The sequence below is a fragment of the Lactovum miscens genome (assembly GCF_014202895.1).
GTDB classification, from domain to species: domain Bacteria; phylum Bacillota; class Bacilli; order Lactobacillales; family Streptococcaceae; genus Lactovum; species Lactovum miscens.
The window spans coordinates 1-115,343 of sequence record NZ_JACHHV010000001.1; the positions used below are offsets into that span (position 1 = coordinate 1).

The 115,343-nt window shown below is 37.0% G+C and carries 115 protein-coding genes and 4 pseudogenes (1 of these 119 running past the window's edge); 11 read left to right on the top strand and 108 right to left on the bottom strand.

Annotation, left to right across the window (positions count from 1 at the left end):
- The 62 genes and pseudogenes from HNQ37_RS00005 to HNQ37_RS00310 form a co-directional block, all read right to left on the bottom strand.
- Nucleotides 1-105 (bottom strand): helix-turn-helix domain-containing protein (locus HNQ37_RS00005; RefSeq protein WP_183538034.1); only part of this gene is annotated, 105 nt, incomplete at its 3' end.
- 316 nt (nucleotides 106-421) lie between these two features.
- Nucleotides 422-1,522, bottom strand: coding sequence for a 5-(carboxyamino)imidazole ribonucleotide synthase (gene purK, locus HNQ37_RS00010; protein WP_183538035.1), 1,101 nt, complete (start codon nucleotides 1,520-1,522; stop codon nucleotides 422-424).
- Nucleotides 1,523-1,596: 74 nt separating this feature from the next.
- Nucleotides 1,597-2,082 (bottom strand): 5-(carboxyamino)imidazole ribonucleotide mutase, encoded by a 486-nt coding sequence (gene purE, locus HNQ37_RS00015; RefSeq protein WP_183538037.1) that lies wholly within the window; start codon nucleotides 2,080-2,082, stop codon nucleotides 1,597-1,599.
- 46 nt (nucleotides 2,083-2,128) lie between these two features.
- Nucleotides 2,129-2,452, bottom strand: a complete 324-nt coding sequence (locus HNQ37_RS00020) for a 2-thiouracil desulfurase family protein (protein ID WP_183538039.1) — start codon at nucleotides 2,450-2,452, stop codon at nucleotides 2,129-2,131.
- 85 nt (nucleotides 2,453-2,537) lie between these two features.
- Nucleotides 2,538-3,779: a phosphoribosylamine--glycine ligase gene (gene purD, locus HNQ37_RS00025; RefSeq protein ID WP_183538042.1), complete on the bottom strand. Its 1,242-nt coding sequence runs from the start codon at nucleotides 3,777-3,779 to the stop codon at nucleotides 2,538-2,540.
- A gap of 664 nt (nucleotides 3,780-4,443) precedes the next feature.
- Nucleotides 4,444-4,707 carry a hypothetical protein gene (locus HNQ37_RS00030; protein ID WP_183538044.1) on the bottom strand — a complete coding sequence of 88 codons (264 nt, stop codon included), beginning with the start codon at nucleotides 4,705-4,707 and terminating at the stop codon, nucleotides 4,444-4,446.
- Nucleotides 4,708-5,199: 492 nt separating this feature from the next.
- Nucleotides 5,200-6,753, bottom strand: coding sequence for a bifunctional phosphoribosylaminoimidazolecarboxamide formyltransferase/IMP cyclohydrolase (gene purH, locus HNQ37_RS00035; RefSeq protein ID WP_425486315.1), 1,554 nt, complete (start codon nucleotides 6,751-6,753; stop codon nucleotides 5,200-5,202).
- Nucleotides 6,754-6,995: 242 nt separating this feature from the next.
- Nucleotides 6,996-7,544: a phosphoribosylglycinamide formyltransferase gene (purN, locus tag HNQ37_RS00040; protein ID WP_183538046.1), complete on the bottom strand. Its 549-nt coding sequence runs from the start codon at nucleotides 7,542-7,544 to the stop codon at nucleotides 6,996-6,998.
- Nucleotides 7,541-8,554, bottom strand: coding sequence for a phosphoribosylformylglycinamidine cyclo-ligase (gene purM, locus HNQ37_RS00045; protein WP_183538048.1), 1,014 nt, complete (start codon nucleotides 8,552-8,554; stop codon nucleotides 7,541-7,543). Before purM ends, purN begins: the two co-directional genes overlap by 4 nt.
- Nucleotides 8,555-8,882: 328 nt before the next feature.
- Nucleotides 8,883-9,206: a nucleotide pyrophosphohydrolase gene (locus HNQ37_RS00050; RefSeq protein ID WP_221288944.1), complete on the bottom strand. Its 324-nt coding sequence runs from the start codon at nucleotides 9,204-9,206 to the stop codon at nucleotides 8,883-8,885.
- A 3-nt stretch (nucleotides 9,207-9,209) separates the two neighbouring features.
- Nucleotides 9,210-10,198 (bottom strand): annotated as a pseudogene (locus HNQ37_RS08620) (DUF2075 domain-containing protein).
- 357 nt (nucleotides 10,199-10,555) lie between these two features.
- Complete coding sequence (locus HNQ37_RS00060; RefSeq protein WP_183538050.1) at nucleotides 10,556-10,915, bottom strand: hypothetical protein; 360 nt, start codon at nucleotides 10,913-10,915, stop codon at nucleotides 10,556-10,558.
- Between the two features lie 206 nt (nucleotides 10,916-11,121).
- The gene (locus HNQ37_RS00065; protein ID WP_183538052.1) at nucleotides 11,122-12,165 is read right to left on the bottom strand and encodes a 5-methylcytosine restriction system specificity protein McrC; all 1,044 of its coding nucleotides are present in this window, start codon (nucleotides 12,163-12,165) and stop codon (nucleotides 11,122-11,124) included.
- Nucleotides 12,155-14,260, bottom strand: a complete 2,106-nt coding sequence (locus tag HNQ37_RS00070; RefSeq protein WP_183538054.1) for an AAA family ATPase — start codon at nucleotides 14,258-14,260, stop codon at nucleotides 12,155-12,157. Before HNQ37_RS00070 ends, HNQ37_RS00065 begins: the two co-directional genes overlap by 11 nt.
- Before the next feature lie 79 nt (nucleotides 14,261-14,339).
- Complete coding sequence (locus HNQ37_RS00075; protein ID WP_183538056.1) at nucleotides 14,340-17,384, bottom strand: HsdR family type I site-specific deoxyribonuclease; 3,045 nt, start codon at nucleotides 17,382-17,384, stop codon at nucleotides 14,340-14,342.
- Between the two features lie 248 nt (nucleotides 17,385-17,632).
- Nucleotides 17,633-18,799, bottom strand: coding sequence for a restriction endonuclease subunit S (locus HNQ37_RS00080; protein ID WP_183538058.1), 1,167 nt, complete (start codon nucleotides 18,797-18,799; stop codon nucleotides 17,633-17,635).
- Nucleotides 18,789-20,297, bottom strand: a complete 1,509-nt coding sequence (locus HNQ37_RS00085; protein WP_183538060.1) for a type I restriction-modification system subunit M — start codon at nucleotides 20,295-20,297, stop codon at nucleotides 18,789-18,791. Before HNQ37_RS00085 ends, HNQ37_RS00080 begins: the two co-directional genes overlap by 11 nt.
- Entirely contained in the window at nucleotides 20,297-20,533 is a 237-nt protein-coding gene (locus HNQ37_RS00090; RefSeq protein ID WP_183538062.1) for a helix-turn-helix domain-containing protein, read from the bottom strand. Before HNQ37_RS00090 ends, HNQ37_RS00085 begins: the two co-directional genes overlap by 1 nt.
- Nucleotides 20,534-20,964: 431 nt before the next feature.
- Nucleotides 20,965-21,805, bottom strand: a pseudogene (locus HNQ37_RS08625) (IS30 family transposase).
- Nucleotides 21,806-22,218: 413 nt separating this feature from the next.
- Nucleotides 22,219-23,664, bottom strand: coding sequence for an amidophosphoribosyltransferase (gene purF / locus HNQ37_RS00100; protein WP_183538326.1), 1,446 nt, complete (start codon nucleotides 23,662-23,664; stop codon nucleotides 22,219-22,221).
- Nucleotides 23,665-23,687: 23 nt separating this feature from the next.
- Nucleotides 23,688-25,901, bottom strand: coding sequence for a phosphoribosylformylglycinamidine synthase subunit PurL (gene purL, locus HNQ37_RS00105; RefSeq protein ID WP_183538064.1), 2,214 nt, complete (start codon nucleotides 25,899-25,901; stop codon nucleotides 23,688-23,690).
- A gap of 71 nt (nucleotides 25,902-25,972) precedes the next feature.
- Nucleotides 25,973-26,671, bottom strand: coding sequence for a phosphoribosylformylglycinamidine synthase subunit PurQ (purQ, locus tag HNQ37_RS00110; protein WP_183538066.1), 699 nt, complete (start codon nucleotides 26,669-26,671; stop codon nucleotides 25,973-25,975).
- Nucleotides 26,671-26,913 (bottom strand): phosphoribosylformylglycinamidine synthase subunit PurS, encoded by a 243-nt coding sequence (gene purS, locus HNQ37_RS00115; protein WP_183538068.1) that lies wholly within the window; start codon nucleotides 26,911-26,913, stop codon nucleotides 26,671-26,673. The genes purQ and purS overlap by 1 nt, the downstream gene beginning before the upstream one ends.
- Before the next feature lie 78 nt (nucleotides 26,914-26,991).
- Nucleotides 26,992-27,699: a phosphoribosylaminoimidazolesuccinocarboxamide synthase gene (gene purC / locus HNQ37_RS00120; protein WP_183538070.1), complete on the bottom strand. Its 708-nt coding sequence runs from the start codon at nucleotides 27,697-27,699 to the stop codon at nucleotides 26,992-26,994.
- 221 nt (nucleotides 27,700-27,920) lie between these two features.
- Nucleotides 27,921-28,271 carry a DNA-directed RNA polymerase subunit omega gene (gene rpoZ, locus HNQ37_RS00125; protein ID WP_246415523.1) on the bottom strand — a complete coding sequence of 117 codons (351 nt, stop codon included), beginning with the start codon at nucleotides 28,269-28,271 and terminating at the stop codon, nucleotides 27,921-27,923.
- Nucleotides 28,268-28,909, bottom strand: a complete 642-nt coding sequence (gene gmk / locus HNQ37_RS00130) for a guanylate kinase (protein ID WP_183538073.1) — start codon at nucleotides 28,907-28,909, stop codon at nucleotides 28,268-28,270. Before gmk ends, rpoZ begins: the two co-directional genes overlap by 4 nt.
- A gap of 192 nt (nucleotides 28,910-29,101) precedes the next feature.
- On the bottom strand, nucleotides 29,102-30,679 hold the full coding sequence (gene rny / locus HNQ37_RS00135) for a ribonuclease Y (RefSeq protein ID WP_183538075.1): 1,578 nt from the start codon (nucleotides 30,677-30,679) through the stop codon (nucleotides 29,102-29,104).
- A gap of 173 nt (nucleotides 30,680-30,852) precedes the next feature.
- Complete coding sequence (locus HNQ37_RS00140) at nucleotides 30,853-32,145, bottom strand: uracil-xanthine permease family protein (RefSeq protein ID WP_183538077.1); 1,293 nt, start codon at nucleotides 32,143-32,145, stop codon at nucleotides 30,853-30,855.
- A gap of 182 nt (nucleotides 32,146-32,327) precedes the next feature.
- A complete protein-coding gene (locus tag HNQ37_RS00145; protein WP_183538080.1) occupies nucleotides 32,328-32,516 on the bottom strand; it encodes a hypothetical protein in 189 nt (62 codons plus the stop codon).
- A 171-nt stretch (nucleotides 32,517-32,687) separates the two neighbouring features.
- Nucleotides 32,688-33,626, bottom strand: coding sequence for an ABC transporter substrate-binding protein (locus HNQ37_RS00150; RefSeq protein WP_183538082.1), 939 nt, complete (start codon nucleotides 33,624-33,626; stop codon nucleotides 32,688-32,690).
- Between the two features lie 79 nt (nucleotides 33,627-33,705).
- A complete protein-coding gene (locus tag HNQ37_RS00155) occupies nucleotides 33,706-34,644 on the bottom strand; it encodes a FecCD family ABC transporter permease (RefSeq protein ID WP_183538084.1) in 939 nt (312 codons plus the stop codon).
- Nucleotides 34,641-35,591 carry an iron chelate uptake ABC transporter family permease subunit gene (locus tag HNQ37_RS00160; RefSeq protein WP_183538086.1) on the bottom strand — a complete coding sequence of 317 codons (951 nt, stop codon included), beginning with the start codon at nucleotides 35,589-35,591 and terminating at the stop codon, nucleotides 34,641-34,643. The genes HNQ37_RS00155 and HNQ37_RS00160 overlap by 4 nt, the downstream gene beginning before the upstream one ends.
- The gene (locus tag HNQ37_RS00165) at nucleotides 35,584-36,363 is read right to left on the bottom strand and encodes an ABC transporter ATP-binding protein (protein WP_183538088.1); all 780 of its coding nucleotides are present in this window, start codon (nucleotides 36,361-36,363) and stop codon (nucleotides 35,584-35,586) included. The genes HNQ37_RS00160 and HNQ37_RS00165 overlap by 8 nt, the downstream gene beginning before the upstream one ends.
- A gap of 220 nt (nucleotides 36,364-36,583) precedes the next feature.
- Nucleotides 36,584-37,339 (bottom strand): acetyl-CoA carboxylase carboxyl transferase subunit alpha, encoded by a 756-nt coding sequence (accA, locus tag HNQ37_RS00170; RefSeq protein WP_183538090.1) that lies wholly within the window; start codon nucleotides 37,337-37,339, stop codon nucleotides 36,584-36,586.
- Nucleotides 37,332-38,195 (bottom strand): acetyl-CoA carboxylase, carboxyltransferase subunit beta, encoded by an 864-nt coding sequence (gene accD, locus HNQ37_RS00175; RefSeq protein WP_183538092.1) that lies wholly within the window; start codon nucleotides 38,193-38,195, stop codon nucleotides 37,332-37,334. Before accD ends, accA begins: the two co-directional genes overlap by 8 nt.
- A 31-nt stretch (nucleotides 38,196-38,226) precedes the next feature.
- Nucleotides 38,227-39,594 (bottom strand): acetyl-CoA carboxylase biotin carboxylase subunit, encoded by a 1,368-nt coding sequence (accC, locus tag HNQ37_RS00180; protein ID WP_183538094.1) that lies wholly within the window; start codon nucleotides 39,592-39,594, stop codon nucleotides 38,227-38,229.
- 43 nt (nucleotides 39,595-39,637) lie between these two features.
- A complete protein-coding gene (gene fabZ / locus HNQ37_RS00185) occupies nucleotides 39,638-40,078 on the bottom strand; it encodes a 3-hydroxyacyl-ACP dehydratase FabZ (RefSeq protein ID WP_183538096.1) in 441 nt (146 codons plus the stop codon).
- 33 nt (nucleotides 40,079-40,111) lie between these two features.
- A complete protein-coding gene (locus tag HNQ37_RS00190) occupies nucleotides 40,112-40,285 on the bottom strand; it encodes a hypothetical protein (protein WP_183538098.1) in 174 nt (57 codons plus the stop codon).
- Nucleotides 40,282-40,743: an acetyl-CoA carboxylase biotin carboxyl carrier protein gene (gene accB, locus HNQ37_RS00195; protein WP_183538099.1), complete on the bottom strand. Its 462-nt coding sequence runs from the start codon at nucleotides 40,741-40,743 to the stop codon at nucleotides 40,282-40,284. Before accB ends, HNQ37_RS00190 begins: the two co-directional genes overlap by 4 nt.
- A 166-nt stretch (nucleotides 40,744-40,909) precedes the next feature.
- On the bottom strand, nucleotides 40,910-42,130 hold the full coding sequence (gene fabF, locus HNQ37_RS00200; RefSeq protein WP_183538101.1) for a beta-ketoacyl-ACP synthase II: 1,221 nt from the start codon (nucleotides 42,128-42,130) through the stop codon (nucleotides 40,910-40,912).
- 18 nt (nucleotides 42,131-42,148) lie between these two features.
- Entirely contained in the window at nucleotides 42,149-42,880 is a 732-nt protein-coding gene (gene fabG / locus HNQ37_RS00205) for a 3-oxoacyl-[acyl-carrier-protein] reductase (protein WP_183538103.1), read from the bottom strand.
- A 72-nt stretch (nucleotides 42,881-42,952) separates the two neighbouring features.
- Complete coding sequence (gene fabD / locus HNQ37_RS00210; protein WP_183538105.1) at nucleotides 42,953-43,879, bottom strand: ACP S-malonyltransferase; 927 nt, start codon at nucleotides 43,877-43,879, stop codon at nucleotides 42,953-42,955.
- Nucleotides 43,880-44,002: 123 nt separating this feature from the next.
- Nucleotides 44,003-44,227, bottom strand: a complete 225-nt coding sequence (locus HNQ37_RS00215; protein ID WP_183538107.1) for an acyl carrier protein — start codon at nucleotides 44,225-44,227, stop codon at nucleotides 44,003-44,005.
- A gap of 87 nt (nucleotides 44,228-44,314) precedes the next feature.
- The gene (locus HNQ37_RS00220) at nucleotides 44,315-45,241 is read right to left on the bottom strand and encodes a beta-ketoacyl-ACP synthase III (protein ID WP_183538109.1); all 927 of its coding nucleotides are present in this window, start codon (nucleotides 45,239-45,241) and stop codon (nucleotides 44,315-44,317) included.
- Complete coding sequence (locus tag HNQ37_RS00225; RefSeq protein ID WP_183538329.1) at nucleotides 45,241-45,681, bottom strand: MarR family winged helix-turn-helix transcriptional regulator; 441 nt, start codon at nucleotides 45,679-45,681, stop codon at nucleotides 45,241-45,243. The genes HNQ37_RS00220 and HNQ37_RS00225 overlap by 1 nt, the downstream gene beginning before the upstream one ends.
- A gap of 23 nt (nucleotides 45,682-45,704) precedes the next feature.
- Complete coding sequence (gene fabZ / locus HNQ37_RS00230; RefSeq protein ID WP_183538112.1) at nucleotides 45,705-46,148, bottom strand: 3-hydroxyacyl-ACP dehydratase FabZ; 444 nt, start codon at nucleotides 46,146-46,148, stop codon at nucleotides 45,705-45,707.
- A gap of 14 nt (nucleotides 46,149-46,162) precedes the next feature.
- A complete protein-coding gene (gene fabI / locus HNQ37_RS00235; RefSeq protein WP_183538114.1) occupies nucleotides 46,163-46,915 on the bottom strand; it encodes an enoyl-ACP reductase FabI in 753 nt (250 codons plus the stop codon).
- A gap of 524 nt (nucleotides 46,916-47,439) precedes the next feature.
- Nucleotides 47,440-49,518: an excinuclease ABC subunit UvrB gene (gene uvrB / locus HNQ37_RS00240; RefSeq protein WP_183538116.1), complete on the bottom strand. Its 2,079-nt coding sequence runs from the start codon at nucleotides 49,516-49,518 to the stop codon at nucleotides 47,440-47,442.
- A 13-nt stretch (nucleotides 49,519-49,531) separates the two neighbouring features.
- Nucleotides 49,532-49,981 (bottom strand): RNA pyrophosphohydrolase, encoded by a 450-nt coding sequence (locus tag HNQ37_RS00245; RefSeq protein ID WP_183538118.1) that lies wholly within the window; start codon nucleotides 49,979-49,981, stop codon nucleotides 49,532-49,534.
- Nucleotides 49,982-50,102: 121 nt separating this feature from the next.
- A pseudogene (locus HNQ37_RS08445) lies at nucleotides 50,103-50,285 on the bottom strand (rhodanese-like domain-containing protein); the annotation flags it as partial.
- Between the two features lie 728 nt (nucleotides 50,286-51,013).
- Nucleotides 51,014-51,616 carry an HAD-IA family hydrolase gene (locus HNQ37_RS00255; RefSeq protein WP_183538120.1) on the bottom strand — a complete coding sequence of 201 codons (603 nt, stop codon included), beginning with the start codon at nucleotides 51,614-51,616 and terminating at the stop codon, nucleotides 51,014-51,016.
- Between the two features lie 7 nt (nucleotides 51,617-51,623).
- Nucleotides 51,624-52,529: a DMT family transporter gene (locus HNQ37_RS00260; protein WP_183538123.1), complete on the bottom strand. Its 906-nt coding sequence runs from the start codon at nucleotides 52,527-52,529 to the stop codon at nucleotides 51,624-51,626.
- 84 nt (nucleotides 52,530-52,613) lie between these two features.
- Nucleotides 52,614-52,781 (bottom strand): hypothetical protein, encoded by a 168-nt coding sequence (locus HNQ37_RS00265; protein WP_183538125.1) that lies wholly within the window; start codon nucleotides 52,779-52,781, stop codon nucleotides 52,614-52,616.
- A 238-nt stretch (nucleotides 52,782-53,019) separates the two neighbouring features.
- On the bottom strand, nucleotides 53,020-54,288 hold the full coding sequence (locus HNQ37_RS00270; protein ID WP_246415526.1) for an FtsW/RodA/SpoVE family cell cycle protein: 1,269 nt from the start codon (nucleotides 54,286-54,288) through the stop codon (nucleotides 53,020-53,022).
- A 130-nt stretch (nucleotides 54,289-54,418) separates the two neighbouring features.
- Nucleotides 54,419-55,030: a TVP38/TMEM64 family protein gene (locus tag HNQ37_RS00275; protein ID WP_183538128.1), complete on the bottom strand. Its 612-nt coding sequence runs from the start codon at nucleotides 55,028-55,030 to the stop codon at nucleotides 54,419-54,421.
- Between the two features lie 112 nt (nucleotides 55,031-55,142).
- Nucleotides 55,143-55,547 carry a CvfD/Ygs/GSP13 family RNA-binding post-transcriptional regulator gene (locus tag HNQ37_RS08590; protein WP_246415531.1) on the bottom strand — a complete coding sequence of 135 codons (405 nt, stop codon included), beginning with the start codon at nucleotides 55,545-55,547 and terminating at the stop codon, nucleotides 55,143-55,145.
- A 15-nt stretch (nucleotides 55,548-55,562) separates the two neighbouring features.
- Nucleotides 55,563-56,950: pseudogene (locus tag HNQ37_RS08595) on the bottom strand (Cof-type HAD-IIB family hydrolase); the annotation flags it as partial.
- 26 nt (nucleotides 56,951-56,976) lie between these two features.
- Nucleotides 56,977-57,621, bottom strand: a complete 645-nt coding sequence (locus HNQ37_RS00290) for a response regulator (protein WP_183538134.1) — start codon at nucleotides 57,619-57,621, stop codon at nucleotides 56,977-56,979.
- A 29-nt stretch (nucleotides 57,622-57,650) separates the two neighbouring features.
- The gene (locus HNQ37_RS00295; RefSeq protein ID WP_183538136.1) at nucleotides 57,651-58,646 is read right to left on the bottom strand and encodes a sensor histidine kinase; all 996 of its coding nucleotides are present in this window, start codon (nucleotides 58,644-58,646) and stop codon (nucleotides 57,651-57,653) included.
- Nucleotides 58,647-58,662: 16 nt separating this feature from the next.
- Complete coding sequence (locus HNQ37_RS00300) at nucleotides 58,663-59,322, bottom strand: LiaF domain-containing protein (protein WP_183538138.1); 660 nt, start codon at nucleotides 59,320-59,322, stop codon at nucleotides 58,663-58,665.
- Between the two features lie 475 nt (nucleotides 59,323-59,797).
- Nucleotides 59,798-60,748 carry an NAD(P)-dependent oxidoreductase gene (locus tag HNQ37_RS00305; protein WP_183538140.1) on the bottom strand — a complete coding sequence of 317 codons (951 nt, stop codon included), beginning with the start codon at nucleotides 60,746-60,748 and terminating at the stop codon, nucleotides 59,798-59,800.
- A gap of 64 nt (nucleotides 60,749-60,812) precedes the next feature.
- Nucleotides 60,813-61,022 carry a hypothetical protein gene (locus HNQ37_RS00310; protein ID WP_183538142.1) on the bottom strand — a complete coding sequence of 70 codons (210 nt, stop codon included), beginning with the start codon at nucleotides 61,020-61,022 and terminating at the stop codon, nucleotides 60,813-60,815.
- Nucleotides 61,023-61,196: 174 nt separating this feature from the next.
- On the opposite strand from HNQ37_RS00310, the gene HNQ37_RS00315 reads away from it, so the two are divergent.
- Nucleotides 61,197-61,598, top strand: a complete 402-nt coding sequence (locus HNQ37_RS00315) for a winged helix-turn-helix transcriptional regulator (RefSeq protein ID WP_183538144.1) — start codon at nucleotides 61,197-61,199, stop codon at nucleotides 61,596-61,598.
- Nucleotides 61,599-62,124: 526 nt separating this feature from the next.
- On the opposite strand, the gene HNQ37_RS00320 is transcribed toward HNQ37_RS00315, so the two are convergent.
- The 7 genes from HNQ37_RS00320 to HNQ37_RS00350 form a co-directional block, all read right to left on the bottom strand.
- The gene (locus HNQ37_RS00320; RefSeq protein WP_183538146.1) at nucleotides 62,125-62,454 is read right to left on the bottom strand and encodes a metal-sulfur cluster assembly factor; all 330 of its coding nucleotides are present in this window, start codon (nucleotides 62,452-62,454) and stop codon (nucleotides 62,125-62,127) included.
- Between the two features lie 175 nt (nucleotides 62,455-62,629).
- Nucleotides 62,630-63,334 (bottom strand): Bax inhibitor-1/YccA family protein, encoded by a 705-nt coding sequence (locus HNQ37_RS00325; RefSeq protein ID WP_183538148.1) that lies wholly within the window; start codon nucleotides 63,332-63,334, stop codon nucleotides 62,630-62,632.
- Nucleotides 63,335-63,551: 217 nt separating this feature from the next.
- A complete protein-coding gene (gene tsaE / locus HNQ37_RS00330; protein ID WP_183538156.1) occupies nucleotides 63,552-64,001 on the bottom strand; it encodes a tRNA (adenosine(37)-N6)-threonylcarbamoyltransferase complex ATPase subunit type 1 TsaE in 450 nt (149 codons plus the stop codon).
- A gap of 258 nt (nucleotides 64,002-64,259) precedes the next feature.
- The gene (gene typA / locus HNQ37_RS00335; protein ID WP_183538158.1) at nucleotides 64,260-66,101 is read right to left on the bottom strand and encodes a translational GTPase TypA; all 1,842 of its coding nucleotides are present in this window, start codon (nucleotides 66,099-66,101) and stop codon (nucleotides 64,260-64,262) included.
- A 244-nt stretch (nucleotides 66,102-66,345) separates the two neighbouring features.
- Nucleotides 66,346-67,545: a methionine adenosyltransferase gene (gene metK / locus HNQ37_RS00340; protein ID WP_183538160.1), complete on the bottom strand. Its 1,200-nt coding sequence runs from the start codon at nucleotides 67,543-67,545 to the stop codon at nucleotides 66,346-66,348.
- Between the two features lie 148 nt (nucleotides 67,546-67,693).
- Complete coding sequence (locus tag HNQ37_RS00345; protein ID WP_183538162.1) at nucleotides 67,694-68,899, bottom strand: SAM-dependent methyltransferase; 1,206 nt, start codon at nucleotides 68,897-68,899, stop codon at nucleotides 67,694-67,696.
- A gap of 179 nt (nucleotides 68,900-69,078) precedes the next feature.
- Nucleotides 69,079-69,258, bottom strand: a complete 180-nt coding sequence (locus tag HNQ37_RS00350; protein WP_183538164.1) for a DUF3272 family protein — start codon at nucleotides 69,256-69,258, stop codon at nucleotides 69,079-69,081.
- 468 nt (nucleotides 69,259-69,726) lie between these two features.
- Between HNQ37_RS00350 and HNQ37_RS00355 the strand changes: the two genes are divergently transcribed.
- Nucleotides 69,727-70,164 (top strand): GtrA family protein, encoded by a 438-nt coding sequence (locus HNQ37_RS00355; protein WP_183538166.1) that lies wholly within the window; start codon nucleotides 69,727-69,729, stop codon nucleotides 70,162-70,164.
- Between the two features lie 17 nt (nucleotides 70,165-70,181).
- Here the strand turns inward: HNQ37_RS00355 and HNQ37_RS00360 are convergent, their stop codons facing one another.
- A complete protein-coding gene (locus HNQ37_RS00360) occupies nucleotides 70,182-71,108 on the bottom strand; it encodes a YihY/virulence factor BrkB family protein (protein WP_183538168.1) in 927 nt (308 codons plus the stop codon).
- Nucleotides 71,109-71,177: 69 nt separating this feature from the next.
- Complete coding sequence (locus HNQ37_RS00365; RefSeq protein WP_183538170.1) at nucleotides 71,178-72,032, bottom strand: methionyl aminopeptidase; 855 nt, start codon at nucleotides 72,030-72,032, stop codon at nucleotides 71,178-71,180.
- A gap of 426 nt (nucleotides 72,033-72,458) precedes the next feature.
- Between HNQ37_RS00365 and HNQ37_RS00370 the strand changes: the two genes are divergently transcribed.
- On the top strand, nucleotides 72,459-72,902 hold the full coding sequence (locus tag HNQ37_RS00370; protein WP_183538172.1) for a flavodoxin: 444 nt from the start codon (nucleotides 72,459-72,461) through the stop codon (nucleotides 72,900-72,902).
- 59 nt (nucleotides 72,903-72,961) lie between these two features.
- Here HNQ37_RS00370 and msrB read toward each other — a convergent pair whose 3' ends face one another.
- The 4 genes from msrB to HNQ37_RS00390 form a co-directional block, all read right to left on the bottom strand.
- Complete coding sequence (gene msrB / locus HNQ37_RS00375; RefSeq protein WP_183538174.1) at nucleotides 72,962-73,387, bottom strand: peptide-methionine (R)-S-oxide reductase MsrB; 426 nt, start codon at nucleotides 73,385-73,387, stop codon at nucleotides 72,962-72,964.
- 20 nt (nucleotides 73,388-73,407) lie between these two features.
- Nucleotides 73,408-74,304, bottom strand: a complete 897-nt coding sequence (locus HNQ37_RS00380; RefSeq protein WP_183538176.1) for a linear amide C-N hydrolase — start codon at nucleotides 74,302-74,304, stop codon at nucleotides 73,408-73,410.
- A gap of 46 nt (nucleotides 74,305-74,350) precedes the next feature.
- Nucleotides 74,351-74,890 (bottom strand): molybdopterin-guanine dinucleotide biosynthesis protein B, encoded by a 540-nt coding sequence (mobB, locus tag HNQ37_RS00385; RefSeq protein WP_183538178.1) that lies wholly within the window; start codon nucleotides 74,888-74,890, stop codon nucleotides 74,351-74,353.
- 101 nt (nucleotides 74,891-74,991) lie between these two features.
- Nucleotides 74,992-75,951, bottom strand: a complete 960-nt coding sequence (locus HNQ37_RS00390) for a DMT family transporter (RefSeq protein ID WP_183538180.1) — start codon at nucleotides 75,949-75,951, stop codon at nucleotides 74,992-74,994.
- A gap of 173 nt (nucleotides 75,952-76,124) precedes the next feature.
- On the opposite strand from HNQ37_RS00390, the gene menB reads away from it, so the two are divergent.
- The 3 genes from menB to HNQ37_RS00405 all read left to right on the top strand — a co-directional run bounded on the left by menB (nucleotide 76,125) and on the right by HNQ37_RS00405 (nucleotide 78,776).
- A complete protein-coding gene (menB, locus tag HNQ37_RS00395) occupies nucleotides 76,125-76,967 on the top strand; it encodes a 1,4-dihydroxy-2-naphthoyl-CoA synthase (protein ID WP_183538184.1) in 843 nt (280 codons plus the stop codon).
- Between the two features lie 118 nt (nucleotides 76,968-77,085).
- Entirely contained in the window at nucleotides 77,086-78,405 is a 1,320-nt protein-coding gene (gene menE / locus HNQ37_RS00400; RefSeq protein ID WP_183538186.1) for an o-succinylbenzoate--CoA ligase, read from the top strand.
- Nucleotides 78,405-78,776 (top strand): PaaI family thioesterase, encoded by a 372-nt coding sequence (locus tag HNQ37_RS00405; protein ID WP_183538188.1) that lies wholly within the window; start codon nucleotides 78,405-78,407, stop codon nucleotides 78,774-78,776. Before menE ends, HNQ37_RS00405 begins: the two co-directional genes overlap by 1 nt.
- Nucleotides 78,777-78,827: 51 nt before the next feature.
- Here HNQ37_RS00405 and HNQ37_RS00410 read toward each other — a convergent pair whose 3' ends face one another.
- The 22 genes from HNQ37_RS00410 to HNQ37_RS00515 form a co-directional block, all read right to left on the bottom strand.
- A complete protein-coding gene (locus HNQ37_RS00410) occupies nucleotides 78,828-80,024 on the bottom strand; it encodes a cell division protein FtsQ/DivIB (RefSeq protein ID WP_183538190.1) in 1,197 nt (398 codons plus the stop codon).
- Nucleotides 80,025-80,031: 7 nt separating this feature from the next.
- Complete coding sequence (murG, locus tag HNQ37_RS00415) at nucleotides 80,032-81,123, bottom strand: undecaprenyldiphospho-muramoylpentapeptide beta-N-acetylglucosaminyltransferase (protein ID WP_183538192.1); 1,092 nt, start codon at nucleotides 81,121-81,123, stop codon at nucleotides 80,032-80,034.
- On the bottom strand, nucleotides 81,124-82,467 hold the full coding sequence (gene murD, locus HNQ37_RS00420; RefSeq protein WP_183538194.1) for a UDP-N-acetylmuramoyl-L-alanine--D-glutamate ligase: 1,344 nt from the start codon (nucleotides 82,465-82,467) through the stop codon (nucleotides 81,124-81,126).
- An 82-nt stretch (nucleotides 82,468-82,549) separates the two neighbouring features.
- The gene (locus HNQ37_RS00425) at nucleotides 82,550-82,942 is read right to left on the bottom strand and encodes a hypothetical protein (RefSeq protein WP_183538196.1); all 393 of its coding nucleotides are present in this window, start codon (nucleotides 82,940-82,942) and stop codon (nucleotides 82,550-82,552) included.
- Nucleotides 82,943-83,052: 110 nt separating this feature from the next.
- Entirely contained in the window at nucleotides 83,053-84,543 is a 1,491-nt protein-coding gene (locus HNQ37_RS00430; protein WP_183538197.1) for a HAMP domain-containing sensor histidine kinase, read from the bottom strand.
- An 18-nt stretch (nucleotides 84,544-84,561) separates the two neighbouring features.
- Entirely contained in the window at nucleotides 84,562-85,263 is a 702-nt protein-coding gene (locus tag HNQ37_RS00435) for a response regulator transcription factor (protein WP_183538199.1), read from the bottom strand.
- Between the two features lie 92 nt (nucleotides 85,264-85,355).
- A complete protein-coding gene (locus tag HNQ37_RS00440; RefSeq protein ID WP_183538201.1) occupies nucleotides 85,356-85,886 on the bottom strand; it encodes a YceD family protein in 531 nt (176 codons plus the stop codon).
- 865 nt (nucleotides 85,887-86,751) lie between these two features.
- Entirely contained in the window at nucleotides 86,752-87,237 is a 486-nt protein-coding gene (locus tag HNQ37_RS00445) for a diacylglycerol kinase family protein (RefSeq protein WP_183538203.1), read from the bottom strand.
- Nucleotides 87,221-87,715 carry an rRNA maturation RNase YbeY gene (gene ybeY / locus HNQ37_RS00450; RefSeq protein ID WP_183538205.1) on the bottom strand — a complete coding sequence of 165 codons (495 nt, stop codon included), beginning with the start codon at nucleotides 87,713-87,715 and terminating at the stop codon, nucleotides 87,221-87,223. The genes HNQ37_RS00445 and ybeY overlap by 17 nt, the downstream gene beginning before the upstream one ends.
- A 38-nt stretch (nucleotides 87,716-87,753) precedes the next feature.
- Nucleotides 87,754-88,704 carry a PhoH family protein gene (locus tag HNQ37_RS00455; RefSeq protein WP_183538207.1) on the bottom strand — a complete coding sequence of 317 codons (951 nt, stop codon included), beginning with the start codon at nucleotides 88,702-88,704 and terminating at the stop codon, nucleotides 87,754-87,756.
- A gap of 72 nt (nucleotides 88,705-88,776) precedes the next feature.
- Nucleotides 88,777-88,953 carry a hypothetical protein gene (locus tag HNQ37_RS00460; protein ID WP_183538209.1) on the bottom strand — a complete coding sequence of 59 codons (177 nt, stop codon included), beginning with the start codon at nucleotides 88,951-88,953 and terminating at the stop codon, nucleotides 88,777-88,779.
- A gap of 70 nt (nucleotides 88,954-89,023) precedes the next feature.
- Nucleotides 89,024-90,346 (bottom strand): GTPase ObgE, encoded by a 1,323-nt coding sequence (obgE, locus tag HNQ37_RS00465; protein WP_183538211.1) that lies wholly within the window; start codon nucleotides 90,344-90,346, stop codon nucleotides 89,024-89,026.
- Nucleotides 90,347-90,465: 119 nt separating this feature from the next.
- A complete protein-coding gene (locus HNQ37_RS00470) occupies nucleotides 90,466-91,290 on the bottom strand; it encodes an MIP/aquaporin family protein (RefSeq protein WP_183538213.1) in 825 nt (274 codons plus the stop codon).
- Between the two features lie 146 nt (nucleotides 91,291-91,436).
- On the bottom strand, nucleotides 91,437-92,789 hold the full coding sequence (locus HNQ37_RS00475; protein WP_183538215.1) for a UDP-N-acetylmuramoyl-tripeptide--D-alanyl-D-alanine ligase: 1,353 nt from the start codon (nucleotides 92,787-92,789) through the stop codon (nucleotides 91,437-91,439).
- A gap of 64 nt (nucleotides 92,790-92,853) precedes the next feature.
- Nucleotides 92,854-93,885: a D-alanine--D-alanine ligase gene (locus tag HNQ37_RS00480; RefSeq protein WP_183538217.1), complete on the bottom strand. Its 1,032-nt coding sequence runs from the start codon at nucleotides 93,883-93,885 to the stop codon at nucleotides 92,854-92,856.
- A gap of 19 nt (nucleotides 93,886-93,904) precedes the next feature.
- Entirely contained in the window at nucleotides 93,905-94,501 is a 597-nt protein-coding gene (gene recR / locus HNQ37_RS00485) for a recombination mediator RecR (protein WP_183538219.1), read from the bottom strand.
- Nucleotides 94,501-96,609, bottom strand: coding sequence for a penicillin-binding transpeptidase domain-containing protein (locus HNQ37_RS00490; RefSeq protein ID WP_183538221.1), 2,109 nt, complete (start codon nucleotides 96,607-96,609; stop codon nucleotides 94,501-94,503). Before HNQ37_RS00490 ends, recR begins: the two co-directional genes overlap by 1 nt.
- Before the next feature lie 132 nt (nucleotides 96,610-96,741).
- Complete coding sequence (locus HNQ37_RS00495; RefSeq protein ID WP_183538223.1) at nucleotides 96,742-97,437, bottom strand: phosphoglycerate mutase; 696 nt, start codon at nucleotides 97,435-97,437, stop codon at nucleotides 96,742-96,744.
- Between the two features lie 127 nt (nucleotides 97,438-97,564).
- Complete coding sequence (locus HNQ37_RS00500; RefSeq protein WP_183538225.1) at nucleotides 97,565-98,245, bottom strand: methionine ABC transporter permease; 681 nt, start codon at nucleotides 98,243-98,245, stop codon at nucleotides 97,565-97,567.
- Entirely contained in the window at nucleotides 98,245-99,288 is a 1,044-nt protein-coding gene (locus HNQ37_RS00505) for a methionine ABC transporter ATP-binding protein (RefSeq protein WP_183538330.1), read from the bottom strand. Before HNQ37_RS00505 ends, HNQ37_RS00500 begins: the two co-directional genes overlap by 1 nt.
- A 182-nt stretch (nucleotides 99,289-99,470) precedes the next feature.
- The gene (locus HNQ37_RS00510; protein WP_183538227.1) at nucleotides 99,471-100,298 is read right to left on the bottom strand and encodes a MetQ/NlpA family ABC transporter substrate-binding protein; all 828 of its coding nucleotides are present in this window, start codon (nucleotides 100,296-100,298) and stop codon (nucleotides 99,471-99,473) included.
- A gap of 27 nt (nucleotides 100,299-100,325) precedes the next feature.
- The gene (locus tag HNQ37_RS00515; RefSeq protein ID WP_183538229.1) at nucleotides 100,326-101,150 is read right to left on the bottom strand and encodes a MetQ/NlpA family ABC transporter substrate-binding protein; all 825 of its coding nucleotides are present in this window, start codon (nucleotides 101,148-101,150) and stop codon (nucleotides 100,326-100,328) included.
- A 508-nt stretch (nucleotides 101,151-101,658) separates the two neighbouring features.
- On the opposite strand from HNQ37_RS00515, the gene HNQ37_RS00520 reads away from it, so the two are divergent.
- Complete coding sequence (locus tag HNQ37_RS00520; protein ID WP_183538232.1) at nucleotides 101,659-102,135, top strand: aminoacyl-tRNA deacylase; 477 nt, start codon at nucleotides 101,659-101,661, stop codon at nucleotides 102,133-102,135.
- Nucleotides 102,136-102,211: 76 nt separating this feature from the next.
- Nucleotides 102,212-102,568: a DUF3397 family protein gene (locus tag HNQ37_RS08630; protein WP_183538234.1), complete on the top strand. Its 357-nt coding sequence runs from the start codon at nucleotides 102,212-102,214 to the stop codon at nucleotides 102,566-102,568.
- A 58-nt stretch (nucleotides 102,569-102,626) separates the two neighbouring features.
- Here HNQ37_RS08630 and HNQ37_RS00530 read toward each other — a convergent pair whose 3' ends face one another.
- The 6 genes from HNQ37_RS00530 to HNQ37_RS00555 form a co-directional block, all read right to left on the bottom strand.
- On the bottom strand, nucleotides 102,627-103,235 hold the full coding sequence (locus HNQ37_RS00530) for a cadmium resistance transporter (protein ID WP_183538236.1): 609 nt from the start codon (nucleotides 103,233-103,235) through the stop codon (nucleotides 102,627-102,629).
- An 18-nt stretch (nucleotides 103,236-103,253) separates the two neighbouring features.
- Entirely contained in the window at nucleotides 103,254-103,535 is a 282-nt protein-coding gene (locus HNQ37_RS00535) for an ArsR/SmtB family transcription factor (RefSeq protein WP_183538238.1), read from the bottom strand.
- A gap of 377 nt (nucleotides 103,536-103,912) precedes the next feature.
- On the bottom strand, nucleotides 103,913-104,128 hold the full coding sequence (locus tag HNQ37_RS00540; protein ID WP_183538240.1) for a YdbC family protein: 216 nt from the start codon (nucleotides 104,126-104,128) through the stop codon (nucleotides 103,913-103,915).
- Nucleotides 104,129-104,162: 34 nt separating this feature from the next.
- Nucleotides 104,163-105,305 carry a nicotinamide-nucleotide adenylyltransferase gene (locus tag HNQ37_RS00545; protein ID WP_183538242.1) on the bottom strand — a complete coding sequence of 381 codons (1,143 nt, stop codon included), beginning with the start codon at nucleotides 105,303-105,305 and terminating at the stop codon, nucleotides 104,163-104,165.
- A 19-nt stretch (nucleotides 105,306-105,324) separates the two neighbouring features.
- Complete coding sequence (locus HNQ37_RS00550; RefSeq protein ID WP_183538244.1) at nucleotides 105,325-106,614, bottom strand: peptidase U32 family protein; 1,290 nt, start codon at nucleotides 106,612-106,614, stop codon at nucleotides 105,325-105,327.
- A 68-nt stretch (nucleotides 106,615-106,682) separates the two neighbouring features.
- Nucleotides 106,683-107,609, bottom strand: coding sequence for a peptidase U32 family protein (locus HNQ37_RS00555; RefSeq protein ID WP_183538246.1), 927 nt, complete (start codon nucleotides 107,607-107,609; stop codon nucleotides 106,683-106,685).
- 158 nt (nucleotides 107,610-107,767) lie between these two features.
- Between HNQ37_RS00555 and HNQ37_RS00560 the strand changes: the two genes are divergently transcribed.
- Nucleotides 107,768-108,094: a DUF3270 family protein gene (locus tag HNQ37_RS00560; RefSeq protein WP_183538248.1), complete on the top strand. Its 327-nt coding sequence runs from the start codon at nucleotides 107,768-107,770 to the stop codon at nucleotides 108,092-108,094.
- Between the two features lie 64 nt (nucleotides 108,095-108,158).
- Here the strand turns inward: HNQ37_RS00560 and HNQ37_RS00565 are convergent, their stop codons facing one another.
- On the bottom strand, nucleotides 108,159-109,211 hold the full coding sequence (locus HNQ37_RS00565) for an ABC transporter permease (RefSeq protein ID WP_183538250.1): 1,053 nt from the start codon (nucleotides 109,209-109,211) through the stop codon (nucleotides 108,159-108,161).
- Nucleotides 109,208-109,945, bottom strand: coding sequence for an ABC transporter ATP-binding protein (locus HNQ37_RS00570; RefSeq protein ID WP_183538252.1), 738 nt, complete (start codon nucleotides 109,943-109,945; stop codon nucleotides 109,208-109,210). The genes HNQ37_RS00565 and HNQ37_RS00570 overlap by 4 nt, the downstream gene beginning before the upstream one ends.
- A 132-nt stretch (nucleotides 109,946-110,077) precedes the next feature.
- On the opposite strand from HNQ37_RS00570, the gene HNQ37_RS00575 reads away from it, so the two are divergent.
- Nucleotides 110,078-110,479, top strand: coding sequence for an HIT family protein (locus HNQ37_RS00575; RefSeq protein ID WP_183538332.1), 402 nt, complete (start codon nucleotides 110,078-110,080; stop codon nucleotides 110,477-110,479).
- Nucleotides 110,479-110,724 (top strand): hypothetical protein, encoded by a 246-nt coding sequence (locus tag HNQ37_RS00580; protein ID WP_183538254.1) that lies wholly within the window; start codon nucleotides 110,479-110,481, stop codon nucleotides 110,722-110,724. Before HNQ37_RS00575 ends, HNQ37_RS00580 begins: the two co-directional genes overlap by 1 nt.
- Before the next feature lie 586 nt (nucleotides 110,725-111,310).
- Here the strand turns inward: HNQ37_RS00580 and HNQ37_RS00585 are convergent.
- The 3 genes from HNQ37_RS00585 to HNQ37_RS00595 all read right to left on the bottom strand — a co-directional run.
- On the bottom strand, nucleotides 111,311-112,246 hold the full coding sequence (locus tag HNQ37_RS00585; RefSeq protein WP_183538256.1) for an IS30 family transposase: 936 nt from the start codon (nucleotides 112,244-112,246) through the stop codon (nucleotides 111,311-111,313).
- A gap of 612 nt (nucleotides 112,247-112,858) precedes the next feature.
- Nucleotides 112,859-114,226, bottom strand: coding sequence for an amino acid permease (locus tag HNQ37_RS00590; RefSeq protein ID WP_183538258.1), 1,368 nt, complete (start codon nucleotides 114,224-114,226; stop codon nucleotides 112,859-112,861).
- 368 nt (nucleotides 114,227-114,594) lie between these two features.
- Nucleotides 114,595-115,343: the 3' portion of an APC family permease gene (locus HNQ37_RS00595; RefSeq protein ID WP_183538260.1), read on the bottom strand. It continues 745 nt past the right edge of the window; the window shows 749 of its 1,494 coding nt (coding positions 746-1,494); its start codon lies off the right edge, out of view; its stop codon occupies nucleotides 114,595-114,597.

The following is a 115,343-nucleotide window of genomic DNA, read 5'->3' on the forward strand; positions in this document are numbered from 1 at the left end:
AGCGATCCGACGGTTACTTAGCTTCTCCTTGTTGTGCCAACGTTCAATTTGACGGCGTTCAATCAGTGTTAAATGTTTGCCTTTTGTGTTAGAATCATCTTGCATCTGAATCCTTTTCTACTTTATTTTTCCAAATTCAAGTATAAAGGTTTCAGCTGTTTTTTTCTTGCTTCAGGTGGCTAACTTAATTTTACAATTTGCCAAGGAAAAAATTATTAAAAAGTTCCATTTTTAATAAGCTAGTGGCAGTATAAGTCTAATGATGTAATTTTTTATTTCTAAAGGCTAGTCCCAACAAATAGATACTTCATATTTTTTTGTAGAGCACAAATTTTAATTACTAATTATTTTTTAAACTTAAAAAGTTTATGATTACTTATAAAAGGCTGAAAAGAAATTATCTCAACTTTAAAGTTTTACTTTACCATATTTGTGTCGCTTCAATTTCTTGAAAAGTGCTGTCTAAGTCCTCCGTCAAAATCGTCACATGACCCATCTTACGGTTGGGCTTACTATCAAGTTTGCCATAATCATGAACATGCCAATCAGGGTGTGATATCAATAAATCTTTAGCACCTTCAAAGTGTTGACCCAAAATATTAAGCATTACAGCTGGTTTTAATAACACTGGCTGTGGAAGCTTCTGACCTAGTATTCCCTTAATGTGTAAGTCAAATTGTGAAAAATCACAAGCTTCAATCGTGTAATGGCCTGAGTTATGCGGTCTTGGTGCCAATTCATTGACGTAAATCGTACCAGACTTAGTTAAGAACATTTCTACACACAGAGTTCCAGCTAATTTCAATTCGCGAGCAATCGCAAGTGCTACCTGGTAGGCCTTTTTTGCTATTTCATTGGATACACGAGCTGGTGTAATTGTCTGATGCAGAATATTATCAATGTGATCATTTTCCGCAATTGGAAAAGCAACGACATCTTTACCATTTCCTGACAAAATAATAGAAATTTCACGGTCAAATGAGATAAAATCTTCAAGAACACACTCAGAGTGAGCTACCAAGTCACGGGCTGCATGTAGATCCTCATCTGATGAAAGTACTACCTGTCCATGTCCATCGTAACCACCTGCTACCGTTTTCAAGACTTGCTTTCTCAAAACCTGATTAGGCAAATCGGCTGAATTCGTAATTAACTGCCAAGGTGCAATGGCTACTTTTGCTTCTTCCATAAGAAAAGTTTTCTCAAACCTACGATTCTGAGTAATTTCAAGAAGACGAATTCCTTGGGGAATGGCAACACAAGTTTCAATCTGATGAAGACCTTGGGCATCTACATTTTCAAACTCATAGGTGATCACATCACAGGCATAGGCTAGTTGCAAAAGGGCATCCACATTATCATAATTCGCGACAACCAACTTGTCGGATACCTTACTTGCAGGACAGTCAGGATTGGGATCAAGAGTAATGACACGGTGCCCCATATATTGAGCCGAGATTGCCATCATTTGGCCAAGCTGTCCTCCACCAATTATTCCAATTGTTTTTCTTTTATTTAACATCTTCATCCGCCAATCTTTGGGATTTTCTCTTTTACTAAATTTAACTTTTAGACACAAATTCTTATTTATAATTCTTAAATTAATAAATCGTTTGAAGCTTTCACGATCTCTGCTGCTTCTTTACGGAAATTGACGAGTTTGTCATAGAGGGTAGTATCATTTACCGCAAGCATCTGGACCGCATAAAGTGCGGCATTTTTTGCACCTGCTTCGCCAATAGCCATAGTACCTACAGGTACCCCCGCTGGCATTTGCACAATTGAATAAAGTGAATCCAAACCAGATAGGGCATGAGATTTTACTGGTACTCCAATCACTGGTAACGTTGTCTGAGCTGCAACCATACCAGGTAGATGCGCTGCTCCACCTGCACCGGCAATAATAAGTTTATAGCCTTTACCTCTTGCTGTATGAGCAAAGTCAGCCATTAATTCAGGACTACGATGAGCTGAGATAACTTTTTTTTCAAAACTAACACCGAAATCTTCAAGGATCTCCGCTGTAAATTTCATCGTTTCCCAGTCCGAACTGGAACCCATTATTAATGCTAAATCTGTCATTTTTTCTCTTTTCTCTCTATTATCTTACCCAAATTTATTTCTAAAATTATTTACTTTCAATTTCCAAACTATTTTCCCAAAGTAATTGTGCAGTAAAACCCATTCCTTCAGTTTTGGTATTTGAAAAACTTCCATCATAGACCTGACCAAAGCCGCAAGAGGGGCTACTTGATTTCAAAATTGCTTTTGTACACCTAAATTCTTGAGCAATGCGCAGTGTCTCTTTTGCTCCCAACTCGAATTTTTCCGTAAAATCTTCTCCCAAAGCACTTAACACCCGTTCCCCGACAATCTCCATTGCCGGCCTTGGAGTAGGCAAACCACCTAGTTGCTCAGGACAGATTGGGAGGGCTAATCCTCCTGTTACCATTTCACAATTTTTGGATCTGTCATTGCATTCCCATCATAACGACAAGAGAAACCAGCGAGACATGCACTTACTAAAATTTTTTTCATTAATTTAGACCTTTTGAACCAATGTCATGTCGGTAGAACATCCCTTTGTTATCAAGTAAATCTAATTTTCCATAGAGGCTGGCTTGTGTCGATGCCACATCTGCTCCTGTTTCAGTAACCAGATAAACTCGTCCACCATTCGAGACAAGCTGACCTTCGTTTTCGGAAACACTTGCATAATAGACATTCAAAACGTCTGGAATTTTAGGTAAGATAATCCCCCTTGTTGAACTGGCAGGGTAGCCATCCGAAGCAATGACAATGCCCAAAGTTACGCTCGATTCGAGCCAAGTCAACTCTGGTTCACGGCCGTCTAGAATTGCATCAATTGCTGCTGCCAAATCACTAGTCAGGCGAGGCAAAATAACTTGTGTTTCGGGGTCGCCAAACCGGGCATTGAACTCAATATTTTTAACTTCTTTAGTCTTTGTTAAAATTAATCCAGCATAAAGCACGCCCGTAAAGGATTTGTCTTCAGAAATAAGGCCTGCAACGGTTGGCTTCACAACTTTCTCTAGGGCTTCATCAATGTATTTTTGGTCAATATGTAAAACTGGAGAATAGGCCCCCATGCCACCTGTATTTGCGCCTTTATCCCCGTCAAATACTCGCTTGTGGTCTTGAGCAATTGGCATTGGATAAATATGTCCCTGATGAACAAAACTAAAAAGAGAGAATTCTTCACCATCAAGATATTCTTCGATAACTACCTTACCAAATCCATCTTCAAAAATATCAGTTAGGGCTTCCTCGGCTGTTTTTATGTCCATAGCCACGGTTACGCCTTTTCCTGCTGCCAGACCATCCGCTTTGATGACAATTGGTGCACCTTGGGTACGAATATAGTCTATGGCCATAGTTAGAGATTCAAAAGTTGCATAGCTAGCTGTTGGTACACCATACTTGGTCATGATTGACTTAGCAAAGTCTTTAGAACCCTCAATCTCAGCCGCAGCCTTTTTGGGACCAAAGATTCGCAAACCTGCTACTTCAAATGCATCAACAATGCCATTCATGAGCGCTTTTTCAGGTCCTACGAACGTCAAATTAATGTTCTGGCTTTGAGCAAATTTGACAAGTTTTTCATTGTCAAGTTCGGAAATTGAAATTGTTTGTATTCCATCGCGGACCATCCCAGGATTACCAGGTGTCACATAAACTGATTCAACCAGATCACTCTCTTTAAACTTCTTCGCAATTGCATGTTCGCGTCCTCCAGATCCAACAACTAAAACTTTCAACTTAATCTCCAAACCTTTTTTCTCTTAGATTTACCTCAAAACTATCTCCCTCTATCTTAGAAGATTTGGTCAAAAAGAAAAAGTCTAAACCGAAGCTTAGACTCATTTATTTTTAAAATGTTCGGAAAATTTACAAAGAGCAAGTTCCAAAAATTTAATTTTAACTATATTTACCAATTAGGTTAAAAGACACTTATGTTTTAATGGTACTCTTGATTAAATTTAATCGTTTGGATTTTGGAACTTTTATTCCCAATAATGCCCTCAACTAGTGAAGTGACAATATTTTCAAAAACCTTTTATGGAAGACCAGATATAATCAAAACGACTAAAAAAATCCATAATAAACTGTAAGATCAACTCCTTCAAAAGGGAGAATTTGGAGAAAGATGTTTTTGAGCAAATAAAGAATAAATTTTACACATTTAAAGTAACCCGATCTAATTAACTTTAAATTTAAAGCTAAATAAAAATCTGACTGCACCAAAACTACACATTATTTTGATATTTAGCCTAGGTTATGTCAAGTAAAACTTTTGAAGGTCAATCAAGATTTTGTTGCTTATACTTATATTGAAGTTTTGATAAACTCCTACACCTAAAAATGTTCAAGCATAAAAGTTGAAATCAAATGCCAAAAATGACTATCTTATAATTTGAAATTTTATTTATAGTATTCAATTTTTGCTTTTGGATATTTAGCTTTTAAAATTTTATCAAAAGGACTACTATATTTTGATAAAATAATTGTTGTGCTGGTCCCATCCTCGTTTCCAAGTAATCGATATAACTCACCTAAATTTACAAATTGAGCTTCAAATCTTTTCTTGGCCTCTTCAAAATACTTAGCATCTATAACCGATTTAAACATATAATTTAAACCTACATAATTATTGCTATTTCCTTCAGTTACAAAATACTTTTTCATAGAACCTCCAGTATAGAAGTTGAAAATAATTCCTATACTATTAATGATATTAATATAAATAATTTCCCGTTTCGGTATTTAAAGCAAAACCAACTAGTAGTTAAAGTATTTTCAAATTTCACTGTTGACTCTTATCATTCAATATTTACTACTTTTTAATATTGTTGAAAATTAGTATTCATTTATCCTACATTGAACTCATCTTTTCCCGAACAATTTCTTTTATAAACTTGCCTATCTGAAATATCAACCATGTATGCGTTTTCATTGTAAGCATATTACTTTTAAAATTAATTGTCAAATATTTATGATAACCACATCAGGTAATTTCTAAGTTAAATTTTGTCAATCTTAATCATCTGAAGTGGCCTGACTGCAGAATGAACATTGGATTTCTGTGTAAGTATATCCTTTGTTCTTTTATTACAATAGGATTTTTCCAATTTTCATTTTATTTGGCTTCATTTAAATTCAGCCTTTTTCTTACATAAATTAGTGGCGGAAATGACGTACACCTGTGAAAACCATAGCAATGCCATATTTATCACAAGCATCGATAACTTCTTTGTCCCGTATCGAACCTCCAGGTTGGATAATAGCAGTAATACCGCCTTTCGCGATCTCATCGACATTGTCAGCAAATGGGAAAAAGGCGTCAGAAGCTAGGACCGCACCTGTCTGTGTTTCAACTGGTTTTTCTGCAGTTGCTTCGAGTGCAATTTTGACTGAGCCTACACGGTTTGTTTGACCAGGTCCGACACCAAGCGTCTGGTGATCGTTCGTCACAATAATACCATTAGATTTGACAAACTTCACAGCTTTCCAAGCAAAGCCCAAGGCTTTCATTTGGGTTTCGGTTGGTTGAACCTTAGTTGCTACTACCCAATCATCTGGGTTTTCAATCAAGACATCCTGGTTTTGGACAAGCAAGCCACCAAGGACGCCTGTCACCATTGGGAAAATCTCAGACCGAGCCTTTTCAGTGAAGTCTACAGTCAAAATACGGATATTTTTCTTTTTTTCGAGAACTACTAAGGCATCTGCTGCATAGCTAGGTGCAATGATGATTTCTAGGAAGATCTTGCTCATCTTTTTAGCTGTTGCCAAATCCACTTCACGGTTCAAGACAATGATTCCACCAAATATAGAAATTGGATCAGCTTCAAAGGCATAATCCCAAGCTAATTCGATGTTATCGGCTATACCGATGCCACAAGGATTCATGTGTTTAAGAGCTACCACTGTTGGTTTTTCATCAAAATCACGAGCAATTTGAAGCGCTGCGTCCGCATCACGGACATTATTGTAGCTGAGTTCCTTACCATGGAGTTGAATGCTACGAGCGACTGAGTAAAGGCTTGGTAAACCTGACTCGTAAAAATCTGCATCTTGTTGAGGATTTTCACCATAACGCATGCTTTGTTTAAGGTCATACGTCAAAGTAAGCTTTTCAGGTTTGCCTTCAAAAAATTGTTCTGTCAAGTAACCAGCAATTAGAGCATCATAGGCGGCCGTGTGGCGAAATACCTTAGCAGCTAATTTTTGACGGGTTTCCAAAGTTGTTTCACCAGTCTCAGTTATTTCAGTTAAGACCACTTCATAGTCTGCCGGGTCAATTAGCACTGCCACTGAAGCATGATTTTTTGCTGCCGAACGAAGCATTGAAGGACCACCAATATCTATCTTTTCGATCATGTCTTCTTGGTTACCACCTGCCAGCAAAGTTTCCTTAAATGGATAAAGGTTCACCACTACGAGGTCAATCGGTTCGATGTTATGCTTGCGCATAGCATCCATGTGCGTTTTCAGGTCACGGCGGCCGAGCAAAGCTCCGTGAATCAAGGGATGAAGAGTCTTTACGCGTCCATCCATCATTTCTGGAAAACCCGTCACCTGATCAATCGCAATGGTTTCAATACCTGCTTCAGAAAGTGCAGATTTAGTTCCACCAGTTGAGATGATTTCCCAATCCTGTTCGCGAAGTTTTTGAGCAAATTCAACGATTCCAGTTTTATCAGAAACACTAATAAGCGCACGTTTTGACATCTTTTCCTCCATATTCTCGAGTTTCAAAATTCGAGATTTATTCTGTTTTATTGCCATGGACAAGATTGGACGGATACGTCATCTGTCCTTTTCTACTGTTTAATTTTAATCTTATTGTTAGAAAATGACATGTTTAAAGCGAAACTTCAGCTAGTTTCAATCTTTATTGTTCGTAAATTAATTTTTTCATAAAAAATAAAAGTGCCACAGTCATTATCCTGTAGCACCTATTTCAAGATAACTCATTTGGAGTTTTTAATCAGGTTTCTTATAACATCCGGATATAAAGCATATTCCGCCTCATGCACTTGTTTTTCATAAGATTTGAGGTCATTGGCATAAGGAACATCAACTTGTGCAATAATTTTACCAGTATCCACGCCTTCATCAACATAATGAATTGTCACACCAAGACCACATTTAGCCGCATGTGATTCCTCAATCGCATGCGGAGAGCCAGCAAAAAACGGTAAGTAGGAAGGATGCACATTGACAATCCTCCCCCCAAACTCTTTCAATAAAGTTGGACCAATGATCTTCATGTATCCCGCCAAAACAATCAAATTAATTGAATGCTTTTTTAACGCAACAACTAGTGCATTCTCATAAGCAACTTTACTAGGAAAATCTCTCAGTTCAAATACCAAAGATTCTATACCTAAATTCTTAGCTCGATCCAATACATAAGCATTTTTATGATCTGAAAACACTAAGACGACCGAGTCAGGAAATTCCTCAGCTATTCTTTGAAAATTTGATCCATTTCCAGAAGCAAAAATGGCAATTCTCACTTTATCACCACTGCTTGATCTTGGCGTTCAACAATTTTGCCAATTTCAAATGCATTCAATTCAAATTTAATAGCTTCAGCACTGCCTGCATCCACCGCCAAAACCATACCAATGCCCATATTAAAAATTTCATACATTTCTTTGTGCTTGATCTCACCATATTTTTCTAATGCTTTAAAAATAGGCAAGATTTCCCAAGAACCTTCGATAATTTCAGCCGCTAAATCATTGCTAAACATACGTGGAAGATTTTCATGAAAACCACCACCTGTGACATGAGCAATACCATTGATCTTATTTTCCTTAATCAGTGGCAACAGCTCTTTCACATAAATCTTAGTTGGTGTTAAGAGAATCTCCTTCAAAGGTGCGTTAAGTTCAGGTAAGAACGTATTCAAGTCAAAGCCTGAAAAAATCTTACGTACCAAAGAGTAGCCATTAGAATGAATACCTGATGAAGGCAAGCCAAGCAACACGTCACCCGCCTTGACATTTTTTTCTCCATCAATAAGATTGACTTTCTCGGCAACACCAACTGCAAATCCAGCCAGATCATAATCATTAGTGCCATACATACCTGGCATTTCAGCTGTCTCACCACCAATTAGAGCAACGCCTGACTGGATACAACCTTCGGCAACACCTGCGATCACCTGTTCCAATTTCTCGGGTATATTTTTTCCTGTCGCAATGTAGTCAAGAAAATACAATGGTTCGGCTCCCGCCGCAATAATGTCGTTGACGCACATGGCTACACAATCAATTCCGATCGTGTCATGCTTATCTGCCTGAATTGCCAGCATTAGCTTTGTACCTACACCATCCGTCCCAGAGATCAAGACAGGTTCTTTCACATTCAAGGCAGACAGATCAAAGATACCTCCAAAACCACCTAGTGTACCCATAACGCCTAAACGTTCGGTTTTTACAACATGTTTTTTGATACGTGAGACAACTTCATAACCAGCTTCGATATTAACACCAGATTTTGCATAGGCATTTTCAGACATATTTTCCTCCAATAACTTTTAAAAAGGCTTTAAATTAAAGGTGAGATTACGATAATTATTTTGACCTAAATTTTATTACCTGCTTTTTTATATAATTCTATGTTAATGCATTTTTTCAAATAAAAAAGTTTTCAGTAAAAAATACTGAGAACTTCTTTCATATCGTTCGGAAAATATAAATTATATGGGATAACTAGCAGATTGTTTTTAGCCAAGTTATAAAATTCGTAGTAAATATAATGAATCTTGAGTTCCATATTTATCCAACACAAGAGCAAAACTTTACCTTTATTGTTCCCTTCAATTTACTAATCACCTAGGAACCATTTCACAATTCCGTATATTTTTTCTTACTATTTTTGCTTTTCGAGACTGGATAATTTTTATCATTTTTACTAAGTTTTTCTTGAATGATTTTATCAACATTAAGATTCAAATTATCAGCCATCATATACGAATAAATAAAAACGTCCGCGAGTTCTTCCTTAACTCGCTCAAGATTCGCAATACCTTCTTCAGAACTTTTCCACTGAAACAGTTCCAAAAGTTCTGATGCTTCAAGCGAAATAGAGATAGCCAAATCTTTTTCGTTATGAAATTGTCTCCAATTTCGATCATCTCGAAGTTTATTAATTTCATCCATAATATCCATTACTTATCCCTCCTGAGCTTTTAAAAGTGCTTCTCTCAAGTATTTATCTACTGCATATATGTAAAGTCCGTTAACTCCACGAGTTAATAATACATTGAGTTCATTTTTAAGTAATAAATCAGATACTTCTTCTTTTGATCCATCCTTCAGGGTTCGCTTCTGTGTTGCCTTCTTATTCTTACTTTTAGAGGGATCAAATATTATTTCACCATCTCTATATGAAACAGAGGGACCAATAATTACACCAGCATAATTCAAGTCAAATCCTTGGATAGTAAAAGTCGAACCTACTTCATTTATTGTTTGCTCTTGTTCTGCCCAAGATTTATCTCTATCTTTCTTTGACTTTTTAAGCTGTAAATTCCACGGAAGCTCAAATCCACCTATCTTTACTTTCCAAAATTCTTTGTTTTCTGGCTTTTTTCCATTGATATACTCCCATCGAATGTTGCAAGTAATCTCGAGATTCCTGCTTCTTCATTCTTAGATTTTGCCTTTAATCTTTCATACATTTCTTCAACATCATTAAAAATTATTAAGTCATATTTTGAGTCTTTGCGAATTGGATTTATTTTTTGATTATCAATTAGTTCTCTAATCCAATTAACCGTGTATTCTTCAGCATTAATTCGAAGTTGTTCACCTAAATAGAAATAATTTTCTTTAAGTTTTACCTTTTCAAGCAAATTGGTATAATCCTTATTTTCCACAAATTGTTCACGTGAAAGAATTTGGTTTTTATCAAAAACTACAATAACAACTTTTGCTCTATCCAAAATATCTTGAAGTTGGTTTTCTCCTCTGTAGGATTGCTTACCTTGGGTCCACAGCAAATGTGCTTCGTCGATAATTACAATGTCAACGGGTTTGCTTGGATCATAAGAATTAATAAATTTTGTCAGTTTCGAAACAATATTTGAATCTTGTTTGATTAACCTCAATTTCTTCGCCAGTTGCTGGTATACAATTAATTGTTGATTATGATTAATCAAGAGGTACTACTTCTGGTCACATTTCTCAATTATTTGATTTTCTTAATTTTCTCGTGAAAACTGATTTAGCTCATCAGAACAGTTTTACCAGATCCAGCTTCTCCCTCAACTATAATAAGTTGACCAGTTTCATCCTTGCTCAACAAGGTTGTAATCTTTGAAAAATTTTTTTGCCTAATATTAAGCTGTCCATTTGTAAATTTGTGGAACGGAGAAACTTTGAAAAGTGCAGAGTCTCGGGCGGTCTATAATGCCCCTTTTTAAAAGGACTTAGGCACATATTGGTCCCAAAACGGTCCTATGATTTTTATATCATTATCAAATAATTGATTTTGTTTTTCTAGCTTTTCAAATGGTTCAAAAAATTTGTAATTTGTCAAGTCTTTCAGCAATTAAATCAAATGGAATTTCTGCCGTTATTATTTTCGTTTGAGATCTTGCGTTTTTAACATTATTAATCTTTCTAATTGTACTTTCAATTTTTTCTTTATCAACACCAATTATCTCAGTAAGCCATATTAAAGTTTCAGGTCGACCAAAACTATTATATATTTTCCTTGCAGAGGAGTTTGGCTTGTGCCTGAAGCCTTTTACTCCATTGATTGGCTGATACAGACAATGCATGGTTAGATGTTCCCGTCCACAAGACCGCCATCGTTGACCCTTTTGTTCAAAATTACTATCAAAATTATTAGCCAGAAGAAACACTTCTAACAAAATAATTGGAGATGTTTTATAATGCCTAAAACTTCCTCAATGACCGCCCCATAAAAATGAAAAACAAGAATCCGTCGATTATGTAAAATCACTAATTGAACAAGCAAGAACAAATGCTCGTAATACTGAAATTCCAAAACTCGAAAAATTAATTCAACTCCTTATACCACCAGTGTGGGGCTTTTAGCACTAGAATTTGTTAATTCTTACTTTAAAAATTTTGCTACAAGAGTTAGCAAGTTTTTTTTAATTTCTTCAAAGTCACAATTTAGATCAATTGTGATAATACTTATATTATTCCCATTAATTTCGTAATGATGATTTGGTTGTTCCTCTGAATGTGTCTTTGCATATAATAGCATGCCACTTACCGTCTCATCAAATTTGGCTTGCCAATTATTTACGTAAGCGAAAATTTGATATAAATTGGCTGACTTCTGCTTTGCTACACCACCTTCAAATCGCTTTGCCATATTTTCAGAATAAAATTTCGTATCGATTATCAATGTTTTATTTTGGTTTTGTACCATGATATCTGTCTGCATTATAGGTAAAGCATCATAAATACCATTGTCAACTTTCCAGGGTATTTGTGGATGGGTAACGTCATACTGAGTTTCCCTTTTATAAAATGCAAAAATGAATTTTTCGTACAACGAAGACAGCCTTTGCTCATCTTCTAAACTATAGTCATTAGAAAAATCTCCGTCTGAAATTAACATTTCTTTATACAATAAGTGGCAGATATCAATTAAAAACTGATACCTAGTATTTTGACGATTATATTGAACGTTCTTCCAAAGATTTAAATTCAATTTAACATCTGAAACATTACTAAAATACACCAAAAATCCATAAAATTTCTTGCGCTTATCCTTGGTTAATTTAGGGAAATTTGAAAGGTAGAGTATAGTTGCTTTCAATATTTGATTAAGCAATATATCTTCAGAAAACTCATCATAAATAGTCACTAATTTCTTATCTACTAATGAGTTTTGTTTGACTGAAGAATTGATATCAATCTTTCCACGGATCACCGAAGTGCGTTCATTAACTCTGATATAGTCTTTCAATAAGCCACTACGAATTAAAACAGGTACTCCTATCAATAAAATTTCTGAGTAAAGGTCTTTTATATTCTCAAAATCCTCTGCACTAAAATTTTTAAATTCTGAAAAACTTAATATTTGATATGCATAGGCCAACATATAATAAACATTTTTTATCGGAATTGCATCGTTAGTTTGCATAATATGCACCCCTCAAACGAGCTGCCCATTCATCCGCTTTTGTTTCATCATCAAACCAATATTCGTACAGCTGAGGGATAATTTCATATTCAACAACTTCTTCAGTTCGATTATTGGCGTCTTTCTTAAAAGCTTCACCTACAAAATAACTATGACCAATTTGGAATCCTGTCCCTAATTCTTCAGAAATAACCTTATTGAGTTTTTTAACTTCATCGATAACTGTCAAAACTTTAGCTGGATTCCCAATATTATTGAGATAGTCTTTAAATGTGCTATTATCGAAAGCAGGACTTATTTCAAAAAACGAGAATCGACGTCTAAGTGCATAGTCTAATAGAGCAAGACTTCTATCAGCCGTATTCATCATTCCGATTAGGTAGAGGTTTGATGGTACTAGGAATTTCTCATTTGAATAGAGCAAATTAATAGACTTACCGCGCTTTTCAGTTTCAATCAACATCATTAATTCACCGAAAATCTTACTCATATTTCCTCGATTAATTTCATCAATGATAAAGAAATAGTCACGTTCGGGATCTCGTTCTGCTTTTCTTGCAAATTTTACAAATGGCCCTTGTTTTAACTCAAAACCATCACTGTCAGCTTTTGGCCGAAAGCCTTCAATAAAATCTTCATAGCTATAGCTCTGATGAAATTGAATCATCTGAATGCGAGAGTCATCCTTTTCTTCCATCATCAAATAAGCAAGACGATCTGCAATATAAGTTTTTCCAACGCCTGGCGCACCTTTAAGTATCAAATTTTTTTTATTTTGAAGAACCGATCGTAATCTATTCAGTTGTTCTCCATCTATGAATACTTCTGAAAGAAAATCACTAACTGTGTATGGTTCGTTTTCTTTAATAGTTGGACGGGATTCTACATAACGAATATAGTAATCTATGGAACTTCCAGAAACGCCTTTATAACGGTCGTAAGATTCATCTGCTAATACTGTCTCTTTAATGTTCTTTAAAGCTTCAGTATCTATTTCACCAAATACTGTTACATGAAAAGTATTTTCAATATCTTTCAAAGATGAGACTTTTTGAGCTATAGTTTTGTCATTCAGATGCTCGCCACTTTGTTGAACTTGTTGAGATAGCCATGTCTTAAACTCATTTACTATAAGTGAATTTTCATCAATCACTTCCCCATTGATTAAAGAGTCGATGTAAGCGATAAAATCCGGTTTGCGATTGATATTAGTCAAGGTCTTCATCGCAATTTGCTCTTTCAAATTCCAACTACCATTGTTTGTCCAATTAATTTTACGTCGATGCTTAAGCACTCTAGCATGATTGTCAAAATAATACTCACCAGTAACTACCCCACGCCCGACTATTTTCTTAACTCCCTCTTTGGCATAAACAATATCACCAGGTTTAATTTCTTGATAAAACTCCCAAACTGCCTTAGAGTCGTTTATTGGACGTGTTCCGTCGTTACGATGTTCCGACATTAATTTCTCAATTTCAGCACGTGAGCTATATTGTTCCAAATCACCTAAGTAGTCCCATCCAAGCCCTATCACATTTGAATTATAAAATTCATTCCAAAGACCTGCATCACCACCTGGAGCGCATACCCAATAATTAATACTCTCATCAATTTCACCATCGTGAGTTGATGTTTTCTTATCTTTTTTGGGATATGTTAAAGAAGGATTTTCAGCATAGTACAAGAACTTAAGATATGCCCTCAACAATACTCCTAATGCAGGAATGCCACCTAGATTATCTGGTTTGCTACGATTGCCTTCTGTGAAAGTCATTTGAGAGTATTTTTCTAACCACTTTATGTTTATCTCATTGAATGAATTTGGATATCGCTTGTTTATACCCTTAAGGATTACAGGTACGTCTGATTCTGGTTGCTGAGTAATATCTAAATAAATGTTCTTGAACTCTTCAAATGAACGATAGTTAAAGAAATTTGTAAAGTAGTCCCGTCCATTGTCTAAACTGAAGTCCTTAAATAACTTTCCAAGATTCTCTAAAAACGGTGCATACCAAATTCCAGTTTTTTCACCTAAATTATCTTTTGACCAATCTGAAAAATATTTTTTCTGATCTTCTGCAGTGATACTCATGTGCTTTCTCCTTTATATGTTAATCAAATTTATAATATGCATCATAATCGGCATCTGAAGGTAATTCTTCCATAAAAATTTATGCTCGATGATTATCGAAATATTCCATACCAGCATCCGTCCACATTTCTGCTTGTTGCACTACGGTTTGAATTGCATCTTCCATTCCTTCTGGTGGATATTCGTATTTACGTAGCAAGCGTTTCACCATTACACGCATTCTTGCACGAGCTGATTCCTTCTTCTGCCAATCTACTGTTCGACTTTTACGTAGGATATCTGTCAATTCATGAGCCAATGCAACTAATTGGTCATTTTCAATAAAATCTTTAATTGCTGAGGGTCTCGTCAATGCATCGTAAAATGCCAGTTCCTCATCAGTAAGACCAAGTTCATTACCTTCAGCACTTGCTATTGTCATCTCTTTTGCAAGCTTCATTAATTCTTGGATTACCTCTTCGTTAGAAATCATACCATTCAAGTATGACTTCATAGCACGTCCAAGCATATCAGAGAATTTTTCTGATTTAACCAAATTTGTGTGCTTATACATTGTAACTTGCTCTGCAATCAATTTTTTAAGCATTTCTACTGCAATATTTTTTTCTTTCATCTTAGAAATTTCATCTAAGAACTTCGGATCAAATAAAGAGAACCCAGTGTCTATATCTGAGAATAAATTGATAACCCCTTCACTTTTTATACTCGCTTTCAATAACTCATTAATCCGATTGTTGATTTCTTTCAGTGAGAGTGGTTTTCCAGCCCCTGTAATGCGAGTGAGTAAAGTGCGGACAGCCTCAAAATATGCTGATTCAAACCGTTCTTCTGGAGTTAACAATGAGCGACAAAGGGAAGCTGCTTGTCTAAGTAATAAGGCTTGCTTTATGTATTCCTCTTTTGCTTTTTCTTCAGGAACTCCTGATAAGAAGTTTACGCCGCCACTAATTGTTTTAGCTCGCACAAGATCTGTAGCATTTTCAGACATAAATCCTGAGTAGTCAAAACTATGGAAAATACCTCTACAAACTTCTAGTTTCTCTATAAACTTAGACAATGCGGTTTTAGCAATGTTAGGATCACCAAAATTACCTTTATCTCGATTGGTATAGTCATTCATCGCTTGTTTGAGAGCTCCGGCTATACCCACGTAATCTACAACAAGCCCACCTTCTTTGTCTTTATAGACCCGATTCACTCTTGCAATAGCCTGCATTAAATTATGCCCACTCATTGGCTTGTAAACATACATCGTAGCAAGACTTGGAATATCAAAGCCAGTTAGCCACATGTCAACGACAATCGCAATTTTTAATGGATCTCTATTGTCTTTAAACTTCCTGGCCATTTCATCTTTATGGCTCTTATTACCAATAATATCATGCCACTCCTCAGGATCATTGTTACCCGAAGTCATCACTACACCAATTTTTTCTGTCCATTTTGGTCGTATATCTAAAATCTTGTGATAAATTTTCATTGCTATTGATCGAGAGTAAGCAACCACCATAGCTTTACCGGTCAATTCATTTTCTCGATAATTTTCATAATGATTAATAATATCAGCCACTAAAGCATCAATCGTTTGATCTGCTCCAAGAATAGAATCTAAACGCCCAAGTTCCTTCTTGCTCTTCTCAATAGCATAATTCTCAGCTTCCTTAACCATAACATCATATTCTTCATCAATTTTATTAAGCACGCTTGCGTCAAGTTTCAGATGAATGACTCGACTTTCATAATAAACAGGGCGAGTCGCACCATCTTCAACTGCTTGTGTCATATCATAGACATCAATATAATTACCAAAAACCTCAGTCGTTGATTTGTCCTTGTTTGAAATTGGTGTTCCTGTAAAACCAATATAAGTCGCATTAGGCAACTGGTCACGAATAATGCGGGCAGTTCCTATTTTTATTTTACCGGTGGCAGCATCAATTTTTTCTTGTAGACCATATTGACCACGGTGTGCTTCATCTGCCATAACTACAATATTTCTTCGCTCCGATAGAGGTGAATCATTCTCTTCGAACTTTTGCATGGTTGTGAAAACAATCCCATTAGCTTCACGTCCTGCTAATAGCGCTTGTAGGTTTTCACGGCTATCCGCTTGAATTGGAATTTGACGCAAAAAGTCAGCACATTTCGCAAACTGGCTAAACAATTGGTCATCTAAATCATTTCGGTCAGTAATAACTACAATTGTCGGAGAGCTCAGTACTTTTTGTAAAAGATGCGCATAAAACACCATAGACAATGATTTTCCACTGCCTTGAGTATGCCAAAAAACACCACCTTTACCATCTGTTTTTGTTGCATGAATAGTCGAGCTTGACGCTTTATTCACAGCGAAGTACTGATGATAGGCTGCAAGAATTTTTACATCATCCCCAGAGTAGCAAATAAAGTTTTGTAGAATATCTAAGAATCTTTTTTTATCAAACATTCCTTCAATAAAAGTATCCCACTGGGCATATTGGATATTTTCATAACTTCCATCAACTGTCTTCCATTCCATGAAACGGTCTTCACCACCAGTAATCGTACCAGCCTTAGAGGTTGCTTGATCACTAATGACACAAAAAGTATTGTAGTTAAATAAAGATGGAATTTCCTTTTGATAAGTCTTTAGTTGTAAATAAGCATCTGAAACATCAGTTTCTTCTCGAGATGGACTTTTCAATTCAAAAACAACAACAGGAAGACCGTTTAAGAAAACAATAATGTCTGGGCGTTTATTACTATTTTCAATAATTGTCCACTGATTAATAACTTCAAAAGAGTTGTTTTCAACATTATCAAAATCAACTAGTCTAACGATACCAACATGTTGTTCTCCTTTATAAAAGTAAGATACTTCAATACCATTTTGTAGCCACTCAGTAAACTGTTTGTTTTTTTGAATTAATGAACCATTTTCAAAGCGCATCAACTTATTCACCGCTTCACTAATCGCAATAGATGGCAGATTTGAATTTACTCGCTCCAAAGATGACGTTAACTCTGATAAATATATTGATTCCGTATAATCCCGATCTATATCTGGCCCATATTCATAGTCATATCCCATTTGTTTAAACAACTCAATGACTGCATTTTCATAATTTCCTTCAGCAAACACCACGTTTAACTCTCCTTTACAAATATCTTAATAGCAATTTCCAAATGAATCGTCTACCGATTATTTATAATAATCTCCTCTACTATCCCAGATTAATTGAATCATCCACAAATATTACTGCAGTTGAAGCTTTAGCTATTAATGTGGTGGAATGACTTGTAAACTATTTCCATAAATTTTTATCGATAATGCAACTTTCATATTGCGACTTCTTTCTTTGGTAAATCATCATTTAGTGGCTTATTAGTGGCTTAGTTGATTACTGAGACTTCTCCAGACATCAGTTTGGGGAGAAGTGAGTCTCTTGTTTTGACTAATTTATCATTCTCTAAGATATTATTGTTGATTTTCTCAAATATTGGCATAGTCAGCTTAGAAAATTCATCAAGCACTGCAGGTGTTGGCAAAGTTATTTTAGCTTTTTTGAAAATGTCTTTTCGATAAAAATCGCGAGCACTACCACTAGACCATCCACGAACTTTATTATTAATATTTTTTACATGAAAGTGGATAAATGACTCAGGAACTTCTGGTCTAATTGATCTAAAACACCACATATTCTGATTTTGCAACGAAGGAATGTTCAGCTCTGTTACCAGACTAATCTTTCCGACACTTGCCCCAACCATAACTAGGACAGTGTCAAACTTACGGAAGACAAAATTACGGTATTTAGTATCCTCGTAGAATTCTTCTGGCAACATAATCAAGTCGTTATTATTAACATAACCATTCTCAAAGTTAGTTGTACGAATCATACGAGTTCCTTCAGCAACGTAGTCTTTACTTTTAAATGCGTAGCCGTTTTGAACAGTTGAGATTTCGTCAAAATCAATTTCTTCCCAATCTGATGGAAGATCACGACCAAAAGGTTCATAATCGACGAACCAAGAGTTGAAAATAGCTTGAGCTATATCCGCTAAATGATGATTTATCTTCTTGTTATTCTCAATTTTTTCATCTAAAGCAGATAAGGTCTTTGCAATTTTACGCTGAATTTCGAAAGGATAATCAGGAACTTCATATTTCATGATTGCCGTTTTGTCACCACGCGGCATTTTCGTTCCTTTAGACGTAGCTGTATCGTAATTAAAAAAATTATCATTTGCTAATACATAATATAAAAATTTAGAGTAGATTTTGCTATTTGCCCTAATCACTAAAACATCATTGGAGCAACCTCCATCTTCTTTTGTGTACCATATTTTCTTAAAGTAGGGTCGAATATTCGAAATAAGGATGTCTCCTTTTTTATAACCTGACGTTGTTTTACCTGTTGGCAATTTTGCTGCTTTAGTTATACCTTCTTTATTAGGCAATATATTCTCAGTTGATATATAGTTGTCCAACGTCAACTCTGCAATATTTACACGGTCACCAGCATAACTAGAAACATCTGATAGAATTTTAGAAGTCAAACCCAATCGCCCCCAATCTCTCACGTATTTCATCTTCAAGTTCATGAGAGCGTTCGAACATTACAGTAAGTTCGCTTGTCAATCGGCCCATTTTTTCTTCAAAAAGTTCACCATCATCCACCTGTTTTTCAATTCCGACATAACGACCTGGCGTTAAAATATAGTCTTGTTTTGCAATATCTGCTGTTTCAACGACAGCACAGAATCCTTTTTTATCTTCAAGTTTTCCGTTTTGGAAAGCTTCAAATGAATTTGCAATTTTCTTAATATCATCTGCTGAGAAGTCTTTATGTTTTCGATCAACTAGCTCACCCATCTTACGTGCATCAATGAATACCGTCTTACCTTTTTGTTTTTTATTACGTGATATAAACCAAAGACATGCTGGGATCGTTACGCTATAAAAAAGATTTGATGGTAAAGCTACTATTCCTTCAATTAAGTCATCTTCAATTATTGCTTTACGGATATCTCCTTCACCACCCGAAGTTGTCGAAAGAGATCCATTTGCCAAAACTAAACCAATTTTCCCATTTGGTGCTAAATGATAAATCATATGTTGCATCCAAGCATAGTTAGCATTCGAGCTTGGAGGAGTTCCATATTTCCAACGCGGATCATCTTGTAATTGATCAGCTCCCCACTCTTTGATATTAAATGGAGGGTTAGCCATGATGTAATCCATTTTTTGGTTTTTATGAACATCGTTAAAGAAGGTATCTGCATTATATGGTCCGAAGTCTGCATCAAGACCACGAATTGCCATATTCATCACTGCCATTTTCCATGTATCGGCATTTGACTCTTGACCATAAATTGAAATATCTCTGATATTTCCTCTATGATTTTGAATGAATTTTGCAGATTGAACAAACATGCCTCCAGATCCACAAGCGGGGTCATATACGCGTCCTTTGTACGGTTTCAATATTTCTACGATTGTCTTAACAATAGAAGTTGGCGTGTAAAATTCTCCACCCTTTTTACCTTCAGATTCAGCAAATTGTTCTATAAAATATTCGTAAGTACGGCCAAGTAAGTCTTTTTCTTCATTTTCATCTTTTAAGTTTATGTTGTTAAAAATATCAACTACTTCTCCTAATACACGTTTATCTAAGTCAGGACTTGCATAATTGATAGGTAATACATTTTTTAATTTTTTATTCTCTTTTTCGATAGCCCGCATTGCATCATCAAGTATTATCCCGATTTCTGGTTTATGTGCTTTTTCTGCTACATTTTTCCAACGGGCTGCTTCCGGTACAAAGAATATGTTTTTCTCAAAGTAGAAATCGCGGTCTTCTTCATCACCTTCATAATAATCTATATCATTCAAAATTTCTTGGTATCGAAATTCAAACGCATCTGATACATATTTAAGAAATATTAATCCAACAGAGATTTTTCGATAATCTGATGCTGAGATATGTGATCGTAGTTTATTAGCTGATGCTAAAAGTTCCTTTTCAAACCCTAAATTTGCATTAGTTATCACCATTATTTCTTGTCCTCACTTTTACTAGAATATTTATCAAAGTTAACCACTTCACAGATATCACCTATATCTACTTTCAATCCATAACAGATTTTCTCAAGTGTTTCTGTAGTTACCGTGTCTGAGTGGGTTAATTTGTTAATTGTATACTGACTAACACCAGAGCGTTTAGCTAACTCTTTCTTACTTAGTTCTAAATCTATCAATAATTTCCAAAGCTTTTTATAACTCATCGTCATAGAGAAAACTCCTTTTCTTTTAAACCTCATCTAAAATTGAAGTATCCATTATGTTATAACATAAAAAAGCAACGATAACAGTACTTTATTTAGTGAACACTTAATTTTTGATAGTATATCCAATAAAGTACAAATCTACCTTTGATGCCATAGTTACAGATTGCCTTGCAAAATACAAATCACACAATTGTATCTGAATCTAAATGTTTTATAAACCTCTTCAGAATAAACTACCATGCTTTGAAAATTATTCAAAATTTTGCCTGTATTTAGTCAATTTATAAAGCACCTGAAAACTATAGCTATGGACTAGTTTCTTAACATTGAGAATTATGCCTATTTTACCCACATAAGTTTTTATGCAAGTCTAAGCTATTAAGATAATTACTCCTCAATTATAAAATTTAAATTTGGCAAATTACAAATTTAATTTAGCCCCCTAAACATCTGAAGTGGTGTCTGATACTTGACATTTTTCTTGGATAACGATTCATCCAGGTCTCAATTTTGGCAAAAGTCTGAACTGTTGTTTGTTTTGTTCCTTTGGGTAAAAAGCGTCAAATCATACGATTATGATTCTTATTGCTTCCACACTCAAAGCTCGCATAGGCATGGCAATAGTACACAGGACAAGCAACCGTCTCATGTAAACTGACAAATTCACGTCCATTATCCAACGTGAGGGATTTGAACTGAATCTTCTATTGAAGTGTTAAAAGCGCCGTGTTGACGGATTGAGCAGACTTATCCGAAATTAAACGGATGCTTTCAAACCGTGTTTGGCTCTCTGTGAGCGTCAAAGTACCGTATCGATTTCCCAATGTCCAAATGCTTCAAGTTGGTTAATCTCTTCATTCAGGACGTTGGTCAATGGACAAGCAATACAGGCGCTTGGATTGTGTTTTTCGAAATTTCTTTACTTTCTTATAGTGGGGATAAAGTAAGCTATGGCATTTTACACCGTGCCAGCCTTTGTCCACCCCGTGATAAAGTGTTCGAAGAACAATCACCTGTCAATTCTTGAAGAATAACGACCACGGTGACTTTTATTGGCTCTGCGATGTTCTTGTGCATGATGCACAGAGTATTTTGTCTTTATTTTTAAGTGAATTTCCCCCAAATGAAGCTCATTATTGAGCGTCTGAGGGGCTTTATTTAAACGCTGAGAAATCTGAAGGTTACACTTAGCTTGTCCTTGTTGTGCCAACGCTCAATCAACTGACGTTCTGAATAAGTAAGTTCTTTGCCTTTTGTGTCAAAATAACCTTGCATCTGAATTCCTTTTCTACTTGTCTTCTTTCAAATTCAAGTATAAGAAATTCAGGTGTTTTTTGCTTTCTTTAAGTGGCTAAACTAATTTTACAATTTGCCGATTATAAAATTTCTCAATTTATATTTATATTTATATTTATATTTATATTTATATTTATATTTAAGGATTATATTTAATATCTAACAATTGAGGTTTTTAAAATAGAACACTATTTTTAATTTTCTGAGCCATTTTCTTCCCCGTAATAAAGCGTTTAGTTGAACTCATTTTCAATAAGTCTAAATCTATATTATTTAATTTACAAATTTTGAAATACGAGCAATATTTTCATTATTCAACTCACTTTTAAACCAGAAAGAATATAAAAAAGCAAAGTCATTATTTTATAAAACTGACCTTGCTTTTAATGTATTTATAATTTTACAACATTCTTCCGCAATGAATCTAAATACTCCTCTTCATAATCATAAAGCGGAGTTGGATAGTTTCCATCAAAGTATGCGAGGCAGAGCTTATCGTGGCCAATTGCTTCAACTAAACCATCTTGGCTGAGAAAGTTAAGAGAGTCAGCACCAATAATTTCACATATTTCTTCATTTGTATGACTAGCTGCAATCAATTCATCTCGATCTTGGATGTCAATTCCGTAGAAGCAGGGATATTTTATCGCTGGGCTTGCAATGGCTACGTGAACTTCAGTTGCACCAGCGTCTTTTAGTAGACGAACAATACGGCGGCTAGTTGTACCTCGAACGATTGAATCATCAACCATGATCACGCGCTTCCCTTCAACTACTCCACGGACTGCGCTTAACTTCATACGAACTCCCTGCTCACGGAGTTCTTGAGTAGGTTGAATAAAGGTGCGAGCAACATATTGATTCTTGATCAATCCCATTTCATAAGGTAGGCCAGATTCTTCTGCATAGCCACTAGCGGCACTGAGTGAAGAATTTGGTACACCTATAACTATGTCTGCATCAATTCTAGCTTCTTGAGCGAGAATTCTGCCAGAGCGTTTGCGAGCTGTGTGAACATTGACACCAGCAATATTACTATCGGGGCGGGCAAAGTAAATATACTCCATTGAACAGATCGTTGTGTTGGTTTTTTCCGTGAAACGCTCAACATGAATACCCTTGTCATTGATCTCAATGATTTCGCCTGGTTGAACGTCTTGAATCCATATGGCACCAACAACGTCAAATGCACAGGTCTCTGAGGCAACAACAATAGCGCCATTACTCATTTTACCGATGGATAATGGACGGAAGCCATTTGGATCAAGGGCAGCAATGATGGAATCCTTGGTCATGATGAGGTATGCAAAGCCACCTTGAACAGTGTTCAATGCTTCCTTGACACGCCCCATGAACTCTGGGTGATGGCTACGACGGATCAAGTGCATGAGTATCTCAGTATCTGAGTTTGAAGAAAAGATGGCGCCTGATTTTTCAAGTTCACATCGTAGAGTGGTGGCATTAGTAAGATTGCCATTGTGGGCAAGACCCAGAGCGCCGTCATGGAAGTCAAAGTGGAAGGGTTGGATATTGTTAAGATCTGAGCCACCAGCTGTGGCATAGCGGACATGTCCGATAGTGGCTGATCCTGTCAACTTCTCAATATCCTTTTCATCACGGAAGACTTCGGTCACGAGACCGAGACCACGGTGACGCTTCATCATCCCGTTGTCATTAACCAGAATGCCTGCGCCTTCTTGACCGCGATGTTGAAGGGCATGTAGACCGAAATAAGTCAGACGTGCCGCCGCCGGATGTCCCCAGACGCCAAAGAGGCCACATTCTTCATTGAGAGATTTCTTTTCAAAATGGACCCATTCTTCAGCTGTCAGGTCAATACTTTGATCTAAGTGCTTTTCTTTTAATTCATTAGGCACGGGATGGCTCCTTCATAGATGCAAACAGCTTCCTCGGTCGCAACAGTGATTGTGTTGATGCGGAGTTTCCCATTATTAGTAACGGTACCGAGCTTGGCAAGCTCAAGTCCTGCTTCTGTAGCCAAATCTTCAAGAGCCATCGTTGCTTTTGTTGCAACTGACAAGATGAAACGACCCTGTGTTTCGCTAAAAAGTTGAGGTTCAGTCCCAGTGAAAGTCACATCCACACCAAATCCACCGGCCATGGCAGATTCCACCAAGGCGATAGCGAGGCCACCTTCTGAAAGGTCATGAGCAGACTTGACAAGCCCAGCTTTGATGGCAGTCAGTACAAATTCTTGGTTCTTTTTCTCAGCACCAAGGTCAAAGTCGATTGTACCTGAAATTTGACCTGTAATCATTTTTTGGATTTCTGAGGCTGAAAAGTCGTCGCCAGTTTTACCAATAAGATAGATAACATCACCTGCAGCCTTAAATACTTGAGTGGTGATATAGTCAGTATTTTCGATCAAGCCAACCATCCCAATCATTGGCGTTGGTAAAATGGCAGATCCGTTAGTTTCATTGTACAGTGAGACATTCCCCGAAATTACTGGAGTATTAAGAGCCAGACAGGCACGTGAAATACCGTCGACTGCGGTTGTTAGTTCCCAGAATTGTTCTGGCTTTTCAGGATTACCAAAGTTCAAACAATCAGTAATAGCAAGCGGTCTACCACCTGAAGCAACAATGTTACGCGCTGCTTCAGCCACAGCAATTGCGCCACCTTTTTCTGGATCAAGATAAAGATACCGAGCGTTGCAGTCGGTAGTCATTGCGAGGGCTTTTCTGGTTCCTCGCACACGCAAAACGGCTGCGTCAGATCCAGGTGCAACCACTGTGTTAGTCATAACACGTGAATCATAAGTCTCATAAATGCTGCGTTTACTAGCAATAGTTGGTTGTGCGAGCAAAGCTTTTAAAGTTGCTGTGCTGTCTGTAATTTCAGGTATGAACTTTTCAACTTGAGCAAATTCCGCGATACGGGCAGGGACTTGAGCCTCACGGTAATAAACAGGTGCATCCTCAGCAAGTGAATCAACAGGCACATGAGCAACCATTTCACCCTTGTGAAAGAGAGTATAGAACCCGTCATCAGTTACTTCACCTATGTTTACCGCATCAAGATCATATTTCTTGAAGAGTTCAATTATTTCTTGCTCGTGCCCCTTCTTGATACAAAGAACCATCCGCTCTTGAGACTCCGAGAGCATCATCTCATACGGTATCATTTCAGTTTCACGTTGTGGCACATTATCAAGGTTAAGGCTAAGACCAGATCCAGCTTTCGAGGCCATTTCAGAAGTTGATGACACAAGGCCTGCAGCACCCATATCTTGAATTCCAACTAGGATATCCCCATGATTTTGGATAACTTCGATACAAGCTTCTAGAAGGAGTTTCTCCATAAACGGATCACCTACCTGAACGGCTGAACGTTGAGTTTCAGAACCTGAGCCGAATTCTTTGGAGGCAAATGAGGCACCATGGATGCCATCACGTCCTGTTTTTGCGCCAACATAAAAAATACTATTGCCTATCCCCTTTGCCTGACCTTTTTGGATATGCTTGTGCTCAATTAGTCCAACACAAAGAACATTCACTAATGGATTACCTGCATAGGATTCGTCAAAGGCAACTTCACCACCAATAGTTGGGATACCAATACAGTTGCCGTAACCAGCAATACCAGCAGTAACTTGCTCTACAATATGACGGGTCTTCTGATTATCAATCTGGCCAAAACGTAAACTGTCAAGAATTGCAATTGGGCGGGCCCCCATTGAAAAAATATCACGAATAATCCCTCCTGAACCCGTCGCAGCACCTTCATAAGGTTCAACATAGCTTGGATGATTATGTGATTCAGCTTTGAAAACGACGGCTAAGTTATCTCCAATGTCAACAACACCAGCGCCTTCACCTGGTCCCATAAGGACTTGAGGTCCAGTGGTGGGAAACTTCTTCAAAACTGGTTTTGAGTTTTTATAGCAACAGTGTTCTGACCACATCACTGCATACATACCAGTTTCAGTAAAGTTGGGTAAGCGATCATCTAGAATTTCTTCCTTAATCTTAAGATATTCTTCATCAGTCAGTCCCCATTCACGATATATTTTAGTATCCCTGATTTCTTCTGGTGACAATTCTACAGTCATTATTTCTCCTAGAGTTATTTTAACGTGATTCCAGCTTGAGCTAAATCATTACAATACAAAGATAATGCGAGTCAAAGTTTAACTCTATCGATAGGTTCAATTTTTTCAACAAAATTCTTCAAAATTGAGGCAAACATTTTTACACCATCATTGCTGCCGAGTAGTTTTTCCATCGCACGTTCTGGGTGAGGCATCATGCCAAGTACATTACCAGTTTTGTTGATGATTCCAGCAATATTCTCAATCGAACCGTTTGGATTTCCTTCCACATAGCTGAAAACGATTTGATTGTTAGCTTTTAGATCAGCTAGAATATCTTCATCAGCCACATATTGTCCTTCACCATGTGCAATTGGTAAGTGGATCAACTCATTTTTAGTATACTCAGAAGTGAATTTTGTCTTGTTATTTTCAACCTGCAAAGCCTGCCATTTTGAAACAAACTTCAGGCTATCATTGCGAATCAAAACACCTGGCAAGAGACCAGATTCGACCAAAATTTGAAAACCATTGCAAGTACCGAAAATAGGTTTGCCTTCTGATGCCAAACGTTTGATCTCAGGCATGATATTTGAAAATGACGCAATTGCACCACAACGAAGATAATCACCATAGCTGAAGCCTCCAGGAATTAAAACTCCATCAAACCCAGTAAGTGATCTCTCATCATGCCAGACGAATTCAGCTTCAACTCCCATAATATCGCGAATTGCCCAAAGCAAATCAAAGTCACAATTTGAACCTGGAAATTGAATTACGGCAAATTTCATCAGTTTAATACCTCAACTTTATAAGTTTCCATATTAGGATTAGCTAAAAGTTCATTTGCAATTTCAGCAACCTTTTCTTCTGCCATATTGGCTTCAGAATCAAGTTCAAAGTCAAAATATTTACCCACATTAAGAGACTCAACAATGCTATAGCCCATCTTGTGAGTGGCTGCTTTGATTGCTTGAGCTTGGGGATCAAGGATTGAAGCCTTATAAGAAACGTATACGCGTACTTTCGTCATGATATTACAATGGGAGTCCTAGCAGGCTCCCTTTCCTTTCTTTGTTTAGGGGGGCTATTGAGAATATGTCTAATAGAATTAAATTGCCTCTAATTTTGATAAAACTTCCGTATAAACTGTGATCAAATCACCAATGTTACGTCTAAAAACATCCTTGTCCATATGGTTGCCTTCAGCATTCCAGAGACGTGATGTATCAGGAGAAATCTCATCAGCGAGGATAATCGTACCATCTTCCAGATGGCCAAACTCAAGTTTGAAGTCAACCAAGGTCAAGCCAATTTCAGACCAGATATTTTTGAGAAGGATATTAATTCTACGTGTTTCGTCCTTCAAAAAGGCAAGCTCTTCATCAGTTGCAATTCCTAAAAATTTGACATGTTCATCATTAATAAAAGGATCATCCAAATCATCATTTTTGTAATAAAACTCAACGATCGGATCTGAGAGAATCTTTCCCTCCTCAATGCCAAAACGTTTGGAAAATGAGCCTGCGGCAACGTTTCTCAGGACCACTTCAAGAGGAATAATTGAAACTTTTTTATTTAGTTGTTCGGTTTTTGAAATCTTTTTAATAAAATGTGTTGTTACACCTTCGGCATTTAATTTTTCAAATATGAGTGAAGTAATTTGGTTATTCAACTCACCTTTGCCATTAATTTTCTCTTTGCGCAAGCCGTTGAGAGCCGTTGCCTGATCACAATATTCTACCCATAGTACTTCCTGATCATCTGTTACATACAATTTCTTAGCTTTACCTTCGTAAAGCAAAGCTCCTTTTTCCACTTATTAACCTCAACTTTCTATAGTTTAATTTTAGACTTTCAGATAACATAAAAAAAGCTCTAGCAAAATATTACTACAGTTTTTCTATCTTATGTTCGGTTTTAGCTAAACGTTCGGAATTTAATTAAGTTTGAAAAATAGAGAAGGTAGATATGCCTACTTGAATTTCCTATTTAACCAAAAAAAGAGAAGACATATGCAACTCTTTTTCGATAGTAACCTTATTTTTCTTTAGCAGTCTCTGACTTGTTACCTCTTGATTTAGATTCTTCTTCACGTTCTTCTTGAGCGATTAATTCCTTGATGCGACGTTCTTCTTCCATCTTGTAAAGGTGAAGAACTTCTTCTTTTTGAGCCAAGGTTTGACGTTTAAGGTCAGCATTTGGGTGGATAGTCACTGTACCAGCTTCAATTTCCTCTAAGGCACGAAGAGTAGCCTTAGCAGACTTAAATTCCATAGTAGGCTGCCCACCTGCACGGAGTTCATGGGCACGCTTGGCTTCTAGGACAACGAGTGAGTATTTAGAATCAACACGGTTTAAAAGTGCATCGATTGACGGGCGTAGCATCATAATTTTGTTACCTCTTTTTCTACTTTATATTCTTCAAGCATCGCTTCATATTTACCAATCAAACGATCAACGGAGAAGTGCTCTGCTTGGATAATTTTCTTAACACGTTCGGCAGCTAAATCCACCACATCATTTTCCACCACATAGTCATAAGCAGCCATCATATGGATTTCTTCACGTGCTTTTATCATACGTTCATCGATCACGGCTTTAGAATCGGTTCCACGACCTGTTAGACGGTGACGTAACTCAGATAGGTCAGGAGGAGTAAGAAAAATAAAGACTCCATCTGGAACTTTTTCCTTGACTTGCAAGGCACCTTGAACTTCAATTTCAAGCATGACATCATAGCCTTCATCAAGCATTCGATTTACCTCACGTAAAGGTGTCCCGTAATAATTTCCTACATATTCAGCATATTCCAGCATTTGCCCTTCACGAACTGTCTCCTCGAAGTAATCGCGACTACGAAAATAGTAATCCTTACCATCCACTTCTCCTGGACGTTGTGCCCGTGTTGTCATAGAAACTGAATATTTTAAATTAATATCTGGACTGTTAAAAATCTTTGCTCTGACTGTTCCTTTTCCAACACCGGAAGGGCCAGAAAAGACAATTAATAAGCCACGTTCTTTCATTTCATTCTCCTAATCTTTTTCTAGTATAACAGGACAGTTTCTGAAAATCAATAGAATGTAATGAAACTGTTAATTTTCTGACAATAGTTATCTTTCATCTGAGGCAACTCTAAATAGTGTTTTTCTCGATATCACTTTTTTGAAAGAGACTAGGATAGAAAAAGCACTTCAAAAAGTGCTTCTATTAAATTCTTATTTCGCAACATCTGTCGCACGGGTCTCACGGATAACAGTCACCTTGATGTTGCCTGGGTAATCCATCTCCTTCTCAATGCGGTCCTTGATATCATGTGCAAGTACAATGATTTGATTATCATTTAGCTTGTCAGGTTGAACCATGACCCGAACTTCACGACCTGCTTGCAGAGCATAAGCAGACTTAACTCCAGTGTAGCTGTTTGATATTGCTTCAAGATCTTGAAGACGTTTGATATAGTTCTCAACCGACTCACGACGAGCACCTGGACGCGCTGATGACAAGGCATCTGCCGCAGCAACAAGCACTGCAATGATTGAAGTTGGCTCCGTATCATTGTGGTGGGATGCAATCGCGTTAATCACGACCGGATTCTCCTTGTATTTACGAGCGAGCTCAGTACCAATCTCGACATGGCTACCTTCGACTTCATGATCAAGTGCCTTACCTATATCATGCAAGAAACCCGCACGTTTTGCAAGAGCAACATTTTCACCGAGTTCGCCAGCCAGCAGTCCAGCAAGATTAGCAACTTCAATCGAGTGATCTAAAACATTTTGACCAAAGGAAGTTCTGAAATGCAGACGTCCCATAATTTTCATCAAATCCGGATGAAGAGTATGAGCACCAACCTCAAAGGAGGCAGCTTCACCATATTCACGAATCTTACGATCAATTTCTCTACGATTCTTTGCAACCAACTCTTCGATACGAGCTGGATGTATGCGCCCATCTTTGACCAATTGTTCCAAGGTCATCCGCGCAATTTCGCGTCGAATTGGATCAAAACCTGAAAGAACGACAGCTTCTGGCGTGTCATCAATAATGACATCAACACCTGTCAAGCCTTCAAAGGTACGAATGTTACGGCCTTCACGACCAATAATACGTCCCTTCATTCCTTCGTCAGGTAATGCTACTACTGTTACTGTTTGTTCTGCAATTGACTCAGAAGCCAAGCGTTGAACTGCCAGTGAGATAATATTTCTTGCTTTACTATCAGCTTCGCGGTTGGCTTTTTCTTCTGCTGAGCGGATCATATTCGCCATCTCAAAGCTTAAGCCTTCACGAGTTTCAGTTAATAATATATTTTTGGCATCTTCAGTTGAAAGTTGAGCCACGTGCTCAAGTTCAGCATGTTTTTTTTCTTCAACTTTACTTAATTCTGCTTCGCGATTGTTAATCGTATCGACTTTCTTTTGCAGATTTGACTCTTTAGAATCAAGGCTTTGCTCTTTGCGAGTGAGCAAATCATCTTTGCGATCCAACTGTTCCTCACGTTGGGCAAGACGTTTTTCTGTATCTTTTAACTCCTTGCGCTCATCCTTAAATTCTGCTTCAATCTCATCTCTTTGCTTACGCTTGGCATCACTTAGAGAAATCTCTACTTCTTTTTTGAGATTTTCTGCCTCACGTTTAGCATTTGTCATTAATTCTTTGGCTTTATTATCGGCGTCTTCAGCCAGTTGTTGCTGCTTCAACAGTGAACTGTGACTACGTAGTAACAAAGCTACAAAAGCTACGGCTAATACGATTAAAAGGGCTAACAGAATAATGTTTGTTACATCATTCAATCTAATCTATCATCCTTTTCATCATAAGTATAAAAAAATCTGTAAATGCTTGGCAAATACAGACTCATTGTAACATATTACCAGAAATATTACCGCTTCCAATAATACATTAACCACTTTCAAATGTTTCCGATACATTTGGTACTTTAATAGACAATCTCTATATTTATTAATTAGTCTTCTTTCGGTAAAATCAAGTTCAAAATTATTCCCATCAATGTTGCAAGTGCAACAGATGAAATTTGAAGATTGTGAGTGCCGTAGCTTATATTTAAGACCATACCACCGATTCCGACAACGAGCACAACCGAGCTGATTAAGAGGTTACGCTTCAAGTCAAAATTAACCTGGTTCTCCACGATTATTTTTAAACCGCTAGCTGCAATTACACCAAAAAGGGCAATTGATGCACCACCGATAACTGGTGCAGGTATTGAGATAAGAAGGGCTGAGACTTTTCCAATAAAGCTTACCAAAACCGCTAGAGCTGCTGCACCAGCGATAACATAGATTGAGTGAATTTTTGAAATCGCCATAACACCAATGTTTTCTCCATATGATGTGACAGGTGGAGCTCCGAGGACACCAGCCAAAATTTGAGCCACGCCATCACCAGCCAATGTTTTATCAAGACCTGGTTCTTTAAAAAAATCACGCCCTGTTAACGAATTCAAAACCATCACATGTCCAAAATGTTCTGTCATAGTAACGAAAGCGATAGGTGCCATAGTAAGAATAGCAGATGGGTAGAAGCCAAACTTGTAGCTCACAAAAATGATATGAGCTGGTGGAAGTTGAAGCCAGTTAGCAGTTGCAACACCAGATATGTCAACAATCTTTGTTCCAGTTGCCATGCCAATAAGAATAGCAGCAATATAGCCCACCACAATACCTATAAGGATAGGAACAACACTCAAGAAACCTTTTCCATAGATACTGAATATAATGATTGAGAATACTGTAATAAGAGCGATGGCAAGTAAGGCAAGACTATATTTTCCTGTTGGGGTTGCACCAACAAACATTGAATCATTAATTGCTGTTGGGGCAAGCGAGAGTCCAATAACCATTACAATGGGTCCAACAACAATAGGAGGCAAAATTTTGTCAATCCAGTCACGGCCGATAAAACGAACGATAATGGCAACAATTAAGTAGACCAAACCACCAATCATAGCACCTTGTGCAATAGCAGGCATACCACCTTGCTTCATCAAAAGCTGCATGGCTGCAATATAGGCAAAAGAAGAGCCCATATAAGCAGGAACCTTAAAACGGGTAACTGACATATGAGCTAAAGTTCCAAGTCCAGATGATAAAAGTGCGATAGAGGGATTAATACCTACAAGAATAGGCACAAGAACTGTTGAGCCAAACATTGCAAAGAGATGTTGGAATGAAAGACCAAACCAGAGCTTTACATCTGGACGGTCGTATACGTCTAAAATAACTTCATTGTTTTTCATGGGGCCTCCTAAAATTTTTTAAAATGTTGTAGATTGTTAAAGTTGGAAGACTGTCTAACTTTTCCTTCTTACGCACATTTTTACTAGTTTATCAAAAAACTCTGGATAACTGCCAGAGTTTTTTATGAACTTTGAATAAACTTTTATGAATGTTCGGATATTATCATCTATTTCAAAAGTGTTTATCTTTTATCTTTATTCTTCTTATCATTATCATTCCTACTTGTGAAAGCTTTAAACATCCACCCAAGACCAACAATAATAAGAATTAAACTATAAATCCAAAAACCAGGATAGGAGCTTCCGAGAACGAGAACGAGAACGCCGAGTACAATCATAAAGATGCCTAGGCCATTGAGACTTACTTTCATAACAAATCCTTATATTTAATTTAGATAAAAAGAAAATCTTTCACATGTTCTAAGAATAATTCTCCTACCATCCTTCGATCATTATAACATACCTCTATCTAAATTCATTAATGGGTCAAAGTAGGTTAAACTTGCTTAGCTGATACATTCTAGCTATATCTTTTTCACGATTTATTTTGTTGCAGTAATGATGGCATTAGTATAAAGTGATAATTCTTTTTGGCTAGCAGTTGGCCCCGAAAAGAAATATACTTTGTTATAATCCATACTCACGATATGGCCTTTTTTCACTGCATTAAGATTTTTCCAAGTTGGGTTATTTTCCAAAGCAGTAAATTGAGCTTGATCCGCGGCGGCATAGTCGACAAATATATAATCTGCATCAAAGGAAGCCAAGCTTTCAGCATTCACTTCTGCATAACCAGTTCCTTTAGAAAGGCTTTGCATTTTCTCAGATTCCTTAAAACCTAGACCAGTCGTGAGTGCTTGACCGCCACGAGCAAAGTTGTCACCATAAGCATATATTTTTCCTCCTTGAAGTTCCAACAATGAAATTGTGGTTTTGCTTGGCTTTATACCCGCTTTACTTAGTATAACTTTTTGTTCATTTGCTGATTTTGTGAAGGCTTTTTTAAATGTTGCTTCTTCTGATTTTCGGTTGAGTAACTTCGCAAAATAATCAAGAGACTTATTCATACTTGAAAGTTCTTGGTAATTAACCAATACCGTTGGAGCGATTTTTTGATAATCAGCTACTTGGTCTTTATCAACAGTGATTATCAAATCTGGCTTTTGTTCAATTAACTTTTGCAAGTTAAATTTTGGAGCACCCAAGTCAATCATATTTTTCTTTTGATTGCTTGAAAGATAGGGATTTGGGAATGCCCATGAATCAGTACCAATTACATTTGCGCCAAGTGATGCGACTTCATCCGGATAATTTTGAACAGCAATACGTTGTGGTTTTGCTGGAATTTTAATTTTTCCATTGAGGGCTTGAAAAGTGACCATTTTTGAGCTAGTTGTTGATTTTGAAGATGTTTGGCCAGCGCAAGCGGTGAGAATCAATAATGTCGCTATGGCGATCATTGTGCTAAATACTTTTTTCAAAGTGAACTCCTTTTATAATTTTAAGTTGTAAATAAACATGTTAATAGGTGAATTTTATAATATATTGTCATAAAATTATTCAAACTTTTTGAATAAGGTAAATATAATATGGAGCTCCAATAAAAGCCACTACAATCCCAAGAGGCAAACTTGAGGGGGCAAGCATGATCTGAGAAAGAATATCTGAAAATACTAGAATTATCATTCCCGATAAAAGGGTGGCTGGTATTCTCCGTCTTGATTTAAATCCTACCAATTCCCGAGCGATGTGTGGCGCAATCAGTCCAATGAATGCCAAGCCACCAACTAACAGTACGGCAATCACTGAGAAAAAAAGTGCTAATCCATAGAGCTGAAGTTTAGTCTTATTAACCTGAAGTCCAAGACTCATTGCCATTTCCTCACCTAATGAAAGAATCTCAATCTTCTTTTGGAAGAAGGGCAAGATTATAAAGGCAATCATAAGTAAAAGTAGACACAACCACAAATATGTCAAATCGGTTTGCCATACATCACCGGATAGCCAGACAACAACATTTTGAAAATCAAAGCTGTTAACAGACAATTGTGCCAAACTAATAAGAGCTTGAAAAAAGGCAGTGATGGCAACTCCTGTCAGCAATACTCGTAAAGAGCTAGCATTTTTTCGAAGGGCAAAGGCATAAAGCAACACAAAGGCAAGTATTCCTCCAAGTAAAGCAAAAATCGGATAGGAAAAAATCCAAAAAGTACTTAACTTCAATTGAGTTGAGAAAAGCAGGAATCCAAGCGCCCCAGCACTCGCTCCTGAGCTTATGCCAAGCGTTGCACTATCTGCTAAGGGATTGTCCGTGACCGCCTGAATGATGAAACCTGCCATTGAGAGGGCCGCCCCAGCAGCAAGCACAACTAACAACCTTGGCAAACGAAAACTTGGAATCAAGATTGACAATATCTGCCTGTCGCTAGAAAATTGCGTTAGATCAATTACAGCCAAGAAAAACAACACAAAGATTAAAATAACGAATCTCTTCTTCATTTTGCCTCCTTAGCGATAATCCAAAGGAAAAATGGCGCACCAAGTAACATGGTTAAACTTCCCGCCGGAAATTCATAAGGCTTAAACATATTTCTGGCAGCCAGATCAGCCAAAAGTAATAGTAGAGTACCTGCTAAGGCTGACAATATAATCGTTTGCCAAAATTTTGAGCGAGTAAAGCGTCTGGCAATGTGTGGGGCAATTAATCCGACAAAGCTAATGACACCAACAGTCGAAACTGTCACACCAGAGGCCAGTGCCACCAAAATCATGATAACTATCCGAACGCGGTTGACCGAAACTCCTAATGAAGTTGCCATCTCATCCCCCAATCCCAACATTTGGACAGGTCGAGCAAAAAATATGAGTAAAACTAGGAAAATAACACTCACAATAGCCATAAGTAAAACTTTCATATTAGTTAGTCCAGAAAATGAACCGACAATCCATAAAAAATATGCTTGACTACGATGGCTTGAAAAAGTCAAAGCACTAGCCAGACTTGTTGCAAATAGACCAACCGAAGTTCCAACAAGAATAACTTTGAGGGGGTGAAAATGTGTTCTTGCCGTTAAAATCATTACAATGGAAAGTACTAAAAAGGCACCAATTGCAGCTGCTAATGTTGACAAAGTCCCATTAGTAGTAAGACCTAATGTCAGTAATAATGATAAGGCAAAGCTTGCACCACCAGATATTCCTAAAGTGGACATTTCTGCTATTGGGTTATGTGTCATTATCTGCATCAAATAACCACTTACCGATAATAAAAAAGCCGTGAAATAAATACCTAACAAGCGAGGCAAGCGTAATTGCAAGATGATTTTGTTGCTCATTATTTCAGATAAACTATAATTTTTATTGCCTAAGAGTAAAAAGAGTACTGACAAAAGTAGAACCGTTAAAAGCAGGATAAAAAATACCAGAGTGAATCGTTTTTTAGCCACCTTTTACTCCTGCAATCATCAAACTTTTAGTGAAACTGTCATTCCCCAAAGTTACTTCCAAACCAAAACATTCTTTCAGCTGAACTTCAGTGAAAAGTTTCTCAACCGTGCCTTCTGCAATAACTTCACCAGCTTTGAGCAAAACGAGATTGTCGGCAAAGCGAGCCGCATGATTCAGGTCATGAATCACATAAACCACCGTTTTTTTATGATGATTGGTTAACTCCTTGAGTAAGCTAAGAATGTCCAGCTGGTGTACTAGGTCTAAATAAGTAGTTGGTTCATCCAAAAGGATAATTTCACTATTTTGCGCTAAAATCATGCTGATAAACGCACGTTGTCTTTGCCCCCCTGAAAGGCTTGAAACTTTAGTATCACGCATTTCCCAAACTTTTGTTTCACGCATAACTTGTTCAACAAAAGTATTATCTTCGCTGCTCAATCCTTGCTGAAAAAGCTTCTGATGAGGAAAACGGCCTAAACTGACCAATTCAAGAACTGTGATATCTGCAGGTGCTTGAACTGATTGGGGTAGTAATGCCAATATTTGAGCAATTTGCCTATCCGTGCGAGCTGACAAAGGTTTATCTTCAAAAAGCACTTCACCTTCGAACTTAATTAATCGTCCCAAAGCTTTCAAAAGAGTTGACTTGCCTGAACCATTTAACCCTATGATTGCAGTAGTTTTTTCCTTCTCAATCGTGAGATTAACATTTTTCAATATCTGTTTTTTTCCATAAGACACTGCAATATTTTCGGCACCAAAATACATATTTCTTCCTTTAAAGAATTTTGAAAAGCTAATATGTAAAACATGTTTTACATATTAGCTTATTATGTCACAAACTTAATTTAATTACAAGATAAAATTTCAAAATTCATAATTTTTTAAGGTAAAATGGCAATAAAAAAAGGATCACATAAATCCCTTTAATAAACTGCTTATTCATATTACTTGCATGCAACAAAGCTTGATATTTATCTTCTAAAAGTTAATATTTTCTAAAACGTGCATAACGGGCTTTTTGAAGTTCGTCTTTTGTCATCCCAGAAAGCTCTGAGAGGGCTTGACGAATTGTTGCAATAAGGTTTGCCTCCAAATTATCTTCGCCAATGATACCATCAATAATACTCATTTCAAGTAGCTTGTCAGAAGTCATCTTCATCAACTCGGCAGCCTCATCACGACGACTACCATCTTTCCATAAAATGGTTGCAAAGCCTTCCGGTGAAAGCACAGAATAAACTGCATTTTCGAGCGCATAAACCTTATTTGCTACTGCCAAGGCCAAGGCACCCCCCGAACCACCTTCACCAGTAATAAAGGTAATGATAGGAACGGTTAAATCGGACATTTCCATGAGGTTTCGGGCGATGGCTTCACCTTGGCCACGCTCTTCTGCTTCTATACCAGGATATGCACCAGCAGTATTGACAAAAGTGATAACGGGGCGACCAAACTTCTCGGCCTGTTTCATTAGGCGAAGAGCTTTTCGGTAACCATTTGGTGAAGGTTGACCAAAATTCGTTGCCAAATTTTCTTCTAAATTTTTTCCTTTTTGAATCCCAACGATGGTTACAGGCTGACCATCAAAACTGGCAATACCGCCAACAATGGCCTTATCATCGGAATATTGACGATCACCATGCAATTCAAAGAAGTCATCAAAGACATTATTTGCAATCTCACGCATGGAAATACGATCTGCTGCTCTTGCCTTTTTTATAATTTCAGAAATCTCAGTCATGATTCTGACCTCCATGCAATTTCAATATCAAAGAGATTTTGTCTTTCATGCGATCACGTTTGACAATTTCATCCACAAAGCCGTGAGCCCTAAGAAACTCAGCTTTTTGAAAGTTATCTGGTAAGGTCTGACGAACTGTTTGTTCAATAACTCGGCGACCTGCAAAACCAATCAAGGCTTGAGGTTCTGCCAAGATAATATCGCCTTCCATGGCAAAACTGGCAGTAACACCACCTGTCGTAGGATCAGTCAATATAGTTAAATATAGTAACCCAGCTTTTGAATGTTGCTTGACAGCAGCTGAAATTTTTGCCATCTGCATGAGAGACATAATACCTTCTTGCATACGGGCACCACCTGAAGCAGTAAACAAGATTAGCGGTAGCTTCTGCTCAGTAGCTAACTCAAAAAGGCGGGTAATTTTTTCGCCAACGACTGTACCCATTGATGCCATGATAAAAGTTGAATCCATGATTCCAAGGGCGACCTTAGTACCAGAGATGGTCGCAAGCCCTGTCAAAACAGCCTCATCGAGTCCTGTCTTAGCCTGAGTCGCAGCAATTTTTTCACGATAGTTGGGAAAATCCAAGGGATCACTGCTTTGGATGCCTGTGAAGAGTTCTTCAAAAGAATCTTCATCCGCAATCAAGGCTAAACGGATCTTTGCAGAAATTCGAAAATTATAGCCACAGTTTGGACAAACGTTGTGATCTCCTAAGTCTTTATTATAAATCGTCCGTTTACAAGCAGGACAGCGTGCGAAAAGTTCATCAGGTACTTCTGGCAAAGTCGTCGGCAAGGCGGGACGATTTGGATTTATCTTAATGTATTTGCTTTTACGTTCAAATAAAGCCATTTATCCTCCATTTTCTACAAAAAAAGAAAAGTCAATCTTCTGCTAAATATTTTGGTAAGAATGTGTTTCCTAAAAAGCTGGTGTCATAATCACCTGCAATGACGTTTGCATCTGCGATAAGTTCTAGCTGAAAATCAATATTTGTGGTTAGTCCTTCAACTTCAAACTCCATTAAAGCTCTCTGCATCTTCATCAAAGCCTCAAAGCGATTTTCGCCGTGCACAATAACCTTGGCAATCATACTATCATAATAAGGTGGGATTGTGTATCCAGTGTACATAGCAGAATCAACACGAAGTCCCACGCCACCTGATGGCAAGAATAGATTAGTAATTTTCCCAGGTTGAGGGGCAAAGTTGAATTTTGGGTTCTCGGCGTTAATACGACACTCAATTGCATGGCCCCGGAATTGAATGTCTTCCTGACGGACTGACAATTCTTCACCGTCAGCAATGCGAATTTGTTCTTTAACAATATCCACTCCTGAGACAAACTCAGTTACGGGATGTTCAACTTGGACACGGGTATTCATCTCCATGAAATAAAAATTCCCACTAGCTTCGTCGAGCAAGAACTCAATGGTACCAGCATTCTCGTATCCAACATGAGCAGCTGCTCTGACAGCAGCTGCTGTCATTTTATCTCGTAGTGTATGCCCAACCGCAATTGAAGGAGACTCTTCAAGAACTTTTTGATTATTACGCTGCAAGGAGCAATCACGTTCACCCAAGTGAACAATGTGTCCATACGAATCGCCTAAAATCTGAACTTCAATGTGTCGAGTTGGACTAATCATACGTTCGATGAACATTGCACCATTACCAAAAGCAGCTGTCGCTTCAGCAGTGGCAGATTCAAAGGCAGCAACCAGCTCATTGGCTGATGAAACTTTACGAATACCTTTTCCACCACCACCGGCTGAGGCTTTAAGCATCACAGGATAGCCAATTTTATTTGCGATTTCTAAAGCTTCTTTGCTTGTGAAGACTTCTCCTTCAGACCCTGGTGTAACGGGTACACCGGCTTTGATCATCTCAGCACGAGCGTTGATTTTATCACCCATCATATCCATTACTTCCGCAGAAGGACCAATGAATTTGATATTCATTTCTTCACAAAGTCGCGCAAATTTTGAATTCTCAGATAAAAATCCAAATCCTGGATGAATGGCTTGAGCTCCAGTTGCGACCGCAGCCTCAAGAATGTTGTTCATATTGAGGTAAGACTGAGCACTGCGGGCTGGGCCAATACAGATTGCTTCATCTGCCAACATAACGTGAAGAGCTTCCTTATCAGCCTCAGAATATACTGCAACTGTCTGAACACCCAATTCACGGGCTGCACGAATGATTCGCACTGCGATTTCACCACGATTGGCAATTAAAATTTTATTAAACATATCTCGTAAACCTTTTTACTCTATTACTTATGAATAGAATACATTATTCGCCGATCGCGAAAGTCAAAATCCCCTTAGCTGCCAATTCTCCATCAACAGAGGCAACAGCTTCTACTACAGCAACATTACCACGACGCTTGATAAAAGTCGCCTCAAGGATCAATTGATCCCCAGGATTTACTTGACGACGATACTTGACCTTATCCATGCCACCATAAAAGACCAATTTTCCTTTATTCTCAGGTTTAGACAATTCCAATACACCAGCCGCTTGAGCCAAGGCTTCCATGATCAAAACGCCTGGGAAAACAGGTTTTTGTGGAAAGTGACCTTGAAAGATTTCTTCATTGATCGTTACATTCTTGTAGGCTTTAATTGAATTTCCATCCTCAGAAATGTCAATCACACGATCAACCAAAAGAATAGGATAACGGTGAGGCAAAGCTTCCATGATTTTTACAACATCAATATTTACTGCAGTCATATTTCTCCTTATTACCAGAATATCAGCAACTTATTACCACGTCGCGATAACTGCTGCAATGACTGAAAGGATCAGTCCAATAACGGCAACTGGCTCTAATTTCTTTTGAAGGTTAGTTGGCTTTTTCTTGAAAAATAAGGGAAACTGAGTCCAAAGTGTAAAAGCCGCGAAAACAATTAGGACTAGTGTAATAATAAGTACGATCATTTAATTCTCACTAAACTTTGACCAAATTCCACGACTTCATCAGTTGAAACTAAGATCTCAGTAATGATACCATCTTTTGGCGATAGAATCTCATTCATGACCTTCATAGCTTCAATAATAAGCAATGTCTGACCTTTTTTAACACTGTCACCAACTTTGACGAAATCAGGTTTCTCAGGTGCTGATTTAAGATAAATCACACCTACCAATGGACTCTTCAGGATTTCTCCTTCAGCTTCAACTGGTGAAGAGTTTGATTCTATCTTAGTTTCAACTGATGAAAGAGTATGTCCTACTGAAGAAACTTCTACAATGGGATTTGGCACAGCTATTGGGGCCGACATAACAACATTGTTTTTAGAAAAAGACAAGGCATCTGTCCCATTATTCCAAGAAAATTCTCTTAGGCTAGACCCATCGAACTCCCGCATCAAATCTCTTACTTCATTAATATTCATTTTGATTCCTCATAAATTCATAGATTGACTTCTATTCTTAACCTTTACTTCAATTTCAAAATCAACTTTTGAATCAAGGCTTGAAGTTGGCCATAATTAAAAGTTCCTTCATAAATGAAATCGAGACCTCATCCATGAAGGCTTTTAGAGTACCTATTTCATTAGCTTATGCCCATTTCTTGAAAGCAAGTACCGCATTGTGTCCACCAAAACCAAAGTCTTGTGACAAGGCCACATCAATTTCAGCTTCTTTACCTTCCCCAAGGACAACATTGATCGTCACACCTTCATCCAATTCTTTTGCGCCTGCATTAACTGGTGCAAAATTGTTTTGAATTGAAAGAATCGTTGCAACCGCTTCGATTGCTCCTGTCCCACCAAGAGCGTGACCATGGAATGACTTGGTTGATGAAACAAGCGCTTTATCACCAATTACATTATGGATGGCAGCTGCTTCAGTTTCTTCATTGGCATGGGTCGAAGTACCATGAGCGTTCACATAGTCAACTTCTTCTGCTGTTAGACCAGCTTCATCAAGCGCTAATTTTATGGCTTTTTCTGCACCAATGCCTGACGGTGTTGTCATATGGTAAGCGTCATTTGTGTTACCATAACCAACGATTTCAGCTAAAATATTCGCACCACGGGCTTGAGCATGTTCAAGGCTTTCTAGAATCAAAGCACCAGCGCCTTCACCCATTACAAAACCATTACGGTTCTTATCAAATGGGCGACAAGCAATGCTAGGATCCGTCTCTTTAGAAAGAGCTGTCAAGTTAGCAAAACCAGCGATACCAAGTTCACAAATTGCAGATTCTGCACCACCTGCGATCATTGCATCAGCGTAACCATGTTTGATTTCACGAAAGGCTGAACCGATTGCGTTTGCACCCGCTGCACAGGCTGTCACCTCAGCGCGAGAGACACCACGGGCACCTGTACGAAGTGCAACATTTCCTGTAGCCATATTGGCAATTGCAAGTGGGACATAAAGAGGTGCAACTTTACGAGGACCTTTTTGAAGGATTATTTGAGAATTCTTTTGTGATTGCTCTAAGCCACCAATACCTGACCCCATTATACAGCCAAGACGGTCAAAGTCGGTATTTTCTTCATTAATTCCTGACATATTTAAGGCATCAAGAGCTACATGCACTGCATAAAGACTAAAAGTGTCCATACGACGGGCATCTTTTTTCTGAAAGTACTTTTCAAATGGGAAATCTTTTACTTCAGCTGCGACAGAAATTCCTGTTTCAGTGGCATCAAAGTGTGTGATAGGACCGATACCAATTTTTCCTGTTTTAAGACTGTCCCAGAAGGCTTCAATACTATTACCAATGGCAGATACGACACCGTAACCTGTAACTACTACTCTATTTGTCATCTTCTATTTCTCCTTGACTTACATTACCATGCCACCGTCAATTGTTAAGACTTGACCGGTCATGTATTCTTGTTGAGCGAGATAAGCTACCACTTCGGCAACTTCTTCTACTTTACCAAAACGCTTCATTGGGATTTGACCCAACACGGCTTCTTTCACTTTGTCAGACAAAACAGCTGTCATATCTGAATCAATGAACCCTGGCGCTACAGCATTCACTCGAACATTACGTCCTGCAACCTCACGAGCGATTGATTTGGTGAGTCCAAGCAAACCTGCTTTTGAGGCAGCATAGTTCGCTTGACCCGCATTACCAATCAAACCAGACACACTTGAAATATTGATTATTGCTCCTGCACGAGCACGTGTCATTGGTTTTAAGACCGCTTGAGTCATATTAAATGAGCCAGTCAGATTGGTGTGAAGGACAGCCTCAAAGTCCTCTTCAGTCATCTTGAGTGAGAGCCCATCACGGGTGATGCCAGCGTTATTTACCAAGATATCAACTGAACCAAGTTGCTCAGTCGCTTCCGATATCATACGTTTAGCATCTTCTGATTTAGCAATATCACCAGATATAGCAATCACTTTAACGCCTTTATCAGAAAGTTGAGTCAAGATTTCTTCCGAAACTTGACCACGACCATTAATTACGATATTTGCACCGAGCTCTGCGAATTTTGTGGCAATTGCCAAACCAATTCCTCGAGTTGATCCAGTTACAAAAACGTTTTTATTTTTTATTTCCATTCTTTCCTCATTATCAATATTGATCTGTCACAGCAAGTCAATCGTCGGGCTAGTTCCAAATCGAAAACTAAATTAGGCTTGAATTAACTTATTAAAGCTTTCTAAATCTTCAACATTGGCGATTTTTGCTTCGTCCACAATTTTCTTAACGAAACTTGACAAGGTTTTCCCTGGACCTACTTCAATAAATTGCGTCACTCCAAGTTCTTGCATGGTAGAAATTGACTCGTAGAAACGAACCGGTTCCATCACTTGACGCGTCAGTAAAGACTTTATTTCATCTTGAACCATGATTTTAGCAGTAGTATTAGAAATCAGAGGTAAGCTAAAATTAGAAAAGTTAATTTTTTCGAGCTCACTGGCTAAAAGTACACTAGCTGGTTTGAGTAAAGCTGTATGGAAAGGTCCAGAAACATTAAGCTCAATCAGTCGTTTACTTCCAGCTTCCTTTAACTCTACACAGGCTTGATCTACTGCTGCAACTTCACCACCAATTACAATCTGACTAGGCGTGTTGTAGTTAGCTACGCTCACAACCATCTTCATTTCTGCTGCTACTTTGGCACAGATTTTTTCAATCAATGAAGCATCAGTTTTCATAACGGCTACCATCTTACCAACGCCATTTGGGGCAGCTTCAGACATATACTTGCCACGCTTAGCAACAAGTTGAACGGCTGTTTCAAAGTCAAGCGCTCCACTTGCAACAAGAGCCGAATATTCACCAAGTGAAAGGCCTGCCACTACATCCGCTTTAATGTCATTCATGGCCAATAGACGGAGAATTGCTACAGATGTCGTTAAAATGGCAGGTTGCGTGTATTCAGTTAAATTTAATTTTTCTTCGTCTGAATCAATTAAAGAACGCAGATCATAACCTAAAAGCTTGGAAGCTTTATCGAAGGTTGATGCAACAATTTCGTATTTATCAACCAAATCACGCGCCATTCCTAGTTTCTGCGCACCTTGCCCAGAAAATAAAAAAGCAGTTTTTGTCATATTATTATAAATTGCAGACCGAAGTCTACATTCTTTCTTATTTTCTTAAAAATCTAATGATTTAATGGTTTGATTCTCAAACTATTAAACAGAGAAAAAGGGGCAAAATTCGCCCCGAATTTCTTATTTAGCGTGAGTTTCCACGTAAGATACAAGATCCCCAACTGTCTTAAGGTCTTCTTCTGTATCAACTTCAACGTCAAATTCATCTTCGATATCGTTAATGATTTGGAAAACATCAAGTGAATCAGCATCAAGAGCTTCGAAAGTAGTCTCAAGTTTGATGTCTTCTTTGTTCTTATCAAGTTCATCAGCGATGATATCTTGAACTTTTTCAAATACAGCCATTTTTTTCTCCTTTTGTTCTGTCCCTAAATATAGTAGACATGCCAATATTATATTATAAAACTGAATTTTTTTCAGCTTTTACTCGTTTTATATGTGCAAGAGCATAGAGCCCCAAGTGAGTCCACCACCAAAACCTGTAATAAGCAAACTCTGACCTTGGTAAACAGTTCCATTTTCCATCATTTCAGACAGAAGAAGTGGAATGCTTGCCGCACTGGTATTCCCATAATTTTGTAAATTTTGCAAAAATTTCTCTCTTGGTTGGCCCAACTTTTTGGCCATTTTGTCAAGAATTCTCTCATTTGCTTGATGAAGAAGGAAGTAGTCAACTTCGTTGTCTCCGACGACTTCCACAATGTTTTTGGGAACATCCCTGACCGCAAAGTCAAAAATTGCTCGACCATCCATTTTCAGGAAATCTTGTGACATAGGTGAACAGGTCAGTTTTTCTGCTCGTGATCCATCTGTTTGAAGTTTTTCCGAAAGAACTAATGGGCTTTCACCAGAATCATCAAGCAAAACACCCCCTGCACCATCACCAAATAATACTGCGGTTGATCGATCTGACCAATCGAGAACCTTTGACATGCTTTCTGCTCCAATGACAATACCACGGTGATAAGCACCTGATCCAATTAACTTGTCTGCTTGTGAAAGAGCGAAGACAAAACCTGAACAAGCGGCAGTCAAATCATATGCAAAAGCATTGATAGCACCAATATTTGATTGAACCTTTGCTGCTGATGAAGGCATCACTGATTCTGCCGTCATTGTTGCGATGATAATGAAATCAACACTTTCAGCCGTAAAACCAGATTTCTCTAGTAATTTTTTTGCAACCTCAGTTGCTAGGTCTGATGTGGTTTCATTTTCTGAAACGATGTGACGTTGGCGGATCCCAGTTCTTGAACGGATCCATTCATCTGAAGTTTCCATGATCAACGATAAGTCATCATTCGTCATAATTCTTTCGGGTACCGCATGTGCTGCAGCTTGAATTTTAGTAAATCCCATTATCTCTTTCGTTGTTCCTCTAAAAATTCATGCAGATTTTTCAAACCGACAGACAAAATCTTTGTATCTTCTTCAGAAATACCACGAACAATACGATTAACCATGGCTTTATGAAATTTACGATGAATACGATAAACCAATTCGCCCCTACGGGTCAAGCTAATATGGACAATGCGGCGATCTCGGACCGACCGTTCACGTGTCACATAGCCTTTGCGTTCTAAATTATTCACAGCCGTGGTCACCGTTGAAATGGTAACCATGAGTTTTTCTGCAATTTCAGAAGCGATAGATGTTCCTTTTGAGCCAATCACATCGATGGTATTCATCTCTTTGATGGTCAAATCAGAAAACTTTGAGTTTTTCAGAGCATCTTCTTCAATTACCAAGACACGATTAAAAATATCCGTCAAGTAATTATTGATTTTGTCATATTCGATAAGATTTCCTGTCGAATTATCTGTCATTCCTGTACTGCGGCCTCATCTACGATAAATGTAAATTCACATTCAGCGACTTTTTTGTCCTCTACGCGTGCCTCTGCATGAGCAATACCCACTTTTCCACGAAACTTAGTAATTTCAAAGTGGAGTTTCATGACGTCACCAGGGATTACTTTTTTACGGAATTTAGCTTTATCGATGCCTCCTATATAAGCCATTTTCCCTTCAAATCCTGGCTTTTTGAGGATCAAAATAGAACCAGCTTGAGCAAGACTTTCAAGAATCAAGACACCTGGGAAAGTTGGGTTTCCTGGAAAATGACCACTGAAGATTTGTTCATTGATTGTGACGTTCTTCGTTGCAACAATCTTATTCTCGTCCATGCTATCCACGTAGTCAATAAAGAGAATAGGATAACGGTTAGGGATGATTTCTGCAACTTCTTGTGCGTTAAAAACTGGCATTTTATTTGCCCTCCTTAAGTTAAGTGTACACCTTTATCAACGTAAATGATATCGCCGATGACACCCGCAGCTAGTGGACTTACAAGGAATGCAGCAACTTCACCAATTTCTTCAATCGTGATGCCTTCACCATCTACAGTACGACTATCAGATTCTCTGATAAGTCCTTTGTAGCCGTCTACACCTGAAACAGCTAGGGTCTTGATAGCACCAGCAGAAATTGCATTGACGTGGACACCGATTTTACCAAATTCAACGGCTAAATAACGAACAGATGCTTCTAGAGCAGCTTTAGCAATTCCCATGACGTTGTAGTTAGGGATAGCACGTTCTGAACCCATATATGTCAACGTTACGATACCAGCCCCTTTGTTCAATAATGGCTTAACGGCTTTGGATACGGCCAAAAGGCTGAAGGCAGAAACATCTTGAGCAAGTCCATAGCCGTCACGTGAAACGTTTGAAATATCTCCTGTCAATTCTTCCTTTTTAGAGTATGCGATCGCGTGAACAAGCCCGTCAATTTTTCCAAAACGAGTCTCTATTGTTGAAAATGTGCGACGAATTGATTCATCATTTGAAACGTCACATTCTACTAGCATGTCTTCTGGTTCAGCAAGTTTTGCCAATTGTTTTTCCATGCGTTCATTTTGGTAAGTGTAAACCAAGGTTGCTCCTTGTGCTTTCAAGGCTTTTGCGCAACCCCAAGCGATAGATCTACTATTTGCTACACCCATGACAACAATCTTTTTATCTTTTAAAAACATAATTCTCCTCGTTACAGTATTCTCTGGGATGGTCATATGACCCAATCCAAACTATTTTTAAGACTTTTAGATTATAAAATATAATACTTTGATTGTCAAACTATTAACATCAAAGTATTTTTGTTTTCTGAAAATTTACATCTTTTTCAGCATAGGAGTAACATAACAAAAAAAGCACTTTTTAGTAATTCTAAGGAAGTGGGTGTTCACCAAACCATCTCAATAATTTCTTTTTTGGTGTTGAAATTATTAGTCAAAGTTCTCTATTGTCCATCCAACCTTAGTTAAATGTAGTCGCCTCACTTCTATAAAATTTATAAATATGTACTTTTCTAGATAGCTTTAATATTATTCAAAAGATACTTCTTTTTATATAGTTAACCTAGAAGTAGTCGAAAAAAATTTTTTACCCTGTTGAGTCATTTTGCTGCTATTAAGTCAGTAGAAATGCCAATCAAAAGTAGACTTCAAATCTTAGCAATTCTAAGTACTTCTTTATTTTGAAAACTAAAGTACAGATAGATTTAGTCTATAGATTTGATTTCCAAGATTGTATCTCTGAGTTCGGCAGCAGCTTCAAAGTCTAAAAGCCCAGCAGCTTCGGACATTTCACGTTCAAGTTTTTTAATAAGCTCTTTGCGTTCCTTCTTAGTCATTTCTTCCGGATGATTGATTTCAACGACTTCTCCACTTTCAAGTTTCTTCGTTACAGAAATTAAGTCGCGGATTTCTTTGTGAATGGTTTGTGGGGTAATGCCATGTTCATCATTGTATGCTATCTGAATTTGACGGCGGCGGGTAGTTTCGTCCATCGCATTTTTCATAGACTTTGTAATTTTATACTTCTCTCCGTTATATTCAGTGTAAAATCCTCCATCCAGCAATTCTTTATCTTGTGGTCGCTCTGGATCAAGTGGCTTAGCCATGTCTGAATATAGGATAACATGTCCATTAGAGTTCCGGGCAGCCCGTCCGATGGTCTGAATCAGACCACGTTCATTTCTGAGAAAACCTTCTTTATCTGCGTCTAGTATGGCAACTAAGGAAACTTCAGGCACATCAATTCCTTCACGAAGCAGGTTTATTCCAATAAGGACATCAAATAATCCAAGACGTAAATCCCGGATGATTTCGGTACGCTCAAGAGTTTTAATGTCAGAGTGAATGTACTTAACCTTAACACCCATCCCTTTGAAGTATTCAGATAAGTCTTCCGACATCTTCTTGGTCAGAGTAGTAACAAAAACACGTTCATTTTTTTCTACTCGGGCATTAATTTCTCCTAAGAGATCATCAATTTGTCCCATCATCGGGCGAACTTCAACTTCAGGATCAAGCAGACCAGTTGGACGAATCACTTGCTCGACGATTGTATCCGTCTGCTCATATTCGTAATCACCTGGTGTCGCAGACACATATACAATTTGATGTACATGTTGTTCAAACTCTTCACGCCGTAAAGGGCGATTATCCAACGCTGAAGGCAGGCGGAAACCATAATTGACTAGCATTTCCTTACGGGCACGATCTCCGTTGTACATGCCTTTAATTTGTCCCATTGTCATATGACTTTCATCAATCATAATCAAAAAATCATCGGGAAAGAAATCGATAAGTGTATATGGTGGCTCACCCTCGGAGCGTCCTTCCATGTGACGACTGTAGTTTTCTATACCGGAGCAATAACCTAGCTCCCGCATCATTTCAACGTCATAGTTAGTTCTTTGTTCAAGACGTTGCGCTTCAAGCAGTTTTCCTTCATCGCGAAAGAACTTGAGCTGCTTTTGAAGCTCGGTTTCAATGCGTTCAATCGCTTCTTCCATGCCTTCATCGCCAACCATAAAGTGAGTTGCTGGGAAAATGGAAAGATGATCAACATCGGACAGAGCTTGACCAGTTAAGACATCAATTTCCCGAATACGATCAATCTCATCACCAAAGAATTCAACACGAAAAGCATGCTCATCATTTGAGGCAGGAAAAACTTCAACAACATCCCCTCGAACACGGAAACGTCCACGTTGGAAATCAATGTCGTTTCTCTCAAACTGAATCATAATTAATTCATTCAAAAACTTGTCGCGAGAGATTTCTTGACCTGGACGGACTGAAACAACTGATTTTTGATATTCCACTGGTGATCCTAGACCATAGATACAGCTGACTGAAGCCACCACTATAACATCATTACGTTCAAGTAGGCTTGAAGTTGCTGAGTGGCGGAGTTTATCAATCTCGTCATTGACACTAGAATCTTTTTCAATATAGGTGTCTGAAGAAGGGACATAAGCTTCTGGTTGATAGTAATCATAATAGCTGACAAAGTATTCGACACGATTATTAGGAAAGAATTCTTTAAATTCACCATAGAGCTGACCAGCTAGGGTTTTGTTATGAGCGATAACCAATGTCGGCTTATTTACTTTTGCAATGACCTCTGACATAGTAAAAGTCTTACCCGTACCTGTGGCACCATGCAGAATCTGTGCTTTTTCACCATTTTCGATGCCTTCAACAAGGGCTTCAATCGCTTTAGGCTGATCGCCTGTCGGACTATACTTGCTCACTAGATCGAAGCTATGCTTGTCTTCTCTTTTAAACATTTTTTACCTTCACTTACTTCAAAAATTCTTGGAAATATTTTAAAACCTGATGATAGACCTTATTCTTAACACCAAAATTCATAGCCTCTACCTCTTTTAAGCCAAGCTCCTTCCAACTCAGAAATTCAATCTCCTCTGGAAAAGTATTGAAATTGATCTGAACATTCTGACCAAGTTGAATGAGGAAGTATTGTTGCTCTTGACCGATAAATTCAGTGCCAAGTGGTTTAAGGCCTTCACCAAATTCATAGCGTAAAAGATCTGGCGCTTTAGCTAGAAGTTCATAATCCGTCGTCCCAAGTTCTTCTGAAATTTCTCGTTTGAGCGTTTCTTCATCACTTTCACCAACTTCTTTGCCACCTTGAGGAAATCCCCAGCCTTGATGATCAGAGCGCTCGAAAATTAATAACTTACCATTGGAATTCATCACAATTGCTGCCACATTTGAGCGATATTTTCTCATAAAATTGTTCCTATCATTGATAGAACCATTTTAACATTTTTCCAAACTACAAATATGAAATTATAATTAGCTATAAATGAATTAATGAGAAGAAGTAATTATCTTCTTTGCTTTTTCTAATTTAATCCTTTATATTTTTAACAATTTCTTGATAATTTTTATTTCCACCTGACAAATTATAAACTTCTCTGAAACCAACATTTTTTAGGGCATTCTGTGAAGCATTACCAGTTACACCTTTATTACAGTATACGATTGTAAATTTATTCTTATCAAGAGTTTCAGATTTCTCAGGAAAATCAGAAAAGGAATGTTAATCAAATTTGGGCACATGATTTTTAGTACAACTTCCTGGCGCACGCATATATATCACGGTTATATCAGTATTTTCAGTCTGCAACCTCAGCACCTAAGGCACAAGGTATCACACGTACTGCATAGGGATATCTATGTCTTTGTCATAAAGAGTAATTTGTGCAGTTTCAGTATTTCGACATGCTTTGGTCGCCACACTTGTACTTGCAACTACTGATCAGATTATTATTATTTTCATTTTGACGACTCAATTTGCATATGATAATTGATGTCCCAAGTACTTTTATTTAAACAAACATATTTCTTTTTACTTTGAAATAAGAGTTCTTTGAAGATCACTTGAAACCAAAGATAAAATTTTCATTCAGTGTATAGTGAAGTGAATCATTGTCTCTTTTTCGATGAGAAAAAAGCTGCCTATGCAAAACTAATTTACGATAGAATATCGTAAGCACACTAGCTATCACTAAACAAAAAGCTAACATTTTTCAAGCGGTTTGATTGGTCAGATCCTTTAAAATGCCTAAATTTTTTCTCAATTCATTTTCATCTTTCTAAATAGGTAAATTTTATTTATATCTTGTCAAAACTTAATTTGCAAATTTATGAATAAAGGATGAGCAGTTTACTGCATTAAAATTTTTAATAATATGTTCAAAATAGGTTTGATCCTAAATCTTCAAGAATCTATCCATAATTAATGCTATTTTATGAAACTTATTTCAATTTCAAAATTTCTCTTAAGCTTTTAACAGAGTATGTTGCCTTATCATTCACTGCACTTGAATCAAAGAAAACCGTAGAACATCCTGCAGAATGTCCTGCATCAATATCGATCTCACGATCTCCAATCACAAGGGTATCAGCTTTCTCAAGTTGATATTTTTCTAGTAAATAGTTAATTGAGTTAGGCTGAGGCTTTCTTGGAAAACCATTTTCGGAAGTCACAACTTCTGTAAAATAGAATTTAATTCCTGAACTTTCAAGAATCGACAGTACTTGTCGATTTCGGTGAGAAATCATAAAGTTTTGTCCGCCTGATTCAATGACTTTAGCTAATACATCTTTGCCACCATCAAATAGGATAGGTTTTTCCAAAGACTCAGCTTCTAATTTTTTATATTCTGACAAAAATCCTGGAATCTCTTTTGCAAATTTTTCAACAGCGTGACCGGTTGACACCTTCAGAGCAGGATAAATTTCGTGGTGAAGGCGGATGAACCCGTGTCTAAATAGTACAGCGATAAAAGCCCGAGTTGAGACTTCATAGTTATCAAGTAGGGTACCTCCAAGGTCCCAAATATAGTTTTTGTAAGTCATATTTGAATTAACCTTCTCCTTCAGCTTTAGAAAGTAAAATTACTGAAACAACAACTAGTACCATAGCAAAACCCGTAACGAAATTCAATTTGAGTCCAAAGAGGGGAATACTAATGAGTACTGATGTTATCGGTTCGGTAGCCGCTGCCACAGTTGCTACCAAGGGTGAAACATACTTAATTGCTTGAAGCCAAGCTAGAAAAGCTAATGCTGTCCCTACAATGGCAATTCCTAAAACCAAAGCAATCGACTCAATTGAAATTTTGTAGTTAACTTGCCAAACTGGATGAATGATATTTGATCCAATTCCAGCAACTAGAAATCCCCAACCAGCAACTGAAATTGCACTATATTTGGCAATTAAGTTGAAAGGTGCCAATGAATAAAAGACAACTGCAATAGCCGCGAGAATACCTGAAATTAGTGCTATGGGATTAATTGATAATTTTGAAACATTTCCACCCGTGATTAATAGGAAGACACCAATCATTGCTAGAAACACCCAAAAAATTGATTTCTTTTTGGGAAATTTATGATGAAAAATTGCAAAATATAAGAGAATAAAAACGGGAGAAATATACTGCAAGATCGTTGCAGTCGCAGAATTTGAAAATTGAATACAAGTATAATATGAGAATTGGACACTAAAAACACCAAAAACGGTATAAACTAAGAAAACCGGGAGATTCGACTTGTCTTTCCATATATCAAAAAAATTCATTGGTTTTTGCATTGCAGAAATAAACAGCAAAAAGAATCCAGCCACAATCAAGCGAAATGAGGTAACCCAGAGAGCATCACCGTGGAAAGTTGAGAAAAAAATCTGTCCAAATATTCCAGAAACTCCCCAAAGACATCCAGCTACAAGGGCATAGAGTGTTCCCTTAAATATTTGTCTTTGAGTTTTTGTCATTGTCATACTTTGCTATTATAGCCCATGCTTAAAAAAATCCTAGTTCAAAGTCTAGAATTTCAGAGTTTATATAATTCTTAAAACTTAATCACCAGATCCAATTTTACGTACACCTGATGCACCTCCACCACGAGAATTTGTACCTGTCGCCTTTGTACCTGTCATTCCTCCGTCCTTTTGATAGGGAAATGAGTTTTTTGATTTAGCATCACGAATTGCTGCTAATTTCTCTTGCATTTGTTTCTTATCCATAGGGACTAATTTCCTTGTTCTTTATTTTAAGTTAATATACTGATATTGATTCTATCAGATTTCCTTAAGTTCTACAATACTATTGACAAGATTTCTAATAAATACTCAAATGTGTTTCAGAATATGTAGTATAAATTTCATTAATAAAATTTAAATCCAATTTTTTTCGAAAATCTTTTATAAGACACCATACTAAAAATGGCAAAAACTATGATGTTGCCAAATGGTTAAGTGAGCTCTACTCTCGAGTAACCTTTTTGTTTAGTTCCATACGTTTGGCAAGCATACGTCGATACTTGTCACGCGTCTTACCACGACGTTCTGGAGATTCTTGGTTATACTTGATTGATAAGATCAAACCGATACCAATGATATTTGATATCAAGTTTGAGCCACCTTGTGAGATAAAAGGCAAAGGAATACCTGTCAAAGGTAAAATTCCAACAATCGCTCCAATATTTTCAAAAACATGAAAGAGAAGCATCATCGTAAACCCTGTTGCAATCAATGTATAGAAGAGATTATTAGCCCTAAACGTCGCACGGATCATGCGATAGATTAGATAGAGATAAAGGAAGATCACTATTGATGCACCGACAAAACCTGTACCTCCAGCAATTACTGTGAAGATCATATCAGACTCACGAACGGGAACAGCGATCTGACCAATTCCAGATCCGATTCCGAACATCCCTCCTACTGCCGTTGAAATCAAGGCTTGAGATTGCTGATAAGAGTTTTGCTGAACATCAGCAAATGGGTGAAGCCATGCTTGGAACCGAGCTGACTGGTAAGATTGAAAACCAAGGCTGTTAAGGAAGTGTTGACCATTTGGAGTAATTATTACATATACTCCAGCCGCAAGTATTGCTGTGAAAAGTAAAATAAGAGGCATGAGAATTTTCCAACTCACCCCTGAAATAAGCAGCATGCCTGCAAAAATGGCTAAGAATACGAGTAATGTTCCAAAGTCATTTTGCATATGAGGACCAACTAGGACAAAGGCAATTGGAAGAAATGAAAGGATCATTTCCACAATAAGGAATAAGTCTGTCCGAATACTTTGAATTTTATTCTTCTCTCGGAAATTAACGACCAATCTTGATAAAAAGAGGATATAGGCTACTTTCATCAGCTCTGATGGCTCAAAAAGGGTTGTACCATGGATTGAGATCCAAGATTTAGCACCCGTCGCCATATAGACTGCAGGACTATAAAAGAAAATCGGTACCACCATCAAGACAAGGCCAATGACATAAATCGTCGGTGCCAAAAGCCAAAGTGCCCTCACATCAAAATGCATTACAAAGAAAGCAGCCGCAATTCCTATCATTAACCATGCTCCCTGTTGTATCAAAAGCGTATTGGCCTTTAGAGGGTAGTCCGTTGTCAGTGAAAAGCCAAGGGCGACAAAACCAATAATAATCAGCAAAAAGACAGGCAAAATCAATGCATAGTCAATTCTAGAGTCATTAAAAAGTTTGCGATTCCGAGGTCTATTTTCCATTCTCATATTCTATCATGCATTTCAGAAAATAAGTATTTCTATTTTCTTACATTTTTCAATTCTTTCATTTTCAATATTTTAATTTTTTATGGATAACTTTAAAAAAACTCGAAATTAAATTCGAGATACTTTAACCACCAATTAGTTTTTTTACAAGTTCACCCCCATATATCAACACGTATGAATAAGCCAATATTGATGGGATCTTTCCTACGAATATAGTGAAAATGAAAAACTTATAAGTCATTTTGGTCTGGCTTGAAATCATTACTAAGGCATCATCAGGAGCAATTGGAGAACAAATTAGAGCAAAGAAAATCCAGTCAAACCGACGATTACTCCTCTCATAAATTCCCATAAAGCGTTCATAGGTCTTCTCTTTGACAAAGGTCCTAATCAGGACCGTGCCATATCTCCTTCCTACATAAAATAAGCCTAGTGAACCAAAGCAAATTCCAATATAATTGTAAACAAAGCCCATCACAGGACCAAAAATAAGTACCCCTGCCGCTTGAGATAGCCCTCCAGGAATAATCGGGATAATAATTCCAATCATCGTTATGGAAACAAAGATAAAAGGGCCTAATATTTTATGAGCCAGCACCAGATCTTTGAGAACTGCCTGATTAGTCAAGGCACCAATTCGATAAAGATACACAGCGCCCAAAACTGTCGCCAAAATTCCTAATATAGAGATGATGTTAAAAATTCGTTTAATTAATTTTGCGAGCTCTGGATTCATAACCTCCCCTCTCTATCAGTTCAGAATATTATTCAGAAGAAACTGCCAATTCTATAAAAGAAATCGGTTTAGAATTCAGACTCGGACTTTACTGACCCGATTCTGCAGGGCCTTAAAACTCTTTAGCTTGAAGATAGTCCTCAGCTTCTTTAACCCATTTTGACATTTCGTGTGACAACGACTTAAAGCCAATATCTTCGCGGCTATCTGTGGCAAAATGTTTTCGGTGCGCCTTATGCATTTCAGGATCTTCTTCAAGTGAACGAGCAGATAAAGAAATCTTGCTTGAATACTCATCAAAATCAATCACTTGAACCTTCAATTTTTGGCCAATCTCAACAACTTCATGAATGTCTTTAACAAACCCTGACTGAATTTCAGAAATGTGAATTAGCCCCTTTTTTTCCTTGTCAAACTTTACAAAGGAACCATATGGCTGTACGCCAATCACTTCTGCATCAAAAATGTCACCAATTTTTACTTCATGTTTCCGAAAAATATCTTCAGATGCCTTCAAAATTTTCTTTTTTTTTTCTTCAATTGTAATTGACTCAATAAAGACCTTCTCAAGAGGGCGGTCATTATGATCCACGCTAACATTTGCAATCTTGTCAAGAACCTCAAAAGAAGCTTCATCAGCCAACTGACCAAAGACAGTGTGTCTGCGATCCAAATGAGGTGTTCCACCTCTCTCAGCATAGGCTTTTGCAATTTCAGTTGGCCAACCTGCAGATTCTAAGTCAGCTTTTGAGTAATCAGAATTTGACTTTTGAACGATAAAAAACTGTGAACCATTAGTGTTTGGGCCAGCATTAGCCATTGATAATGCACCACGGAGGTTAAATAAGAAGTCCGAGAATTCATCTTCAAAACGTTTCCCATAGATTGACTCACCACCAGCACCAGTTCCTGTCGGGTCACCACCTTGAATCATAAATTCATTAATTATCCTGTGGAAAGCAATTCCATCGTAATAGTTATTCCTAGCCAGCTCTAAAAAATTCTTGACAGTTCTTGGAGTGAGTTCATCAAAAAAATGAACCTTTAAATCACCAAGATTAGTATGAATTGTAGCAATTGTGCCTTTTGTGGACTTTAAATCTAATTGTGGGTATGTCATTCAATAATTCCTAATTCTACCAGTGCTTTATGTACACCATCTTCTTCTACTTTTTTTGTAACATAGTCGGCTTGTTTGAGAACCTGATCATCTGAGATCTCCATAGCAACGAAGAGACCTGGCAGATCAACTAATTCAAGATCATTAGGACCATCTCCAAAATTCATCATACTTTCAAGTGGGAGCCCCAATTTATCTAAGACAATCTTACAACCTTCGCGTTTGTTTCCATTAATTGGGACAATGTCACATGAATTAAGGTGCCAACGGACACGACGAACCTTGTCCGTAAACTTTTCAGGTAAGACTAGATCTTCATCATGATCAGACAGTGACAAGATTTGATATACAGAATTTGATTTATTGAAATCCGGATCAACTTTTAAATCACCATAGATGATCTGCATGGCATCTCTCTCAAGGTCACCCCACTTTGAAATGGCCAACTCATTATTCCCATAAAAGACATATTCTGAATCTACAGATTTAAGCCAATCTACGAGGTCTTGGGCCAACTCAGGAGAATAAGGATTATCATAAACCACCTCCCCTGAACTATTCACAATATAAGCTCCGTTTGCGGTAACATAGAAATCCGGATTCAGTGCTCGAACTTCAGGGACGACACCCGATAAGTTTCGACCAGTTGCAATACCAGTTAAAATTCCCTTTTTTCGTAATTTATCAAAGGCAAGGTTGACTGAATCTGGCATAAACCCAGTGTCTTTTATACGTAATGTGTCATCAATGTCAAAAAAAATAATTTTTACTTCTTTTGCTCTTTTTTTCAATTCTTCCATATTTATATTATATCAAAAATTCCATTTCAGACTTGACTCTCAACCAATTTATGATTCATCGCGTAAATTGCTGCTTGAGTACGATCATCAACTTTTAGCTTAACGAAAATATTAGAGACGTGAGTCTTTACTGTCTTCAATGATATGTAAAGAGCATCAGCAATATCCTGGTTGGACTCTCCTTTTGCGAGCTCACGAAGGACTTCCATTTCTCGGCTGGTCAAATCATCATAAAGCTCATGCGGACGGTGTTCATGCTCTGCAATTTTTTCTTTAACAGATTCAGATAAGACATCTTCTCCATTAGCCACTTTTCTTATAGCTTCAGTAATTTCATGAGCCTGAGAGGTCTTTAAAATATAACCTTTGGCACCTGCAGCTAGGGCTGGAAAAACTTTTTCATCATCCAGAAAAGAAGTCAAAATCAAAATACGAGCACTTGGGTCCTTTTCTAGAATAATTTTTGTTGCAGTAATACCGTCCATGCGATCCATAACCAGATCCATCAGAATTACATCTGGTTTGAACTTTTCAGCCTTCAGAACCCCAACTTGGCCATCAGATGCCTCCTCAATGACTTCAATATCCTCTTGAACATTAATAAAACTTGAAAGACCTAAGCGAACCATCTGATGATCGTCCACAATCATCACTTTAATCTTGTCTACCATAAATTACTTCTCCTATTATCACGCTTTATTTAGTCATTACTCGTGTCATTACTTACTTTCGGAACTCTAATTTCAACCTTGGTTCCATGGTTTGGCGCTGTATTGATATCACAATGTCCACCTAGTAATAAGGCACGTTCCTTAAGATTAGATAAACCATAGCTAGTTGCCCGTTTTTCCGTCTGGTCAAATCCGATTCCATCATCTGCGATAGTCAAAATAATATTTCTTAAATTTTCACGAAGGCTAATATCTATATTTTCTGCATGTGCATGGCGTAGTGTATTCGATAGCACCTCTTGTGCCATCCGAAAAAGATTGTCTTCTATTGTAGGACTACTGTGCACATCATCTAATCGATAGTTAATATTAGCAGAAATTTTAGCTGTCAATTCATTTATTAGACCAGTCAACCCGATGCTTAAAGATTTACCATCCAACTCAATAGGACGCAAATGTAAGAGTAAAGCCCTCATTTCATTTTGAGCCTCATGTAAAATTTTAAGTGAAAGTAAGGTTTGGGATTGAATACTTTTTAGGTCAGTTGACCCTTCTACCGACGACAAAATCATAGTTGCAGCAAAGAGTTCTTGACTTACTGAATCATGCAGCTCCCTTGATATTCTTTTTCGCTCTTCTTCAATGATCTCCGCACGCATTTCTGTACTTGGATTGGATAAACGCTGAATTTCTCCTGTCAAATCTCGAATGTGTTTTGCAACTTGAGCAACTTCAGGATTTAAAGGAATTTCATTGATATTTAATCTTTCGATATCTTTGACAAAGTCTTGCCTAATCCTAATATTTTCGCCGTAGTTAACCAGACTTATCACAAGGGAAACAAGCCCTGAGACAAACAGTAACAGCCAAATTTTGGTCAGATTTTCTGGAATCATCATTCCCGACATATCCATCATGCCACCATTATGGAAAACTGTTGGTTCAAAAAAAGCAAAAAGGGTTAAAGAAAGTGAGAAAAGAATTACAAAAGCAAGGGCGAAGGTCGTAAAAATTGTTTTTTTCAAAATAGCCTCCTTCTAATTACCCACGTACAATGTCAACATTTCCTTTATCTACCCGAATCATAATTGCCACCCGCTTTGAAGCAGATTCATAATTATCAGAAAAATATCGAATCTGAACATCATTAATTTTTGTCATTTTTCCTAAGACGCTAACAACGCCTTTATTGACATTGATATTTAGTGCTAATTCCACATCTTCCGGAACAATAATCTTTGTATTACCAGAATTTTTACGAATAGATAGATTATTTCCAGACTCATGGAAGTGCATGTCACCAAGATCAATTATCTCATTTTTATTTTCATTTTCCCCTTGATTAAAGTGCTGACTCTGGCTTTGATCTTTGCTGAAAGAATCTACATATGGCACTTCGTAAAATTTTTGGTGAGACTGATTTCCATTTGGATTTTTTTTTCGATAGTAAAGAATTCCCAAGATAACTGGGAAAGCAATCGCAAGCCAGAAATAACCAGTCTTAAAAAGCTCTAAAACCGTAAGTAACCAAAAGATACCACAAATGATTCCCAATATGTGGCTATTAAAACGATTAGCCAACCAGCTAAAAAGTAGGGCAATCCCTATAAAAAAGATAAATCCGTTTCTAAAGAGCGCCACCAGTAACAGAAGCACTATAAAGGCTTCTATTACTGCAAAAAAGGTAACTCGTCTATTCATGCTCTTATTTTATCAGATAATTTTAAAAAAATATCAGCCATAAGGCTGAAATTCAAGAGAAAGTTCACTCAAAAAATTAACGAGTCCCAATTACAATACGAGCATATCTTGATATCTTGTCAACCGTCAATGCTGGCAAGTTTTTTGAAATAACAATTTTGTTGTTGCTTTACCAATGATTATAATCTACTACATTTGTAAAGTCAATTGGAAAGTAGATTGGACTATGGACTAAATGTGATAAAAATCTTTTATCAAAAGACTTTTTATTTTTTTGTTTTTACCTAAAATTGGTTTGAGCTTTTCATAAAGCTTTCCTTCAATCATTGAAATATAACCAATTCTAGCATATTCTGAAAAATCAGTATTAAAAGTAAAGCTGTAGCAAGTAATAGTATAATTTTTTAGCTTATTTTTATATCATCACCAGTGAGTTTTAGTGCACTAGCCGTATTTATATTATTTCCAATGTACTTTATCTTATAACATTTATAGGCTTTCCTACAGAAAAAGCACTAATATTTTCTTTGATTAGAGATATTAATCTTTGTCTAGTCTCTAAGCCTTTCCACCCAATATGTGGAGTGATAATAACTTTATCCATCGTATACAAAGGGCTTGTTTCATCTAGAGGTTCAACTTCTTGTACATCAAGTCCAGCACCAGCTATTATTCCTGAATCAATGGCTTGAATCAAGTCACTTTCATTAATCAACGGACCACGGGCGGTATTTATAACAAAAGCTGTATTTTTCATTAATGCTAATGTTTCTTGATTAATCATATGCCTAGTTTTACTATTTAATGGACAATTAAGAGAAATAAAATCACTATTTTTAAACAATTCTTCAGTAGTTGTAAAATGAACTTTTCCTTCATCTTTTCTTGAAGTTCGAGTTGATACTAATATTTTCATTCCTAAAGCTTCAGCTACTTTGATGATTTCTTTAGCAATGTGTCCATAGCCAACCACACCTAAAGTTTTCCCATTCAACTCAATATGATCAACTATCAAATGTTTACGAAAATTATCATAGTTATTTCGTTCTAACATACGAATTTGCTTTTGAACTGAACTAGCCAGATTTAACATAAGCATTATTGCAGTATGTGAAACTCGTTTGCTACTATAATCAGGAACATTACATAAGATAATACCCTTTTCCTGAACTGCTTCTAAATTAATATTATTATATCCAGTTCCAGCCTCACATATCATCCTCACACTATCGGGAAATTTTAAAATAATTTCTTTATCCAGTTTCATTTCTTTTGTAATCACAATATTAAAGCCTTGCACACGTTCTATAATTTGGTCTTCAGATGTTTCACTATAAATTTTAACTTCAGAGGAAATTTTAGAATAATCTATTTTTCCATCATAGTTTACAGTTTTTGCATTTAACACGACTGTTCTATCATTCATAATTTAGTTACACTTTCTTATTTCTTTATATTATTCACTTTTAATATTACTCCAATTAATTTATCTATTTAAGTAATCTAATAGACTTTACTTTGAAAGCAAAGCTACTATCATCGTCAGTAATAAATCCATTATGATCTGCTACATGTTGTACAGCTACTTCAATAGATTCAAAATACTTAACAACACTAGGTGTATACATACTGGCTTCTCCCATAAAATTAGGTATTGCTTGTTCTTCAAATGGCAAAAGACATTTAAACTCAAATTTCATATTTATTTTTTTCCTTTCTAATCAATCAAAGGTATAGTGTTACATAGCCCTAAATGGTTTACATGAACTCTAGTCTACTAATTTTTCGTTGCTTTAAGTATCTTTGGTTAAAATAAACATCCTCAAAAGTATATGTGATAAAATGCATGTATAAAATATGTTAGGAGCAATTTCATGACTGATTTAATCAGACAAGAAAGTTTAAATAGAATTTCTAAAGGAGACTTTGGTTGTTTCAAAGAGCTAACTTTAGCAATGTTCTCTGGTAAATGGAAAATTAATATCCTATATCATCTTTACCATGATGGGGACTACCATTTTAATAATTTAACTCGTTTACTACCGCGAGCCAGTCGTAAAATGCTAGCTCAACAATTAAACGAACTTCGCGAGGATGGTTTAATTTCTAAAAAATATCTTAAAAATAATAACATTATTTATACTGTATATTCTCTAACACCTCTTGGTAAATCTTTGATACCTATTCTTGATATGATGTACGACTGGGGAAAAAATAGAGTATCTGATTTGAAACTAGACACCACCTGCTTTCAATTATCAAACAAGGATCTTTAAATATTATAATACTTACTCAGAGTGAAAAAAAGAAGGTACTTTTAAGTAACTATCCTATACTATATTCTTACAAATTTCAGTTATATTTGTATAATCATCTATCTCTATCATTTGTAATTTATTTATATTAAACAACTTTTAGAAATAAATTCTAAATGCTCTAACAGGACGTAAATGACTATTAACGTGTGATTCAGAATTACCACTTTCTAATCTATTAACCAAATATTGTTCTATATGAGCTGACTTAATTTCATCAATGCTTAGAATGTCACTTTGACAAAAAAATCAGAGAAAACCTTTAACGATTTTCCCTGAATATAATCTTATTTTTTGATAACCCTATTGTTTTATTATCAAAAAGCATTTCTTTTATTGCTAATTCAATGGAAGTTTTATGTTGTCTCTTAACGTTTTATTAGATTTAACAACAATAAAATATTATTCCAGTTTGGTTTGGATACCATACTAAATGATTTTTTTGTTTTTCACCAATCATTCAAATACTTCCCCAGTCACACCAAATTTAACGAATCCCCAAAGCAATTCTTGCATAACGACTCATTTTATCGACTGTCCATTGAGGGTACCAAACAAGTTTTACTTCAATATTTGTAACTTCTGGAACAGCCGTAAGAGCATCATGAATTTGGTCTGTTAACAAGTCAGCTAATGGACAGCCCATTGTGGTCAAGGTCATTCGAATCTCGGTATTCCCTGCATCATCAAAATCAATACCATAAACCAGACCAAGATTGATGATGTCAATTCCCAATTCTGGATCAATAACATTTTCTAGTGCGCCAAAAATACGTTCTTGAATGTCTTTTATTTGTTCTTCTGTATGTTCTGCCATGTTTTATTACTCCAAAAAATCATTTTTAAAAAACTTAACCTAGCGTTCGTTTAGGCTGAGTCAGATTTGAGAAGTATACTTTATCTCTCATCTTTTGTAAAATCATTTTAACATTTTTTAATAAAAACAAAAGCCCAATAATTTCTTGAGCTTCTATTTAATAAATTAAATTATATTAATCACGTCCACCCGCTGCAAAACCAAAGATTCGTAAAATAGCTAGGAATAAGTTGATAAAATCAAGGTATAGTGCCAAGGCCATTGAAACTGCCCAGCCTTCTTGCACTTGTCCATTCACTGAGTCATAAACTCGAGCAATTTTTTGATTATCCCAAGCAATCAAAATCGAAAAGATAATGACTGAAAGAAAACTCAAGCCAAACATCAAGGCTGATGATCCAATGAAAAAATTAACTACACTAGCAATAATGACACCAATCAAGGCCCCCATCATTGCTTTACCTATGCCAGATAGCTCTCGCTTAGTTACTCGTCCATAGGCAGATAAACCAAAGAACATGCCTGAGGCTGTTAAGAATGCAACAGAGATGGCTCCCTTTGTATACATCAACAAAGTAAAGCTAATCAAAAAGCCAAAAAGTGCCGCAAAGCCAATAAATAAGGGAAGTGCTGTAGGTGAATTCGTTGCCGCTGCTTTTTGCATAGGAAAAATCAACACCATTGGAATTAACCAAATAAGCAAAAACATAAAGCTACCACCTTGGAGAATGGAAATCATATTCTGTGCAAAAAACTGAATCATTATCCAGGCAACAACTGCTGAAACCAAAACACCCATACCCATGATGGCGTAAATTCTATTATAGAAGGCGTTTAGGCCAGCTTTTCGATCATCTAAAATAATACTATTATTATCCATTAGTCTAATCCTCCAATTCTTTAATTTGATTATAACAAAATGATAAAAAAAAACAATCAGTCCTTAGACTGATTGTAATCTTCTTTAAACTTGTAATTAATTTTTTTCTATAATCCTTGATTCCTTTAAATAGTAATAAGAATTAACGAAATTCTAAAACTAATGTAGATAATTCTAAAAATGGTTATATAAGTGAGGTATTAAACTAAATATTACTTTATTCCATAGCTAAATTTTTCTTAAGAGCAAGAGCTCTTACTCCATGTGCCTCAAAGGAGAGCTCACGTTCCCCAATTTCAGTATAGTTAAACTTAACATGTAAGTAGTTATCTGGAAGATCTTTACCTAATAGTTCTCCCCACTCAATAACAGATACGCCATTCGCTTCTAAGTATGAATCCATATCAAAAGAGTCTGGATCATCACCAACTCGATAAATATCCATATGATAAAGTGGGAGGCGTCCACCGTCATACTCGCGAACAATAGTAAAGGTTGGAGATTTTACCATTTGTGTAATCCCCAGCCCTTTAGCAAGACCTTTAGTAAAGCTTGTTTTCCCAGTTCCAAGTTCTCCTGTGAGGACAATAACATCCCTAGCTTCCAAAAGACGACCAAGCTTTTCAGCGAAAGTCGTCATTTCTAATTCATTAAATAAGTATTTCATAATTTTTCTAGTTCTCTAATGCATTGAATCACAAGGATTACAGCTCCAAGATACAAAAGTAACTCAAGCAAACCGGTGTGATAGTTAAAGATGAATGAGAAAATTAAGGTGACAAAAAGTGTCACAATGCCTAGGACAAAGAAAATGTTTAATGTCTTCTTTACCTCTGGTGATAAGAGAAGAAAGTAAGCTAATCCAACTGGAATAATAAGCAAAGCATAAAACATAAATCACCTCTACTACTTAACTTTAGAAACCTTAGTCTTCTGCCACTTTCTTTTTCTTAGAATCTCTTGCACGTACATTCTTATCAAGAATCGCCTTACGAAGACGTATTGACTCTGGAGTGACTTCAAGGTATTCATCATCACCCAAGAATTCGATTGATTCTTCGAGAGAAAGGATGCGTGAGGTACTCAAGACAACCGTAGAATCCTTATTTGATGAACGGACATTTGATTGCTCTTTCTTACGCGTGATGTTAACAGTCAAGTCATTTTCACGTGAATGTTCACCAACGATCATACCTTCGTAAACTTCAGTAGCTGGATCAATGAAGAGAATACCGCGCTCTTGAACAGCCATCATCGCATAGTGAGTTGATTGACCCGTCTCGTTTGCAATAATAGCACCACGTGAACGTCCACCAATTTGTCCCTTAATCATTGGCGCATATTTTTCGAAGGTATGGTTCATAATACCATAACCACGTGTCATTGAAAGAAAGTCCGTTGTGAAACCAATCAAGCCACGAGCTGGAGCAAGGAAAGTCAAACGGACTTGGCCATTACCTTCATTTACCATATCAAGCATTTCAGCCTTACGTTCTGAAAGAGCTTGAATGACTGAACCTTGATATTCTTCAGGTGTGTCAACTTGTACCATTTCAAATGGCTCACAAAGAACACCATTGATTTCCTTCAAGATTTCTTCTGGACGAGAAACAGCCAATTCGTAGCCTTCACGACGCATTGTTTCAATCAAGATTGAAAGGTGTAATTCTCCACGCCCAGAGACAAGCCATGAATCTGGTGACAGCGGTTGGACACGAAGTGAGACATCCGTTTGAAGTTCTTGATTCAAGCGCTCATCAAGTTTACGAGCTGTAACCCATTTACCTTCACGACCGGCAAAAGGCGAATTATTAACCATGAAAGTCATTTGAAGAGTTGGTTCGTCAATATGAAGTATAGGTAATGGTTCAATTGCATTTGTTGGTGTTACTGTCTCACCAACAAAAATATCATCCATACCTGAAACAGCAATCAAATCTCCAGCTTTTGCTTCTTGAATTTCATCTCGTTGAAGACCAAAGAAACCAAAGAGCTTAGTGACACGGAAATTCTTAGTTGTACCATCAAGCTTAGACAAGGTAACTTGGTCGCCCACTTTAATTTTTCCGCGGAAGACACGGCCAATACCGATACGTCCTACAAAATCATTATAATCAAGGAGTGATACTTGGAATTGCAAAGGCTCATCTGAGTTATCAATTGGAGCTGGAATTTGCTCCAATATGGTCTCAAAAATTGGATCCATCGTAGCTTCTTGATCAGCTGGATTATCTGAAAGACTTGAAGTTCCGTTAAGTGCTGAAGCATAAACCACCGGGAAGTCCAATTGATCACCGTCAGCACCGAGTTCTATGAAGAGTTCTAGAACTTCATCAACAACTTCAGCAGGACGAGCTGATGGTTTATCAATCTTGTTTACAACTACAATAGGAGTCAAATGTTGGGCTAGTGCCTTTTTCAATACGAAACGAGTTTGTGGCATAGTGCCTTCGTAAGCATCAACTACCAGAACAACACCATCAACCATCTTCATGATACGCTCTACTTCTCCACCGAAGTCCGCGTGTCCTGGGGTATCAAGAATATTGATGCGGTTACCTTTATATTCAACAGCTGTATTTTTTGCCAAGATGGTGATGCCGCGCTCTTTTTCGATATCGTTAGAGTCCATCGCACGTTCTTCAAGATTTTCTCGAGCGCCAAGAGTTTGAGATTGTTTCAAAAGTTCATCAACAAGTGTAGTTTTACCATGATCGACGTGGGCGATAATGGCGATATTTCTGATATCTTCACGTAATTTAGTCAAGTTCGTATAATTTCCTATCTTTAGTTTAACTAAGCTATTATAGCATATTTTCTAAAAAAAATTCCTTTAAACCTTTGTGGTAAGCGCTTTTAGATTGAGGCAGAAATGAAAAAGATTTTTTAATATATTTTTTAAAACAACTTTCTTAATAAGTTGTTTTATTAAATAATTGAGCAGAGCTGATCATTTAATAAAATTTATTTTCAAAAAAAGGCTTGAAATAAAATCAAGCCTTTTCAAATACTTATTTATTAAAGAAAGTTTTTAATTCTTCCACTTTATCAATTGCTTCCCATGGAAGATCAACATCTGTTCGACCGAAATGACCATAAGCAGCTGTTTGAGCATAAATCGGACGGCGTAGATTCAGCATTTGAATGATACCAGCAGGACGCAAGTCAAAGATTTTACGAATAGCCACAAGCAGCTCGTCATCACTCACTTTACTAGTTCCAAAAGTCTCAATATTGATTGAAGTTGGATGAGCCACACCAATTGCATATGACAATTGAATTTGAACCTTATCTGCCAAGCCAGCTGCTACAATGTTCTTTGCTACATAACGTGCTGCATAAGAGGCGGAACGATCAACCTTCGTGGCATCTTTGCCTGAGAAAGCCCCTCCACCGTGTGGAGCATAACCACCATACGTATCAACAATAATCTTACGCCCTGTCAAACCAGAGTCTCCTTGTGGTCCACCAACTACGAAACGCCCAGTTGGATTTACAAAGATCTTTGTTTCATCATCGAGCAATTCGGCAGGAACTACAGCCTTGATAACTTTTTCAATGACATCGCGACGAATTTCCTCATTAGTCGCTGAAGCAGCATGTTGAGTTGAAATAACGACTGTATCTATCCGTTGAGCAACACCATTTTCATCATATTCAACTGTAACTTGTGACTTAGCATCTGGACGAAGGTATTCAATTTCACCTGACTTACGTAAATCAGATAATTTTTTAACAAGTTTATGACTTAGTGAAATAGCCAAAGGCATGTATTCAGCTGTTTCATTAGTTGCAAAGCCAAACATCATACCTTGGTCCCCAGCCCCAATCAAATCGAGTGGATCTACATCAGATAATTTTCCACGAACTTCTTCAGCTTCATTGACACCTTGAGCAATATCTGGTGACTGCTCAACCAATGAAACGTGGACGCCAACAGATTTGTAATCAAATCCATTTTCAGAGTCAGTATAACCAATCTTTTTGATCGTATTGCGCACTACATTAGCAATATCAACATAGGCTGTCGTTGTAATCTCACCAAAAACATTCACAGTTCCTGTGTAAACTACGGTTTCGCAAGCCACATGAGCATATGGATCTTGCGCTAATATGGCATCAAGAATGGCATCAGAGATTTGGTCAGCAACCTTATCTGGGTGACCTTCTGAAACTGATTCTGAAGTAAATAAACGTTTTTCTTTTGACAAAATTTTCCCCTTTTTAGCCTAAGATGTTTGTCTTTTGACTTATATTGTCAAAACACCTAGGACTCATTTTCGGTTACAGGCAATGAACAAGAGCCTACAAGCCCTCATTATCAACATATGTTTCGTTGAAACCATCGGAATAACTTAATTATTTTAGCACAAACTCCCCTTTATTCATGAAGTTGCGCGTCATTGGCAAGCCAGTACCAGATGAACCTTTTGTTACTAAGAATTGAATAACATCAATATTTCCAGTTTCAAATGAAGCGGCACAAGCTTGAAGATATAGATTCCACATACGTGCGAAAGGTTTACCCATTTCAGCTGCAACTTCGTCATACACTTTTAAGTAATTTTTAGACCAATATTCCAAAGTTTTTTGATAGTGACGTCGGAGTGGCTCCATGTCATCCATTTGAAGGCCAGCTGTCAAAATGTGATCAACTTGCTCAGCTACGTTTGGAATATAACCGCCAGGGAAAATATACTTTTCAATGAATGGATCCACACCAGCACCGTAGTGTTGACCGGTAATACCATGGATTAAGGCACGTCCGTTTGGTTTAAGGTAATCGTAGACTTTTTGAAAGTACATTCCTAGATTTTCTTTACCTACATGCTCAAACATACCTACGGATGTAATATAATCAAAGTTTCCATCTTTGAGGTCACGGTAGTCAACCAGGTAGACATGGACTTTATCTTGCAGACCAAGGTCTTCAATTTTTTTACTCACATAGACATATTGCTCATCTGAAAGAGTAACACCAGTCGCATCCAGACCATACTCTTGAGCAGCAGCAAAGATCATCGTCCCCCATCCGCAGCCAATATCAAGTAAGCGACCACCTGGCTGACTGTAAAGTTTATCTAGAATATGATGTACTTTTGCAATTTGTGCATCTGCTAGAGTCATATTATCCTTTGACCAATAGGCACATGAGTAGGTCATTGTTTCATCTAGCCATTTTTTATAGAAGTCATTTCCAATATCATAGTGGCTATGGATATCTTCACGAGTTTCTTTTTGACTATGACCATGCATCAGCTTGAGTGTGGCTTTGCCAAAACCAGTTTGATCAGTTAAGAAACTTCCCGCTTTTCTATAAGCAGATGCAATGAGAGCTTGAATATCACCTTCGATCTCAAGATCTTCATTCATGTATGATTCTGCTAAGAAAAGTGTAGGTGTTCCTGCCAAATCACTGAAACTAAATTTTTTATTAAGCTTGATCTTGGCTTGACTTTCGCCGTCACCATATTTTTCCGTTTTCCCGTTCCAATAAGAAACTTCAACAGGAATATCAAAAGCCTGAGACAAAGCTTTGTTTAAAACTATTTTCTCAAATACCATTTATAAAAACTCTCCTTCATTATAAATTTTAGAACATAAAATTATTAATGTCAAAAAATTCTTACTGAAATATTTCTGAAAGAATGAAACATTTGTTACGTCCTGAATGTTAAAAAGAAACGTTCGAAACGTCCCAAATGTTTGAGTAAAATTTTTAAAAAATTTACTCAAACCGCATACTATATTAAGCCATTAAGCCGAGCAATTTTTTCTACTTGGTAGGCTCTCCAAATATTACTTAGAAGCATAAAGCCTAAGATAACACTCAAAAAACTAGAACCATCTGTCATTGACCAGACTAAAAATTGACTTTGAATAATTGTAAATAGTAGTAATGTATAAAATTGACGTTTTGGCATGCTTATATTCTATCAGATCTACCTTAAAATTGACAAATTTTATGTTTCTGATTACCTAAACCAATCCTCCCACAGATTTTAATAAATTTGAACAACGAGCAGTTCGATTATGGAAATACCCATTTTTTACTAACAAATTTTCCATTCTTCATAATCTAATTACACCTCATTACTCAAACAAACATCGAAGTGAATTAAATTATACTGATTAATTTTATTCAATACAATTGTTAGTGAAAATTATTCCACTAACAGAGACTTACATGTCTCGTTTGTGAAAGTAATTCCATCTAAATAATGTTCAAAATAACTATAAATTTTCCATTTACAACTCCAATAACCTCACGCAATGCATTCCCAAAGTTATGATAAACAATTCGACCTACTTATTGAAAAATTTATGGACACTAATCAATCTCAACAAAGATGGGGGTTGGCGTTACTTTGTGGATATGGTATAATCAAAAGATGGAAAAATTAAAGAAAGTTGCCTTCTCTGAAGGTTTTAAATACCTCTTCTTTGGCGGATTAGCAACCGTCGTTTATATTATCTTTAAATTTCTTAGTTACCAAGCCACTCAATCTGGTTGGATTTCTGAAATAATTGCCCAAGCGTGCTCAATTATTTTCGCGTTTTTCACCAACAAATTCTTCGTATTTCAACACAAATCTGTTAATCTTTTTAAAGAATTCATCTCTTTTGTAACCAGCCGAATTCTATTACTCCTATTCTCAATTGGAATGAATGCTTTCTTCATTGATGCACATCCAGAGATTTTAATGAGGGATTTTGGAATAAGTAAGAACACTCTTGTCGCATTGCTCAATCTCTTCCTTCAAGTCTTTATCATTGTTGTGAATTATCTTGTAAGCAAATTTATCGTTTTTAAAAGAAACAATGCCTGAAAAAATTTTCAGGCATTTTATTTTTTAAAATTTTCACCTTGAGTTTCATTCCTAAAGTCTCTAATCAGGCTAATAATATCACCTCGACGAGTTTCAATCTTTCCTTCCTTATCCTTTTGATAGACAGCATTTAGCATAGCGCCAATAATCAGAACACGAGATATAAATATGAACCAAATCATAAGTGCAAATATCACAATCGAGCTGACTAGGCGGAAGTCCTCCCACGATTTTATAAAGTGTGACACATATTGACCAACAAAACTTGTTAGGAAGACCAGAACAAAAACAGAAAAGAAAGTACCTGGTAAAACATAACGAAATTTTTTTATCCGAATATTAGGCATCAGTGAATAAAGAATTACCAATACAATAAATGTAATGAGTGCCAAGATTGGCAATGTGAGGTTTTTCAAGAAATCATAGATTTGACTGTTAAACTGCCAACTTTTATAAACTTGAGTGAGGACGGTCTGACCAAAAGTTGAAATAACAACCGCAGCATATAGCAAAATCATGATGATTAAACCACCTATGATACCAAGGACTCGGCTGATAATAAAATCGCGATGTTTAGTTACACCATAAGCTTTATTCATGGCCATTTGGAGAGCAGTCATGGATTTTGAGAAAGTCCACAAGGCCAAAATGATGGCGACTGCGAAAAGGGCAGTATTTGGTGTAGAAAGATATTGTTTTACATAAGAAGCGGTCATATTATAAAACTCAGTTGGAAGATTATTCTTCATAAAACTGAGAACTTCATTTACATCAATATGGAGATATGGCAAAACATTTGCTACGAGCAAAAGTATAGGAAAAATCGACAGTAGCAAGTAATAAGCGACTGCGATTGAAGACAGACTCATTTCACTATTCATAAATAAGGAAATGAAGAGATTAAGTCGGTCAGAATGTGAAATTTTGTAAAAAAATTTCTTCATTTTTCTCCTGGAACATTCTACTGCTCTATATAATAGTGAAAGAGTCAGCCTATGCTCACTCTTACAAACTTAATATGTACGTTCTTCACCTTGAGTCGTCAGAATAACTGGGCCGTCTTTTGTAATAACGAATTGATGTTCCATTTGGCAAGTAAGTGACCCATCTAAAGTCACGTAGCCTCGTTCACCATCGTGGTCGATTTCCCAACCACCTGTATTTATCATCGGCTCAATAGTCAAGACCATCCCTTGTTTAAGGCGAAGCCCATGACCGGCTTTACCAAAATGAGGGATTAATGGATCTTCATGCATCGTTGGGCCAACACCATGGCCGCAAAGATCGCGCACGACACCACATCCTCGTGATTCAGCATAATCTTGAATCACCGCTCCTATGTCACCAACCCGATTCCCAACTTTGGCCGCTTCAATGCCTAAATATAGACATTCTCTGGTCACTTCCCAAAGATCAGCCACTTCTTGCGAAACCTCTCCAACTTTATAAGCCCATGCTGAATCAGCTACACCACCGCGGAAACCTTCTTGTATAGCAATCATTGATTTGGCATCATCAAAGTTCAATTTTGAGACATCACAATAATCATCTTCAACCAAACCAAGCACCATATCAACTTTTAGAAGATCCCCCTCTTTCAAGATATAATGACGCGGGAAACCGTGAGCTACCTCATCATTGAGACAACAACAAGTTGCATAAGGATAAGGATTGTAATACCCTTCATCCACACCAATTTGAAGCGGAATCACATTTTTTTCTTTACAAACTTTACGGACGTATTCTTCAATAGCCCACATATCAAGGCCCGGTTTGATCATGTCACGAAGATGGATATGTATATCTGCGAGTATTTTGCTTGAATGTTTCATTTGTTCAATTTCACGTTGAGATTTAATTGTAATCATATTTCTATTATAACATTATTCATTCAGAGGGTTAATATGAAAGAGACTCAGGGGTATATTATTATTGGACTTTTGATATCTTCAGTGAACATAACTATAAATTAGAGTTACGATAAGGTACTGGTCAGCCTTGACCGCGCAAAAAATAACGATGCCCAAGTAATATAATAAACGTTTCACAAAACTAACTAAAGTTTATCGCGTATCTAAGAAGTAATAACAGGTTAATGCGGGAACTACTGTTCTCTCTTTTTGACTTGACGATTCACAATTTAAAAAACGCTAGATTTTGAAACTTACTAAGTTTAATAATTTTTTTCAGATTAATAACATTTAATGTCCTGACTATAAAGATAATTTGTTTAAATTCATATTTTCATTCAAAAAAATAATTTGATATAATGAAACGAAACGAAGGAGAAAATGATGGCGAAAGTCGAAATTGTATATTGTTCAATGACAGGAAATACTGAGGCCTGTGCTGAAATTGTTTATGAAAAACTTCAAAATTTGGGCGTGGATGTTGATATGCACGATTGCACGACGGTAGATCCAGACGATGTCTTTGTAGATTGTGAAATGTGTATTGTGGGAACATATACTTATGGTGATGGCGATATGCCGGATGAGATTCTAGATTTTTATGAAGAAATGCAAGGGATGGATCTCTCAGGTAAACTATTTGCTTGTTTTGGTTCAGGAGATACTTTCTACGAAGAATATTGCCGTAATGTTGAAGACTTTGATCGAGCTTTCGAAGCATGTGGGGCGACTCGTGCCGCTGAACTTGTGAAGGTAGAACTTTATCCTGAAGAGGAAGACAAAGAGAATTTGGAAACTTTCGCTGAGGTTTTGGCTTCAAAGCTTTAAGTTTTTAATATTGTTAAATAAAAATACGCCACATCCCATGTGACTTATTTTTTAATTATTTATTTGAAATATTTTATGTAATCACCATACCCTGATTTTTCAAGTTCGTCAAATTTTATAAAATGAAGAGCAGATGAGTTGATGCAATATCGAAGGCCACCTTGATCAAGCGGACCGTCCTTGAAGACATGCCCTAGATGACTGTCTGCTTTGTCTGAACGAACCTCTATCCGTTCCATACCAAAGTTTTTGTCATGATGCTCTTTAATTACTTTGCTATTGATCGGCTGTGTAAAGGCTGGCCAGCCACACCCAGAATCGTATTTTTTCTCACTGGTAAAAAGTGGCTCACCTGAAACAATATCAACGTAGAGTCCTCTTTCAAAAAAGTTATCAAATTCATTACTAAATGGTGCTTCTGTGGCAGACTCTTGGGTCACTTTGTAGCTTAAATCTGAAAGTTTCTTTTTTTCTTCTTCAAACATTTGAATTCCTCTTCAAGTTCTTATAATTGATAAGTCACGATGCTGAAATCATCATATCGCTGCAAGTAAAGTCGCCGTGAATCAAGTGACACAGCACTACGATAGAGAGTTGATGTATCTGAACGACTATCTGACCGTGGCACAGTTACTGAGTTAAGAATATGCCAAGTCTCAATGACATTTTGGGTTTCGTTTTTGGGAAAAATTCCTCTTTCTCTGAGAACAGCTGCACGTATGAATCTAGAGGTTGGTGTGAATCCCCCCGGCCAAACGGGTTTTCCAGAAAAATTTCCAGTTGAGATGCGATTTTCATGAATTGGCTGTCCCGTTAGATCAAGATATTCAGCCAGTTTTTCAAGTTCTCGTTCAAATATTGGTGCATTAGTCACAACTGCAACCGGATTTTCGAGAACAACCAATTTGCCATCTAAGGGCTCAATCGAAACGATACGCCCAGTTGTATCACATGCCGAAAAATGAAGATCATTTCGGCCAAATTTAAAGGCTGAAAATTCATCATTCATGAGCTCTATCCCAACCAACTTATCAATTAAGTCAGCTACTGACTTACAATTTCCCAACATCCACGTTGTAAATTCGAAAGCGGCCAATTGAAGTTTGTTTTCACTATTAGAAGCATTCGTGAGATACTCAGATTTATTTGAAAAGGTTAGTTTTTGGGCAGAGAAACCATATTCATTGACACCGTCCGAAAAATCAACATGAACGTTAGGAAGATCATGACCAACACCAAGAATAGCATATGGATTAACCACTGTCTTACCATTGTAAACTGTTTTCCAACTATATCCTGCTGGAACAGTGATGGCACTCGGAGTAAAGTTTCCACGCCAATCCATAGTTCTGGCAAAGAGGATATTTCCATCGGCTGCCTGCATTTTAATACTTGTACACATATTTTAGTTTATTATTCTAGAACTTAGTTCGAGATTTGTCATTGCCTTAGTTTTCGTCATCTTGTCTTGAAATTAGTTCTTTAAATTTCTCAATTCTTTTATCTCGGCTGCAGAAGTCCATTGTATCATCGGACACCATCTCTGGAAAAACCGTAGCAACTGCCTCTACGTAAACCTTTGCGGATTTTTCATTTTCTCCCAAAAGTCTTAGGCAAGGTTTTTCAAAGATTCTTTCAGTAGAATTTGGACCAATAAGCTCAATCTTATCGCACCAGAAATTCTCGTCCCTAAATCCCTCTATCAATATTAAATCAGTGTCGGATGGGGCATGCTTAGCAATAATATCGGATATTGACTCCTGATTTTGCTCATGCCATAAGAACTCTCCCTCTGTTTGCAAGCCAACGGCATCAGCTCCAGCACATGCAAAACGAAAACTATCAGTTTCTGGTGTATCGAGTACTGCACTATATGATCTTTTAAGACAAATGACCTTCAGATTCATTTTTTTGGCTACACTAATAAAATCGAGAATCACGCTCGTTTTTCCCACATTTTTATTTCCTATTACTTGCAAAACCTTCATGTATAAATTATAACACGCAACAAAAAAGACAGGCCAAAACTTGCCTGCCTTTTTTGATACAGCACTTAACTTTCTAAATTTCAAGTAATCTCTTTAATATATTAAAAAAACCCAACGATAAGCAAGACGCCTATAAACATAATCAAAAGTCCAATAATTTGTAAGAAATTAACTTTATTTTTAGGTGACTTCCACCAACCAAACTGTTGAACAAAAATACCAGTTAAGATTTGACCGAAGTCAACGAGAGCTACTACCATGGTTTGTGATAGGACAATACGAAGCCACATACGGACAATACCTACGATACCATTGAAAAAACCACCAAGGAAGTCTGTCCAATTCAAATCTTTCAACTGTTCCTTAGTTGGCAAAACTCGTCGTTCTTTTATTAAAGAGATTATGACAATCGCTACTAAACCAATAAAGAAGGCAAAGAATGAGCCTTGGATTGTTCCCTTAATCATTGTTGAAGCTGCTGCAAGCATACCACCGAGCTGACCATTCATAGTTTGCTGAACAGCTGTTAAGCCACCCACAATCAGTCCCCAAACACGCCAATTCCAGCGCACACCGCCGACCGCTGTTCCAAGACGGTCTTGGCGATTTTTTTCGGATAGAACAATAGCAATCCAAAGACCAATAAGTAAAAGCAAAACACCCACTATCTTCATCCACGCTAACGGTACCCTTGCAGAATTTAAGAGACCAAAAGTGTCAACCACAACTCCCATCACAACTTGACCAAGAAGTGGTAAAACAACAGTTTCTATCGCGCCAATTTTTGGGAACATCATGATATTTGAAGTCACATAAATGGCTCCAATCACACCTCCAAACCAAATGAAGGCGGGATGACTTCCAACAAAGCTAAAATTTGGCCAAAGTGGCTGTTTTGTGACCAAAGTCGCAATTCCCATAACAATAGTTGAAACCAAGATTGAGACGACAATTGCAACAAGAGGGGATTTTACTTTATTTCTAAGTCCAGCATTGATCGGTGTCATGTTTGCGAGCGCAAAACCGGCAAATATTCCAATCAAGATGTAAATAATTAACACAAAAATTTCTCCTAATTTCTATTGAAATAATTTAAAAGAGACAAAATAAATTGTCTAAACATTTTGACACTGATTTTATCATAATATTTACAGACGTGATATAATTTAACTTGTGAAATTTGTGTGGGGATAAGACTTTCCGTCCCAAATTATATATTAATCGGAGGATAAGAATGACCGAATTTAACTGGATTTCTGGAAGCAGAATCTATGAAGATATTAAATATGAAACTTACAATCATATTGCTAAAATCACGATAAATCGTCCAGAAGTGCGCAATGCCTTTCGTCCCAAAACTGTCGTTGAGTTAATTGATGCTTTTTCCATAGCACGTGATGATACAGAGGTTGGCGTTATTATCTTAACAGGTGCTAATCATGGCAAAGGTGTTGAAAAAGAGGCGTTCTGCTCAGGCGGTGACCAAAAAGTTCGAGGCAACGGTGGCTATGTAGATGATGATCATATTCCACGGCTGAACGTGCTTGATCTTCAGCATTTGATCCGTATTACGCCAAAGCCTGTTATTGCAATGGTAAATGGCTTTGCTATTGGTGGTGGACATGTTCTCCACATTGTTTGTGATCTTTCCATTGCTTCTGAAAATGCAAAGTTTGGTCAAACAGGTCCACGTGTTGGTTCGTTTGATGCTGGATATGGTGCAGGTCTTCTTGCAGCCATGGTTGGTCAAAAGAAAGCAAGGGAGATTTGGTTTCTGTGCCGTCAATATACTGCTCAAGAAGCTCTCGAAATGGGTATGGTCAATACAGTTGTACCTTTTGATCAGCTTGAAGCTGAGTCTGTTAAATGGGCTGAAGAAATGCTAGAACTTTCTCCAATGGCCCTTCGCATGCTTAAGGCTTCTTTCAATGCTGCAACCGATGGTTTAGCAGGTTTACAACAATTTGCCGGTGATGCTACCTTATTATATTACACAAGTGATGAAGCAAAAGAAGGACGTGATGCTTTTGTTGAAAAGAGAAAGCCTAACTTTTCTCAATTTCCTAAGTTCCCTTGATCCTATTAATTTGAGCCGTATCTTTCATTAGAAGAGCGGCTCATCTTGTATTAGTGCATTAGAAAGTTAATTCTGAATTCAATTATGCCATAGCATAATTGAATAAAGTGGTACATTTATGCTTGAATATTTAAAAAAATGGGCTGAAACCCAACCCGAAAAATTTTTTATCAACGATTTAACCTTCCGCAAAGTTTTAATTGAAGCTGTAAACCGTTCGAACTATTTAGTCTCTATTTCTGATGAAAGAGTCGCCCTCCTAATGAATAACAATGAGGAAAGCCTTCTTACCTTATTGGGTCTACTACTCCTTTCAAAAGAAGTCCTCCTTTTAAATCCAGCTTTGACTCAACGAGAAATTTCTGATCAGACCGAAGGGCTCAAGATTAATGTTGTAATCCAACCTAAAACTCTTTTTTCTGACTTTACTCTAAAAACTAAAATCTCCTCTAAACTTACGTTTGAGACCAACAATCAGAAGATTGCAGTTCTAATGAATACCAGTGCAACTTCTGGAAAATTTAAAACAGTGCCAATTACCTGGGGAATGATTGAAGCTCAGTGTCGAGCCTCTGCCAAAGTTTTTGGTGTTAATCCCAATGACAACTGGCTAGATGTTCTCCCACTCTTTCATGTTAGTGGCTTATCCATAGTCATGCGTTCTCTATATAATGGTACCCAATTAACTCTAACTGACTACGCAGAGGATGTTGTCATCGATTTGGTTAAATCTGAAAAGTTGACTATGATGTCGCTTGTACCAACTCAATTAAAGCCTTTAGTTGACCATTTGAAGCCTTACAACTTGAGGATGATTCTTCTTGGAGGTGAAACTATTCCTTTGAGTTTGGTTGAAAAGGCTATATCAAAAGGACTACCTGTTTACAAAACTTATGGAATGACCGAAACCTTTTCTCAGTCAGTGACCTTCAATGTTATAAAAGAACCTCAAAAAATAGCTACAGTTGGTCACGCCTTGCCTGATGTAACTATAGAGATTGAGCATCCCGACAAACAGGGTATCGGAGAAATCTGGATCAAATCTCCAATGCTCATGAAAGGATATCTGGGTCAAATACCTTTGGAAAATGGCTTTGCCACAGGAGACTTAGGTTATTTGGATGAGGATAATTATCTTTATGTTCTCAACCGACGCCGTGATATTATTATTTCTGGTGGTGAAAATATTTATCCAAAAGAAATTGAAGACTTGCTTTATCGCTTACCAGAAATCTTTGAATGTGCTCTAGTCCCTCGTGATGATCCTAAGTGGGGGCAGATTCCTATACTTTATTATGTTGGAGAACTAAATGAGATAGACATTCGAAACTATTTATCGGACAAACTAGCAAAGTTTAAACAACCCAAAATATTCATCCAGCTAGAGGAGCTTCCTAAAAACCCTTCTGGAAAAATCCTGAGAAAGGACTTAAACTAATGAATCTAATTGATCAATTAGGAATCATTCCAATCAAGTTTGAGGAAACCAAATATGAAGTTCATGTTGAGTTAAACGACTACCATGCTCAACCTGAAGGTTTTCTAAACGGGAGTGTGAGTTTAGCACTTGCCGAGATTTCTTCGGGTATGGCTTCCAATAACCTTCTTAATGATGGGTACTTTGCATTTGGTCAAAGTATATCAGCTGAGCATTTAAGAGCTATGAAATCTGTAGGTCTTCTTATTGTAAAAGGTGAGCTTTTACACAGAGGAAGAACTTCTCATGTTTGGGAAGTTAAGATATACGATGATAGGGAACGTTTAATTTCTCATGCAACTGTAACCAACCACATCCAAAAACTTAATTAATATTTTGAATTAAAATAAGAGCTAGCAAGTTAATCTTGTTAGCTCTTATATTTAGTTTGAACTTACATTTGTTGTATTAGAACTTGAAGATCCGCTACTGGATGATCCAGATGAAATTGTCGAGGCAGCTCTACTGGCAGATAAGCTTTTCGAAAGTCCAGCCGGATTATCATCGGCAAATTCGGTATTATAACTTGGTGTATCTTTTGAAAAGATTCCAACTTCCATATCAACTGTTTGAGGGGCTACAATGCTTTTAGCCACACTTGGATAGTAAGGCAATTTTTGTTCCATTTGGCTCAGCGGTACCTTGACCTGATTCCCATCAGACATTTGAAGTGTTATAAAGTCTGAAGTGGTTTGACTTGGAGTCAATGTGACTGTGCGAATAAGAGTCTTTAAAGATCCCGCTAAGGTTTCATATGCTAAAACAAATTCTTTAACCTGATTATCCGTGAAGTCTTTCAAAACTAGAGAATTAAGGTTTTCCTTATCTGGTGTAATAACAGATTCGTCCACTTTAGTTCCATTGGCCAAGATATTGTAAGCTTTTCCTTTTTGTTCAACATATCCAATTGTGCCAAATTCTTTTACTTGAACCGTTATAGTATTTGGGAATGAAAGTTTGATATTAGCCGATTCAACACGCGCAGAAGAATTAACTATTTTGGCTTCAATTGTCGCCTTATGAGTCATGATATTATAAATGCTGGACCGCATATTTAGTTTAGAAGCTGATGCAACCTCAGCCGAAGTAACCATAGAATTTCCAGTCACCCTGAAAGCCCCAATCTTATTAAGAGGGCTAAGCGAATAAATACTGATAACAAATGCTATAAAGAATATCATCAAAAGAGGCGAAGCTTTTTTTAAGAGTGGAATTAGCCAATCAAGTTCAAGATCAAACGAGAATCCTTCGTGACTAAACCCTGATTTTGTTCCTTCGTTTTTAAATGCTTTAGAGCTATCTTTTTTCGAAGAATATTTGGAACTTGTTTTGGATGCATCATTTTTCATACTCAATTTCAAAGTATTTTTTAGTTCTTTTTTTTCTTCTAACTTATTTTTTCGAACTGAATTACTACTTTGAATAAGCGAGTGAAGCGTCTTATCAGACTTTCGAGTTAAACGAAGTTTACGCAAAAATTCCCGGCGTTCTTCTTGCGCTTGGGCTCTTTTTTCAGATTCTTTGGCTACTAGCATTTTCTCATGCTCTATTTGCCAGGGACTTTTATACTCTTCACTCATGTATTTATTAGTTTACAATTTCCTTAATTATCTTATAAAGGCGCTCTGAAGCATCTGGCACGCCCGACTTGCGACTGGCTTCCTGCATTTCGCTATATTTCACCGTATCTTCTAAAATATCAGAAATACTCTGAATCAGTAGTTCAGCGGTCAACTCTGAGTCTTTAATAATAACTGCCGCTCCAGCCTCTACCAACTCCATAGCATTCTTGGTTTGTTGATCATTGGTTACATTAGGACTTGGAATGAAAATGGATGGAAGGCCTAGAGCAGTCACCTCTGCAATCGTTGTAGCACCAGAACGTGCCACAATCAAGTCAATCGATGACAGCAGCTCTGACATATTTGAAAGATACGGACGAATAACAATATTTCCCTTGTCGCTGTATTTTTCAAACTCCTCCTTGTAGTTATCATAGTAAATTTCACCTGAGGCATAAAGAATTTGATACTTTTGCTCAGCCAGTTTAGGTAAGGCTTTAACCAATGCTTCATTGATCGTTAAAGCACCACGTGAGCCTCCAAAAATTACTACAGTTCTCTTGTTTGGATCAAGTCCAAAGTTTTTGATAATATCAGAAGGTTGAATATCTGCAACCTCTTGGGCACGTGGATTCCCCGCAAAAACCACCTTGTTTTTAGGAAAATACTTCTCCGCATGATGAAAAGCAACAACAATTTTTGTCACACCAGAAGCTAGATGTTTGTTTGCCACACCTGGCACAGCATTTTGCTCGTGTAAAATGGTAGGAATACCTAATTTGATTGCTGCATTGACGACTGGCGCACAGACATAACCACCAGTCCCCATAACAATATCTGGTTTAAAATCTTGAATGATTTTCTTTGCGACTAAAGTTGACCGAATATACTTCCAAGCAGTGACAAGATTTTGCAGGGATAACGACCGACGAATACCTTGAATATCAATTGTCTTGAAATCATATCCAGCTGCTGGGACAATCTTTGATTCAAGACCTTTATCAGTCCCAATATAAAGAATTTCCGCATTATTATCCACTGTTTTTAAATATTTTGCAAAGGCTAAGGCTGGGTAAATATGCCCTCCTGTCCCACCACCTGTAAGGATTATACGCATTTAATTCTCCTTTAATTTTTCAAAGGCCTCAATAAAGAGGTCTCCTCTTTGCTCAGCATTCTTATATTGATCCCATGAAGCACAGGCTGGGCTTAACAAGAGCGTATCGCCTATTTCTGTTTGATAGAAAATTTCGTTCAGACCTGTCACCACATTCTCCGTGACATGATATGGTATGTTCATCTTTTCAGCTAAAGCAACAAATTTATTTGTTGTTTCACCAGAAATGATCAACCCCTTGATATCATTTAATGAATCTTCAAGTTCATCAAATTCATTTCCACGGTCTAGCCCGCCAACAAAAACCCAAAGTTTGGAATGATCAAATCCTGTTAGGGCTTTTTTGGTAGCTAGTATGTTAGTTGCTTCCGTGTCATTATAAGCAAGACGCCCTTGTGCCACACCCATGAATTGCAGGCGATGCCGAACTCCTTTGAATGTTGACAAAACATGCTTAATTGCTTCATTCTTAGCACCTGACAATTTAGTCGTCGCAATAGCTAAAAGAGCATTCTCCACATTATGATCACCCGGCAAGGAAAGATCCACCTTATCAATTATGAATTCACCTTTAAAATAAAGCTTTCCATCTTGGAGGTATGCCCCATTGACAACTTGCTCTGTTGAGATCGGAACAACCGTCGCATTAGTTTTTTTAGCATAATCTTGACGCATTTTTTCTTGATTGAAATTTAGAATTAGAAAATCCATCGCTGTCATATTTTTTTGGATATTCCATTTCGCTGCTTCATAATTCTCTTGAGAACCATGATAATCTAAATGCGTTGAGTAAATGTTCGTGATTACTGCAATATGGGGATGGAATCTTACCGTGCCCATTAGTTGGAAGCTAGATGTTTCAATGACCACTGTCTCATCTGCCTTAGCCTCTGACGCAACCGATGAAGCTGGGAAACCAATATTACCAGCTAAGCGAGCTAAATGGCCAGATTCATTAAGAATCTGAGCTACAAGAGTCGTCGTTGTCGTCTTGCCATTAGTTCCCGTCAGGGCAATCATTGGTGCCTCTGAAATGAGATAAGCTAACTCAATATCGGTATAGATTGGGATCTGACGAGTTTGAGCTCTCTCCACTATCACATTATCATATCTGATTCCTGGATTTTTAACCAATAGTTCTGCTTCTTCAATCAACTCTATAGGATGTGAGCCTGTTACGACTTTGATCCCGAGGGCTTCAAGTTCTGGAGCACTCATATCAGCTGCATCGTTTACTGTAACTTGTGCACCTAGTTCATGTAAAATCTTAGCAGCAGATGTACCAGATTTTCCTAATCCTAGAACAAGTACCTTCTTATCTTTGAATTCATGAATTTTTTTCATAGAATCATTATAGCAAAAAAGTCTGACGACTTTTTTATAAAATATCCTTCTAGATTAAACTAGTACACCTTTTTCTAATTTTTTATTTTTTGTTAACTACCGCTGATGAAAGTGCACTTGAAATTGAACTCTGAGCAGAAGTAAACGACGATTGGGCACTCTTTAAAGCATCAACATTTTTTTGAGAGATAGATTGGAGTGAGGCAATAATACTCGTTTGGCTTGCCATCTCGACACTCCGACTTTGAATTTCAGTTTGTGCACTCGCTAAGGCTTGAGATAAACTGCCTGATTTTTCAGTAAAATCATTGGCTTGATTGATCATCACAGACTCGCTCAACTGCATTTGATTTAAAGAATTTTGTAAAGCGGCTACATCATTATCATTTGACTTTGTAATTGACATCAACAGAACACCAAATACCGCAATCATTACAATAATTAAACTTGTAAAAATAATTATGGCTTTCCTCATGATTACCTCCGATAACGCCATTATTTCAAAGCTTTTCCAGCTTGTCAATCATTAACACCTTTTTATACCATTTTTTGTACTCTTCATAAAATCTCTTATTAAACAGTTGGTCACGACTTCACTTTGGGAATTTTGAACGTAAAAATTGATCCCTCGCCGAGCTTTGATTCAACTTTGATTTCTCCTTGATATTGCTTTATCATTTTAGACAAAATTGAAAGGCCAAGGCCAGTCCCTCCAATCTCTCTGTTCCGAGCTCGATCCGCACGATAAAAACGTTCAAAGATAAGGTTTTGATCCTCTTTAGAAATTCCCATCCCCTGATCTGATACTGATGCTTCAACATATTTGCCACTTTCTCTTAATGTTAACTTGATAGACTTCGGTATGTCTGGAGAATACTTCACCGCATTTTCAAGAAGAATATTCAGAGCTTGGACGTAGTGACTTGGATCCATTTGAATTTCTGTACTTACAATAACTTTATTATCAAGTTCCACTATAAAGTCTTTATGCAAAAGCTTAAAATTAGTAAGAGCATTCGCTGTTTCCTTTAATGGTGTACATTTTTTCATCAAATATTCATAAGGAAGATTTTCAAGACGAGAAATAGAGAGCATTTCTTCTAGCATTAATTTCACATTAGAAATCTCATCAATTGAAATACTAAGTGATTCTTCAAGAACTTTTGGATCATCTTTACCCCAACGTTTGAGGAGCTTTAAATGCCCATCAATAACTGCTAGAGGAGTCCTGAGCTCATGTGAAACATCTGAAACAAAACCTTTTTGTTGCTCAATATAATAATTTACCCGATTCATCATACTATTATAAAACTTCGCAATTTGACCAACTTCATCCTCCTGCTCAATCTCGACAGGCACAAACTTTTCATCAGGATGTGCGGCTACCTTTTCCATCGACCCAGTAATTTTTGATATCGGATGAGTAAATCGTCTTCCCATCCAGTAACCAAAGAAGGCAGCGGTCACAAAACCGACAAGTGCAATCCATACAAAATAAGAAAAAATTTCTTGGGCTAAACTTGTAAATGGATCTAAATTAAAAAAAATGAGGGCGTAACCAACAATTTGATTACTTTTAACTGAACTTATTGCTTTCGAAAGCAAAAATCCTTGTGAGCCTTTATAATTAATTAAGACTGTTTTTCCTCCTGTATCTCTGTGAAAAGGAAAGCTCTTATCTAAAGTTGAAAAGATTAACTTTTTATTATTTCCATATATATAAAAACTGAGATTTTTTTGACCAATCATATTGCTCAATACTGGCGAGGTTTGAATAACATACTCATTTTTATTAATTTCTAAATCCGAATCTATTTTTAAGTAACTCTTTAAATTTTTAACACTTAATGGAACATCTGACTCTTGAAGGGGAGTAACTAAATTATTCATGGATTGAATCATACTTTGCTTATTCGATTTATCAATTGTAGAGAGAACAATTCGGAATGAAGCAAAAGCAACAATCAAAATGGCGACAAAGAAAAAAGCAGCATTTGCAATCGACCAACGTCGCAAAATCGACTTTTTGGGTCGCGACTTCTTGGTCCTTATAGCTTTTACTGCTTTATTTATCATGGAAACTATTTTAACACATTAATTGGTAGCATGTTCACGCATCACATAGCCAAGCCCACGGACAGTCTGAATATAAGACTCATTACCCAACTGATCAAGTTTGTTACGCAAATAACGTATATAAACATCTACTACATTAGTTTCAGAATTAGGAAATCCCCAAACATCTGTGACCAATGTTTCACGAGTAACCACATCACCATTATGTTGCATTAGGTTCAATAGAAGCTCATACTCACGATTCGTCAAATCAATCACTTGATCACCGCGAAGGACTGCTCGGTTTGTCTTATCAATCGTTAAATCACGAAAGTGGGTTGAATCCTTTGTTCCTTCCTTACCCATCGTTTCAGAACGACGGAAGTGGGCCCGAACTCGAGCCAAAAGTTCTTCAATGGCAAAAGGCTTAATGATATAGTCATCTGCACCAATATCCAGACCAGCAACACGGTCCATCGTTGAATCACGTGCAGTCATCATAATAATTGGGGTCAACACTCCTTCTTTTCGAACGCGACGCGCTACTTCAAAGCCATCTAATTCAGGTAACATCAGGTCAAGTAGAATCAAATCATTCTTTCCAAACAAGGCAGCCTCAAGTCCTTTACGTCCATCCGCTACCACTGTTGTCTTATACCCCTCATGTTCAAGCTCTAATGAAACGAAATGACTCAGATTTTTTTCGTCTTCAATAATTAATATCTTTTTGCAATCTTCCATTATTTCGCCTTTCTAACAATGAGTACACAGATTATATTTAAAGTATAGTAATCTGTAAAAATCTACAAATTAAATAACTTTTATTTATCAGCTTATTCATCTAGACTTTTGTTAAAAATTTCCCCAAGACCAGCAAAAGGTGAACTTTCACGCTTCTTTTCCTCTTGATATTTCTTATATTCTTCCTCAGACATTACTTTCCAAGAATTTCCTTGTACTGATTTCACTGAATCCTCTTCTTCCACTGTCAAACGACGAAGTGGAATCTCAAGGAGAATATTATCTGCCACAGCTTCATCAAGCGAAATTTCATCCGACTCTAATGGGAAGACTTCTTCATTTTTTAAATCTTCTTCTGAATCAGAATAAGTTTCAAAAATATCAAGGCTTTGTTTAATTTTTACGGGTTCTAAGCTTCTCGACGAAGGTAACGTGATTTCATAACTAGCTTGTGCAAATAAATCATAAAATTTACCATCAAACTTGACTGACCCATTCACTTTAATCGACGTGATATCAAGGATTTCTGGATTACGGTTCATTAATTCTGATTTCAAATCTAGAACTTCATTTTCAAAATCTATACCTTTTAATTTACGAATTTCATCTATTTTCCATCTCATTATGGAATTGTAGCACTCTTTCATAAGTTTATCAAATTTCTCTCATTATATTCAGAAGTGGTAAAGTTTTACATTATTTTTGACAAATTATTCATAAGAAAAATGAAATTGTTTCAAAAAGCAAGCCACCAAGTCTTACTTTTTGTTTTTCTTTTTTGAACACACTTGTCGATAATGTACCGAGATTCTCGCATTCCAAACAGAATTGAATTTAAATTTTTTTCTGATTGCCAGAAGTTACTATCTTTAAGCAACGACCCCAGGTTGTCAGCTAGGTTTCTAATAATTACAAATATTTTAGGAAGTTAATCGCCGAGCACCTTTGAGAATGTTTTACCTGGCATTAGAGCCAATGTTGAGCCTTACAATGCTCAACAGCCTTTCGTATTATTTAATTATTACGTTGTGATAGTTTTCTTCATAGTTTCTACAAGTTTTTGAACTAAATAGATGCACCCACCCTTTGCAAAGTAAGCTCATACTATTCAGCTTTGTATTTCTAACTGGTATGTGAATTGCAAGTGGCTTGAGGCTCTTAAGCGTTTTAGAGAGCCTCAATAGTTTATGCCAATTAATTGTCTATACACAGCATTTTTGAAACTTTAAGATGAGAGACCAATTTTCGATCATAGGAAATAATAGAAAAGTTATCATCCATACTTTAATCAAACGGATTTGTTTGATATTGCACACTTAACAGTAAAAAAAATCGCCTACGTACCTTACTAAATGGAAGAAGTAGGTGAAGCATCTTCCATCTCGGGTATTAAAAACTCAAGTTTTTGGTGCTATATCACAAAATAATTCACTAACCTTCTATCAAAATTCAATATTCTTAATAAATAAAAAAAGCCTATTTTTTACTTTAGAAAAAAAGGCTCCAAATTTTTGGTAAAAAGACAAAAAGACCAACAACAACTGAAAAGCAAGAAATCAATAGAACTGCCCCAGCCGCCATATCTTTTGCCCTTTTTGCTCTCATATGAAAGTTATAATCAGCCGCTAAGTCAACAACATTTTCAATAGCTGAATTCATAAGTTCCATCGAGATAACCAGAAAAAGAGCAAGAAAAATCATCAACCAATCATAGTAATTAATCTGAAAAAGTAAGCCAGCAATTAAAACAATAATAGCAACCAGCAAGTGCTTGCGCATATTACTTTCTTCCTTGATAGCAGTAACTATTCCTGTAAGAGCAAAATGTAAGCTACTAAAAAAATTTTCATTTTTCCAGCGCCTGCGATCTGGCTTTTGTCCTCTTTCAGTCGAATAATCGCCCTTTTCATAGATTTTGACACCATGCTCATCAAAATCTTTTCGAAAAACTTTTTTATTATCTTGTAAGGCCATAGGCAGTCAAAATCTCCTCTTGGAGTCTAAACATTTCAGCTTCTTCAGGTCCACCAACTGGGTAGTGGTCATAACCATTAATGTGCAAAAAACCATGTACAGTCAACCAACCATATTCTCGCTCAATTGAGTGACCAAAATCAGTAGCTTGTTCCTCAGCCTTATCAGTAGAAATGAAAAGTTCACCAATGAAGGGATCCATTTCATCCATTAATCCTTCAGGAATTTCCATATCTTCATCAAAGAAAATTTCATCTTCATCTGGTTTATATTCGAGACTGATAACATCAGTTGGGCGATCAGTATCACGATATTGAAGATTCAATTCGTGACTACGTACATTGTCAACAAAAATCACTGCCATTTCCTTTGATTGAGACAAATGAATATAATCGGCCGCAAAAGCTAAAACTTTTTCAGTCTGTTCAATAATTGAAGAATCAAGCTTACCCGTTTCATCTGTAATTTCGATATACATATTTTGATTACTTTCTCTGAGTGAAGATTTAATAAGTGCTATTTCTTTTCAACATCATAGGCTTTAATAATTTCTGCGACAATCGGATGACGCACAACATCTCTTGATGAAAAGTAAATGAAATCAAGAGTTGAAATATGCCTCAACTTATCTTGAGCATCAATCAAACCCGATTTTTGATGAACAGGTAAGTCAATTTGAGAAATATCCCCGTTCACAATCATTTTAGATCCAAAGCCCAGACGTGTTAAGAACATTTTCATCTGCATAACTGTGGTATTTTGAGCTTCATCTAGAATAACGAAAGCGTCATCCAAAGTCCGACCACGCATATAAGCTAGAGGAGCAATTTCAATAATACCACGTTCCATCATGCGCTCTGTTCCGGTTTTTCCAAGTATCTGATAGAGTGCATCGTAGACAGGACGCAGATAAGGATCAACCTTTTCCTGTAAATCACCTGGGAGAAAGCCAAGATTTTCTCCTGCTTCTACGGCTGGGCGTGTTAATATGATGCGTTTGACAGCACCGTTTCTAAGGGCTTGTATAGCCAGAACAACTGCCAAGAATGTCTTTCCTGTTCCAGCAGGTCCAATACCGAAGACCACATCATGACTTTTTACAGAATCCACATAATTCTTTTGGCCCATATTCTTAACTCGAATAGGCTTCCCATCAGCATCTTTTGTCAATTCAACTTCATAAAGTGCCATGAAGTTTGTCATATTGCCAGTTTGAACCATCTTCATGGCAATTGCTACATCTGGGCTGTGTACAGGAAGGCCACGGCTAATCAACACCAAAAGCGCCTCAAATACTTGACGCGCTGAATCTGCATTTTCACCATTAATTTGTACAGTTTCTCCACGATAGTTAATGTTAACTTTAAGTGTCTCTTCAACCATTTTGAGGTAGCGATCTTCTGCGCCAAATAAGAGTACTGCGTCATCAAGATTCTTTAAGGTAAATTCGACTTTATTATCTGCCAAGGTCTTCTCCGTGTCATCAGCTACGGCTTGTATTGAGAAATACAAGTTTGTCTATTTTACTTATCATAATTCTTATTCGTTGTCTAAATTTGTCTGACGTTTTTCAGTTTCTGTTTTTTTTCGATACCACATTTTTCCGTTTGGATTATATTTCATGAGCAGTTCTTCAACTTTATCTGGTTGCCAATAATCTGCAGATGCAATAAAATTTCCATCTTTATCACGATTTGAAATAATTTTAAATCCCATTTACTTATCAACCTCTCAAAATACAACTACAAAAATCCCTAATGAGCTGAAAATTACTTTATTTAAATTATCAATCAACAAACTCGAATTCAAATTTAACAATACGAACAATGTCTCCATCTTTAGCACCACGACGTCGTAGTTCTTCATCAACACCCATTGAACGAAGTTGACGGGCAAACTTCATCACAGATTCATCATGATCAAAGTTAGTCATCTTGAATAAACGTTCAAGTTTTACACCACCAAGAACCCACGTGGACACATCTTCGCGATAAACTGAAAATTCAAGTTTGCCAACTTCATCTTCAAAACCATAGTATGCTTCATCAGACTCAGCAAATTGATCATCGTCATAAAGTTTAAATTCGCCTGTGTGTTTCACCAAGTCTGCCGTTGCTTCAAGCAGCCCACTTAGCCCATCCTTCGTCAAGGCAGAGATTTCAATTATTTGTGGCAGATCCGCAAATTCACCAAATTTATTTATTAATTTTTTCTTAAATTCTTTAAGATTTTCGGCTGACTGAGGCATGTCCATTTTGTTAGCTACAATAATTTGTGGACGTTCCATCAGACGTAAATCATAACTTTCAAGTTCATTATTGATGGTTAGGTAATCTTCAAAAGGATCTCTTCCATCAATGGCTGGCATATCAATTACGTGAAGCAAAACACGAGTACGCTCAATATGACGGAGAAACTCAATTCCTAAACCTGCCCCTTGATGAGCCCCTTCAATTAACCCTGGCATATCAGCTACGACAAAACTTGAACCATATCCTACATGGACCATACCAATGTTTGGCACTAAAGTTGTAAAGTGGTAGGCTCCAATCTTGGGCCGAGCATTTGAAATAACCGACAAAAGAGTTGACTTACCAACTGATGGAAAGCCAACCAATCCAACATCTGCCAAGACTCGGAGTTCAAGCATGAGAGTACGCTCTTGACCTGGTTCTCCATTTTCTGCAACCTCAGGTGCAGGATTATTGTGTGTAGCAAAACGCATGTTGCCACGACCTCCTCGTCCACCTTTGGCGGCCAAAAATGTTTCACCATTTTTACGCAAATCGGCTAACACTTCACCTGTTTCAGCATCTTTAACCGTTGTGCCTTCTGGGACATCTAAGTATATGTCTTCAGCACCATGACCATGCATTCCTTTAGTCATACCCTTTTCACCGGCATTTCCCTTCCAGATGCGATGGTACCTAAAATCCATTAATGTATTCAGTCCCTCATCAACGATCAGGAAAATGTCGCCACCGCGACCACCATCACCACCCCAAGGGCCACCGTCCGGAACAAATTTTTCATGCCGGAAAGAAACGGCACCATCGCCGCCCTTACCTGCTCGTAATACAATTTTTGCTGTGTCGAGAAATAATGCCATAAAGCTATTATAACATAAACTTTAATTTCAACATGGTCTACTTTCCTATTATTCCAAACCAAGAATTCACTAAATCAAAAAAAACGCCCAAAGGCGTTTTCTATTAAAAATTTAATAATTTATTTTGATAAGGCAGCTTTTTGGATATAACGATATGCGGTTACACCTATATACATGCCAAGGATAGTACCAAGAATGTAAATTAAATAACCTGCCCAGATTACAGAACCCTTAGTTTCAAAAGCACCAATTGTCAATGCTACCGCAGGATTCATGATAGCTGTTGAGCCTGCAAGGCTAGCTGCTGCAAAAAGACCAAAGCCTACGGAAAAGCCGGTTTCCCACATTGATTTGTTTTCTGAATAAAATGCATGCCCAATACCAAGCCCGAAGATAGCTGAACCAAGGATTTCAGTTCCTAAAGTCATCCATTCTGTACCTTTAGCAACAGTTGCATTGATAAAGCCAAGATCAATCTTACTACCAAGTTCAGCTACAGTCATGTTGTTTGTCTTCGCAAAAGCCGCTACATCGCTTGCACTAGTTGGTGGAGTTGTGATTCCCATTTGAGAGCCATATTGTGAAAGATATCTGAAAATGTTTGCATCCAGGTTGGCACGCCAGATGGCATGGAAGATCAAAAGAGCCAAAGCAGCACCAATTAATTGTGCAATAATATAAGCAATTGCTTTCATCCATGGCACTTTTTTATTAATTGCAAGTGCGATCGAGATTGCTGGATTTAAATGAGCCCCTGAAATATTTCCAAAGATGATTACCAAGAATACTAAAACAAAGCCAACTCCAAGCATCCCAACTGGAGCTGATACACCTGCTAAATAAATAATTGCACCTGCAAGCAAGAAGGTACCAATAAGTTCGGCAAGTAAAGCGCTGATTTTCAATGTCTCTTCAGTTGTGTTTGTTTCAACTGTTTCTGTCATTTCTTTCTCCTTTATAAGTTAGCTAAGTAAATAAAAAACCAAGCCATATCTAATTAAAATAACTCCTAAATTATAGCATATCTACAGGGTGACTTCAATGTGAGGTGTTTCACCAGGAGCTTCTACCAGCTTTTTTTAAGTTTGGTTTAAAGTAAGGTAGCTTCTTCTGTTGTTAATATCTCAACCAATTTAGCCAGTCCCATACCGTTAGACCCCTTAATCAAGATCTGATCACCTTCTCTTATAAATTCTTGAACTGCTTGGCTAAGCTCATCAAAACTTGTAAAGTACAGAGCTTCTGGTAATTTTTCTGCAAGATTTTTCATCATCGGTCCATAGAGAAAGATCTTATCTAGTTTTTCATTTTGAACAACTGCAGAAATGCTGGCGTGTAGTTCAGCAGAATGTTCACCCAGTTCAAGCATATCCGCAAGAACTACAACTTTCCTTCCACCGAAATTTCTTTCAATCGCTTGAAAAGTCTCAAGAATAAGGCGCATAGCCGTTGGATTGGCGTTATAGACATCTGACAAGATATCAACCCCATTAACAGATTTGAGCCATTCGGTCCGATTTTTGGTCAATTGCACGCTAGATAATGCTTGGTGAATCTTTCCTTCTGGAACTCCTTCAAGTTTTCCAACGTAAGCTGCCAACATTGCATTGTTTGCATTAAATTTCCCTGGCACTGGAATCGTGATCGATTTTCCAAAAAAATTCGTTTCAAAAGTCAAATTTTCCTTATGTTCAGTTAACTTCGTAACATATAAGTCAGCTCCAGTTTTCCCAAACCTAACAATCTTTTGCCCTTCAGGAATGAATTCATCAATGATTGGGTCTGCAGGAGCAACTAGAACATTTTCACGTTTTAGTCCTGCAGTAATTCCCATTTTTCCCCGAGCAATCTCTTTCCTAGTCCCGAAAAATTCTAAATGTGATTCACCAATTAATGTAATCAGAGCTATTTTTGGATTTGCTAGTTCCGACAAAAAAACAATATCTCCTGGACGATCCATTCCCATTTCGAGAACAAGCTTTTCTGTATCTTCAGGCATTGACAATATCGTATAAGGCAGCCCAATCTCATTATTGTTATTTCCTTGAGTTTTATAGGTCCTATAATGGGTTGCCAAAACAGCTGCTGTCATATCCTTAGTAGTCGTTTTGCCATTTGAGCCTGTTATGGAAATAACATCGGGATTTTCCTTTTTCAAATAGTAATGAGCAAGCCCCTGTAGTGCAACCTTAGTATCAGCTACTTGTAAAAAAGGATTCTCTTCGCTTAATGGATACTGCGTAAGCGTAACAAGTGCTCCTTGAAGAAAGGCCTTCTTGATAAAGTCGTGTCCGTCATGTTCACCTTTCAACGGGAGAAAAACGTCTCCACTTTCAATCTTTCGGCTATCAAATTCAAGCTTATTTATTTTCAGATCTTTATACTTTTCAAAATCATTAGTGGCATGAACTGCCCGACCAATCTCGTGTAATGTTAAATTCATAGCTTTAATTTTAACAAAAAAAGTAGATCATGACCTACTTCAATTTTAATTTCATATTTATTTTTTAGTTTCCTAAATGTGACTCACGGATTATAAAGGCTGATTGAGCTAACTCAACTAATTTTTCAATCAATTCTGGGTATTTTAATCCCATATTATCCCAAAGAAGTGGGTACATTGACCATTGAGTAAAGCCAGGTATTGAATTAATTTCATTCAGATAAAGATGGTTCTCATTATCTAGGAAAAAATCACATCGTGACATTCCAGTTCCATTGACTGCCTTATATGCCTTGATGGCATATGTCCGAATTTGATGAACTAATTTTTCTGAGATATCCGCTGGAATAGCCATTTCAATCCTATTGTCAAGGTATTTTGATTTATAGTCGTAAAAATCAACATCTTTGATAACTTCACCAGGAAAAGCAGCCTTGACCTCATTGCCATTCCCTAGGACTGCACATTCAATCTCTCGTGCATTGACCACCCCTTGCTCAACAACCACACGACTGTCAAACTTGAAAGCCTCGGTCAGCGCCAAATTTAATTCAGCAACATTCTCAGCTTTAGAAATACCCACGCTTGAACCCATATTGGAAGGTTTCACAAATACCGGAAATTTAAGCTTAGCAGCAACTTCTTCAATGATTTGCCATTCGTTTTCCCCTGCTAAAGCAGTAACATATGGTACTTGAGGGATATTCAAAGAAGTAAAGACAAGTTTAGCTAAAAGCTTATCCATCGTGCTCGAAGCAGATAATACACTTGGACCAACATAAGGCATGTGTAGGATTTCTAAAAAACCTTGGATAGTGCCATCTTCACCCATTGGTCCATGAAGGATTGGTAAAACAACTGCCTTATCTTCATAAATATCACCAGGCATAATTTTAAAATTTTCGTCTCTCGTTTGATTGGTCATCAATTCGCTCAAGTCAGTAACGCGATAGAAATCTCCATTATCGGAAATAAAATAGGGAATTATTTCAAACTTTTCCTTATTCGTTGCTGAGATCACATTTTTCGCTGATAGAACCGATACTTCCTTTTCGGCACTACGTCCACCATATAAAACTATTAACTTTTGTTTCAATTTCTTCTCCCGACTGCCTTTAAATTTCCTGTCTGTTTTCAACAGCTTTTATCAACGTTACTTCATTGGCATATTCTATGTCTGATCCAACAGCAAGTCCGTGTGCTAAACGAGTTACCTTAATACCTGCAGGCTTAATCAGACGAGAGAGGTACATTGCTGTGGTTTCGCCCTCACTACTAGCATTTGTAGCGATAATAATCTCTTGAACTATGTTGTCATGTAAGCGTCGAATTAGACTCTTAATGTTAATATCATCTGGGGTGACGTTATCAAAAACTGAAATAGTACCATGAAGGACATGGTAAAGACCGTGATATTCTCCTACGCGTTCAAATACAGTGACATCTCGTATTTCTTCTACGACTAGGATTTGGGATTTATCACGATTTGGGTCTGAACAAATCTCACAGATTTCCCCGCTGGCTAAATTCCCGCAAATCTTGCAGTATTGAAGTTCACGCTTCGCGGCAAGTAAATTTGCAGCAAAGTCATTCACATCCTGATCAGCCATGCCAATTGTGTGAAAGGCAAGGCGGGTGGCTGTTTTCTGACCAATACCTGGGAGTTTCTGATAAGATTCGATTAATTTTGCTAATTGTTCTGGATAGTACATTATTTTATAATTTTCATTTGAACGGCTAGATTAATAATGTCTCGAATCATGTCTTGATTGACATGTGTAGACATTGACACATCTGGCACCATAACTGCAACTGCGATCTGTGGGCTTGGCCCAGGCGCAAAAGCAATAGCATTATTTACAGTGACTGGATCACCATTTGTGGCATAACCTTCTGAGGTACCAGTTTTTGCATAAATCTCGGTTAGAGCTCCCTTACCAATCAAAGAACCAGTTGTGAGTGAATGTCCACCATAAACAACATCATGCATTCCCTGATGGATAATTGCCATATTTTCTGAAGAGATATTAACTTTGTCCATTGTTTTTGGCTGAATAGTTGAGACAACACTGCCAAGACTGCTATCAGTGCTTTGATAGATACCGTCAACTATGTGAGGTGCCAGTCTTACACCATTATTAGCAATCGTTTGGGCATATTGGGCAAGTTGAAGAGGGCTATAAGTATCATATTGACCAAAAGGCTCTTGTAACAATTTACCCATTGTTGATTCTGGGTCGTCTGGTGAATTAACAATACCTGTTGTTCCACCAGGAATATCTATCCCCGTTTCTACCCCTAAACCATAAGAAGCATAGGCCGCTCTCAGTTCATTATATACTTTATCTTGATTAGTAGTGGCAACCGTCATATTGGGACTATATGGTTGTCCCAACATTTTTAGTGTAAGTTGAACCATATAGGTATTAGATGAATATTCGAGAGCTTGTTGTGCTGAGATCGGCATCGGATTGGTAGATCCCCAATAAGAGGCAATAGGATTAGAACCTTTAATTTGGATAATTTGATCATTTTGAATCTCATTACCGCTAATTACGCCTGCATTCCAAGCAGCCGTTAAGGTACCTGGCTTGACAGTTGACCCTGGTATAAATGCATCATTCATTGTAGCAAGCGAATCACTAGTCAAAACACCGGTTGTCGTATCTCGGTCAATCCCATTCATAGCAAGAATTGCACCTGTCTGGGAATTTAGCACAACAGCATAGGCACCACTGACATGAGAATTTTGCGGATTAAGAATCCCACCCAAATCTTTTTGCAGAATTTGCTGGACTCCATTTTCAAAATCTAAATTGACCGTCAATTTAATGTTCTTTCCAGGAGAACCCGCTTGGACGACTGATTTTGATTTTTCAGTTTCATCCGGATTAATGGTAAGTTGATCAACTTCTTTCTTTCCTTGAAGAACAGACTCATAACCTTTTTCCAGATAAGAAAGTCCAACCCGATCATTCATTGCATAACCCTGTTTCAACAAGGCAGCTGCATCCTCCTGAGGAAGTCCCGCTTTTGTTGTAGAAACGGTCCCAATAATCGGTGTTAGAAGATTCCCCTGACTAATCGTATGATCCCAATCTGTTCCAAAAGCAATTCCTGGCAATTGACTCAGTTCAGAGGCAATGGCGGCTTGTTGTTCAGAACTAATATTGCCAGATGCAATGTTTGAAGTCGCATAAAGCTTAGTTGCGTTCATCTCTTTAAAAAGCTCTGCAGCAATCAAATCATCTCCGCTATACTGAACTTGACTATCTTTGACTAATCCAACTAGTTTAGCATAAACCTGTCCTTCAGTCAGACGTCTCCCTTGGCTGTCCACTTGATCTTTAGATTTTAATTTAGCTTGGGTTGCTTGAAGGTTTTTTGGATCTGACAAAAAATAATCTTTTAAATCCCTTGTTGTTAAATTTGAGGCATCAACATTATCTCTTAAGACGGCAACCAGTTTTATTGAATTTTGCCGCATCTGATCGCTGGTTATGGATGCTTTTCTTTCGAAAGTCACCGCAGGAATCGTCGTTGTAGCAGCCAAAACTTTCCCAGTCGCATCAAAAATCTGACCACGAGGCATACTTTGTGTAACCGTCGTACTTGATCCAGTTTGCTTTAATTTATCAGCATAAAAAGGTTTAGTTAAGATTTGCATATAATAAAGACGTCCAAGCAACACTAAAAATAAAACAAAGATGACTGCGAACAGAATATTTACTCGAAGTTTAATATTTGTTGTTTTAATTTTTAAATGTTTTCTTTCTTCAAAATTCGAATCTTTTTTTTGAGATCTTTTTCTTCTAAGCATTAGTGATATTCTATCACAATTTGAGTCAAAAAATTAGCGCTAAATTCTCGAAAATTTTAAATGTTTTTCATAAAAAATCATTACCTTTTTTAAAAAAAAGCCCATTTTACGGGACTTTTTTTATCTTGTTACTTACTTCTCTTCCAAGTAATACTCTGAAGTCACGTTCAAATTTTCATCAAACTCGAAAACAAGTGGTGGAAAGTTTGGAATTTCTACACCAACGATCTCATCATCAGATAATCCTTTGATCTGCTTAACGAGAGCACGGATTGAGTTTCCGTGAGCACCAACAAAGACATTTTTACCGTCTTTAAGAGCTGGTGCAATTTCGTCCTCCCAGAAAGGCAATGCGCGTTCCAAAGTGATTTTAAGGTTTTCTCCATCAGGGATGCGTGAATCTTGAAGATTCGCATAGCGACGATCGCCGTGAGCTGTATTTTCATCATCATGAGGCATTGCAGGTGGCAATACATCATATGAACGACGCCAGATATGTACTTGATCATCACCATATTTAGCAGCTGCATCAGCTTTGTTTAAACCAGTTAAACCACCATAGTGACGCTCATTCAACCGCCAAGATTTAATAACTGGTACCCAAAGTTGATCTGAATATTCAAGAGCCAAATTAGTTGTTTTTATGGCTCTTTTTAAAACTGATGTGTAGGCGATATCAAATTTGATACCAGCTTCTTTGATTAATTTACCCGCTTTAACTGCTTGCTCTGTTCCTTCTTCTGATAAGTCAACATCCGCCCAACCTGTAAAAAGATTAGCAAGATTCCAATCAGATTGACCATGACGGGCAAATACTAATTTCGGCATATTTTTCTCCTTTAAGCCTGTTTAAATATAAGTAATATCCACGTGAGCTTATGCTGTTCGTGTATTTACTCACATATTATAGCAAATTTTATAAATGGTCGCATTCTTTGACTGTTTTTGCACAAACTCAAACTTTTCGACCGTGTAGTACAAGTTTAATCACAGCATTTCCAATCATTTGACTTATAAAGACAATAATCAGAACAAAGATAAGAGAAACAAAAGTTACATCGTTGGCTCCACGTTGGTAGCCATATTGGACAGCCATATTGCCCAGGCCCCCACCACCGACGATACCGGCCATGGCCGTCAAACCAACAACTGAGATTGTCGTAAAGTTGAGATCTCGTAAGATAGGGATGAGCCCTTCTTTGAGATAAACCCGAAAAATAATACCTAAATTACTTGTTCCCATGGCTTTAGCAGCCTCAACTACTCCTGGATCTACTTCCATCAAGCTATTTTGAACCATACGAGCAAAGAAGGGAATCGTCCCAACTACAATGGGAACAGTTACAGCAGCGGTACCAATAGAGGTACCAACTAATAAACGCGTGAAAGGAATAATAGCTACCAATAAGATAATGAATGGAATAGCACGGCCAATATCAACAATCTTATCTAGAATTATATAAACTATACGGTTGGGGGTCAGGCCATTTTCATTCGTTGAAAGTAAGATGAGACCAATAATAATACCAAACATTCCAGAAATAACCATAGTCAAAATTGTCATGAGGAGTGTATCTATGGTAGCCTGCCCGAAGTCAGGCCAATATTGCCCGACATTTGGGAAAAATTTATTCATTATTTAAGCTCCTCCCCTACTTGATTAACTTGCCTTGTCTCTAATTTACTAATTTTTACGTGTTCACCTGATAAATAACTTTTAACTTCTAAAAAATTTGGTTCATGATCAAACTTGACCAACAAAGTTCCCAATGCGACATTTTGAATATATTCAATATTTCCGTAAAGAATGTTTGCTGTTAAGCTGAAGCGTTTAAAAAGTTCAATGATAACAGGTTCAGAAGAACTTTGACCTGAAAATTTTAATTCGTAAATTGAATCTTCTGGGTTGTTTTCAAAAATGCTTGCCTCCGCCTGTTCCACATGCAAAGCTGTTCTGATAAAGTCCTGAGTCAGTGCCTCTTTAGGTTGATCAAAGATATCAATCGTGTTTCCTTTTTCGATGACCGAACCATTTTCCATGACAGCTACCTTGTTACAGATTTCTTTGACGACTTGCATCTCATGAGTAATTAAAACAATTGTTATATTTAGTTTCTGATTAATTTCACGCAACAATTCTAGAACCGATAGCGTCGTCTTTGGATCAAGGGCTGATGTCGCTTCATCACAAAGCAAAATTTTAGGATCATTGGCTAAAGCACGTGCGATAGCCACACGTTGTTTTTGTCCACCAGACAATTGTTCAGGGTAAGCATCTTTTTTATCTAAGATACCAACTAAATCAAGTAAATTTTCAACTTTTTTTTGCCTATCTTCTTTAGATAACCCAGATCCAGCTAAAGGAAAATCAACATTTTGAGAAATGGTTCTTGAAGCCATCAAATTAAAATGTTGAAAAATCATACCAATCTTTTTTCGTTCAGCACGCAACTGGCTTGGGCTCAACTTCAATAAGTCTTTGCCTGCAACTTCAACTGACCCAAAACTTGGCTTTTGAAGTAAGTTTATTACCCGGACTAATGTTGATTTTCCAGCACCCGAATAGCCTACAATGCCAAAAATATCACCAGCCTCAATCGAAATTGAAACATTCTTAACAGCTGTTACAACCTTTTTCTTTTGCGTAAACTGCACCGTAATGTTTTGTAAATCTATCATCAAAATATAATTAATCCCTTCGCCAAATAGCATATTGTTCTTAAAATTTCTTACTTTAGTAACTATTATAAGCCAAACTTTTAATTTTGGTTAAATTTCTATTTAACACGTTGCTTCAAACTAATTGCCTATTTGCCAAAACAAAGATAGGCCAGTTTCAATGTCTGGCCCTGTACTAGCAGTTAGTTTTTAAGATCCCATGCTGACTGATCACCACCCTTTTCAATAATCTTCTTCACTTTATCAGTTTGGTATGCCTTAACCAAAGTCTTGAAATCTTTATTATTCTTTTGTGACTTTTTCACAACGACAGCATTCTTAAATTGATCTCCTAAAGTCTTGGCATGATCTGTATCCACATAGATTGCATCTTTGGGTGTCTCTTTAAGTTGTGTTTGAACATAGTTAGTGTTGATTACTGCCGCTGTTACATCAGGAAGAGCAGCCGCAATTTGTGAAGGATCAAGCGTTTCAATCGTCAAGCCATTCTTATCTTTTATATCCTTAACAGCTGGGATCTTAGGTGCCTTATCATTTAAAGTGATAAGATCAGCTGAAGCCAACAAGTTAATGGCACGTCCACCATTTGTTACATCATTAGGAATAGCAATCTTATCGCCTGACTTTATATCCTTGACAGATTTCAATGTTTTAGAATAAAGTCCAAGTGGTGAAATATAAGTCCAACCAATATTTACAAGATCACCTTTATTTGTTTTATTCCAGTTATCAAGGTAAACCTTTGTCTGAAATCCATTCAAGTCTAGCGAACCATCTTTGGTAGCCGGATTTTCTTCAGTATAGTCGGTAAATTCTTTAACTTTCAAGACAATACCCTTTGATTTCACATCTTTTGCAACCTGAGACCATTCTTGTTTTTCAAAGTCGGAAGCGACACCAATTGTGTAAGTTCTTGTTTTTGCTGCTGCATTGACGTTTGCTGCAGTTCCAACAACTGTAAAGATTGTTGCGCCTGCAACAGCGATTATTATAAGATTTGATTTTTTCATTTAATTTCTCCTAAAGTTATATTTTTATTATTTAAGATTCCAAGCTGGAATATCGCCTTCTTTTTTAATAATTTTGGCAACTTTATTTGATTGATAGGCATTAATCAATTTTTTGAAGTCAGCATTTTTCACTTTTGACTTTTTGGTAACTAAGATGTTTTTGTAAATATTATTCACCTTTGATCCATGGTCAGTATCTACATATAACGCATCTTTGGGGGTTTGATGTAGTTGATCAATTACAAAATTGGTATTGATACATGCTGCTGTCACATCTGGCATAGCCACAACTTCTTGGTCTCCCTGTATTGGTTTAATTGTGATTTTTTTTACGTAAGTTTTTATGTCCTTAAGCGTGGGGGTGGCAGGTGCATTAGATTTGAGTTTTATGACTCCGATTGCATCCAATAGTTGAAGCGCACGCCCCTCATTTGTCGGATCATTTGGAACCGCAATAATATCACCGTCTTTTAGATCCTTATAAGAATGAATTTTCTTAGAATAAAGACCAAACGGAGAAATATATGTATAACCAACACTGACGAGGTCACCATTATGTGACTTGTTCCAATCATTGAGAAAAGCTGTATGCTGGAAAGCATTTAGGTCAAAACTCCCGTCTTCTGTCGCAGGATTCGCTGTTGTATAGTCGTTCACCTGTATGATCTTAAGATTAATTCCATCTTTTTTAACATCTTTTGCGACTTGAGTCCACTCTGCTTTTTCAGCTGATCCTCCTACACCCAATGTATAGTTTCTTGTACCAGCACTCACAGCCGTTCCGACAGCAACTAAAGCAGTAACGGCAATGATTGCAAGTGTAACTTTAAAAAATATCCTTTTCACTGACATAATTAACTCTCCTATTTTCTAATTTACAAATAATAAATATAAGGACCTCCTGTTTAATTGAGTTGAGATAAAAAAAATCGCCCCCCCTTGATACAAAAAATGTATCAAGGGGGAACGAATCTGAAAGTCAATATCGTGGTACCATCCCAATTCGCGTTAAATTTTCTTTTCGTATACAAAATAAAAAACGCCTCAGCAACATCAGTGTGCACTTCCTTAATGTTGAGTCCATTAACGTGAACAATCCCGGATAAAACTAACGATTTAACGTTCATCCTATCTAATCTCAGGCCATTTTCATTCCCATTACCAGTCCTGCTTTCACTAAATTGCAAGATCCCTAAGCTGGTAGCTGCTCACTACTTTCCTGATCTACTTATTTCATTATTTGTAAATTGTACGATTAGTATAACCTGTCTCAATTAATTTGTCAAGAGAAAATCACAAATTTTCTGACAATTCAATTGTCACTGCAAGAACTCATAGTTAAAAAATGTATAATTAAATTATGGCAAAAAAGGAAAAAATAAAAAAAACTTTGGTTGAGCAGATTCTTGACAAAGCCAAAATTGGTTATGAAAGTATTCTGTTCAACACATTAGAGAGTGGAAAATTACCTACCGGAATTGGATATGACGAAGTCTACAAAACTTTGGCTTTGATTGGTGACAAAACAGGTCCATTGATCGGAATCCTCCCATTGACCCATCACCTTTCCGAAAAAAAACTGGCCAAAATTTCCGGGAACAAAAAAGTAAACATGGTTCCACAAAAAGATTTACAAAAAATGACAGGTTATGCTCATGGGGCAAATAATCCTGTAGGGATTTGGCAAACCAAAAAGTTTCCAATCTATATTGACAAAGTAGCTCTTGAAAGTGATTTTATGTACGTTTCAGCTGGTGAACTTGGTCGGTCCATGAGAATTAATCCATCAGAACTGGCTGAATTTGTTCAGGCAAATTTTTATGACCTTTCAGAATAAAGATTCCTTGTCCACCATCAGACTTACAAATCGAACTTGGTATGAAAAGTATTTTAAATTCTGATATAATAAGTCAATGAACATTTGGACCAAGATTTTTATCGTTCTTTTCCCATTGATTATCTATGTGGTATTAAATCTCTTATTTAAGTTATTGAAGCTTAAAAAACGAAAAGGAATAAAAGTTTTCGACATTTTTTTAATTTTCCTTGTATTTGGGCTTGATGGATTCGTCAAAAACGCAACAAGTATTTCTATTTTTCCATATTATATTATGATTGCTTCTGGTATTGGGCTTTTTTTATTACTTATTGACCTCCTTGTTCACAGAACATTTCAAGTTAACGACTTCCTTAAAAGATTCTGGAGAGTGCTTTTAATAGACAGCTCGGTAATGTATTTTTGTTTTATCGTTGCAACCTTATTCATATAAATAAACTTGATTATTCAACTAAAATAGAACCACTTTTGGTTCTATTTTGTTAATTATTTTAAAGAAAACTTATAACCTTACTTAGCGTTCCTGCTTCTATAAGAACCATGATTCCAATACCAATGTAAATAACAGCCATAATCCAGCGGCTGTAATTTCCTAGGAAAGCCCTGAGAGCTTCAATTCTCGAAAGGGCACGACCTATCAATCCAAGAAAAATAATGTTAACAAACATTGTCAGCACTGCCACAAGCAAAGCTGTTCTTGATAATGTGACAAAAAATGGAGTAAAAAGACCAATATTATCAGCACCACAACTGGCAAAACTTAATAATGCAACTGTCCAAATCATATTTTTATTTCTACGTTTTTCAAGTGCCTCGGCAATTTCTTTTTCTTCATCGTCACCTTTAATAAGATATTTTAACCCAAAAGCAATTGGGATAAGACCAAGTAGGCCCAGCAACCACTGTTTTGGAACAAATCCTAATACGAAGGCAAAAATTAAGCTTACTATGATCAAACCTGACGAACCCAAAATTTGTCCCAAAGCGATTGAGGAAAATTCTTGACGATGATTTCCACAAAAGAGAATTGCCAAAATTAATAATAAATCAAGTGCTGTCGCCCAATAGATAAGAGTAGCTTGGAGAATAATTGAAATCATGTTTGCCCTTTCTTAAGTTTATTCTGTCAAATGGTCAAAAACATCCTGCATGAGATGCAGGATATGATGATCAGAAATTCTATAAATCACTGTTTTCCCAGATTTTTCACTACTCAAAACTGCTGAACTTTTGAGCAGTTTTAATTGTTGGCTTACCAGAGATTGGCTGAGATCCGTTAAATCTACAATTTGGCCGACTGTTTTCGCTTCTGAAAAAAGCGTCATTAGGATTCTAAGGCGATTTTCGTTACCAAAAAGCTTAAAAAAATTAGCCGATTTTTGTAAGTCTATATTATTCATATTATTATATTATAATATAATAATATGAATGTCAATACAAATAAGACTACAATTAAATCAATTTCGCCAATTACGTATCTAAGGCCACTCTATTATTACCAATTTTCGACTCAAAGTTATTAATAAAAAATTCTTCCCTTTGAAAGTCTAAAAGTATTTAGACTGAAATAATTGACTCTAAACAACCTTTCGTTTCTAAAAGTAAGCAATTTTTAATTATTTCCCGAATTCCCATATTTTAATCGATTTTTTTGGTAAGAAAGATGATCAAATCAAGCAGTATAAATTGGCTCGTAAATAAATGTTCAGTTAACCAAATTTCGATTGCTACTATCACTTCACCTACCATAAATATTAAACAGTTACAAAAAAAGAACTCACTTCCCAGTAAGTTCTTTAACTAACTTTTGAAATTCCTCATTATTCAAGGTGATTCCTTTTCCCATCTTTGTGTGATCTGGTGACCAAGTACGAATGTCAAACTTTGGATCTGCATCATTCCAAGAAACACGGTTTAACTCTTTTGTCCAGCCATTGGCAGTGATCGAAAGCTCAATTAGATGTTCTACAATTTCAAATTTTAAATCTGCCATTTTTCTCCATTACAATAAAAATTTAATTTAACCATTAGTATTCTAGACGTTTAATTTCAACTCCGGTAAATTGTTTAACGGAATCAATGGCATGATGATACCGTTGCAAAAAACCACGTTCATCACGAGAATGACCATTGTCAGACAAAATAACGACTTTTTCCATCAGACCAAATTCTTCAAGTTGACGCATCAATTCTTCATGAAATTCAAGACGACTTGCTTCCCATTCCATATTACGAAAACCATCATCTACATAATCCGTAATTGGCGGAATCACTAGTATCAAATCCATGTGTTCGTCAGCGATTGTCTTTTGAAAAAGGGGCTCCAATTGAAGAAATTGGTCTTTTTTAAGATATAATTTTGCATAAACGCGGGTAACAATCGCATCTGTATCTAAAAATACAATTCCTGAATTAGCAGATGAATTCACTTCACGTGAATTAGCATCATATTGACCTGTGATCATGCGAGCATAGTCATCCATACCCAGTTCGTCATCATCAATATTTGAAAATTCTTCGTACTCTCGTGCAAATTCTAATGAAAATGGTGCATTAATCGAGCGCGCCAACCAGCGTACCAAGGTTGATTTACCAGTTGAGGCAGAGCCCATCACCGTCACAACTTTTGAGAAGTGGCGACGAAAAACTCTGTTAATATCATTCCAGTGAAGTTGTGGATTCTCGCGAATCTGGGTTGCTGAAATTTTAATATCATGACGATCCGCAATTTCAACAGCATAAATATTACCATCATCAATTGGAAAGCGTTTTGTCAGTTCAGTAACGTATTCTTTTTCTCCCACATAAAAAGTGACTTCTAAATTTTTCTCTATAGTGTTTTTACGGATCAAATCAAAAAGCATATTTGCCCACTGGTTCCATCCATCTGGTATGGGGGGAATATTTTCCTCATCCAACATAGCTACCTTAATATCTGGTTCATCATTATAGGCTTCACGTAGATATCTGAAACGTTTTGAAAGAGGAAGACCAATCTCGGCACCACGATCATGATTTGTACCAGATGCAATCAAAAGAACCCCATCATTTAGAGCAACACATTTGTATATTTGCTGCTGATGACCAATATGAAGTGGTGCAAATGTTCCAAAATAAACGCCAATTTTTTTCCCCTTCAGTCTTGATTTGGAGATGTTGTTGGTTATCATTACTATAACCTTTCTAAACTTATGCTCGAACTGTCATTGACTTTCCATCAGGTTGGTACAAATTAATTAGACTTTCGCCATTTTTTCGAATCATGTCACCAACCTCTACGGCTTCTGGCAAGTCAATTAGTAGAAGTTCCATAGGTTTTGGTGCACGATCAATTAATTCACCAGTTGCTGCCAAACGGAGATTCAAAACCTTCGTCTCAAAATGACGAAAACCTGGTCCGTAGAATTCAATTATATCTCCTTCCATAATAACATTTCGCTGGCGTATGGTGGCAGTCATTGTCTTGGCATCAAAGCTCACAACTTCACCTACAAACTTGTATTCTGGAATCTTGCGACGAGCTCCGAAGAGTTGTTTATTCTCATCTGGGACACCATAGTAAAAACCAGTATCAAGCTCTCTTTGAGCGACTTTCCACAGTTCCTTCACCAAATCAGGTTTTATGGACTCAAACTTTTCTGGGCTTTCTAGATAAGCATCAACAGCAGCGCGATAGACCATGGTTACGGTCGAAACATAGTGTATCGACTTCATTCTTCCCTCAATTTTAAGAGAATCAACCCCATTTTCGATCATATCTGGAATATGCTCAATCATACTCATATCAACAGCTGACATAGAAAATTCTTCTGGAATTCCCCCTTTTATTGAACGACGTTCCTGACCAAATGGTAAGTCATAAAGATCGTATTTCCAGCGGCAAGACTGGGAACACCCACCACGGTTGGCATCGCGCAAGCTCATGTAGTTTGATAGAACACAACGTCCAGAGTAAGAAATACACATAGCCCCATGAACAAAAGCTTCAATCTGGACATTAGTGTTTTTTCGAATTTCCGCCAGCTCAGCCATTGAAACTTCTCGTGCTAGCACAACACGCTCTAGTCCAAGGCTTTTCCAAAATTCCAAGGTCTCATAATTTGTCGCTGAGGCCTGAGTGGACAAGTGAATTGGCAAACCTGGAGCCTCTGCCACACAAATAGCAACTAAGGCTGGATCAGATATGATCACTGCATGAATTCCAATGTCACGAAGCTTGCGGAACCATTCACCAGCTCCTTCTTCATTACCTTCATGGGTTACCATGTTAGCTGCCACATAAAGATGACCATTATGAGACTCAGCATATGACACGCCCTCCGACATTTCTTCAAAGCTAAAATTACCTGCACGTGAGCGTAGGCCATAAGCTTGCCCACCAATAAAAACAGCATCTGCTCCATAATCAAAGGCAACTTTGAGCTTTTCTAACGTACCAGCAGGCGATAAGACCTCAGGAGCTCTTCTTGTATTTTGCATAATTTTTCTTCTTTCTATTTGCATGATAGATTGTAAGATTTTAGTAAGCCGTAGACATCAAAATTTATTTATTTAATTTTTTGGGGATCTAGGTCATAGAAGCCATGAGAGACTGTGCGATCGAATGGATGAAGCTGACGGACTTTTTCATCAAGCATGAAAGCCTTCTCCTTAGTAAATTCATCATTTTCAATCAGCTGTCGGGCCTGATCAAAGATTTTTAAAATCTGAACAAATGCTTCTCCCCGAGTAAAAATACCATCTAGTTTCCAGTGATAATATCCCATTTTGGTTAAATCTCCAAGTTCAGTCATCATATCTATATCATCATTAGCAAAGATATGAGTACCGTGACTGTCTTCAAAAATACTATAATGTGAAGAAGGCTCATGTGGCTCAGATACAAAATGATCAGCCGCTCGATTTTTTTCTTCACCTTCAACCTCAGAAAAATTAAAGTAATTTTGCAAAAGTGGACGTTTCGAATGATGAATCACAGTAGCACCATATACCAAAATTTCAACTGGAATTTCTAAAATTTTTGACATCGACTCAAGTTCTGTCTTAGGTAATTCACGTGCTAAAACTGCTTCAACCGCTCCTTGATTTCCCCAAAAGTTGACCTGCCTCCCTGATGTGACCAAGGTGGAGGCATCATAAATGTATGGTAATTTATATCCATCTCTCTGGAGGACATAAATAACGCCGGCATCACCGACTGTAATCTGGTCCACTCTTATTTTCTGCAAAAAATCAAGATAGTGCTTGATAATTGCCATTTTTTCAGCATGCATGAGGGCATTTACTGAAACAGTGACTTTTTTCCCAGCAGCATGAGCCATTTCTGTAATTTCACAAATATCCGACTTAGAAAATGCCGTAGGAACTCTTAAAGAAAAAGTTTCATCGCCGATATTTAAGCTATCCACTCCAGCAGCAAGGATTTGTTTGGCTTGCTCAACTGATTCTGCAGTGGCTGTGAGTTTTATTTTCATAGGAAAGATTATAACATATTTCACAAAGTTAGTGCTGACTTTCTGAAATTTTGAATACTATTTTATTCCGTTGTTTGGCATCAAAAACATATGACATGAGTTTACAAGTATAACAAAAATGTGACAAATATTTAACTTTGTGATATACTCAATTATTCATGGAAGCAAGGAAATTTGAAGAAATTGAGCCTGGTACATCAGAACAAGTCATTTACTCTCTGCCAGAAGACAAAATCGAAAGTGGGATTATTTTGGCTCAAGAGTACCATCCCCTTCATAAAAAAGGTAATCAGTCATTAAAAAATCAGAGACGTGAATTAAGCTTCTTTCTTAACGTTAGTAGCTATTCTCTTCTTTTTGCATTTGTCTATCCAATCCTAGCAGCTCTTACTCCCCTAATAATTTCTTTCCCAATTGCTCTTTTAGCTCCAATCGGAATTATTATTTTAGTTAAAAAGCTTTATAAATTTAAATATAAAAAATAAGTCTCAATCAATATGTTGCTCCGCAAATGGTAGGATTATTAAAATCCTACCTTTGTAGGTGACATCATAATTGGGACTTATTTTTTTCTTTTAGTCGATATTTTATATAGATTATAAAAATTATTGGGCTCAGAATGTAAAACACAAGTAATAATATAAAATCTAGTTGCCCCCCGAGAAAACCAAAGATTCCAGAAAAAAGATATTCAACCAACAAAAAGAGAGATAAACTCTTTAAAAGAATTGATTTAACAGCTTTTGTTAGATCCTCTGGGTGTATTGGATATACTTTCAACAAAGGCTGATAGTCTTGCGATTTCTCAATTGATAAAATTTGAAAAATTAATAAGTAATTAACTACAGTTGCAAAAAGGACCGCAAATAAAGTATTTGTTACAAAAATCAAAACTAGTACACTCAGAAACAATAAGCGTGTAAGCATTCCTACGTAATCACTAGTTCTGAGGAAAGTTCGCCATAAAAGATATTCATAAGCAGAAGTAGTTTTCTTAGGTAAGAATGGATCTAGATATTTTCTGCGTTTTGCTGTATTTGTCAGTCCTTTTACATTAGTAAATAAAGCAAAAATTTTTAAAAGATTAGTGCGACGTTTCTGTTCATAAGAAATGGCACCTTCAAAATCAACATTCCCATCTATTTCAAACGAATGTATTTTTAGTCTGAAGAGGATTTTTTTAATAAGAACTAATATCATAAACCAAATCAAGCTTACAAAGATTGAAACTTTGAGCAGTGGGCTAGTGATTAAAACAAGAATTAAGATAATCAAGGCTGGAAATACGAGAGAAATATTCTCACTTCTCTTTAAATACTTCTTCAGTTCTTCTTCCTTTGCAAGTAAAAAGGTAGAATCAGCCCCTTCTAGTAAGCTTACAACTTTACCTGGTACTAGGGCGATCAGGCTTATAACGAATGCTATGAGTAATCGTAGTTCCCATTTTAAATCATTATATTGCAAAAACTTTGCATACTGAACAGCTAAGGCGCCTAAAACAATAACCAAAAAAAGCATGAAATGGTCATTAAACACATAGCGTAAATATTTGATGTTTTGCTTATAATAAACCTTACGACGTTTTGCAAAAACTTCCTTCATCGTAGGCGTTCTCCTTTGTTTAGGTGCAGGTAGATATCATCTAAAGATGCACCGATTAAGTTAAACTTAGCTCGAAGAGAAGCCATATCTCCATCAGCCACTACTTGACCAGCATTGAGAACCACAAATTTATCACAGAACTTTTCAGCAGTTGATAGGATATGAGTGGACATTAGAATAGAAGCTCCTTGGTTTCTCATAGTGATCATCAGTTCCGTCAAATCCGATACAGCCAGTGGATCAAGCCCCATGAAAGGTTCATCTATAATATAGAGAGAAGGTTTAGTCAAAAAGGCACAGATAATCATAACCTTCTGCTTCATTCCTTTGGAAAAGTTAATCGGAAACCAGTCCAACTTATCAGAAAGGCGGAAAGTCTCAAGCAATGGTTTAGCACGTTCCAATGCAACTGTCTTTTCAATTTCATATGCCAAGGCTGTTAATTCAATATGTTCCTGTAACGTTAACTCTTCATAAAGGTTTGGCGTTTCTGGAATAAAACCTATTTTCTTTCGAAAAGCCGTTTTATCAGACTTGATTGTAACCTTATCTATAGAAATTTCACCAGAAAAAGGTGTTAAAAGACCTATTATTTCTTTAATGGTGGTTGATTTACCTGCTCCATTGAGACCAATTAAGCCAACGATTTGTCCATCACCAACTTTAAAATTGACATCCTTAAGTACAGGATTTCCGAAGTAACCTCCGGTTAAGTTTTTTACTTCTAAAGCCATCTTAAATAGCTGATCCCAATTCTTTAACTGATTTGGTCAGCCATCCCCCTTCAAATTTGGTATAATATTATTAATTATAACATGAAAGGAAAACGGCTGGGCAATGCTCAAGTGTCGTTTATTGATATACATATGTCAGATTGTCTATTTTGCGAAATTATTGCTGGTGAAATTCCTTCATATAAAGTCTATGAGGATGAAGATGTCTATGCAATGCTAGATATTTCCCAAGCCACTAAAGGCCACACTCTAGTACTTCCTAAAAAGCATTATGAGAATCTGCTTGCCATGACAAGCGATGAGTCAGCCCTTCTCTTTAGCAAGATTCCCAATATAGCCAATCTACTTAAAAATAAGCTTGGGGCTGAAGGTATGAACATCATTACAAACTGTGGTGAGATTTCTGGTCAAACTATCCTGCACACGCACGTTCATCTCATGCCACGCAGTCAAAACGATGGTGGCCCAGATTTCTCACACACACCAACCCACGATTATGATTTGGGTGCCATCTTGAAGGAGATTATGTCTTAATGGGATTATTTAGTGAGATCAGCAAAAGCCTTTCAGACTTAAAAAATAACATGGATGAGGCCAAGGATAAGCTTTATCTCGTTCAAAAGGAAGCTGAAAAAGTTCAAAAGATTGGGCAAGAAATTCAAACTAAAATCGATGAATTTAAATTCAGCATTGAAGGAAATTTAGCTGTTATTAATGAGATTAGCAAAAAATATATTATTCTTGAAAAAAGCAACAAAGAAAAAACGCCTCGGAAATGATGTGAACCGAAGAATATAGACTTTTCAAATTGGGAAAGTCTTTTTTTATGACGAAATATTAATTTGAATTAAAATTACAAGCTGTTCAATACTATTATTCACATACTGGAGGTAAGAAATATCTATCTAACACCTATAAAATAAATCCTAAGCAAGTTGAAGTGTGGAAAAATGTTTACAGTGAACGAGACTTCAGCGTAAGCAACCAAATACATCATAGTCAACACGATTCAACGTTAATTCGACAGAATTATACCCGACAAGTGAAAAATCTTATTAAGAGTTAATCAATGAATTTGGAAAAATAATTCTTCCTGCTTATAGGTTACAGCAATGACTCTTGTAATCAGGGAGACTATGTTTTTACTCAGAAGCCTCGTGGAAGGCATAGAAATTCATTTCAATTGCCTTAAAGAATCGGAACAAACAAATTAGCTTCTTTAAAATTGCTAAAAAATAAAATTCACAGATGTCTCAGGATCTCTATATCTCATTAGAAAATAACGTTGATACAACGGGATTTAAATATCAAGAGAAAGTTGTTAAGAATAAACTTTATTTGAATTTGGCAAATTGCAAATTTAATTTAGCCACCCCGATACATCTGAAATGGTGTCTGATACTTGAACATTTTTCTTGGATATTGATTCATCCAAGTCTCAATTTTAGCAACTGCTGAAGCTGTTGTTTGTTTTGTTCCTTTGGGTAAGAAACGTCTGATCATGCGGTTATGATTCTCATTGCTTCCACGCTCAAAGCTCGCATAGGCATGACAATAGTAAACCGGACAAGTCACCGCCTCATGTAAACGGGCAAATTCACGACCATTATCTGACGTGAGGGATTCGAACTGAGTTTCCTTTTGAAGTGCTAAGAGTGCCGTATTGACAGATTGGGCAGACTTATCTGGAATCAGACGAATGATTTCAAAGCGTGTTTGGCGCTCTGTGAGCGTCAAAAGACAGTCATTTTTTTCTTTCGTCAACAGCACCGTATCGATTTCCCAATGGCCGAATGCTTCACGTTGATTAATTTTCTCTGGACGTTGGTCAATGGACAAGCCATAGGGACGCTTGGGGGGTGTTTTCCGAAGCTTCTTTGCTTTCTTATAATGAGGGTAAAGTAAATTATGGCATTTTACATCGAGCCAGCCTTTGTCTACCCAGTGATAGAGGGTGCGAAGGCAAACACCTGTCAGTTCTTGGAGAATGACTTCTAATGATTTTTTATCTCTGACACCTGCACTTATGGTTTCATTGAGGGTTGACGTGAGCTTAGAATGTCGGCCACAGTGACTTTTATTGGCGCTGTGGAATTCTTGTGCTTGATGTGCAGAGTACTTTGTCTTGGTCTTCAGTTGAACCTGTCCCCGCTTGAGTTCATGATGAATTGTCTGAGGGGCTTTATTCAAGCGCTGAGCGATCCGACGGTTACTTAGCTTCTCCTTGTTGTGCCAACGTTCAATCAACTGACGTTCTGTATAAGTAAGTTCCTTGCCTTTTGTGTTAAAATAACCTTGCATCTGAATTCCTTTTCTACTTTTTGTTCTTTCAAACTCAAGTATAAGAGATTCAGGTGTTTTTTTCTTGCTTCAGGTGGCTAAACTAATTTTACAATTTGCCTTTATTTGAATTTGTTTAAAAAATAAGACCTTATCTTTGAGGTTTCAAAACAGTCCAACTTATCAAGCCATTACGACTACATTTCGTCAAGCACTGGAACTGACATCTGATTGGCCTTATTGGTGAACATTTCACCCTGGCTGAGGTGGCTTATCAGATAAAAAACAAATTTTATACACTTAAATCACATAATAATTTTCATTCATGAACGCCATGGACACGTAAAAGCAAGTGCTAAGATGGTTATTGTCCTGCAAATTTCTTTGGTCTATTAAAACAAGAAATCTGTTATGGATGTATGTTCAAATTTTTTTGAAGAACTTGAGCAAGCTATTATCACATGATTGAATATTATAATAGCAAACGAATCAAGATAAAGATAAAATTGAACTGGTTGAGTCCGATCAATATTGCCTTTCATATTCGAAATTAAAAAAATCAAGTATGACTACTTGATTTCAAAAGTTTATACTTTAGAGGTCACATAAAAATGAAACGCTTTTTCCTATCTTTTATTCAGCATATATTTTCTCTTGGCGATAGCTAAAGTAAGCTAAAAGCACAATGATTAAGGCAAAGGCTGACAGGGTCCATGGATTTGTGACAATCTGCATCAAGAAAGCTATAGACAGAGCAATAACAATTAGTAAAGTCGCGCCAATTAAAAAGGGACTTGCAATTTCCTTATTTTTAAAATACATAATCAAAGCAGAAATTAAAAGGACAATCCAGACTGGGGTGATTGTAAAAGAAATTGAGCCAGCCATAAACTGCCAGAAAGAATCACCCAAGGCGGCAGATAGGACAACGCCAACAACGAGTACTGCAGAACTGACAAAAATAGCATGAACAGGTACTTGATTTTTATTAAGTTGACTTAGGTATTTTCCAAGACCCGATTCTGATGATTGAACTCTGGAATAAAGTGAGCGCGATGTCGCGTAAATTGCTGAGTTAACTGCTGAGAAAATAGCCACAATAATAACAATTGTCACAATAGTTTGTGCACCAGGAATACCAATTTTCCCAAAAATTGCTGCGAAAGGACTAAGAGCTTTTGGATTTTGACCAGAATTATCTTTCCATGGGAGGAGCTCAAGAAAAAGGAAAATTGGAACCACATAGAAACTGATAATTCGAACAAGGACACCTCTGATTGCCTTTGGGATAGCTACTTTGGGGTTATCAGTTTCTGCTACTGTCACTGCTGCCAATTCAGAACCACCAAATGAGAAAATAACAATCAAGAGTGAGTTGAGGAATCCTTTAAATCCATTTGGTGCAAAACTTGTTTCAGCTGTGATGTGGCCAACTGCCGTTCCAACACCTTGATTTACTATATTCTTTAGGACCAAATAAACACCAACTGTAATCAATAAAATAATCACAAACACTTTGACAAAAGCCAACCAATATTCTGTCTCACCAAATGCTTTAACTGAGTAAAGGTTAACTCCTGTAGCAAGTATTGCCACAATCAGTGCATAGATCCATTGAAAATGCGGATTAATTGGCACAAGTTGATTAAGAAAATGGGTTACACCTGCCTCTTCAGCAATAAGGACAGCCATCCAAGTTGACCAGTAAGTCCAGTCTGTAAAGTGTGCCCAATGTGCACCTACATACGGCTTAATAATACCAGACATTCCTGGCTCTGATTTTTCATTGTTAATCACCATCTTACCAACGCCAAACATGACTACATAGAGTGCTAAACCAGCCAAGATATATGACAATAGGACTGCTGGCCCTGCCGTTATAATGGCTGAACTAGAACCCAAAAAAAGCCCAGACCCAATTGCTCCTCCGAGTGAAAGCATAACAATATGTCGAGTTTGCAAAGATGACTTTAATGATGTGTTCTGTTTTTTAGTTTCCATAAATTTGTTTTCTTAAAATTCTTTTAATTTTAACGAAAATTTAATAAAATGTCAAATAATTTTCAGACATTTCCAAAAACTTACAGGTGTTTTCTGAAAATATACAAAATAAGTAGACAAGAGATTTTAGTTATGCTCTATTTAAAAAAGTGAGTTCATTATATTTGAATTTTTAAAATACAGATCAAGCATACGCTTTAAACTACCAACACGATTTCCTGAGCTTAGTTATCACATTGGGAAATAAATATATTCTAGATTATAGGGTAAAATTATCGAAGAGAAAGCAAAGATAAATTAGTCCACGTTAAGCAATTATTTTAAAAATTAGCATTTCTATTTTTTATTGGCAATTAATTATTCCTTCATTAATTTGCTAATGACTCTTCTGTAATTATTGAATTAACTCCATTTATTTGATCTGATGTTTTACTTAAGCTGTGGCTTCTTCCATAAGCAAAATATATCGCAATTCCAAGCAAGAACCAAAGACCCGCATAAATCTTTGCGTCTGTTTGCAAGCCCAAAAAGACAAAGAGACATCCCACAAAGCCAAGAACTGGTAAGACAGGATGAAAAGGCACTTTATAACTAGGTAAAGGTAAAGTCTTACCTTCACGTTTTCTCAAACTAAACATGGCTACAGAAACAAACATAAAGGCAATCAGGGTTCCAGCTGAGATAAGCTGAGAGAGAAATGTGAAAGGAAGGAAAGCACTAACTAAGGCTGTTATAACTGTCAAAAGAATAACGGCATTCGTTGGATGACCTTTTTTATTGAGTTTACCCAAAGAAGCAGGGAGCATCCCATCTCTACCAAAACTGTATAGTAAGCGTGAGCCAGCTAAAATCATACCAAGTAAGGCTATAAACATACCTGCATCAGCGACCAGAGAAACAATCAGAGAAATTCCCCCAAAGCCAACCTGAGTTAAGGCAAAGGACACTGGGGCAGCTTGATTCGCAAATTTAACATATGGCACCATTCCCACTAATACCATGGTTACCATTGAAAACAAAAAAACTCCAATAAGCAAAGAACCTAAAATTCCTCGCGGCATTGTCTTTTTTGGATTAATTGCCTCACCAGAGTTTGCCGCAATAGAATCAAAACCAA

Bases quoted from the DNA above. Each gene is read 5' to 3' on its own strand.
- purK (WP_183538035.1), bottom strand. From the start codon at position 1,522: ATGTTAAATAAAAGAAAAACAATTGGAATAATTGGTGGAGGACAGCTT.
- purE (WP_183538037.1), bottom strand. From the start codon at position 2,082: ATGACAGATTTAGCATTAATAATGGGTTCCAGTTCGGACTGGGAAACG.
- HNQ37_RS00020 (WP_183538039.1), bottom strand. From the start codon at position 2,452: ATGGTAACAGGAGGATTAGCCCTCCCAATCTGTCCTGAGCAACTAGGT.
- HNQ37_RS00030 (WP_183538044.1), bottom strand. From the start codon at position 4,707: ATGAAAAAGTATTTTGTAACTGAAGGAAATAGCAATAATTATGTAGGT.
- purH (WP_425486315.1), bottom strand. From the start codon at position 6,753: ATGTCAAAACGTGCGCTTATTAGTGTTTCTGATAAAACTGGAATCGTT.
- purM (WP_183538048.1), bottom strand. From the start codon at position 8,554: ATGTCTGAAAATGCCTATGCAAAATCTGGTGTTAATATCGAAGCTGGT.
- HNQ37_RS00050 (WP_221288944.1), bottom strand. From the start codon at position 9,206: ATGGATATTATGGATGAAATTAATAAACTTCGAGATGATCGAAATTGG.
- HNQ37_RS00065 (WP_183538052.1), bottom strand. From the start codon at position 12,165: ATGCAAACTAACGATGCAATTCCGATAAAAAATGTTTATTATATGTTG.
- HNQ37_RS00070 (WP_183538054.1), bottom strand. From the start codon at position 14,260: ATGAGTATCACTGCAGAAGATCAGAAAAAATATTTTTCAGATTGGTCA.
- HNQ37_RS00085 (WP_183538060.1), bottom strand. From the start codon at position 20,297: ATGGTGATAACTAATGCAAATTTAGGGTTTGAAAAGGAACTTTTAGCA.
- HNQ37_RS00090 (WP_183538062.1), bottom strand. From the start codon at position 20,533: ATGACGATGAGTTATAAAAAGCTTTGGAAATTATTGATAGATTTAGAA.
- purL (WP_183538064.1), bottom strand. From the start codon at position 25,901: ATGACTGTAGAATTGTCACCAGAAGAAATCAGGGATACTAAAATATAT.
- purQ (WP_183538066.1), bottom strand. From the start codon at position 26,671: ATGAAATTTGCCGTAATTCAATTTCCAGGTTCAAATTGTGACTTTGAT.
- purS (WP_183538068.1), bottom strand. From the start codon at position 26,913: ATGACGAAAGTACGCGTATACGTTTCTTATAAGGCTTCAATCCTTGAT.
- rpoZ (WP_246415523.1), bottom strand. From the start codon at position 28,271: ATGATGCTACGCCCGTCAATCGATGCACTTTTAAACCGTGTTGATTCT.
- gmk (WP_183538073.1), bottom strand. From the start codon at position 28,909: ATGAAAGAACGTGGCTTATTAATTGTCTTTTCTGGCCCTTCCGGTGTT.
- HNQ37_RS00140 (WP_183538077.1), bottom strand. From the start codon at position 32,145: ATGAAAAACAATGAAGTTATTTTAGACGTATACGACCGTCCAGATGTA.
- HNQ37_RS00145 (WP_183538080.1), bottom strand. From the start codon at position 32,516: ATGAAAGTAAGTCTCAATGGCCTAGGCATCTTTATGATTGTACTCGGC.
- HNQ37_RS00155 (WP_183538084.1), bottom strand. From the start codon at position 34,644: ATGAAGAAGAGATTCGTTATTTTAATCTTTGTGTTGTTTTTCTTGGCT.
- HNQ37_RS00165 (WP_183538088.1), bottom strand. From the start codon at position 36,363: ATGTATTTTGGTGCCGAAAATATTGCAGTGTCTTATGGAAAAAAACAG.
- accA (WP_183538090.1), bottom strand. From the start codon at position 37,339: ATGACTGAGATTTCTGAAATTATAAAAAAGGCAAGAGCAGCAGATCGT.
- accD (WP_183538092.1), bottom strand. From the start codon at position 38,195: ATGGCTTTATTTGAACGTAAAAGCAAATACATTAAGATAAATCCAAAT.
- accC (WP_183538094.1), bottom strand. From the start codon at position 39,594: ATGTTTAATAAAATTTTAATTGCCAATCGTGGTGAAATCGCAGTGCGA.
- fabZ (WP_183538096.1), bottom strand. From the start codon at position 40,078: ATGACTGCAGTAAATATTGATGTTGTAAAAATCATGGAAGCTTTGCCT.
- HNQ37_RS00190 (WP_183538098.1), bottom strand. From the start codon at position 40,285: ATGATCGTACTTATTATTACACTAGTCCTAATTGTTTTCGCGGCTTTT.
- accB (WP_183538099.1), bottom strand. From the start codon at position 40,743: ATGAATATTAATGAAGTAAGAGATTTGATGCGGGAGTTCGATGGGTCT.
- fabF (WP_183538101.1), bottom strand. From the start codon at position 42,130: ATGACAAATAGAGTAGTAGTTACAGGTTACGGTGTCGTATCTGCCATT.
- fabG (WP_183538103.1), bottom strand. From the start codon at position 42,880: ATGGAAATAAAAAATAAAAACGTTTTTGTAACTGGATCAACTCGAGGA.
- fabD (WP_183538105.1), bottom strand. From the start codon at position 43,879: ATGACAAAAACTGCTTTTTTATTTTCTGGGCAAGGTGCGCAGAAACTA.
- HNQ37_RS00215 (WP_183538107.1), bottom strand. From the start codon at position 44,227: ATGGCTGTATTTGAAAAAGTTCAAGATATCATCGCTGATGAACTTGAT.
- HNQ37_RS00220 (WP_183538109.1), bottom strand. From the start codon at position 45,241: ATGGGATTTACTAAAATTCAAGCTGCAGCACATGCGGTACCCGAAAGA.
- fabZ (WP_183538112.1), bottom strand. From the start codon at position 46,148: ATGCCAGTTTTTAACGCACAAGAAGTTGCAGAAATCATCCCTAACCGT.
- fabI (WP_183538114.1), bottom strand. From the start codon at position 46,915: ATGTTTTTAAAAGATAAAAAGATTGTTGTCATGGGTGTAGCAAATAGT.
- uvrB (WP_183538116.1), bottom strand. From the start codon at position 49,518: ATGTTTAAAAGAGAAGACAAGCATAGCTTCGATCTAGTGAGCAAGTAT.
- HNQ37_RS00245 (WP_183538118.1), bottom strand. From the start codon at position 49,981: ATGAGAAAATATCGCTCAAATGTGGCAGCAATTGTGATGAATTCCAAT.
- HNQ37_RS00255 (WP_183538120.1), bottom strand. From the start codon at position 51,616: ATGACTTACAAAAACTATATTTGGGACCTTGGAGGTACCCTACTTGAT.
- HNQ37_RS00260 (WP_183538123.1), bottom strand. From the start codon at position 52,529: ATGACAAAAACTCAAAGACAAATATTTAAGGGAACACTCTATGCCCTT.
- HNQ37_RS00265 (WP_183538125.1), bottom strand. From the start codon at position 52,781: ATGGATAAGAAACAAATGCAAGAGAAATTAGCAGCAATTCGTGATGCT.
- HNQ37_RS00270 (WP_246415526.1), bottom strand. From the start codon at position 54,288: ATGGAAAATAGACCTCGGAATCGCAAACTTTTTAATGACTCTAGAATT.
- HNQ37_RS00275 (WP_183538128.1), bottom strand. From the start codon at position 55,030: ATGAATCCAGAGCTCGCAAAATTAATTAAACGAATTTTTAACATCATC.
- HNQ37_RS00290 (WP_183538134.1), bottom strand. From the start codon at position 57,621: ATGGTAGACAAGATTAAAGTGATGATTGTGGACGATCATCAGATGGTT.
- HNQ37_RS00300 (WP_183538138.1), bottom strand. From the start codon at position 59,322: ATGAATAGACGAGTTACCTTTTTTGCAGTAATAGAAGCCTTTATAGTG.
- HNQ37_RS00305 (WP_183538140.1), bottom strand. From the start codon at position 60,748: ATGAATGATAGAACAGTCGTGTTAAATGCAAAAACTGTAAACTATGAT.
- HNQ37_RS00310 (WP_183538142.1), bottom strand. From the start codon at position 61,022: ATGAAATTTGAGTTTAAATGTCTTTTGCCATTTGAAGAACAAGCAATA.
- HNQ37_RS00315 (WP_183538144.1), top strand. From the start codon at position 61,197: ATGACTGATTTAATCAGACAAGAAAGTTTAAATAGAATTTCTAAAGGA.
- HNQ37_RS00320 (WP_183538146.1), bottom strand. From the start codon at position 62,454: ATGGCAGAACATACAGAAGAACAAATAAAAGACATTCAAGAACGTATT.
- HNQ37_RS00325 (WP_183538148.1), bottom strand. From the start codon at position 63,334: ATGGATAATAATAGTATTATTTTAGATGATCGAAAAGCTGGCCTAAAC.
- tsaE (WP_183538156.1), bottom strand. From the start codon at position 64,001: ATGAAATACTTATTTAATGAATTAGAAATGACGACTTTCGCTGAAAAG.
- HNQ37_RS00345 (WP_183538162.1), bottom strand. From the start codon at position 68,899: ATGGTATTTGAGAAAATAGTTTTAAACAAAGCTTTGTCTCAGGCTTTT.
- HNQ37_RS00350 (WP_183538164.1), bottom strand. From the start codon at position 69,258: ATGCCAAAACGTCAATTTTATACATTACTACTATTTACAATTATTCAA.
- HNQ37_RS00355 (WP_183538166.1), top strand. From the start codon at position 69,727: ATGGAAAAATTAAAGAAAGTTGCCTTCTCTGAAGGTTTTAAATACCTC.
- HNQ37_RS00360 (WP_183538168.1), bottom strand. From the start codon at position 71,108: ATGAAGAAATTTTTTTACAAAATTTCACATTCTGACCGACTTAATCTC.
- HNQ37_RS00365 (WP_183538170.1), bottom strand. From the start codon at position 72,032: ATGATTACAATTAAATCTCAACGTGAAATTGAACAAATGAAACATTCA.
- HNQ37_RS00370 (WP_183538172.1), top strand. From the start codon at position 72,459: ATGGCGAAAGTCGAAATTGTATATTGTTCAATGACAGGAAATACTGAG.
- msrB (WP_183538174.1), bottom strand. From the start codon at position 73,387: ATGTTTGAAGAAGAAAAAAAGAAACTTTCAGATTTAAGCTACAAAGTG.
- HNQ37_RS00380 (WP_183538176.1), bottom strand. From the start codon at position 74,304: ATGTGTACAAGTATTAAAATGCAGGCAGCCGATGGAAATATCCTCTTT.
- mobB (WP_183538178.1), bottom strand. From the start codon at position 74,890: ATGAAGGTTTTGCAAGTAATAGGAAATAAAAATGTGGGAAAAACGAGC.
- menB (WP_183538184.1), top strand. From the start codon at position 76,125: ATGACCGAATTTAACTGGATTTCTGGAAGCAGAATCTATGAAGATATT.
- menE (WP_183538186.1), top strand. From the start codon at position 77,086: ATGCTTGAATATTTAAAAAAATGGGCTGAAACCCAACCCGAAAAATTT.
- HNQ37_RS00405 (WP_183538188.1), top strand. From the start codon at position 78,405: ATGAATCTAATTGATCAATTAGGAATCATTCCAATCAAGTTTGAGGAA.
- HNQ37_RS00410 (WP_183538190.1), bottom strand. From the start codon at position 80,024: ATGAGTGAAGAGTATAAAAGTCCCTGGCAAATAGAGCATGAGAAAATG.
- murG (WP_183538192.1), bottom strand. From the start codon at position 81,123: ATGCGTATAATCCTTACAGGTGGTGGGACAGGAGGGCATATTTACCCA.
- murD (WP_183538194.1), bottom strand. From the start codon at position 82,467: ATGAAAAAAATTCATGAATTCAAAGATAAGAAGGTACTTGTTCTAGGA.
- HNQ37_RS00425 (WP_183538196.1), bottom strand. From the start codon at position 82,942: ATGAGGAAAGCCATAATTATTTTTACAAGTTTAATTATTGTAATGATT.
- HNQ37_RS00430 (WP_183538197.1), bottom strand. From the start codon at position 84,543: ATGATAAATAAAGCAGTAAAAGCTATAAGGACCAAGAAGTCGCGACCC.
- HNQ37_RS00435 (WP_183538199.1), bottom strand. From the start codon at position 85,263: ATGGAAGATTGCAAAAAGATATTAATTATTGAAGACGAAAAAAATCTG.
- HNQ37_RS00440 (WP_183538201.1), bottom strand. From the start codon at position 85,886: ATGAGATGGAAAATAGATGAAATTCGTAAATTAAAAGGTATAGATTTT.
- HNQ37_RS00445 (WP_183538203.1), bottom strand. From the start codon at position 87,237: ATGGCCTTACAAGATAATAAAAAAGTTTTTCGAAAAGATTTTGATGAG.
- ybeY (WP_183538205.1), bottom strand. From the start codon at position 87,715: ATGTATATCGAAATTACAGATGAAACGGGTAAGCTTGATTCTTCAATT.
- HNQ37_RS00460 (WP_183538209.1), bottom strand. From the start codon at position 88,953: ATGGGATTTAAAATTATTTCAAATCGTGATAAAGATGGAAATTTTATT.
- obgE (WP_183538211.1), bottom strand. From the start codon at position 90,346: ATGGCATTATTTCTCGACACAGCAAAAATTGTATTACGAGCAGGTAAG.
- HNQ37_RS00470 (WP_183538213.1), bottom strand. From the start codon at position 91,290: ATGACAGAAACAGTTGAAACAAACACAACTGAAGAGACATTGAAAATC.
- HNQ37_RS00475 (WP_183538215.1), bottom strand. From the start codon at position 92,789: ATGAATTTAACATTACACGAGATTGGTCGGGCAGTTCATGCCACTAAT.
- recR (WP_183538219.1), bottom strand. From the start codon at position 94,501: ATGTACTATCCAGAACAATTAGCAAAATTAATCGAATCTTATCAGAAA.
- HNQ37_RS00490 (WP_183538221.1), bottom strand. From the start codon at position 96,609: ATGCTTAGAAGAAAAAGATCTCAAAAAAAAGATTCGAATTTTGAAGAA.
- HNQ37_RS00495 (WP_183538223.1), bottom strand. From the start codon at position 97,437: ATGCCGAAATTAGTATTTGCCCGTCATGGTCAATCTGATTGGAATCTT.
- HNQ37_RS00500 (WP_183538225.1), bottom strand. From the start codon at position 98,245: ATGAATAAATTTTTCCCAAATGTCGGGCAATATTGGCCTGACTTCGGG.
- HNQ37_RS00505 (WP_183538330.1), bottom strand. From the start codon at position 99,288: ATGATAGATTTACAAAACATTACGGTGCAGTTTACGCAAAAGAAAAAG.
- HNQ37_RS00510 (WP_183538227.1), bottom strand. From the start codon at position 100,298: ATGAAAAAATCAAATCTTATAATAATCGCTGTTGCAGGCGCAACAATC.
- HNQ37_RS00515 (WP_183538229.1), bottom strand. From the start codon at position 101,150: ATGTCAGTGAAAAGGATATTTTTTAAAGTTACACTTGCAATCATTGCC.
- HNQ37_RS00520 (WP_183538232.1), top strand. From the start codon at position 101,659: ATGGCAAAAAAGGAAAAAATAAAAAAAACTTTGGTTGAGCAGATTCTT.
- HNQ37_RS08630 (WP_183538234.1), top strand. From the start codon at position 102,212: ATGAACATTTGGACCAAGATTTTTATCGTTCTTTTCCCATTGATTATC.
- HNQ37_RS00530 (WP_183538236.1), bottom strand. From the start codon at position 103,235: ATGATTTCAATTATTCTCCAAGCTACTCTTATCTATTGGGCGACAGCA.
- HNQ37_RS00535 (WP_183538238.1), bottom strand. From the start codon at position 103,535: ATGAATAATATAGACTTACAAAAATCGGCTAATTTTTTTAAGCTTTTT.
- HNQ37_RS00540 (WP_183538240.1), bottom strand. From the start codon at position 104,128: ATGGCAGATTTAAAATTTGAAATTGTAGAACATCTAATTGAGCTTTCG.
- HNQ37_RS00545 (WP_183538242.1), bottom strand. From the start codon at position 105,305: ATGATAACCAACAACATCTCCAAATCAAGACTGAAGGGGAAAAAAATT.
- HNQ37_RS00550 (WP_183538244.1), bottom strand. From the start codon at position 106,614: ATGCAAAATACAAGAAGAGCTCCTGAGGTCTTATCGCCTGCTGGTACG.
- HNQ37_RS00555 (WP_183538246.1), bottom strand. From the start codon at position 107,609: ATGAAAATAAAACTCACAGCCACTGCAGAATCAGTTGAGCAAGCCAAA.
- HNQ37_RS00560 (WP_183538248.1), top strand. From the start codon at position 107,768: ATGGAAGCAAGGAAATTTGAAGAAATTGAGCCTGGTACATCAGAACAA.
- HNQ37_RS00565 (WP_183538250.1), bottom strand. From the start codon at position 109,211: ATGAAGGAAGTTTTTGCAAAACGTCGTAAGGTTTATTATAAGCAAAAC.
- HNQ37_RS00570 (WP_183538252.1), bottom strand. From the start codon at position 109,945: ATGGCTTTAGAAGTAAAAAACTTAACCGGAGGTTACTTCGGAAATCCT.
- HNQ37_RS00575 (WP_183538332.1), top strand. From the start codon at position 110,078: ATGTCAGATTGTCTATTTTGCGAAATTATTGCTGGTGAAATTCCTTCA.
- HNQ37_RS00580 (WP_183538254.1), top strand. From the start codon at position 110,479: ATGGGATTATTTAGTGAGATCAGCAAAAGCCTTTCAGACTTAAAAAAT.
- HNQ37_RS00585 (WP_183538256.1), bottom strand. From the start codon at position 112,246: ATGCAAGGTTATTTTAACACAAAAGGCAAGGAACTTACTTATACAGAA.
- HNQ37_RS00590 (WP_183538258.1), bottom strand. From the start codon at position 114,226: ATGGAAACTAAAAAACAGAACACATCATTAAAGTCATCTTTGCAAACT.